This is a genomic window from Labrys sp. (in: a-proteobacteria) (genome assembly GCF_047605565.1).
Taxonomy (GTDB): Bacteria; Pseudomonadota; Alphaproteobacteria; order Rhizobiales; family Labraceae; genus Labrys; species Labrys neptuniae.
This window is the reverse complement of sequence record NZ_JASGFM010000018.1, coordinates 1-115,343: the sequence shown is the minus strand read 5'-3', so window position 1 is coordinate 115,343 and position 115,343 is coordinate 1. Positions and strand designations below refer to the sequence as shown.

Below are 115,343 nucleotides of genomic sequence, written 5' to 3'. Positions count from 1 at the left end.
CTTGAGATGATCGACCATCGCGACCAAGGCCTGAACGGCGACGCGTGCATCGCCTCCGCAAGTGGCGATTGCTTGGTCGGCATCGCGCTGCACTATTTCGGCCTCCTGGGACAGGAAAGGCTCCAGGCCTGCGGGCCGCCCGTTCATGGCTTGCCGGAGAGGCTGAGAGGATTGCCTGCCGCCTCCAGCAGGCTCGCCAGACGGTCGAGTTCGTCGTCGAGCCGGACATTGCGGCGAATGGCCCTGCGCAATGCCGTGACGGCATTGCCATCGGTCCGCTTCAATTCGCGGCTGACGATCCAGTCGATCGACACGCCTTGGGCATCGCCATCCACTCTTTCGTGAAGGTCTTCGTCCTCTAGCCGATCGGATTGGCGTTTCAATTCCTCGATCAGCCGGTCCCGGTTGATCAGCGAGGTCTGGGCTTGCCTGGCATAACGGTAGAGTGCCAGTAGGGCTGCGCCGCCGCTGCCCGCCTTTTCGACCAAACGGGCGATCTCCGCGACTTCCTCCGGCCGGGCGGCCAGCCTATGCGTGCCGTCGAAATAACCGTCGAGCATGTCGATTACCTTCGGTTGAGGGCAGGACCTTATGCCCCGAAGGGGTGCTTGTCCAGTATTTTGTTCTCTTTTTGTTCCTGACGAGGAAGGGCGGAAATCGATGCGGAGAGGGAGCGCCTTGCTCAGGCCTCGAACGAGTCCATTAGAATATAGCTGCCCGGTTGGCGCTGATATGCATCGATCTGCGGAACCAGTCGCTTGAAATGTTCGGTACTGCAATGGGCGTCGAGGGAGGCGCGATCCGGCCATGCCTCGATGAAAACGAAATGCCCAGGGTCTTTCTGGTCGATGAAAAGGTCATAGGCGATGCAATGTTCTTCCTGGCGCGTCTTGGCGACCAGTTCCCTGTAGAGGGGAAGCACGGCATCCACATGTTCGGGCTTTATGAAATCCTGAGCGATGACTTTCAGCATCGGGAACCTAAGGGGCGGCCCTTTGTGCCCGCAGGGCAGGGGACCCTACGCGCTTGCGCTCCTTCGCTCCAGGCGAAGGGCTGGCATATTCAAGATATTCAGGAAAAATGGTCGGAGCGAGAGGATTCGAACCTCCGACCCCTAGTCCCCCAGATTGATTATGGGGCTTTCCGCTTTTGGCACCGTGTTTCCCGATTTGTCAATAAACCCGTGTCACACAATGGTTTTCCGTGTTATCAAAATTCCTGTCGTTATCTGAAGTTTCCAAAATCGGTGACGACATGGTGACGACTTGGGGATTTGACTACCTTGGCCACAGTTTCGAAGACAACCGTTGAGCGCCTCATCGCCGGAGGTGCGCCCGGCCTCATCCGTGACGACAAGCTTCCGGGCTTCCAGGCCCGGCTGAACAAAGACGGCACCGTGTCCTACGCCTTGGAATACCGGGCAGGCCGGGGGAGAGCCTTTCCCGTGCGCCGCGTTGTCATTGGCAAGCACGGTGTTGACGGCATGACCCCTGACAAGGCGCGCCGGGCAGCGGAGGACCTCCGGGGGCAGGTCCGCGACGTTCGCAGCGACATGGAGCGGCGGGACCCCTTGGCGGCCCGGAAAGCCGAGGCCAAGAAATTGGCATTCGAGCGTGAGAGCCCCACCGTGCGGGAGATAGGCGAGCGCTATATTGCGGAAGTCGTGAAGCCGACCAAGAAGGCAGCGACCGCTGCGCTGTATGAGATCTATCTCAACAAGCACATTGCTCCCCGCGATACGGAGGGCAAGCCGACCAAGACCGGCATCGGGCACCTTAAGGCGAAAGACCTGACCAAGGCGGAGGTGGAAAAACTCCATAGACGAATTGGGTCGAAGCAGACCGTCACCGCCAACCGGGTCATTGTGATGTTGTCGGGCGTGCTTAATTGGGCGGCGTCGGTGGGCGCCATCCCGGCCGGGGCAAACCCGGCCCGGGCCATCAAGCGTTTCAGTGAGACCGCGAAAGAGCGGTTCCTCTCTGCCCAGGAGATCGCCCAACTTGGTGACACCCTCCGACTTGCGGAAACGGACGGCCTGCCGTGGGAGCCGGACCCGGACAAGAAGGTCAAGCACGCCCCCAAGGAAAACCGGCGGGTGGTCATCGATCAATTCGCCATCGCTGCCGTTCGCCTCCTCATGTTGACGGGCTGCCGGCTCCGGGAGGTCCTTCACCTCAAGTGGGCTGAGGTCGATTTCGAGCGCGGAATGCTTTTCCTGGCGGACAGCAAGACGGGGAAGAAACCCGTTGTCTTGTCGGCCGCCGCCCTGGAGATCCTCGCCAACGTGCCAAAAATGGGCGTGTACGTCATCGCTTCGACGAGTGCCGGGCAGGAGGACGAGAGGCCCCGCGCTGACCTGCACAAACCTTGGCACAGGATTACCGATCACGCCGGGCTGGAGGGGCTCCGCATCCACGACTTGCGCCATACGTTTGCCGCGACGGGGGCAGGGGGCAGCTTGGGGCTGCCCGTCATCGGCCGGTTGCTTGGTCACCGGAACGTAGAGACCACGCAAAAGTATGCCCACCTTGCGGACAATCCGCTCCGCGTGGCCGCCGACCGGATTGCGGATGAGATCGCCGCGAAGATGAAAGGCCAATCTGCCGAGGTCATCCCTATGCCAACGCGGGGAGCCCGGTGATGGCCGGCAAGTCCGAGAAGCGAGAGCGGACCGATGATATCCAGCCGATGGCCGGAGCTGGCATGTTTGCGCCGGATCCTCCCGGCCTTGGGCGGGGTGCCCCCGCTTCCCTCAAAGCCTTCCTCGCTCGTCTCCAGGCGAGCGGGAGGCTCAAGGGGGAGGCGGAGGTGGGCATGATCTATGAGCGGGTCTGGCGGGCCTACAAGCGGGCAAGTCTCGCGCACCACCGCGCCTCAATCCGGCCTGCCTATCTTGGCGGCAAGCGCGAAAGCCTTCTCAATGGGAAGCCAGTGCCGGGCTATGCCGACTGGAAAGAGAAACTTGAGGCTGCCCGGAAGGCCGTGGCAGAGCTCCAGGCAGTTTCCGGCGCTTGTCGTCTTGCAGACCTCGCCACTTATGCGGCCGATGTGATCGGGCAGGAGGAGGGCGCTGCATCCGTCCTGGACGAAGTGGACCTTCTTGAGCGGACGATGGCGAGCCTTGGGCAGATGGCGGACACGTTGGAGGGGATCGCGCCCGCGTTCGAAACGCGGGGCCGGCCCGCCACTTTTGCACGCCGCCTTGCGGATGCATTGGCGCCAGTCTGGATGGAGGTGACGGGCGAGCGGCCAACCGTCACCAAGACCACAGCGAGCAGCCGAGGCGAGGGGGCTGGAGACTTCGCTGACTTTCTCCGCATTGCGGCGCAAATCACTGCGAGAGGCACGCCAAGCCGCACACTTGTGATGTCGGCTGCCGGCTCCGCCGGAGCGCCAAAAATGACCCGTTCCCGCACGTCCTCAAAAATCGTCATGAAATAACAGGGGCTTACGCTGGAAAAATAAACGCCAAAAAACCGCGTTTAATTTTGCATTATCCGGCGATTTCCTGATGCGCCACGGTCTTTCCATGAAGCTTCGACACGGGGTCGAAGCGAGTGGAGTGCCCCCATGCACGATGACCTCCTCAACACCGGCGCGCTTGCGGCTGAGAAGCACCTCTCGGTCAGCTACCTCAACAAACTCAGGCTCACGGGTGACGGCCCGCCCTTCCTCAAGATCGGGAAGAAGGTGCTTTACCGGCGGAGCGACGTGGAGCGCTGGTTTGCCAGCCGCGTGCGCACCTCGACGTCCGACCAGGGCAAGGGGAGGGCTGCCTGATGCCCTCTATCGCCAAGAAGATCCAAGGCGCCCTCAAGGCCACCGCCTCACCCACCATCGCCGCGCCGGACCTCGCGGAGGCCGGCCGGATTGCTCAATCGCTCTCGAAGGCCTGCGAGAGCCACCGCGCGATCCGCTCTAGGATGGAGGCGTCGGCCGGTTCCCTCTTTCTTCGCCAGCGCGAGGCAGCGAAGGCAGCGGAACAGCAGGCCTGCGCCGATGACGCCCGTTTCGCCAACGAGCACACACGGCGAGCCCGGGCCAAGGCCGAGGCTGACCTCGCGGAGGCAGAGGCAAAGCACCAGGCGCAGGCACCACTGGATCGGGCTGACCATGCCGAGGCCGCCTCGCTCTCTGGCGAGGCCCTCCGTCTTACAGACGCTGCCCGGCAGGCATTGGCCGACGCCGTCGCCCCAGTCCGCGAAGCTCTTGAGGCGGAGCTGACCGCGCTGGCCCAGCGGTACGCCTCCGCGTTTCGCCTCCATCAGACCATGCTTGGCGGCGACGTGCACCCGGGCACGGCGGTGCCGTTGCTCAATGGCTCCAAGCTCTTCATCTCCGACTGCGACCTATTGCCGGAGCACCGGGCGATCATCGGCGCTATCGAGCCCATCTCGCGCATCGTTGATCGTGGCAACCGCGTGGCCGACGAAGCCCGTCAGTCCGCCATGGCCGCCTGTGTCGGCCAGCCCCTCCGGGCTGCCGGCTAACCCGACACCCGCCGTCTCAGTGCCGGCGGGAGCGGCTGCCCTGGCGTCCAACGGGGCAGTCAGCCGCCACCCGAAGCGCTCCCGGGGGAGGCGGCAGGGCGGGGCGGGAAACCGCTCCGCCATTGATCCGATCCAGCAGCAACGCAGCAACAGACGAACCGGAGGGACATTCATGCCCACCATGCCCAGCGCTACCATTCTCACTTTCACGCCGAAGTATCGCCGGCCAGAGAGGACGCCCGTTTCACCGCCGCAGTTTCCCACCGACCCGGCGGAGATCGCGGCAATTCGAAACGGCTCCCGCAAGCACCTCAAGACGCTCCAATTCGAATTCTTCCGCCAACAATGGGCCGCCCTCTTCTATCGCGCGGCGACCCGGTGGGCAGACGATCCGGAGGACGCAATCTCCATGCTGCTCTTGGGTTCGACCCGGCCCGTCAACCTCCTCTCGCTTTGGCGGATGGCGGAAGCGTCAGCGAGCGACCCGGACGAAGAGACCTTCCTCATTGTGCTCCGTGGGATGGTCGCGAGCGGGGAAGTTCTGCGTTTCCAGTCACGCGACGATTGGCGCGATGACATTTACACGCTGCCACGCCGGCCGGTGAACGGCGGTACGCGGCCATCCCGATATCTCGCCCCAGGCGAAGAGCCGCCTGCCCACCTTCGTCCCGCGCCGCCGCCGTATTTCGAGACGGCCGAAGATGAGTGCACAGCCTTTGCGACCGCAGAGCGCCGCCGCATCCGTGAAGCGTTCGAGCGCAGCCAGGAGCCGGCACCCGGAGCCGCATAGCGCGGCCCCGGTCACCCCCGCAATCCCTCGAATAGGAAGCCCCGCCATGGCAACCTCCCAAAAAACGCCGGACGAAATTCTGGAAGCGATCCGCCAGCGCCGGTGGGCCGACAAGCGGCGTGAAGCGTCGGTTGAGCTGCCTGACGGCCATCGGTCGGTGAGGCTTGGCGGGGCCATCCTCGGCTATCGCCGCCATGGCAGTGGGCGGACCTTGCCCAAGGCACCGAAGATCCGGGACACCGGCGAGGGAAAGCCCATTCCGAAGGGGTTGCGCAGGGCGAAGCGTACCCGCTTGCAGCGGCTCCGGGATCTTGATCTTCTTATCGAGCACCTCCAGGGCGAGCCGAGGTGGACAACCGACGATTGGGAGCGCCCCGCTAGGTTCGCCGCCCACCATCTCGACCCGCAGCAAGACGAAGCCTTCTTCGGCTACATCAGCGCCCGGTTTCCGTTGCTGCCCGATGCCATGATCGGGCAGTTGCAGCGCGAAGCCGAGCGGCGGCCGATTTTGTGGAGCGCTGACAGGGCGGCAAAATATCTGGGGGTCACTTATGCCATCCGCACGGAGCTTGGGCTCCGGACGATAGGCGCCATCGGTGTCAACAGGACTGCACGCGCCAAGGCAGCCTATCAGCGTAAGAACGCCGGCCGGTGCACGCGGGCAGCAGCCGAGCGCCGCGCGAAGGGCACGCCGACCCGCGAGGAATGGACGCAAGGCAGCCTTCGTAGCCTCGCGCCGTGGGAATACCTAGGGCGCTCCAAACGCTGGTTTTTCTATCTGAGCTTGCCGCAGCGCGAGAGCGTCATTGCCTACGTTCTCGCCGCTGGTTGGAAGGGCCCGGGCAGCATGAAGCCGGTGGCCAAAGTGATGCAAAAAGAGGCCGCAAAAATTGCAGTGGGCGGGACACTGGGAGCGGAATTTGCACCAAACGTTTCCCCCCAAAATGCACCGGAAAAGCAGCTCCAGAAATTGCATTTTGCACCAAACGTTTCCCCCCCTACCCTTCCGAAGGAAGGGGGTAGCCTTCCCACAAGTGGTGCAAAATCTCTGGCCAGTGCCACGCCTGTTTTTTGCGCCGCAGGATTGGGAGGTGATGGCCAATTGCCTCAAACCTCTTCTGGACCCCCCGGAATAGAAAAAGGGGGTGGCCCGAGGCCGCCCCCTGTCGGTGTTGCTGGTGCCGTTGGCGCGGCCGGTAGCAAGTCCAAAGTCATTGCATCTCGGAATATGCGGCTTTCCCCGGAGGAAGTCACGCCGGTTCCTCTTGCACCGCCGGTGACGTCAGTGGGCGCGCCCGAGGGCGCCCCTGACGCTGTGGTTGCGGATGGGGATGGTGGTGAGGTTGAGGCCTTGCCGGCACCGCTCGATTTCACCGTGACCTTTCAGCACGCCGACACCCTTGGTGATTTCGTCATCGGGCAATGCCACCACGCGGAAACCGCTGCTGGCGACGACCTGGACGATGATGGCGATGACCTCACCATCGCCCGCGCCCCCTGCGACCTCACCGCGTCACCAGCGCCCCAGGGCGCGTCTGGTGACGGCCCGGAGGATGATTGGGACCAAAGAGACCTGTCCGCTTGCCTCGACCGTGACGGCTGTGGCGCGGACCTGGACGTCTCACTTTCCAACTGCGCCGCCCGTATTGGCCTAGACCAGGAGGATAGCACGTTGACGCTCAACGAATTGCACGGAGCCGCCCTCAACCTCCCCCGGCACCAGCGGCACCGGCTCTACCAGCTCCTCGACCTCCCGGCCGCTATGGATGACCTCTCCGCGTTGCTCATCCTGGCGCAGACCACGATGAGCGATGAGCAAGTCGTCACCATCCTGGCCAAGCGTGCCGCCAATCGTGTGGAGGGCCCAGCATGGCCCGCCGCAGCCCGTTGAAGCACTGCCCTTCCGATCCGATCACGACGCCCGTACCCGCTTCCACGCTCATCTTTGCCCGCGCCTTAGCGAGGCAGTTCGCTGCGAAGCTTGATCCGAAAATCCGAGCCGCCGTGCACGCCGATATCGAGGCACACGAGCGTGACCATTCATCCCCTGCGCCGGTGAAATAGTTCGCCGCCAACCGAGGAGCCGACCATGGCTGACCACGACACCCACCGACTTTTTCAAGACGCCGTTGCCCGCTTCAATCGCCTCACGGGCCAGCGAGCAGCTCCGGAGTTTCTCGCTGCCGTGCGGGAGACAGCCGCGCGGGAGGACCTGCCCGCCGGCTACGCGGAAGCTGTCACATGGACCTTCCAGGAGGCGCGCAAGCTTTGGCAGGAACGCATGGAGAGCGGAGCGGCAGCTCCGGACGAAGAGGCAGCCTTCGCCGCCCATGTCGCAAGCCAGTTCGTGAACGGGCGCTTTATTGGCTCCCCGGCTGCCCATACGGATCCGGCTCCGGCAGCGGCCAGCCTTCAACCTCCCGCGCCGGTAGAGACGAAGCCGGCCGCCCCCGCGCGGCCCGGCGCCTCCACGGTCATGTCCTCGGAAGCCGCCAAGGCCCTGGCCGCCATCGGCCGGACAGGCCGTGAGCCCGAGGCTCAGCAGCCTCACCCGACCGAAGCTGAGGCCGGCTGGAGCAACGCTATTGCTGGCATCGCCGCCCGTATGCCCGGCGCCAAGATCCCGGCCGATGGCCACGATGGGAAATCGGCGGACTATTTTCGTTCCAACATGGATGCTGCCCCGGCCGGCAATGTTGAAACGAAAATGCCCCAGCCCACGCCGTCCATGGTCCAGGCGGGATGGGACCGGGCCATCGCATCGGTCTCACCCACCGTCGCCTCCACCGAGCCTACCGCCGAGGGGCAGGCGGGCGGAGAGGGGCAGAAGATAGCCGAGGGGTGGGGCGCTGCCGTGCGTGCGCAGGCGGGCACCGTTGCCGAGGGCTACCACGGTAGCACCCCGAAGCAATAGGCCCGTCCTGGCAAGCGGGAGGGCCCGGGCGGGGCACCCCGAGGGGGTGTTTCACGGTTTCACGGGTCCTTCCGGAGGGGTCCCCCACCCCCAGCGGGACCGTGGCCCGCCGACTTTCCTCATATTTCCGCTGTGAATTATCGCCTTCCTATTCCCACAAGGACCATGTGAAAATGGCATCTACCGTCCCCGAAAACGTTACCGGTAAGGAGCTTGCTGCCCTTCTCGGCATCAGCGCCCGCCGCGTTCGCCAATTGGCCACGGCCGGCGTCATTCCCCACTCCGGCGGAAAGGGATTTCCGCTGGCCGAATGCATCCAGCGATTGCTCGACCATAGCCGGGAAGGTGCCGACACATCGCCCGCCGCCCGTGCGCGGGCGCGGTTCGCTGAGGCCAGAGCCCGCTCCGAAGAACTGCGCGTTGCGATGCAACAGAGGGATCTAGTTCCCGTGGACATGGTCATAGCCTTCATCTCCGGGGTAGGCGGCGACATCGTCCAGGAGCTGAACGGTCTCCCCCGCCGCATCTCCCGGGATCCCGGCGTCATGGCAAAGGCCAAAGTCGAGATCGACGCCGCCCGGAGCCGCATCGTGGAGCGGATCGAAAAGGCGCTCGCCAACGCCCGAAAGGAGTGCGCGTAGCCATGACCAGCAAGTCAAAACCCACCACCGCGCCGGAGTTGCCCAATCCGATGGAGGCGATGTGCCTTTGTGTGATTGAGCCGCTTTTGCTGCTTCCGTTTGAGTTATCCGCCAGCACGGAGGAGCGGCTCCGCATCGCGGAAATTGTAGACGCCAAGGCGGAGGAAATCTGCCTCAGGCTCATGGAGTTGGCCCTCGCCACGCAGGGCGACAGGCCTACCCCCAACGAAGTCAACTGACGGAGAGCACCAAATGACTACGCTTGTTTCAGAGCTCATCGCCCGTCTGCGTGACGGCGTTTCCGGCCCGGCCCGCACGGCCGGGAAGTCGCTCGACACCTTGGCCCAGAAGGGCAACCGGAGGGGAGGTTTCCTGGCTGGGATCAACCGGGGCGCCACGGAGGCGGCCGGATCTCTTGGCCTGCTAGGCGGGGTGGCCGGCGGGGCCCTCCTGGCAAAGAAGGGCTACACCGATGGCGCCGCATTTGACCGGCAGATGACCCGGATCGGGATCACGGCGGAGGCCACAGCCGCACAGGTGGCGGAGGCCCGAAAGCAGATCTTCGCCGTTGCTGATGATGTGGGCACTGGCGTAGGCGGCGTGGTGGAAGGCCTGGACGCCCTCACGGCGGCCGGCCGCAGCATGCCGGACGCCATGTCCTTCCTGCCGGCCGTGGCGCGCACGGCGCACGCCTCCGGCGCTGCCATCTCTGACATGGCGGCCAGCGCGGACGCGCTGGGGACCAACCTCAAGGTCCCGGCAGACCGGATGCAGGAGGCTTTTGATATCCTGGCAGCGGCCGGCAAGGCGGGAAAATTTGAGTTGAAAGACATGGCCAAGGAGCTCCCGGCTCTTGCGGCGGCCGGCAACGCCGTGGGCCTGTCCGGGATCGACGGGATCAGGCGTTTGGCCTCCTATGCTCAGATTGTGCGGAAGCAGACCGGCAGCTCCGGGGAGGCGGCGACGAACCTGTTGAACGTCTTCCAGAAAATGACCAGCCAGGAGACCGTCAACAAGTTCAAGAAGATGGGGATTAAGGATCTCCGGGGGCAGCTCGACAGCGCCCGGAAGTCCGGCAAGGACGTGATGGAGACCTTTTTGGACATCACGGAGAAGGCCACCGGGGGCGATCTCAGTAAGATCCCGTTGCTTTTTAACGACGCCCAAATGCAGGCCGGCATGCGCGCTCTCATCGGCCTGCGTGCAGAGCAGCGGAAGCTTTATAACGACCTTGGAAATGCCGGCGGCACAGTTGCGCGGGACCTGGACCGCGTGAACAAGGATGCACAGGCGGGCCTTGACCGGCTCTCCAATTCCTTCAATCAGAGCATGATCTCCCTCGGCGGGGCCATGGACAAGGCTGGCGTCACCATGGCGCTATCCAGCTTCACCAAGGACCTCAGCAGCTTTGCGGATGAAATCGACCGGATCCGGGACAATATCGAGAAGCTTGGAACGGTCTTCGGTGTGCTCCAGAGCGTCAAGGATAGCTTCCACCGGACGCCGGAGGCGAGGCTGGCCAGCGATGAGAAGGAGCTGGCCGCCGGGTCAGCCACCCTGACTAACGATGAGGCGCAAAGGAAATACAACGCTGCCGATGCCGAGGTTAAGCGTCTGGAGGAGCGTTACCGTGGCGACCCTATGACGGATACGGATGCTCGGATCTATGAGCAGAACAAAGCCAGACGTAGGGAGGCTCAAGCCACCCTCGATAAAGACCAGCAGAATTGGGACAGGGGCCGTGGGCAGGACTTGCGCGACAGCATCGCCAAGACCAAGGATGAGATTTTCAAGGCCGCCAACCCCGACTACCAGGAGGCCCGTCCCGCCGGCAACATGCGCAAGGAGGATTACAGGGGCGTCAACCGGTTCGGCCCGGATCTTCCTCCGCCTGTCCAGCTACCGGCAAGGCCCATGTCTATCACGCCGGCCACGGCCTACCCCTCTGCGGCGCCCAAGGTGGAGGCCTCCGGCGCTGACCAAGCGGCGCAAGCCGTGAAGGGCGTGGGAGATCAGATTACTGCCCTGGACGGGCGCTCCGCCACGGTTACCGTGCGGCCGGAAGGCATGGCGGGAGTGATTTCCGACCTGGATGCCATCATTGCCAAGATCGCCACGATCAACAACAGCACGGTCCGCACGCCCTCCGGCGGCAGCGGCTCCGGAGCCTATTCGGATCGGGGTATTGGCCACTGATGACCCCCGATGAGCCCCCGGCTTGGCGGAAGATCCTCGTATTGAAGGCAAGGATCCGGCGGGCCAACGTGGAGATTGCCGAGGAGCGGGGAAGGCACAAACATGCCGTTGCCCGCCTCTACACTCGAATAGCAAAGGCCGCAGCGGAGCTTGCCACCCTCCAGGGCGATGGCACTCAAGAGGATCCGGCTCCCGCCGGAGCGGATCCCACCGCACCGACCGGCCATTGACCTCTGCGCGGCTGGGCTCCACCCTCCAGGCTCTCGACCTCCTCCCTCGGGTGGCGCCCGCTCCTTGTACCCCGACAATGAAGGCGCCACCCATTTTCTCGCCAGCCCCGCCAGGACGCCCGCAGGGAATGGCGGGCTCCATTGCCCGCCGATCCCCATGGAGCCGATCCTGCAAAGCGAGCGGGCCGGGAAACCGGCATTGGCGCGAGTTGGATGAGCCGGAGCGCGCGAAGCTCCTGGAGGAGAGGGTTGCAGTTGAGGGAAGCGAAAGCGGCCAAAGTTGCGAACTTTGGACCACCTAAAAGTGATTTGAAAATTTACAACCGTCAACTATATCAAGGGCATGGATTTTCATGTGGACAAAGAAAAGGCGGTTGAGGCGCTCGTCTATATCGCGAGGGAATTTCCGCGCGTTGGGCGCTTCCACGCCTCGAAAATCCTGTATTTTGCTGAACGCAAGCATCTTCGCGAGTATGGGCGCCCCATCGTGGGCGACCGGTACATTGCCATGGAAAATGGGCCGGTACCCTCATTTGCTTATGATGTTTTGCGTGGCACCGTGGTTCCAGATGATCGCGAACTTGTAATAGGGGCGCTTCGGCAGAACGACCGTTTTCGGCACCCGGCTTATGAGGCCGAGCGGGAGCCTGATTTGGATGTTTTCAGTGCCACCGATATTGAGTGTCTCAACTGGGCTATTGAACATTGCCGTTTGAAAACCTTTGGCGCGATCTCCGATGAGACCCATACCCACGTGGCATGGGATCGAGCACGTTTGAATGGCCCCATGAGCTTCGATGACTTCATGGACGGCGCGGATCCTGACGTGGTTGAGGATGCCGAGGAGTTCGCGTCCTATGGGGTCTTGTAAGCTCGGTCACGTCTACATCGTCCGAACCATCTTAACCGATCCCCCGAAAGAGAAGTTTGCCGTTTGTGTTGATGCAGAGCACGATTTTTTTGTGTGGATCAATACTAATCCTCGCAGGCATGGAAACGATCAATTCCACTTGCCCGCTGGATGCCATACGCTAGTCCGGCATGATAGCTACCTGGATTTGTCGAAGCTGGTCGTCCACCAGACGTTCGAACTTGAGGAAGCTCAAGAGTTCCCCTCGCTTTCCCAGGAACTGTATCGGCAGATAATTGCCGTAATCGATCTGGGATTGAGGGGCATGTCTCCCCGGCACGCCCGGCTAATAGCGGACAACCTTCGTGGCTTATTGGACTAAGCGACCCGTAACCGTTGCCCGGAAGTTGGGCCTTGCGGATAATCAGGTTGCCCTGCTTTGCGCCGCGCGGGAGACGTCACCAGCCGAACAGATCCGCGTGTTGCGGGAGCGGGCGCCCAAGCGCCCCGCGATGCCAGAGGAGGAAGGCGCCGTGACCCGTCATGAGGCTAAGGAAGCCGTGTCGGCCCTCACGGACCGCTGGAAGATCGGCATGGCCGCCACGGATGAGGATCTCCACCCGCAAGTCAGGGAAGCGCTCTATGAGGCCAGCCCGCTCGCCCGTGTGCTCATAGACTGGTATCGCCTGACCAGGGAGGAGCAAGACGCTGCCCTCCACCTCATCGGAGCCGGGCGCCTGTAGCGCTCCGGCTTGCCGGAGAGCGCCCTCCAGGCTCCGGAGGTGGTTTGGTAGCTCACCGGCCTCCTTGCCGATCCTGGAAAGCGAGACGCCCCCAATGACCAAGCGCCCAAGCCAGCAACGACAGGCTAAATGCTACGCCTCCGCTTCAGAAGCCACGATTGCAGCCTCTATGCCGAATAGCATGGCGTTCCAAAGTTTTTCAGCGTTTCCACGGTCGTAATCGACGCGCAACTTGAATTCTGTTCTATGGCCTTCAACAATCAATCGAGCCTGTGTGACTACTTCCATCGCCAAATCGATCAGATTGAACATGTCATTATATTTAGGAAGGGCGTTCGGATCCTTATCAAACAGCCTGTGTGCCAAGCGTTTTGTCCGAAACTCCCGGATCCTCCCAAGTGCAGCTTCTAGAGGGGCTCCTTGTGTCTGTACGCGGCCAACGGACTTCTGAATAAAATCAATCGCAGTTTCGCAGGCCTGCACATTTGTTGACGCCGTTTGGACGAACGGAGCGGACCATTTGGAAGCTTGTGCTTTGAACTCTGCGCGGACACCGGCGAGGTCCAAGAGGGCGGCGAGAACGGGAATTGAAGCCTTGTCCTGCCCCTTGAGCGGTCTGTCCTTCGTAAAATCAAAGAGGCGCGCTACCGTCAACGCAAGGTCCATTGCGAGGGCATTCATCATCATATTGTAGGCCTCAGCGCCTTGGAAAACGCGGTCTTTCAGAGCTGGCGGCAAAATCCGGTTCGCAGCTTCCATTGTCTCCCGAAGCGCAATCGCTCTTTCGGTTTCAAGGGCCAATATCTCCGTGATTGCCTTGACGCGACGTGTTGCTTCGACGGTATCCATGACGGCCTCAGTTCCGGTGGATGGGAGCACTATCCGCGCGCTCCCGGCGCGCTGCAATCGGGGGAGTGGGGGCCTCCAGGGGTTTCCCCAGCCGGCGGACCGCCCAAATCGTCACCCGTGACGACATGGTGACGACTTGGAGCGCAAACAACAAAGCCACCCGGAGGGGTGGCTTTTGTTTTCTCTGCGATTTCAGAGAGTTGAATGGTCGGAGCGAGAGGATTTGAACCTCCGACCCCTAGTCCCCCAGACTAGTGCGCTAACCGGGCTGCGCTACGCTCCGACGCTCATTGAGCGTGGGCTGAATAGGGTTTTTCGCTCTGATGCGCAAGCCCCGATTTCAGTTTCTCGTCATATGAGAGACATGAAATGCACAGGCCTGGCAGGCGGAAGCGCGCGCACCAGAAATATGAGGAAGAATTTCCCGCTATCTATGAATGCTCCGGCTGCCGCCATAGATTGCGGGAGGGGATCGCCTCTGGCGTGGAACGAACGTTTCCCGCGCTGCGTTTATACCGCGCTGGATTCGATCGAGGAGCGTGTGATGAGACAATGGGTTATTGCCGCTTATGCAGCAGCCATGGGCCTTGCTTCAGCGGGCCTTGCTGCTGCACCTGCTGCCGCCATGCCGTTGACGCCTGCGGCTGGCGCAGAAAATCCCTTGTTGCAAACGGTGGCGGATGGCTGCCCGCGTAACTATTATCGCAGCTATGGACGCTGTGTCCCCAACAGTCGAGGGTATCGGGGGCCGCGTTACGGCGACGCGCCGCGATATTATGTGCGTCCCTATTATGACAGTCCGGGCTACTTCGATGGCCCCGGCTATTACGATGGCCCGCGCTATTGGGCTGCTCCGCGCCGCTGCCCGCCCGGCAGGTATCCGGGTTTGTACGGCCGCTGCGTGTCCGGCTGGTGATCTCGGTTCGACAGGCCATCCGTAAGATCGTCCGCAGATGGACTTCCCCGGCGTGAGAGCACGGGTTTTCCTTGAAGCGGATGTCCCTGGTGGCCCCCAAAAAACCGGCAAGGACAGACCTTGCCGGGTTCGGTGAGACGGTGAAATCTCGTGCCGCCTGCTGGCTCGATGGGGCAGGTGGCTCAATAGGCCGGATGACAGGCGGCGCCACGGGGGCCGAGGCGCGTGCCCGGCGGACAGACGCGACCATAGCCGCTGCGATTAGCCGGGACCGACCCGCGGCGATAGACCGGTGGGCGGCCGTAATTGGGGGCAGGACGATAGGCCGGGGCAGGGCGGATACCGTAATTATTGGGTACGCAGCGACCCCAACGGTTGGGCGCATAGCCACGTCCACAACCATAGGCAACATTCTCGACGAGGCCGCTATCCGCACCGACGGCAGGGTTGGCCGGCATCGCCGAGGCACCGCTCGAGAAACCCGCAAAACCGATCGTGGCCAGGGCGGCCGCGAGAATCAATTTCTTCATCAAATGCTCCTGTCGTTCATTCGCCCGGCGGGCGCGCGAATCTGCGGCTCACCATTGGACCATGGTCGCAAACGTTTCCTTAACGGAAGCTGTACCGCGCAGACCGCTGCCGTTCAGCTTGGGCGGTCGGGTCTCGCCTCGGACATGGCCTGGCCGAACAGGATGATGCAGGGGCCGTCGAGCTGATTGGTGGCAAAAACGCCGGCCATTTCACCGATCGTGGTGTGAAAGCGGCGCTCGCGCACGTGGGTGGCATATTCCACGATGATGGCCGGCGTATCGACGGCCATGCCGGCCTCGAGCAGGCGCGTGGCGACCTCGGCGACGACAAGCTTGCCCATATAGATGGCGGTGGTGGCGGCCGGGTCGGCAAGCGACTTCCAATCGAGATCGTCCGGCAGCTTGCCGTTCTTGGCATGGGCAGTGATGTATTGCAGGCGTCGGGCATGGTCCCGATGGGTGAGGGAGACTTCAAGGCTCGCGGCAGCGCCGGACGCTGCGGTGATGCCAGGAATGACCTCGACGGCGACGCCAGCCGCGCGGCAGGCTGCGATTTCCTCGCCGGCCCGTCCGAATATCAAGGGGTCGCCGCCTTTCAGCCGTACCACGCGCTTGCCGTCCCTGGCCAGGGAGACCATGAGCGCATTGATATCGTCCTGCTTGCAGGACGGGCGATGCCCGCGCTTGCCGGTGATGATGCGCTCAGCCTCGCGGCGAGCGAAATCGAGCACTTCCTGCGAGACCAGGTCGTCGTGCAGGATGACATCCGCCGATTGCAGGGCGCGCACCGCTTTCAAGGTCAGCAGTTCCGGATCTCCAGGGCCTGCTCCCACCAGGGCGACACTGCCCAGTGCCGGATTTCTTTCCTGCTGTTCGATGCCGGCCAATAGGTCGGCGCGTTCGGCTTCGCCTGGCGTGCGGTCGGGATGCCGGAAGGCCGCATTGACGAAACGCTCCCAGATCGTCCTGCGGGCCTGCAGGGAGAGATCCCGCGCCTGCACCAGAGGGCGCCAGTTGCGGGCGGCCTCCGCCCATTTCTGGAAACCCGTTGGCAGCAGCATCTCGATTCGGCTGCGGATTGCCTGGGCGAAGACGGGAACGGCGCCGTCGGTCGAAATGCCCACCACCAGCGGCGAGCGATTGACCACCGCACCGAACTGAAAATCGCAGAAGGCCGGCCGGTCGACGATGTTTACCGGCGTTCCCACCCGGCGCGCGGCGGCGGCAAGGTCGGCGGCCTGCTCGTCGCCCTCGACGTCCGCGACGACGAGGGCGATGCCATCGAGGTCGGCTTCGTGCCAGGAGCGGGCGAGGTGGCGGACACTCGCGTCGTCGCGGGCGCATAACTGCGCCAGGGCATCGTTCGCTTCAGGTGCCGCGATGCGAACTTCGGCGCCGGTTGACGCCAGAAGCTCGGCCTTCCACAAAGCCGCCTGGCTCGCGCCGATGACAAGCACGGGTTTGCCGGTCAGGCGATAGAATACCGGCAATACCGCCAGCGGCGCGATGCGCGCGGGTTGCGAGACAGGGCTACGGCTCATCGATCTACAGGCTCAACGTGCTCAATACAGTCTGGGAGGCGCTGATAACTGCCGGCCTTCGCCTCAGTTCTGCCGCACGTCACACAGCCGTCAAAGGCTAAAGTAAATCGGTCGGGCAGACAATGCGAAGCGAAGCGGAGTTTGAGATCCGGCAGGTTCCTCCTGACCAAAACCGCCGTTCGATCCGGAGAAGTCTCTTTCGGAAAACCCGATTCCTCTCTGTGGCGCTGTCGCCATTGCGACGGAGGTTCGACCTATCCGACATTGTCACGCGGTTGTCATGGCAAGCCCGCATGATGCAACATGCCGTTACGCAAACGTCAGTGAAAAAAGGCGAGGCTCTCGCGAGCCTCGCCTTATTCTAGACCTCGTCCTAACCCATCTTCCTGAGACTTCCTTCACGCATCTTTGTGCTGTTTGAAGTGTCAGGACGGCTGCTCGACAACGGTTTGTTCACCGGCGGCGCCTGCGGGCTTCCTCCCAAGACTTGGACCCTGACTTCCTTCTACTCATCGCTGAGTTCGGATGCCCTGTCGTTGACGGGACGGACGCTAGACGAAGTTTTTTTGCTTGTCACGTCTTTGTGCAGCGATCGGCACAAAATTAATATCTTTGCTTAAAATTTGTGCGCGTCATTTCGCTAGGCTGCGCTGTTCGTGGGCAGGTTGATGAGCAGGCAGGTTGTATCGCACGGGGCATGTCGGGCGCGAAAACCGCCAAATAATGGCGCTTTTGCTGGTCTTACCCTTGTGTTTTTGCGAGGGATCGGGTCAAGCTGGCACGGACTGGCGATCGGAAGCGATTTGCCGGAGAGGCGTGCCGAGGTTTCGATCAGGCGCGCCTTTTTATCCTGAATCGCGATTTCGCCACATGTGTTACCCGGCGCAGCCAAGGTTCGCCGGCAGCTTGGAGAAGGTCTGTCCTATGCGTTTGAGCCGTTATTTCCTGCCTATTCTGCGCGAGACGCCGAAGGAAGCAGAAATTGTTTCCCATCGTCTGATGCTGCGTGCAGGCATGATCCGTCAGGAAGCGGCTGGAATCTACGCATTGCTGCCACTCGGCCTGCGCGTGGTGAACAAGATCAATACGATCATCCGCGAAGAACAGAATCGCGCCGGCGCCATCGAACTGCTGATGCCGACCATCCAATCGGCCGACCTGTGGCGCGAAAGCGGGCGCTATGACGATTACGGCAAGGAGATGCTGCGCATCAAGGACCGCCAGGAGCGGGAGATGCTCTACGGGCCGACCAATGAGGAGATGATCACCGAGATCTTCCGCGCCTATGTACGCAGCTACAAGGATCTGCCGCTCAACCTCTACCATATACAATGGAAATTCCGGGACGAGATCCGTCCCCGCTTCGGCCTGATGCGCGGGCGTGAATTCCTGATGAAGGACGCCTATTCCTTCGACCTCGACCAGGCCGGTGCGCAGCATTCCTACAACAAGATGTTCGTGGCCTATCTGCGCACCTTCGCGCGGCTCGGCCTGACGGCCATCCCCATGGTGGCCGACACCGGCCCGATCGGCGGCAATCTCAGCCATGAGTTCATCATCCTGGCCTCGACCGGGGAGAGCGAAGTGTTCTGCCATCGTGACTATTTGTCGATGGCGCCGCCTTCCGCCGGCACGGATTTCGACGACAAGGCCGGGCTGCAGGCGATCGTCGACCAGTGGACCTCGCTCTATGCGGCAACCGAGGAGAAGCACGACAAGGCTGCCTTCGACGCCCTGCCGGCCGACAAGCAGGTTTCGGCGCGCGGCATCGAGGTCGGGCATATCTTCTATTTCGGCACGAAATATTCGACGCCGATGAAGGCCGTCGTCGCCGGTCCGGACGGCTCCCTCATCCCCGTGCATGGCGGCTCCTACGGCATCGGGCCGACCCGCGTGGCCGGTGCGGCAATCGAGGCGAGCCATGACGAAGCCGGCATCATCTGGCCGGAGGCAATCGCGCCGTTCAAGGTCGGCCTGATCAACCTCAAGCCGGGAGACAGCGCGGTGGATGCAGCCTGCGGCGATCTCTACCTCCAGCTCGGCGCCAAGGGCGTCGATGTGCTGCTCGACGATACCGATGAGAGGCCCGGCGGCAAATTCGCCAAGATGGATCTGATCGGCCTGCCCTGGCAGATCATCGTCGGTCCCAAGAGCCTGGCGGAAGGCAAGGTCGAGGTGAAGAACCGCCGCACAGGCGAACGCCAGTTGCTGACGCCATCGGACGCACTCGTGCTGGTGAGCTGATCCTGTTTTGCCGTGGCCTGCCGGCCGGTATTATCGACGCCGCGAATGCCCAGGGTATTCGCGGCGTTTTTTCTTCTTATCAAGAAATCGACGTATTTACTTGAATTATAAAACTTAATCTCGATGTGTTTGTTGTGGCTGGGGTGGCTTTGCCGTGATTGGAGCGTCAAAAAAGCCGTGGCAAAGCGAGACATCGCTGAATTTTTGCCGTGCAAACGCCGCGATTCTCGCGGAGTAAGGGGCCTCGCGCCCCACCTGGAATGTCATGAACGCGTCTGCTTCAGCCACGACATCGTCGGAACCGACCGGAACGCCGCCCTTCTCCGCCTTCGAGTGGATGGTGGCGCTGCGCTATCTCATGCCGCACCGCAAGGGGGGGGTGGCTTCGCTGATTGCCGTCCTGTCCTTTCTCAGCTTCCTTATCGGCGTCGCTGCCCTCATCATCGTGATGTCGGTGATGAACGGCTTTCGCGTCGAACTGCAGTCCAAGATCCTCGGATTCAACGGCCATATCGTCGTCTCTCCCTATGAGACGCCGTTGACCGACTATGACGCGGTCACCAGTCGCATCGCCAAGGTGCCTGGTGTGACCCTGGCGGTCCCCTTCGTGGAAGGCCAGGTGCTGGTATCGTCGCCCTTCTCGGCGAGCGGCGCCCTGGTGCGCGGCATGAAGCTCGATGATCTCAAGCGCCTGCCCGGCCTTGCCAACAATATCAAGGACGGCACGCTGGACAATTTCGACCAGGGGCAGGGCGTGGTGATCGGTGCCAAACTGGCATCCTCGCTCGGGTTGCAGATCGGCGACGGCATCACTCTGATCTCGCCCAAGGGCGACCAGACCGCCTTTGGCACCACGCCGCGCATGAAGGTCTATCCGGTGGTCGCCACCTTCGAGGTCGGCATGTCCGATATCGACAGCGGCTTCGTGATCATGCCGCTGCAGGAATCGCAGGCTTATTTCAATCGCGACGGCGATACGACGGCGATCGAGGTCTATATCGAGGACCCTGACCACGTGCAGTCGGAGAGCGAGGCGATCAAGACGGCGGCCGGACGTCCCGTCTCGCTGGTCGACTGGCGCCAGCGCAATTCGGCCTTCTTCACGGCGCTCCAGGTCGAGCGCAACGTCATGTTCATGATCCTGCTGATTCTGGTGATCATGGCGGCGCTCGGGGTCGTTTCGAGCATGGTGATGCTGGTGCAGTCCAAGCAGACCGATATCGCCATCATGCGGACCATGGGCGCGACGCGTGGGGCGATGCTACGCATCTTCTTCATCACCGGCATGGCTATCGGTTTGCTCGGTACGATATTCGGCCTGCTGCTGGGGCTGCTGGTGTGCCGCTATATCGAGAACATCCAGGAGTTCATTTCCTGGCTATCCAACACGCAATTGTTCGCGTCCGAGATCTATTTCCTCTCGCGCCTGCCAGCCAAGACCGATCCGACAGAGGTGACCGTGGTGGTCATCACCACCTTGGTCCTGTGCTTCCTGGCCACGCTCTATCCCGCCTGGCGAGCTGCCAAGCTCGACCCGGTGGAAGCGTTGAGAGGAGGCTGAGCCATGAGCATGTCGGGTGAAATTCCGGCCCTCGAACTGCGAGGCGTCGAGCGCAGCTACCAGCAAGGCCCCACGGAACTGCATATTCTGCGGGGCGTCGACCTCGTGGTGATGCCGGGGCAGTCGGTGGCGCTGATCGCGCCCTCCGGGGCAGGCAAGTCGACGCTGCTCCACACGGCCGGCCTGCTCGAGAGACCGGATGGCGGCGACGTGCTGATCTCCGGCTATTCAACCGCCGATCTGAACGATACGGGACGAACCCGCCTGCGCCGCAATTCGATCGGCTTCGTCTATCAGTTCCACCATCTCCAGCCGGAGTTCTCGGCCTTGGAGAATGTGATCCTGCCGCAGATGATCCGCGGCCTCTCGCGCCGAGAGGCGCGCCAGCGGGGCGAGGAGTTGCTGACCTTCCTCGGCCTTGGCCAGCGCTTCGGTCACCGGCCGAACGAATTATCGGGCGGTGAGCAGCAGCGAGTTGCCATCGCCCGTGCCGTCGCCAATGCGCCGCATCTCATCCTGGCCGACGAGCCGACCGGCAATCTGGATCCCGGTACGGCAGACCATGTCTTCGGCACGCTGACGGCGCTGGTACGCGCGTCCGGCCTGGCGGCCCTGATCGCGACCCATAATCTCGATCTGGCGGCGCGCATGGACCGTCGCGTTACCCTGCGCGACGGTCATATCGTCGAACTCGACTGACGATTGTGACAGCGGGAGCCCCGGTGCCACGGCAGCCTCGCGGTATGGTAAACGCTACCGAGGCAAAGCCAGGCGCAGCGCAGGCGTCTCCTTAAGTCTCTGAATAATCATGAGAATGTAGCGTTTCCAGTACTCTGGACGGAGACAGGCTGCGCCATGCGGGCGGAACATAAGAGCGACATAAGATGGCGGTTCGACGACGCCGTGCTTGACTCGGAACAAAACGTGAACAAGATGTCCTTATCGAAGAGAGGAGAACATCATGCTTACGCGTTTCGCCGAAGATTTCGCCGCCATTGCTTCGATGAGCCTGTTCCTGGTCATGCTCGCCATGTGGACGAGCTTCCTGAGCGGTGTTTAAGCCAGATTTGTCCACACTTGTCCACAGGCTCTCAACAAGCAGCGGTGGCGAAGATGTGACGCCGATGTGGCGATCGCCGGCCCGAGTACAAAGTCGGCTTTGGTGTCAGGCCGGATTGCCATACACCAAGGTTAGGGGCAGGCCGCGAGTCGCGCTGCCCGCCAGCGCGGAGCGGAGGTGTCATGGCGGAGGGAAAGGTGAACGGTCCGGGATTCGTGCATTTGAATGTCCGTTCGGCCTATTCCTTGCTCGAGGGGGCGATGAAGGTCCCTAAACTCGCCGATCTCGCCAAGGCCGACGGCATGCCGGCCCTCGCATTGACGGACACCAATAATCTGTTCGGAGCGTTGGAGTTTTCCGAAAAGCTGGCGGGCAGCGGCATCCAACCGATCATGGGCATCTCGCTGGCGATCAATTTTGCCGACCGCGAGGATGCCTCGGACCGGCGTCCTCTGCATCAGCGGCGCTTGCCGCGCATGATCCTGCTGGCCCAGAGCGAAGCGGGCTACGGCCATCTGATGGCACTGTCCTCCCATTGCTACATGGATCCCGCCAGCGGCGAGGAAGCCCATATCTCGATCGGGCGCCTGGCCGAATTCCAGGAAGGCCTGATCGCGCTGACCGGCGGTCCCGCCGGCCCGCTGGACATGGCCCTGCGCGAGGGGCTCGATGATCTCGCGCGAACCCGGCTGCAGCGTCTGCAGGCGATGTTCGCCGATCGGCTCTATGTCGAAGTGCAGCGCCATGACAGCGCGGAGGAGCAGCAGGTCGAGGCACCGCTTCTGGAGCTTGCCTATGCCGCCGAGGTGCCGCTGGTCGCGACGAACGAGGTCTATTTCGCCGCGCGCGCCGACAACGAACCGCATGATGCGTTGCTTGCCATCGCCGAGGGTCGCATCCTCGCAGAGACGGACCGGCGGCGAATGACGCCGAACCATTACTTCAAGAGCCGTTCGGAAATGATATCCTTGTTCAAGGATATCCCAGAGGCAATTGAGAATACAATCGAAATTGCCAAACGTTGTGCCTTTCGCGTACGCACGCGAAAGCCGATCCTGCCGCGCTTTTCCACGGGCCTCGACGAGACGGGGGCCCCTGTCGACGAGGCCGTCGAGCTGCGCCGCCAGGCCGAGGATGGCCTCAGGGCCAGGCTGGCCGCGCATGGTCCGGCTCCTGGCCATACTGAAGAGAGCTATGCCAAGCGGCTTGAGTTCGAGCTTTCGATCATCGAGCGCATGAAGTTTCCCGGCTACTTCCTGATCGTGTCGGACTTCATCAAGCATGCCAAGGCGAAGGGCATCCCAGTCGGTCCGGGGCGCGGATCCGGCGCTGGCTCCCTGGTTGCCTACGCCCTTACCATCACCGATCTCGATCCACTCCGCTTCAGCCTGCTGTTCGAGCGCTTCCTCAATCCCGAACGTATCTCGATGCCGGACTTCGACATCGACTTCTGCCAGGAGCGGCGTGACGAGGTCATCCGCTATGTGCAGGAGAAATACGGGGAGGATCGCGTCGCCCAGATCATCACCTTCGGTTCCCTCCAGGCGCGCGGCGTGCTGCGCGACGTCGGGCGCACGCTGGAGATGGGATATGGCCAGGTCGACAAGCTGTGCAAGCTTGTGCCGCAGAACCCGGCCAATCCGGTCACCTTGGCCAAGGCGATCGAGGACGAGCCGAAACTGCGCGAATCCGCCAAGGACGATCCCACCGTCGAGCGCCTGCTCAGCATCGCCCAGAAGCTCGAAGGGCTCTATCGCCACGCCTCGACCCATGCCGCCGGCGTGGTGATCGGGGATCGTCCGCTGGTGGAGCTGGTGCCGCTCTATCACGATCCCAAGACCTCGATGCCGATGCCGGCCACCCAGTTCAACATGAAATGGGTGGAGCAGGCGGGCCTGGTGAAGTTCGACTTCCTCGGTCTCAAGACGCTCACCGTGCTCGAGCGCGCTTTGATGTTCCTCAAGCAGCGCGGCATCGTTCTCGACCTTGCCGCCCTGCCGCTCGACGACAGGAAGAGCTATGAAATGCTCGGCCGCGGCGAGACGGTGGGCGTGTTCCAGGTGGAAAGTGCGGGCATGCGCAAGGCATTGCTCGACATGAATGCCGACCGTTTCGAGGACATCATCGCGCTGGTGGCGCTCTACCGCCCGGGCCCGATGGCCAATATTCCAGTCTACAATGCCCGAAAGAAGGGGTTGGAAGAGCCGGACTACATGCTCGACCAGCTCAAGCCTGCCCTGGAAGAGACCTATGGCGTCATCATCTACCAGGAACAGGTGATGCAGATCGCGCAGATCCTCTCCGGCTACACGCTGGGCGAGGCCGACATGCTGCGCCGCGCCATGGGCAAGAAGATCAAGGCGGAGATGGACGCCCAGCGTGCGCGCTTCGTCAAGGGCGCGGTCGAAGGGGGCATTCAGAAGGCCAAGGCCGACGAGATCTTCGATTATCTCGCCAAATTCGCCGATTACGGCTTCAACAAGAGCCATGCGGCAGCCTATGCGCTGGTCTCCTACCAGACCGCCTACTTGAAGGCGAATTATCCGGTCGAGTTCATGGCGGCCTCGATGTCGCTGGATATGTCGAACACCGACAAGCTCGCCGAATTCCGTCTGGAGGCGCGTCGGCTGGGCATCAAGGTCGAGGCGCCTTCCATCAACCGTTCGGGACCGGACTTCGAGGTCCATGACGGCGCGATCCGCTATGCGCTCGGCGCGGTCAAGGGCGTCGGCCTCGCGGCGATGGAGCGCCTGGTCGAGATCCGCGGTGACCAGCCCTTCTTCGACCTTGGCGACTTCGCCCGGCGTATCGATCCCAAGGCCATCAACAAGCGCATTCTCGAAAACCTGGCGGCGGCGGGAGCCTTCGACGAATTCGACCGTGACAGGGCTCGCGTCACCGCCTCCATCGATGCCATCATGGCCCAGGCGCAACGCTCCCACGCCGAGAAGAGCGACGGGCAGGCCGATATGTTTGGTTCTGCTTCGACCCCGGAGCCGCTCAAGGGGACGGTCGTAGAACCCTGGGAACCCGCCGACCGTCTGCAGCGCGAGTTCGACGCGATCGGTTTCTTCCTTTCAGGCCATCCGCTCGATGCCTATGCCACGGCCCTGGAGCGCCTGCAGGTGCCGTCCTGGGCGCAGTTCACCCAGAAGGTGAAGCAGGGCGCCACGGCAGGGCGCCTGGCAGCGACCGTGCTGTCGCGCTCCGAGCGCAAGACCCGAACCGGTTCCAAGATGGGCGTGATCATGCTCTCCGATGCCTCGGGCCAGTTCGAGGCGGTGCTCTTCTCCGAAGGCCTGGCGCAATATCGCGACCTGCTCGAGCCGGGCACGGCTGTGCTGGTCGGCGTGCAGGCCGCACATGAAGGCGATGACGTCCGCATCCGCATCGTGACGGCCGAGAGGCTCGACAACGCCACCGCCAAGACCCAGCGCGGCATCAAGGTCTTCCTGCAGGGCGAGCAGGCGCTCGAATCCGTTGCCAAGCGGCTGGGCCAGCGCGGGGAGGGGGAGGTCTTCCTGATTCTCCAGCTCGATGGCGGCATGCGTGAAGTCGAGCTGAAGCTGCCCGGCAAGTTCATGGTGACCCCCCAGGTCGCAGGCGCGATCAAGGCGATACCGGGCGTGGCGACCGTCATGCAGATGTAAGGCTGCATGGCGGTTCGCCGCGCGGTCCGTGCATGGCCATGGTTTCGAAGGGCACAGATCGGCAAAGCACATGGGTGCTAGCCTGTCCGGGACAACCTTCGATGAGAGGCGCGCATTGAACGATATGGGCCAGGTTGTTCGATCTCGACGTCATTTGCTTGGCGTCCTGCTGGTTCTCGGCGTGCTCGCGGCCTCGGTGGTCTATTATTGGTTCAGGCAGCACCAGCATGCCGAACTGCTGCGCCTCAACGGCGAGGCAGCGCAGATGGTGGCGCGAAACCTGGCCTTCGAGGCAGCCGGCGTCGGTGGAGGGAGCCCGAGGTCAGGTGCCGCGGATCCGCCCGGCGAAAGCGAGCCGCGTCTCGTGGTGCAGGCCGGCAATGCCTTTGGCAATGGCTGGACGGCGATGTCGCGCGACGGGCGCCTCCTGCTGACCGCCAATCAATTCGACGATCTCAGACTATGGGATGTTGCTACGGCGACATTGCTGCGCCGATTTCCCGACACAGGCGAACAGAACTACAAGGTCATCAAGGGATTGGACTTCCTCCGCGACGCTGATGCCTTCCTCGTCTGGTACCGAAACAAGGCACGCTCGCAAGACGATCTGACGCTGTTTGATACGCGCGACGGAAAGGTGATCCGGACGTTCGTGCCCTGCGAGGCGTCGCAGATTTCGACAATGGCATTGAGTCGGAATGGACGGCGCGCCGTCATCGCCTGCAGCAAGGGCGGCATCGTCTTGTGGGACGTCCAAACCGGCGCTCTGGTGCGATCCCTTCTTGCTGGCGACCCCGGCCGCGCCGCGCCGGCCGACGTCGTCGCCATCTCTCCGGATGGGCGCGCAATTCTGGCCTCCTGGGAGGATCCCGTGTCGTCGCGGTGGGAAACCGCGTCCTTTGACGCAGAGAGCGGCGGCAAGACCTGCGTCATGCCGGATCAACGCCCTGCGCTTTCCTGCCTCGTCGAGGGCGATCGACGCTATTGCCAGATTCAGGCGGCGCGGCAGGAGGCCGGCAGGGTTTTCTCGCTCGACGGGCGCAGCGTACTGCTCCTGGACGCGGGCAGCGGCGATGCCGTGGCATGGGAGGTCGGGCGCTGCGTTGCGACGGCGCGAAGCGCTCCGCCGGGCCCGGTTGTCGCCGCATCCGCCCGCAATCCACGCGCCTTGTCGCGGATGCCCGATTCCTCGCTGGTCCTTTGGGATGTCGCGACCGGCATCCGCCTTGCCGCGTGGCCCGGGAGCGATTCCACTAACCGGCCGCAGGCTCTCGATTTCTCGGCCGATGGTGGCCTGATTGCCGTCAAGGCCGATGGAGGCGACGTCTATCTTTGGTCCACCATCGACGGAACATCGCGCTTTATCCCTCAAAGCAGCTTCAAGCGGAATTTCCAGTTTGCGCCCGATGGGCAGAGCGTACTGTCCACGGAATTCGACTATCCGGTGTGGCTCTGGCAAGAGGTGGATCAGAAGGCCGGTCAGGAAGCCAAGAACGCCTGGCGGGAGATTTCGCTGGCCGGAAACCCGAGTATCACCCGATTGAGTTTTGGGCCCAACAGCCAGTTCTTGCAAGTTGCCTCAGGCAGCAGCCTGGTCCAGTGGGACCTGGCTACGGGGCAGGGTACGCTCGGTTATGTCGGCTCGTCACCGGCCGATGGCGCGGTCGTCTCGCGGGATGGGCGCTGGAAGGCCATCAAGTCCCGAGATGAAAATGGCGGCGTCGAACTGCGCGACGGCCGTAGCGGAGCATTGCTGGTGACGCTCCATGCCAACCAGTCTCCCACCAGCAGCAGGGCCGAAACACTGGCGTTGGCACCGGACGGCCGCTTCGTCACCAATACGGACCCGCGCAGGGTATTGGCGCTGGTCCGCGGGACGAGCATCCTTCGCCTCGACGATTACATCCGGCAGAATCAGCGCGCCAGCCTGACGGAACTGCTTGGCGAGCAGGCGACTACCGGGCCTTGAGGTCGATGGAAGGCCGCCTCCGCCGATCGAAAGACACAGCGGAGGCATAGCCCGTGGCGGTGGAGCGAGCGCAGGATCGGACTTCATCGTGATGGCGGATGTCTGGGGGCTTGCCTAATCGGCCGCATCCGCTTATAGAGCGCGCCATTCCACACGCGGACGAAGCGGCCCTGCCGCTCCGGTGCCGTGTTTTGTTTCGTCCGCAATGGCGCGGCGAGGCAGGCACGGTAGATGTCCGCGGAGGCCTTATCAAACCGGAGTTACAACTCTATGGCACTGCCAGATTTCTCTATGCGTCAGCTGCTCGAAGCTGGAGCCCATTTCGGCCATCAGTCGCACCGCTGGAACCCCAAGATGGGGCCCTATCTCTTCGGCGTGCGTAACGGCATCCACATCATCGACCTCGCCCAGACGGTTCCCGCGTTCCATCGCGCCCTGCAGGCCGTGTCGGACACGGTCGCCCGTGGCGGTCGCGTGCTGTTCGTCGGCACCAAGCGCCAGGCTCAGGACGCGGTTGCCGATGCGGCCCGCCGTTCGGCCCAGTATTACGTCAATTCGCGTTGGCTCGGCGGCACGCTGACCAATTGGAAGACGATTTCCAACTCGATCCAGCGCCTGCGCAAGCTCGACGAGTTGCTCTCCGGTGGTGCTCAGCAGGGCTACACCAAGAAGGAGCGCCTCGACCTTACCCGCGAGCGCGACAAGCTTGAGCGCGCCCTCGGCGGTATCAAGGACATGGGCGGCACCCCCGACCTGATCTTCATCATCGATACCAACAAGGAAGACATCGCGATCAAGGAAGCCCGCCGCCTCAACATCCCGGTGGCTGCTGTCCTCGATTCGAATTCCGATCCGGATGGCATCACCTTCCCGATTCCGGCCAATGACGACGCCGGCCGCGCTCTGTCGCTCTATTGCGATCTCGTCGCCCGCGCCGCTCTCGACGGCATCTCCCGCGCCCATGGCGACATGGGTCTCGACATCGGCGCCGAAGAAGCTCCGCTGGTCGAGGAACTGCCGGTCGCCGACGAGGCTGCCCCCGCTGGCGAGCTCTTCGAGCTGCTGTCTGCTCCGCGCGGTGCGCCCGACGACCTGACCAAGCTGACCGGCGTCGGCCCGCAGCTCGAGAAGAAGCTCAACGAGGGCGGCATCTGGCACTATTGGCAGGTCGCTGCCATGACCCCGGAAGACGTCGCCAAGGTCGATGCCGAGCTCAAGCTCAACGGCCGTATCGATCGCGACGGCTGGGTGGAACTGGCCCGCAATCTGGTTGCCGGCGCCTGATCTTCCAGGGTCTGTGGTTTTTTGGGCTGCAATCTGATTGCAGCCTTCCTATCTATTCCTGAACACGGCCCGGCTGCTCGCCTTCCAATTGTGATGTTGGAGTGGTAAGCGCCGGGCCGCTTCCCATCACCGGACCTGTTCCGGTTTCCCAAAGAGGTATCCTGCGATGTCGAACATTACCGCCGCCATGGTGAAAGAGCTGCGCGAACAGACCGGCGCGGGCATGATGGATTGCAAGGCAGCGCTCACCGAGACCGCCGGCGATCTGGAAGCCGCCGTTGACTGGTTGCGCAAGAAGGGCCTGTCCAAGGCCGCCAAGAAGGCCGGCCGTGTCGCTGCTGAAGGGCTCGTCGCCGTTCTGGTCGATGGCAATCAGGGCGTTGCCGTAGAGGTCAACTCCGAGACCGACTTCGTTGCCCGCAATCCTGAATTCCAGGACCTGGTTTCGGGCATCGCCGAAGTCGCCCTGAAGACGGGTGAGGATGTCGAGGCCATCAAGGCAGCCGGTTTCCCCGGTGGCGGCAGCGTCGATGAGAAGATCGCCAACACGGTGGCCAAGATCGGCGAGAACATGTCGCTGCGCCGCGCCAAGATCGTCTCGGTCGGCCAGGGCGTGCTGGCGACCTATGTCCACAATCCCGTGGTGGCCAACAAGGGCCGCATCGGCGTGATCGTTGCGCTCGAATCGACCGGCAATGCCGAGAAGCTGGCCGAGCTCGGCCGTCAGATCGCCATGCATGTCGCTTCCTCGAACCCGGTCGCGGTCGATGCCGCCGGCGTCGATGCAGCAACCATCGAGCGCGAGAAGACCATTCTCGCCGACAAGTATCGCGAGCAGGGCAAGCCGGAAGCGGCGATCGCCAAGATCGTCGAAAGCGGCATCAAGACCTATTTCAAGGAAGTGACCTTGCTGGAGCAGGGCTTCATCTTCGATCCCTCCAAGTCGGTCGGCCAGGCCGTCAAGGAGAGCGAAGGGGCTGCCGGCGCGCCGATCAAGGTGGCGGGCTTCGTGCGCTACGCTCTCGGTGACGGCATCGAGAAGCAGGAGAACGATTTCGCCGCTGAGGTCGCCGCCCAGGCCGGCCACGCCGCCTGAGCGTTCTGTTTCAGGAAATGCCGCTGGCCGCATTTCGGCCATGTGGATGACGGAGATCGACAACAGGCGGCCATGGGCCGCCTGTTGTATAAGTGGCCAGCGAATCGGAGAGCAATCATGGCGGTACTTCCCTATAAACGCGTCCTGGTGAAGCTTTCCGGCGAGGCATTGATGGGAGGCGAGGCCTTCGGCATCGACCGGGCCACGGTCCGCCGTATCGCCGAGGATGTGATCGAAGCCGTCAAGCTCGGCGTCGAAGTCGCCGTGGTGGTGGGCGGCGGCAATATCTTCCGCGGCTCGCAGATTGCCGGCATGGGTCTGTCGCGGCCTGCAGCCGACTCGATGGGCATGCTCGCCACCGTGATGAACGTCATCGCGCTCGAAGCCCAACTCGCATCGCTCGGCCAGTCCGCCCGCGCCATGTCCGGCGTCGCCATGCCGTCGGTGGTCGAGACCTATACGCGCCAGCAGGCGATGGAGCATCTGGCCAAGGACCGCGTCGTGCTGCTGGCGGGTGGTACCGGCAATCCCTTCTTCACCACCGATACCGGCGGCGCCCTGCGCGCTGCTGAGCTGGAATGCAATGTCCTGATGAAGGGCACGCAGGTCGACGGCATCTATTCCGCCGATCCCAAGAAGGATCCGGCCGCGACCCGTTATGATCACATCACCCATGACGAGGTCATCCGCAAAGACCTCAAGATCATGGATACGGCAGCGTTTGCGCTTGCCCGCGAGGCGCGCTTGCCGATAATTGTTTTTTCGATTCAACAACCCGGATCCCTGGCAGCCGTGCTGCGCGGGGAGGGGCGTTGCACCCTGGTCACTCCCTGACCGCTTCCGTCAAGAAATTTCGAGGGCAGGAACATGGCTGCATCATTCGATCTCGCCGAAGTCAAGCGTCGCATGGAAGGCGCACTCAATGCGCTGAAACATGAACTGGGCGGCTTGCGCACCGGCCGTGCCTCTTCTTCCCTGCTCGAGCCCGTGCATGTTGAGGCTTATGGCGCCAGTATGTCGCTGTCGCAGGTTGCCACCGTTTCCGTGCCCGAGCCGCGCCTGATCAGCGTGCAGGTCTGGGACCGCGGCATGGTCGGCGCCGTCGAGAAGGCGATCTTGAACTCCAATCTCGGTCTCAATCCGCAGACCGAGGGCCAGGTGATCCGCTTGCGCATTCCCGAGATGACCCAGGATCGCCGCAAGGAGCTGGTCAAGGTGGCCCACAAATACGCCGAGTCCGCGCGTGTGGCTGTCCGCCATGTCCGCCGCGACGGCCTCGACATCCTGAAGAAGACGGAGAAGGACGGTGCCATCGGCGAGGACGAAGAAAAGCGTCTGGCCGATCAGGTGCAGAAGGCGACCGATGCGATGATCGCCGAAATCGACAAGACGCTCGTCTCCAAGGAGAAGGAAATCATGCAGGTGTGACGGAAGAGGGTTGCAGACTATCCGCAAGGACTATTCTACTTCCCCAATTCGACACCAATTATCCACTGTCTATCCGATGATCGTTCGATAGAATTCGTGCCAGCCGGTTCGGCGGAGAAGCTTCGAGGCACCAATGTTTGGCAGGGACGAAATCGACGATACCACCGTGGCGGCCCCGCCGGCTCATGTCGCCATCATCATGGATGGCAATGGCCGTTGGGCCTCCAAGCGCCTGATGCCCCGTTTCGAGGGGCATCGCCGGGGCGTCGAAGCACTCAGGCGGACCGTCCGCGCCGCTGCGGAACTGGGCATTCGCTATCTTACGCTCTACTCCTTCTCATCGGAGAATTGGTCGAGACCTCGAACCGAGGTCGACTATCTCATGGGATTGGTGAAGCGTTTCGTTCGCAACGATCTGGCGGACCTGCATGCCAACAATGTTCGGGTGCGCATCATCGGCGAGCGCGAGGGGCTCGATGCCGAACTTGCCGAACTCCTGGTCGAGGTCGAAAACCTCACCGCTGCCAATACGGGGCTGACCCTGGTGGTGGCGTTCAACTATGGCGCCCGGCAGGAGATCGTCGCTGCCGCACGGCGCCTGGCCCAGCAGGTGGCAGAGGGGACGCTCAATCCGCAGGACATCACGGCCGATGCCCTTGCCGCCAATCTTCATACGCATGATATTCCGGATCCGGATCTGGTCATCCGAACCTCTGGTGAGCAGCGGCTTTCCAATTTCCTGCTTTGGCAGGCGGCCTATGCCGAATTCGTCTTCGTCCCCCTGCTCTGGCCGGATTTCGATCGGCGCGCCCTGGAGGCTGCATTGGCCGAATATCATGCGCGTGATCGTCGTTTCGGGGGGCTCGGCGAGGCCAATCCGCCCCGTCAGGCCAATTCCGGCTAGGGCAATATCGTCGGCGTGCCTGTGGGGGATGATGTGAGAGCAGTTTTGTGTCGGGGGATAGCGGCTGGCCGTCCGCGGGGGACGGTTTCATCCGCCCGTGGTCTCTGACATGGCGGGCGTATCCAAGGCCAACTGGTCCGATCTTTCCATTCGTATCGCCTCGGCCCTGGTCATGGCCGGGCTGGCGCTGGCCACCGCCTGGTGGGGCGGGCCGCTTTTCGCGTTGTTCTGGTTTCTCGCAGCCGCAGCCGTCCTGTGCGAATGGCTGTTCCTGATCGCCGGCGGCCGACGGGATTGGTTGATCGTTGCGCTTGGTGTCGGCTTGCTCGCGGTATCGACCGTGCTCGCCCAGGGCGGGCAGGGAGGCGTAGCCCTGCTGGCGGTCCTGGGAGGCGCGGCGGTGATGGGGGGGCTGGCCTGGGGGAGAGGGGCTATGCAGCCTTTGCTGGTCGCGGCCGCCTTGCCCTATGCGGCCTGCGTGGTCTTGCCGGCTACCCTGCTAAGGTTGGACGAGCCCTATGGTATGCGTGCCATTTTCGTGCTGTTCGCCATTGTCTGGGGTTCGGACGTGCTGGCCTACTTTACCGGCCGCACCTTTGGCGGGCCGAAGCTGTGGCCGAGAGTCAGCCCAAAGAAAACCTGGTCGGGGTTCATCGGTGGCACGCTGTTTGCCGCCTTGGCGGCCGGCCTGGTTGGCGGCTCCCTTGTTCTGGTTCCGATAGGCGCGGTGCTGGCAGCGATCTCCCAGGGCGGCGATCTCCTTGAATCCGCCTTGAAGCGCCGCTTTGATGCCAAGGATGCGAGCCATCTGATCCCCGGCCACGGCGGCGTCATGGACAGGCTCGACGGTTTCCTGGCGGCGGCATTGGCCGCCCTGCTGATCGGACTTGTGCATGCCGGCTTGCACCCGGCCCAGGGCTTCATTGTGTGGTAGTGCCAAAAAAGCAGAGCCGGTCTGGCTTGGTTTGCGGCGCGTGAGAGGAATGGATGATGGGCCTTCTGGATAGTTTCGGTCTCGGTGCTCTCGGCTTCGTGCCGTTCATCGTGATCATTTCCATCCTGATCTTCTTTCACGAGCTTGGGCATTTCCTCGTTGGGCGCTGGTGCGGCGTGAAGGTCGTGACCTTCTCGATCGGCTTCGGACCGGAATTGTTCGGCTATGACGACCGGCACGGTACTCATTGGCGCATCGCGGCAATCCCCCTCGGGGGCTATGTACGCTTCTTTGGCGATGCGAATGCCGCTTCCCTGCCCGATGAAGAGCGCAATCAGCTGATGACGCCGGAGGAGCGGGCGGTCAGCCTGTTCCACAAACCGGTCTGGCAGCGCATCGCCATCGTGGCGGCCGGTCCTTTGGCCAATTTCATCCTGGCCGCCTTCGTCTTCGCGGCGGCATTCTCGATTTATGGTTACCCGAATTCTGACGCCATTATCGGGCCGATCAAGGCCGATGGACCGGCGGCCAAGGCGGGCCTGCGCAAGGGCGACCGGATCGTCGAGGTCAATGGCACCAAGGTCACACTGTTCGACCAGCTTCCGGAACTGATTTCGGCGGAGCCCGGGCGCCCCGTGAAGCTCACCGTCGAACGCGGGGAGGAGAGTTTCGACGTCAGCGTCACGCCGGAAATGCGCACGTTCACCGCGCCGGATGGCAAGACTGTTTCACGGGCGATCATCGGCATCGGTCCCGGCGGCATGTCGCGTCTCGATCCGGCATCGGCGCTGTGGCAGGGTACCAAGGAAACTGTCCAAGGCATTGGTGCGTCAGCGAAATTTATCTACGATCTTTTTGCGGGCCGCGGTGATCCCAAGCAGGTGACCGGCATTGTCGGCATTGCGGTAGCCTCCAAGACGATCACGGAAACCATCGGGCTCGCCGGCTTGATCCTGCTCACGGCGGGGCTGTCTATTTCGGTCGGCTTCATCAATCTGTTGCCGATACCGGTTCTAGATGGCGGTCATCTGGTCTTCTACGCCATCGAAGCGATCCGGGGGCGGCCGGTTGGAGCGCGCGCGCAGGAGTTGTCCTTCGGCATCGGGCTCATGTTGATAATTACAATCACCGTTTTGGTGTTGGGCCATGATCTGTCACAGCAATTATCGGGCGGCTGAGAGGGCGTGGCGGATTCGCAACGGTCTCCCAAAAAAGGACGGATGGCAGCCGGGGGTCGGTTTGCATGCGTCCGGAAACCCTGTAGAAGCATTTCCAATGAGAGCAATGCGGGCTGGCGAGGTTTGGCGTTGAACTCGACTTGGTTTGGTAAAAAGAGTGGGATTTAGACCCGATGGCAACAGCAATGTACAAGTTGAAGCTGGGCGTTGCCCTCGCGGCCGTCGCGGTTCCGTCGTTGTTCGGGGCCTTCGTGGCATCTCCCTTGGTGGGCACGGCTGAAGCCGCTCCGAGGAAGCATGTTGCGTCGCGCTCGGCGCCGATCGTCAACCGCATCGTGTTCGAGAAGAACAAGAAGGTCACCGCGGATCAGCTGTCTTCCATCATGGAGACCAAGCCTGGTAGCCAGGTGAACCAGGCTACCCTCAACGCCGATATCGATCGCATGCGTGAGGCCTATAACCGGACCGGTCGCTCGACGGTGCAGATTACCTACCGCGAAGTCCCGCTGCCGAACAATCGCGTCGACCTCGTCTTCACCGTGGCTGAAGGCTCGAAGATCGGCATCGACTCGATCAACTTCGTCGGCAACAACAATTTCTCCGCCTGGCGCCTGAAGCGCCAGATGGCGACGGTCGAGAGCGGCTATCTCGGCTGGCTGCGCACCACCGACACCTATGATCCCGATCGCCTCGCTGGCGACGAGGAGCGTCTGCGCCAGTTCTATGTGAACCACGGCTATCCCGACTTCCGCGTCGTCTCCATCGTGCCGTCGCTGAACGAGAAGCAGGATGCCTATGTCCTGACCGTTACGGTCGATGAGGGCCAGTACTATAAATTCGGTCCCTCGCAGGTCGAATCCAGCATTTCGGACGTCAACCCGGCCGATCTCCAGGGCGACGTTCAGTCCTGGAACAACTGGACCTACCGTGGCGAGGACGTGGACAAGACCGTCGAGGACATGACGGTCAAGCTGGCTGCTTCCGGCCATCCGTTTGCTCAGGTTCGTCCTCGTGCGGTCCGCGATGCCGGCGGCAACATCATCAGTGTCAACTACGTCGTGGAAGAGGGCGCGAAGGTCTATATCGAGCGCATCAATATCCGCGGCAACACCCGCACGCGTGACTATGTGATCCGTCGCGAGTTCGATATCGGTGAAGGCGACCCCTACAACAAGGCCCTGATCGAGCGGGCCACCCGCCGGCTGCGGAATCTGGGTTACTTCAAGAACATCCGCGTCACCAACGAGCCGGGCTCGGAACCGGACCGCGTGATCGTCAACGTCGAGGTCGAGGACCAGTCCACCGGTGAGTTCTCGCTGGGCGGCGGCTACTCCACCTCGGACGGCTTCCTCGGCGAGGTCTCGCTGACCGAACGCAACTTCCTCGGCCGCGGCCAGTATGTGAAGGCTTCGGTGCAGTATGGCCAGCGCACGCAGGGCTATAGCCTGTCCTTCACCGAGCCCTATTTCCTCGGTCAGCGCATCGCTGCCGGCTTCGACCTGTTCTCGAAGACGACTGATGACAGCGACTATAGCTACTACAAGGACCAGACCACGGGCGGCACCCTGCGCGCTGCCTTCCCGATCACCGAGAACTTCACCGTCGGCGTGAACTACACGATCTATTCGGAGAAGGTGACGATCCCGGATAAACGCTACACTGACAATGATTTCGACAATGGTGAAGCTTCTGTCGCGATCAAGGAACTGGCTAACGAAGGGCGTCGTCTGGTCTCGATGGCCGGCTATACGCTGACCTACAACACGCTCGACGATCTCAAGCAGCCGAGCTCGGGTATGTATGTCCAGTTCAAGCAGGACGTCGCCGGCCTTGGTGGTGATGCCAAGTTCATCAAGCAGTCGATTGACGGCCGCTACTACTATTCGCTGACCGACGACCTTACTTTGATGGTTCGCGGCCAAGGCGGCTATATGCACGGCTTCGGCAAGGACAAGCTGGCGATTGTCGACCAGTACAGCCCCGGACCCGATCTGGTGCGTGGTTTTGCGCCGGGCGGTATAGGCCCACGTGATATCGCAGGCGGCTCGAAGGGCAATGGCCTTGGCGGTACCACCTATTTTGGCGGTACAGTGGAACTACAGTTCCCGATCTTCGGCTTGCCGCGTGAAGTGGGCCTGCGTGGCGCCGTCTTCGCGGATGCGGGAACGGTATTCGGTTATGGCGGCAAGAAGTACGCGAAATACGGCAATCCGGACGATCCTACGCAGGTGACCTTCAATCTTGTCGACGAACACAAGATTCGCTCATCTGTCGGCGCCAGTCTGCTGTGGGCTTCGCCGCTCGGACCGTTGCGCTTCGACTACGCCTACGTCCTGACCAAGGCAAAGCATGACGACACGCAGGCTTTCCGCTTCGGCACGATCGTCAACTATTGATGATCTGACCTGACGTTTTCGCCGGCCGGTCCCTTCGGGGCCGGCCGGTTTTTTGTTCGCAAAGTGCCATCCCCTGGATGTCGCAACGAACGGACATATTCGGTGTTTTGCATCGCGGCCCCTTCATCGTGTATGGGCTGGCGCATGAATGTTCAGGCCGGTAACGCTTTTGCAAAGGGACTGGTCTATTCATGATGGAAAAGATCGCCGGTTTCGAAGCAGCCACTCGAAGCCGGATTTGGAGGGGCTGACCGCAGCGTGGACTTGATGACGGATCCGGTATTCTTTCACGCGCGCAACCGTCTCACCGTTGCCGATATCGTCGAGCTCACCGGCGCTGAACCCGTGGCCGGTCTGTCGCTGGACCTGACGGTGGAACGCGTCGCGCCGCTCGATCAGGCCGGGGAAGGCGATCTGAGCTTCCTCGAAAATCCGCATTACCTGCCGATGCTGGAAACGTCCAAGGCAGCGGTCATCCTGATCTCTCCCAAATTCGTCGATCGCGCCCCGAAGCAGGCCCCCCTGCTGGTGGCGCGCGAGCCCTACCGCGCCTTCGCGCAGATCGGCATGGCCCTGTTCCCGGATGCGGCACGCCCTCAATCCTTCTTCGGGGCCAAGGGGATTTCACCGGGCGCCGTCGTGCATCCCGAAGCGAGGCTCGAGATTGGCGTGACGGTCGACCCTGGTGCCGTGATCGGGCCTCGTGCGGAAATCGGGGCGGGAACCATCGTCGGCGCCAATGCGGTGATCGGCCCGGATGTGCGGATCGGGCGTGACTGCTCGATCAGTCCCAATGTCGTGATCCAGCATTCGCTGATCGGCAATCGCGTCATCATCCACGCCGGGGCATGCCTTGGCCAGGATGGTTTCGGCTTTTCGATGGGGCCGCGCGGCCATCTCAAAGTGCCGCAGGTCGGCCGCGTCGTCGTGCAGGATGATGTCGAGATCGGTGCCTGCACCACCATAGACCGAGGTGCCAATCGGGACACCATCATCGGTGAGGGTACCAAGATCGACAATCAGGTGCAGATCGCCCACAACGTGATGGTCGGCCGGCACTGCGTGCTGGTGTCCAAGGTCGGGATCTCCGGTTCGACCGTTCTGGAAGATTTCGTGGTGATGGGCGGCGCCTCTGCCACGGTCGGCCATATCCGCATCGGCATGGGTGCCCAGATCGCCGGCGCCGCCAATGTCAAGGATGATGTGCCGCCGGGCGCACGCATGGGCGGCACGCCGGCTCAGCCGCTGGGCGATTATGCCCGCGAACTGGCTTTGCTCAAGAAGCTGGTCAAGAATTCGCGGGTTCGGTCGGGGCAGGGAACGGATGAGGGATCCGCTCCCTGAGGGGGCGAAATGGAGTTTGGCTTAAGCGCTCTGGCCGAAGGCCGAGCCGGTTCAGGAAACGAGACCTATATGAGTGAAGCAACCCCTGGAACGCTGGAAACTGCAGATATCGGCAAGCTCCTGACGTTGCTGCCGCATCGCTATCCCTTCCTGCTCGTGGATCGCATTGTCGAAATCGATGGCGACAATTCCGCCGTCGGCATCAAGAACGTCACCTTCAACGAGCCGCATTTCACCGGCCATTTTCCCGAACAGCCGGTGATGCCGGGCGTGCTGGTGATCGAAGCGATGGCCCAGACGGCCGGCGCGATTTGTGTGCTCAGCACGGAAGGCAAGGCCAAGCCGAAGGTCGTCTATTTCATGACCATCGACGAGTGCCGTTTCCGCAAGCCGGTCACGCCGGGCGACCAGATGCGCCTGCACCTGACCAAGCTGAAGAATCGCCGCAATATGTGGTGGTACAAGGGTGAGGCCAAGGTTGACGGCGTCACGGTAGCCGAGGCTGTGGTTTCCGCCATGCTGGTTACCGAATAATGGTCGGGGGGGCTCAACAGACCATTCATCCCACCGCCGTCATCGAGGCGGGAGCGAAGCTCGGCGAGGGCGTCAGTATCGGCCCGTTCTGCGTCGTCGGGCCTGAAGTGACGCTGGCGGACGGTGTCACGTTGCATTCGCATGTCGTGGTCACTGGGCGTACGAGCATCGGTGCGCGTACCAAGGTGTTCCCCTTCGCCTCGCTGGGGCACCAGCCGCAGGATCTCAAATATGCCGGTGAGCCCTCCGATCTCACCATCGGCAGTGATTGCCTGATCCGCGAAGGGGTGACGATGAACCCCGGCACCAGCGGTGGCGGCATGCACACCGTGGTCGGCGACCGCTGCGCCTTTCTTGCCAATTCCCATGTCGGGCACGACTGCAGGCTCGGCAACAACATCATTCTCTCCAATGGCGTCTTGCTGGCTGGCCATGTTTCTGTCGGCGACTACGCCATTCTCGGCGGCGCGGCGGCGGTGATCCAGTTCGCACGGGTCGGCGCTCATGCTTTCGTCGGTGGCCTGTCCGGCGTCGAGAACGATCTGATTCCCTTCGGCATGGCCCTGGGCGATCGCGCCAGCCTGGCTGGCCTCAATATCGTCGGCCTGAAGCGCCGCGGCTTCGGGCGGGAACAGATCCATGCCTTGCGCCACGCCTATCGCATGCTGTTTGCCTCCGCCGGCACCTTGAAGGAGCGGGTCGAGAGCGTTGCCGAGACTTTCGCCGATCAGACGGCGGTCATGGAGATCGTCGATTTTGTGAGAGCCGGGGGCCATCGTGCCCTGGTGACGCCGCGCGATGCGGCGGCGCGCGATCTCGCAGGCAGCGAGGCGTGAGCACACCGCCTGTTGCCGGAGTGGTTTCGGCCTTGCCTGCCTTGGCGGTCATCGCCGGGGCAGGGCGTTTGCCGGCCGAGATCGCGGCAGAGGCTGCAAAACGGGGTGAGACTGTCGCGATCTTGCCTTTGAAGGGCTTCGCCGACGCCGATTTTGCGGGCTACGCCCAATATCCCGTCAGCCTGATCGATCCGAAGGGGGTTCTGCAGGAATTGGCCCGGGCGGGCGCCGGCCGCGTGGTCCTGGCCGGCGCCGTGCATCGGCCGGGGCTTGGCATGGTACGCTCAGGTATCCAGGCTGTCCGGCATCTCGATGAAATCCGCAACGTGCTCGAGGGCGGGGACGACAATCTCCTGCGGGGCGTGATCGTGTTCCTGGAAAAGCACGGCTATGCGGTCGTCGGCGTTCGTGACGTCGCGCCGGCGTTGATGGCGCCCGTGGGGCCGCTTGGCCGCTTGTCGCCGAGTTCAGCCGAACTAGAGGGGATCACCATCGGCCGGCGTGCTCTTGTCGCCATGGGCGCCGATGATATCGGCCAGGGTGTGGTCGTGGCCCAAAAGCGCGTGCTGGCCGTCGAGGCGGCCGAAGGTACCGACAATATGATCCGGAGGGTGGCTCTTTTGCGCCGGCCTGGCTTGCTCGGACGCCTGTTGCGCCATGGCCGACCGCCCGTGGCCGAGCAGGATGGTGGCGTGCTGGTAAAGGCAGCCAAGCCAGAGCAGGATTTCAGGGCCGATCTTCCGGGCATCGGCCCGCGTACCGTGCGTCTCGCCAAGAAAGCCGGTCTCGCCGGTATCGCCATCGAAGCGGGCAATGTGCTCGTGCTGGAGCGTGATGCCACCATCGCGGCGGCCGACGCGGCCAGCCTATTCCTTGTCGGGGTGTGACGATGACCGATCGGCCCTTGAAGATCGCTATCGTCGTGGGCGAACATTCCGGCGACCAGCTCGGTTTCAAGCTGATGCAGGCCCTTCGGGCCCAGGCGGGTATGCCTGTCGTGTTCAAGGGCACTGCCGGTCCCGCCATGACGCGCGAGGGCATGGAGAGCCTGTTTCCTCTCGACGACATTGCGGTGATGGGCTTTGCTGCCGTGATCGGCCGCTTCCCCACGATCTACCGACGGGCCTGGCAGGTGATCGATGCCATCGTTGCCGATCCGCCCGATGGCCTGGTGATCATCGACAGCCCGGATTTCACCCATGCCGTCGCCAAGCGCGTGCGCCGGCGTCTGCCGCATCTGCCGATCATCAACTATGTTTCGCCCAGCGTGTGGGCCTGGCGCCCCGGCCGGGCCGTGTCGATGCGGGCCTATGTCGACCATGTGCTCGCTCTGCTGCCGTTCGAACCCGAAGCCTATCGCCGGTTGAACGGTCCGCCCTGTTCCTATGTCGGCCATCCCCTGATGGAGCGCCTGGGCGAATTGCGGCCCGATGCCGCGGAGGAGGCGATCCGGCAGGGAACGCAACCGGTGGTGCTGGTGCTTCCCGGCAGTCGCTCGAGTGAAGTAGGATTGCTGACCGAGGATTTCGGCAGGACGATCGAGCTCTTGTCGACCAGGATCGGACCTTTCGATGCCGTGCTGCCGACGGTGTCGCGCCATGCCGAACGTTTGCGACAGGCGACCGCCGGCTGGGCTGTGAAGCCGCGCGTCATCACCGACTCCGATGAGAAATACGCGGCCTTCCGCCGGGCGCGGGCAGCGCTGGCGGCATCGGGCACCGTGACGCTCGAACTGGCCCTGGCGCAGGTGCCGATGATCGGCACCTATCGCTTTCCTGCCTGGGAGGCCTTCCTGGCAAGGCGTCTGGTCAAGGGCCGTTTCTTCCTGCTGCCCAATCTGATTCTCGATCGGCGGGCGGTACCCGAACTTTTCCAGGAAGAAGTCGTGCCGGAACACCTGGCCGACCTGATGACTGGATTGCTGGGGGATACGGACGAGCGGCACGCCCAGATGCAAGCGTTCGACGAGATCGATCAGCGCATGCAGGTCGTGGGGGAAACACCCTCGCAACGAGCGGCCCGCATCGTCCTGGAAACCATCGCCGGCAAGACGAAGTGAACGCTTCGAGCATACGAAACAGAGGCTGGAAACCAAAAGGGCGGATCTGAGGATCCGCCCTTTGTTCTTCTAGAGAAAAGGGCGATTTCGCTGAATCGCACTTTTCTCTAACCTTTTGTTTTGACGCGTTTTCTTAATCGAAAAGTCTATCAACTTTTCTGGAAAACGCTCTAGCGGCGCTGGGCTGGTGAAACGTAGTCGCGACGGGCTGCGCCGGTATAGAGCTGGCGCGGGCGGCCGATCTTCTGGGACGGATCCTCGATCATTTCCTTCCACTGGGCGATCCAGCCGACCGTGCGGGCAAGGGCGAACAGCACGGTGAACATCGAGGTCGGGAAGCCCATCGCCTTGAGGGTGATGCCCGAATAGAAGTCGATGTTGGGATAGAGCTTCTTTTCGATGAAGTACTCGTCGTGCAAGGCGATGCGCTCGAGCTCCAGCGCGACCTCGAGCAGCGGGTCATCCTTGTGGCCGAGTTCGTTGAGCACCTCATGGGTGGTGCGCTGCATGATCTTGGCGCGCGGATCGTAGTTCTTGTAGACCCGGTGGCCGAAGCCCATCAGGCGGAACGGATCGTTTTTGTCCTTGGCCTTGGCGATATATTGCGGAATGCGATCGACGGTGCCGATTTCCTGCAGCATCTTGAGCGCGGCTTCGTTGGCGCCGCCATGGGCGGGACCCCACAGGCAGGCGATGCCGGCGGCGATGCAGGCAAAGGGATTGGCGCCCGAGGAGCCGGCGAGGCGCACCGTCGAGGTCGAGGCGTTCTGCTCGTGATCGGCATGCAGGATGAAGATACGATCGAGCGCGCGGGCCAGGATCGGATTGGGCTTGTAGTCCTCGCAGGGGACCGAGAAGCACATGCGCAGGAAGTTGGACGGATAGTCCAGATTGTTCTGCGGATACACGAAAGGCTGGCCGATGGTGTATTTGTAGGCCATCGCAGCCAGGGTCGGCATCTTGGCGATCAGCCGCATCGACGAGATCATGCGCTGATGCGGGTCAGAGATGTCGGTGGAGTCGTGATAGAAGGCCGAGAGGGCACCGACCGAGGCGACCATCACCGCCATCGGATGGGCGTCACGGCGGAAGCCCTGGAAGAAGCGGGCCATCTGCTCATGCACCATGGTGTGGCGCGTGACGCGATAGTCGAAGTCTGCCTTCTGGGCGGCTGTCGGCAGTTCGCCGTAGAGCAGCAGATAACAGGTTTCGAGGAAGTCGCCATGCTCGGCAAGTTGCTCGATCGGGTAGCCGCGATAGAGCAGTACGCCCTCATCGCCATCGATATAGGTGATCTGGGACTCACAGCTCGCCGTCGAGGTGAAGCCCGGATCATAGGTAAACATGCCCGTATGCTTATAAAGGGGCGCAATATCAACAACCGTCGGACCAACGGAGCCGGCCTTGGTTGGCAATTCGATTGCCTTGTCACCAATAGTCAGAGTCGCCGTGTTACCGCTCATGCAATCCTCCTTGTACGGAAATACGCGGTCACGCCTTGGCCAGAAAGGAGCCCCCCGGCTCAAGTAAGGCCTACGTATCGCCGATCCGTCGGTGTTGGGTAGACCATTTGCTGCAATGCCGCAAGAAAGACGAAGAGGTGAACTGTCGGTTCGGCGACAGGCCTGGCAGCAATAGTCCAGGGTGGGGTCGATTGCCCCACTTTGACGCGAAAGCTTTCCAAATCTTTCGCGCCAAAGCTGCGAAAAATACACCTATTGCGTGAAACCCGATGCGCGGGAAACACAATCATGCGGCGCTTGGTCTCAGCCAGCCTGATCCTTCAGCCGGGCCAGGCTTTCTTCGCGACCGAGGACGGCCAGCACGTCGAAGACCGGTGGGGAGGTGGTACGGCCGGTGAGCGCAGCCCGCAGCGGTTGGGCGAGCGAGCCGAGCTTGGCGCCGGTTTCCTCGGCCGCGGCCCGCACCGTGGCCTCGGTCGCACTGGCGCTCCATTCGGTCAAGGCTTCGAAACGCGGCAGCAGCAGGGCGATGGTCGCGCGCGCTTCCTCATTCAGCATGGCCTTGGCCTTGTCGTCCAACGGCAGGGGGCGCGAGACAAACAGGAAATTGGCGCCATCCAGCAGTTCCACCAGGGTCTTGGCGCGTTCCTTCAGGCCCGACATGGCGGCGAGCAATTGGGAGCGCCTGGCACCATTGCCGGCGGCGAGTTGGGCAGCGAGGTCAGGGCCATTGGGAATATGGGGCAGCAACTGGTCGATGGCGGCGAGCAATTCCTCGTCCGTGGAGTTGCGCATATAGATGCCATTGAGGTTTTCGAGCTTCTTGAAATCAAAGCGGGCGGCTGATTTGCCGATGGCACCCGTATCGAAATGCTCGATCATCTCCTTGGTGGTGAACACTTCCTGGTCGCCATGGCTCCAGGACAGGCGCACCAGATAATTGCGCATTGCCGCCGGCAGGTAACCCATGGCGCGATAGGCATCGACGCCGAGTGCGCCATGGCGCTTGGAGAGCTTGGCGCCATCGGGCCCATGGATCAGCGGAATATGCGCCATATGCGGCACCTCCCAACCCATGGCTTCATAGATCTGCTTCTGGCGGGCGGCATTGGTGAGATGATCGTCGCCGCGAATGATGTGGGTGATACCCATGTCGTGGTCGTCGACCACCACGGCCAGCATATAGGTCGGCGTGCCGTCGGAGCGCAGCAGGACGAGATCGTCGAGATCCTTGTTGGCCCAGCGCACGGTGCCCTGGACGTCGTCATGAATGACAGTCTCGCCCTCGGTGGGGGCACGCAGGCGGATCACCGGCTTGACGTCCTTGGGGGCGGTCGCCGGGTCGCGGTCGCGCCAGCGGCCGTCATAGCGCGGCGGCCGTCCTTCCTTGCGGGCGAGCTCGCGCATCTCCTCGAGCTCCTGCTGGGTGGCGTAGCAATAATAGGCCTTGCCCTGAGCGAGCATCGACTCGGCGACCTCGCGATGACGAGCCGCGCGGGAGAACTGGAAAATCGGATCGCCGTCCCAGTCGAGGCCGAGCCAGGCCAGGCCGTCCAGGATGGCGGTGATGGCGGCATCGGTCGAACGTTCACGATCGGTGTCCTCGATGCGCAGCAGCATCTTGCCGCCCTTGGCCCTGGCATAGAGCCAATTGAACAGCGCCGTGCGGCCGCCGCCGATATGGAGGAAGCCCGTGGGGGAGGGAGCAAAGCGGGTGACGACAGGAGTAGACATCGAAGTTGGCAATTCCAAAAAGCAGGGAGAGCGAAGCCACAGCGAAGCAGCATAGAGGCGGAAGTGTGGAGGCCCTTGGCTAACCCGGATCACATCAATAAGCTTGGGGCTTTAGCACAGGGTTTCATCGGGCGGTAGCGGCGGGGGCGCCTTTGCCTGAGAATGATCGGGGCCGCGCGCGAGTTGGTGTCCTTGGCGGAAAGCCGGGACAGCGGGGATTGGCATTGCCTGGTGGCATGCTGTTCGGGCAGGGGCTGCAGCGGCTGCTGGCCTGGGTGGCAGCCGCGCTTGCAGCCGAGATGGCCGCCTTCGAGCTTGCTCTCGTCGTTCCGATCTTTCTGGGTCTGGGCGTCATTGCCTATTTCGCGGCACCGGAAGAGCCCGGTCTTGTCTTTCCGGCATTTCTTACCGTGGGCATGGCCTGCCTTGCCTATGGTTTGCGAGGGCGCTGGGGGTTGCATGTCGGCCTGGTCTGCCTGACGGCGGTGGGAGCGGGCTTTTGCTCGGCCGAGCTGCGTACGATGAGCGTCGCCGCGCCGCAGCTTTCGCGTTCGATGGCGGGAGCCGTCACAGGCCTCGTCCTTTCGGTCGAGCCCCGCCTGGGCAGCAGTGCCCGCATCGTCATCAGACCGGTCTCGGTGGAGAAACTGGAGCCCGCAGCCATGCCGGCCCGCATACGCCTCACGGTCCGCAAGGGCAGCGAAATCCGTGCCGGCGACAGCGTCAGCCTCAAGGCCGTCATGCGACCGCCCCCGCCACCGGCCTTGCCGGGCGGCTATGACTTTGCCCGCGATGCCTTCTTCGACGGCATTGGCGGCGTTGGCTTCGCAGCAGGCAAGATCTCGCCCGCCGCCAGTCCGGTCGAAGCAAGCTGGGCGGAAGCCTTCACTATCTGGATCGATCGGCAGCGCAACGCTCTGACCCGGCGGATCGTCGAGACGATACAGGGGGAGAATGGGGCGATCGCCGCATCGCAGGTTACCGGCAAGCGCGGCCAGATACCCGGCGATGCCAACGATGCGCTGCGCGCTTCCGGCCTCTACCATGTCGTTTCGATTTCCGGCCTGCACATGGCGCTGTTTGCGGGTGGGCTGTTCGGCCTCATCCGCGCCATGCTGGCCTTGTCGCGCCGCATCGTGCTCTACCGGGGCACCAAGGAACTCGCTGCGCTGCTCTCGCTGCTGCCGGCGGCGGCCTATACGCTGTTTTCCGGTGCCGAGGTCGCGACCGTCCGATCCTTCCTGATGACGGCCATCGTGCTGCTGGCCGTAGCTCTGGGACGCAATGCCATCACCCGGCGCAACGTCGCCCTGGCCGCGAGCTTCGTCCTGTTGACGACACCGGAGCAGCTTCTGGGGCCGAGCTTCCAGATGTCCTTTGCGGCAGTGGCGATGCTGGTGATCGCACATGAGCAATGGAGCCGGCGTAAGCGAGAGAAATCTGCGATGGCGTGGGAAAGGGCCATTGGCGGCGCCGTGACCTTGGTCCTTGCCATGATGCTGACGACGATCGTCGCCTCGCTCGCCACGGCGCCGTTCTCGGCCTTTCATTTCCATCGTCTTACCTTGCAGTCGCTGGCCTCCAACCTGGTCGCGACTCCCATCGTTTCCTTCCTGATCATGCCACTCGCCATGCTGGCGCTGGTGGCCGAGCCGTTCGGCTATGGCGCTCCATTCTGGCAGGCGATGGGTTGGGCGGTCGGCCTGTTCATGCAGGTGGCCCGTTCGGTTGCTACCTGGCCCGGTTCCGACCTCGTGATGCCGCAATTTTCGACCGTTGCTCTCGGATTGTTCGCCCTGACGCTGGTTCTGCTGACCATCCTGCGCACGCGCCTGGCTTTGCTGGCCTTGTTGCCCCTTGGCGGGGGTATTGCCCTGGCCGCGACAGCGCCGCTGCCGGCGGCCTTGTTCGGCGCCAACGGCTATGCGGCCCTCGTTCGCAAGGGCGATCAATTGACCGTGCTCGCGCAGCGGTCCGATGCTTTCACCGTTCAGCAATGGCTGCTGGCCATGGGTGATCGGCGCAAGCCGGAGGATCCCACTCTGGCAGCGCAGCGCCTATGCGATAGGGAAGGTTGTTCCGCGCCTATCGAGGAAGGCGGGGTCTTCATGCTCGACAAGACGGCGAATGCGGCGGAGGAGGATTGCGGGCGCGTCAGCGTCCTGGCCGGGCCGGTTTCGATCGGTGCCCGTTGTGCCGCGCTTGGCCTGACACTGGACCGAGAGCTGATCCGTGCGGCGGGTTCGATCGCGCTCTATGCCGGCCCGCGTGGCGGCGACGGCCGCCTCACCTGGCGCATCGTCATGGCGCGTGACCTCGAGGGGGCCCGTCCCTGGGCTCCGGCCAGAACGAAGCCGGTTGCCAGTGCCACGCCGCCCGCTACGCAGGCTCCGCTTGTCGATTCGCCTCGGGGCTCCCCCATCCCCGACGCAGATCTGGGACCTTCGCAGCCGAACGCTGACGACTGACATATGCCCAGGGGGAAGCGCCTGGGTTCTCCGCGCCGCGGATCAGCGCTCGCGCATCGCCTGGGACGACACCTCGACAAGGGGCGAGAAGAGATATTCCAGGACACGCCGGCTGCCGGTCTTGATCTCGACGCTTACCGTCATGCCTGCTCCGAGCGGCACCTTGTTGCCGTCTGCTGCAATGAAGGTGGTCGAAGGAGTGAGCGTGACGGGATAGACGAGTGCCTGAACCCTCGAAGCGCCGGCAAACATATCCTGCTGTCGGATGGCCTGCGTCGGGTCGCCTTCGGCGCGCTGGGCTTCCGGCGCAGGGATGGAGTCGGCGGCGACATGCGTCACGAGGCCGGAGATCGTACCGTAGCGGGTGAACGGGAAGGCCTCCACCTTGACGATGGCCTCCTGGCCCTTATGGACGAAAGCGATGTCCTTGTTCTCCACATAGGCTTCGATTTCGAGCGTGGCATTGGCTGGGACCACCCGCATCAATTCCTGGCCTGTGGTCACGACCTGGCCGATGGTGGTCACGGAGACGGACTGTACAGTGCCGTCAATTGGGCTGGTCAAGGTCTTGTGTTCGAGGCTCGCCTTCGCCTTGATCAGGCGATGGCTGAGGTCATCGGCCTGGCGTTCGGCATTCGCCTTTTTCTGGGAGTTGTCGCTGATGAAGGCATCCCGGATCTTGGTGGCTTCAACCGTGAAGGTGACCATCTCGGCCTTCGCCTGCTCCAGCCAGCCATTGTTGGCGGCGAGGGCGGATTTTTCCGACTGGAGAGCCTGGAGCGCGTCAAACAGGTTCGTGCGCGTGCCGGCATTCTTCTCCATCAGCGTGTTTCTCATGTCGACCCGGCTCTGCAGGGTCTCTATCAGGGTCGCCTGGGAAGTCGTGGTGGCGATCAGCCGATCACGTTCCGCCGTCTTCACCGCCTTCTTGGCAGCCAAGCTGTTCAACTCGGCGCGCAGGCTTGCCAGGTCATCGCGCAGCACCTGTTCCTCGCGTGCACGCACATTGGCGGGAATGGTCTCGGGCCATGGGATGGCGGGGGCTATATCGACGATGTTCTTCTCCGCAGTTTCGATCGCTGCCCGTCGGCGCAAGGCTTCGGCTTGATAGGCGGCCAGGCTTGCCGCGATGTTGCCGACGTCGGCCTCGGTCTCGACGGTGTCGAGTTCAACGAGGATGTCCCCGGCCTTCACATGCGCGCCATTGTCGACCCGGATCGCCCGAATGCGTCCTGTTTCCAGGGGCTCGATGGTCTTGATCTGGCCGATCGGCCGGATCTTGCCGGCAGCGACGGCAAAGATGTCGATCCGGCTGAAGTAGGACCAGGCCAGCGCGCTGGCAAGGAAACCGCAGATCAGCAGCAGCAGCGCCAGCCTTGCCGGAGACGCCGGGGTTTCCAGAATTTCGAGCGCCGCCGGCAGGAACTCCTGATCGGATCGCCGCGGTGTGGGCCGCTTGCGTGCGGTGGAGAGTGAGGCGGTACTCACGATACGTCCTCCCCACTCGCCTGGCTGGTCTGCAGCGCCCACAGATGAGCATAGAGACCACCTTTTCTCGCCACCAATGCGTCATGCGTGCCGATCTCGACAATGCGCCCATCGGCCATGCTGATGATGCGGTTGCAGTTCCTGACGGCGGCAAGCCGGTGGGCGATGATGATGACCGTGCGCCCCTTGACGATCTGTCGCATGTTACGATGGATGACACGCTCGCTCTCATAGTCGAGGGCGCTCGTGGCCTCGTCGAAAATGAGGATCGGCGGATTGGTTGCCAAAGCACGAGCAATGGCGAGGCGCTGTCTTTGCCCACCCGAGAGATTGGCGCCGCGTTCCTCGATGATGGTCTCGTAGCCGCTCGGCAGCTTGCTGATGAATTCGTCGGCGCCGGCAAGGCGTGCGACCTGCACCACTGCGCCGCGTGACATCGTTGGATTGGCCAAGGCGATATTGTCGTGAACCGAACGGTGAAACAGCAGGTTTTCCTGCAGGACCACGCCGATATTGCTGCGCAGCCAAGCCGGGTCGACCTGTGAAATATCGGCTCCGTCGAGAAAGATCTGTCCCTCTACCGGCGTGTAGAGACGCTGGATCAGCTTGGTCAACGTCGATTTGCCCGAACCCGACGGACCGACAATGCCGATCACCTCGCCCGGATTGATCTGCAGGGTGATGGTTTTGAGAACTTCCGGCAAACCGGCTCTGTAGCGGAAGGATACGTTCCGGAAGGCAATCTGTCCGCGCGGCGTCGGCAACGCCAACGGCATCCGGGGTGAATGTTCCGGAACGGTGTTGAGAATGTCTCCCAGTCTTTCGATGGAAACCTGCACCTGCTGGAAATCCTGCCACAACTGCGATAGGCGCAGGATGGGTTGCATCACCTGCCCGGAGATCATGTTGAAAGCAACGAGTTCGCCTACCGTGATCTCGCCGCGGATCACGGCCATGGCGCCGAAAAAGAGCAGGGCGGCCGTCATCAGCTTGCTGACATATTGAATGGCGTTCTGGCCGATGCTCGCCAGGAGCGTTGCATCGAAGGCCGTGCGGACATAGGCGGCGAGCCGCTCCTCCCATTGCGACTGCGTAGCCGGCTCGACGGCCGCGGCTTTGAGCGTCTGGATGCCCACTACGGTCTCGACCAGGAATTGCTGGCTTTCGGCTCCCGTGTTGAACTTCTGCTTGACCTTGTCTCGCAGATGCGGACGCACCAGCAGGGTGATGATCAAATAGAGCGGGATCGCCGCGATGACGATCAGCGTCAGCTTCCAGGAATAGAGGAAGAGAACGGCGATGAAGATGAAGGTGAAGAACAGGTCGATCGCCGAGAACAGGCCCTGGCCTGTCAGAAAGGAGCGTATCGTCTCGAGCTCCCTCACGCGGGCGACGGTCTGGCCTGCCGCCCTGGTCTCGAAATAGCCGAGCGGCAAGCGTAGCAGGTGATGGAAGAGGCGGCGGCCAAGCTCGACATCGATGCGGCTCGTCGTATGCGAAAGGACATAGGTGCGCAGATATTGCAGCGAAACGTCGAAGACACCGATGATCACCAGGCCGAGGACCAGCACGAGGAGCGTCGAATAGCCCTGATGCACCAGGACCTTGTCGACGATCACCTGGAAGAAGAGCGGCGTGATCAGCGCGAAGATCTGCACGAAGATCGATGCGACCAGGACATGGGCCAGTGGCTTGCGGTAGCGCCAGATCGAGGGCAAGAACCAGCGTAGGCTGAAGGCTTTTGGATCGATGCCAGGGCCCTTGAGACGGCGGGCGACCAAGATGACCTCCGGCTCGATCTGATCGAGCAGGTCTTCCACCGACACGCCGCGTGCCACGCGCGTGACAGGATCGACCAACCGATAGTCTCCGGAGGCCATCAAGCCTCCATAGATGGCATGGGCCCCCTCCCGCAGCTTGACGATGGCCGGCACCGGAATGGACTGCAGGCGTTTGGCCTTGGCCGCATTGATGGTGCGAGCCTTGAGACCGACGATGGCTGCGGCTCGAACCAGATCGACATTGGTGCTCTCTCTGTTTCCCAGCGCAAGCTCCCGGCGCATATGCATGGGATCGGCTGCAATTCGGAAATAGTTTGCCACACCGCATAGCGCAGCGAGGCCGGAGTCGAGTTTCTCTGGCTCTCCCGTGCTCTGTGATATTTCGTTCATGAGTGGAAGACCTCGGGCGACCTAGTCGCAAGTGCTCGCAGTGGCAAGGAACGCAAACTAACCGACCATCATCAATTCAACCCGGATTTAATCTTACGACCAACTGACAACGCCGCCGTTGCGACAGTGCGACGATTTTACAGTACATTACAAAGAAAGATCGTTAAAGGACCAAATCATTAATTGGCAGGCAGGTCTGTATAAATGACAAATAAGGGTTTGGGCGTTTTTGCAATGAATTTCAATGTTCTATAATATTTTTATAATAAATTTTAGTTTTAAATATGATTGTGAAAATCTTTTCAAGGAAAAATTTTGATAAATTAGACTAAATATCCAGCGTAAATTTCTATTATAAAAATCGTGTTTTGTTTTTGGGGCGAATATTGCTCTGGCTTGAAAATATTTTCATGGAGATCGAGTAAAGCCATCGCATGGATACCAGACGTCATGTATGCTCGCGATCGTTCTCACTGCCAAGCCGATAAGGTGAAGTGGCTTGGATGTCAGGTATTCCATCGCTAACTGAGCGCAGGCCAGGAATTCTCCATGAGCAACATTGTACTTCCAACCGGTATCACCCATGACAGCGTTTTCGCGACGGGTGCAGCAGGAAGCACCTACAAGGTAAATTTGGATTCCTACATTATTTCCGCCGACAGTCTGGGGCTCCAGCTCGACGGCGGCCCCTGGACTGTAACGATCAATGGCGGGGTTAGCGGCCTGCAAGGAGACGGCCTTGCCGTGAACGCGCCGCCCACGAGCACCCTTGTAACGACAAAGGTCAATGTGGGAACGGAAGGCTCCATCTACGGTTCCCTCTACGGCATCGGGACAAATGCGGCCTTGGATGTCGCGAATTCAGGAATTATCCGAGGGGATGCGGGGGCCATCTATTACGTCGGCGATTCAGGCAGCAATCTCTATTCCAACGCAAAAATCTCCGTAAAGAATCTGGCAGGCGCGACCATTTCTGGTGGCGATTTCGGAATCTATAATAACAGCGCTGCGACATTGACGGTGACGAACGCCGGGACGATCTCTACGGATAGCGGTTATGCCATTCGGTCCGGCGGGCTTGGCAGCATTACCAACAGCAAGCTGATTCAAGGCGACATCGGTCTCTTTGGCGGGGCTCCGCTGAATTCCCTGGGAGTCCCGACCGCCGGCAATACCGTCACCAATACCGGAGAGATCGATGGTTCGATCCTGATCAACGAAGGCAAGAATGTCGTTACGAACTCGGGCATTGTAATCGGCAATGATCAGCTCCTGACTTTCGCAGACGATACTCAGCGGGATGTCCAGGTTTCGATAGGCCTTTGGCAAGGCAACAGTACCATCAAGAACTCAGGAAAGTTGTACGGAACGATACTTGGAAGTTTGGGAGCCGACGTCATAAGCAATACGGGGTTGATCGTCGGCGACACGGCCTATGGCTACGATGCTGGAAGCGAACAGTATTTCCAGGGCGCGTTGGACCTCGGTGCCGGCAATGACAGCCTTACCAACGGCAAGGAGATCGATGGCGCCGTCTGGCTGGGTACGGGAGATGATACGGCGACCAACACCGGCGTGATCTACGGTTTCATCTCGGCTGGCAACGGCAACGACAAGATCACCAATTCGGGCAGCGTCGACGGCATCGATCTGGGCGAGGGGGTCAACACCCTCACCAACAGCAAGACGATCTATAGGGGTGTCTATGGTGGCGATGGCGGTAATACCATCACCAACAGCGGTACCATCTACGGCAATGTCCAGACCGGAGCTGGCAACGACAAGTTCACCGAGTCCGGTGCCGGTCTGGTGACCGGCGACTTCTATTTGGGGGCGGGCAACGATACCTTTGTCGGTGGTGCCAGTGTCGAATATGTCCACGATCAGGCCGGCAACGACATCTATGGCCTCGGTGCGGGCAATGACGTCTATTTTGCCTCGAACGATGGCGGTACCGACAAGGTGGATGGCAGCACCGGGATCGACGTCTTCACTGTCGATCCCGCTACGACCGACCCGCTCAATATCAATCTGGGCATCACGGCGGCTCTCGGCCTGAATGCTCAGACCGCAACCTTCGGCACATCCGGCGGCAGCGAGAATGTGAAAGGCTTCGAGATCGTGTGGGGCACCGCCGGCAACGACACCATCGTCGGCGGAGCGATAGCGGAAACACTGCACGGCAATGACGGCAACGACATCATCGCCGGCGGCGTTGGAGCCGACATCCTTTGGGGGGAGGGCGGCAACGACATCTTCAAACTGCTGGGCGTCAAGGACAGCGGATTGACCCGTGCGGCAACCGACACGATCATGGACTTCACCCAAGGCGAGGACAAAATCGACCTCAGTTTTCAGGAGTTCCACAGCCTGATCGCCAATAGCGATTTCACCGGCTCGTCGGGTGAACTGCGTTATATCTTCCAGGGTGGGCAGACCATGCTGCAGGGCGATATAAATGGTGACAAGAAGGCGGATTTTCAGATCGCGATCCAGGGCACGGTCAATTTGCAAAGCAGCGACATCATCGGCCTCACCTGAGCGTTGGCTGCATCGCGTCTGAGCGAGAAGGTGGCGGCCCCATGGGCCTCCGCCCGCAATTTTCGGGGTAACGATCGCGCGTTTTGAGGCGGTTACCCCGATCGTACCCGCCGTCTGGAAGGGGCCACCGCCACGCTAATTTCACCAGTATTTGCCGGTGGACATTGCTTCAGGAATGATGATGATCGCGTCTTTCGCGTCGCCAAGGGAAGTTTCATGAAAATCAGCGCCCGCAACCAGATCAAGGGCACGATCAAGAGCGTGACGAAGGGGCAGACGACCTCCCACATCCAGCTCGAGGTCAACGGCACCATCATTACTGCGTCGATCACCAATGAGGCCGTCGACGACCTCAATCTCAAGCCCGGCCAGAATGCCTATGCCGTCATCAAGGCCTCAGACGTCATGATTGCTGTCGACTGACCTGTCTTCCCGGTTCATGACGACCTTCGGCGGTGCTCGGGCGAATAGTGGTTCGAGCACTCCTGGTTGCCTGGTGTCGAGCGGATTAGCCTGCGAATTCCGGAGGCTCTCTCAGGCAATCCGCAAGCCCAGTTCGGCCAGCAATTGGCCGGCCTGGCCTTTCGAGATCGTGGCGCCCTTGAAATAACGGGTGTCTGCCAGCTTCAGCCCGCCGAGATCGGCACCGCGCAAGTCGGCACCCTCGAAGCGAGCATCGACAAGATTGGCATCACGCAGACTGCATTCCTCGAAGATCGCCTCGCGAAAATCACATTGGCGCAAATCGGCCTGGGTGAAGTCGAGGCGACGCAGCACGCTCTTCCGGAAGGAAAAGGCCGGCAGCTTGGCCGACATCAGCAGAACTTCCTCGAAAACCAGCCCCAGCCCCGAGGTTTCGGAGAGGTCCGCCCCGGTCAGCTTGCAACCGGTAAAAGCCGTCGAGGCCGCCTTGGCGCGCCGGAAGCTGGTATTGCTGTAATCACCGGTGCGGAACGCCGCTTCCTCCAGGTCCGTGCCACGGAAATCGGCGCCGCTCGCCTTGCAGTTGCGCCAGAGTGTATTGGCAAGCCTGGCGCCGACCAGCTTGGCGTTTCTGAGCCTGCAGCGCTCGAAGGCCCAATGAGAGAGATCGAGACGCGAAAGATCGCATTCCTCCATCTCGCAATCGACGAGGGAATGCGGAAGCTTCGCCGCGAGCAGGTTTTCGACATCGCGGCGCCGCAAGCTGCAGTTCGCGATCGCGCGAAGCGCGTTCATAGCCGGCAAGCCACGATGTCGGCCACGCTCAATAGCGACGGAACAAACCGACCAGCTTGCCCTGGATCTGCACCCGGTCGGGCCCGAAGATACGGGTTTCATAGGCCGGATTGGCGGCCTCCAGTGCGATGGAGGCTCCGCGCTTGCGCAGGCGCTTGAGTGTCGCCTCCTCGTCGTCGATCAGTGCCACGACGATATCGCCGGTATCGGCGTGGTCCTGGCGGCGGATAAGCACGGTGTCATTGTCGAAGATACCGGCTTCGATCATGGAATCGCCGCGCACTTCCAGGGCGAAATGATCGCCGGAGGACAACATTTCCGGCGTGACGCTGATGGTGTGGCTCTTGGACTGGATGGCGGAGACCGGCGTGCCGGCGGCGATACGCCCCATCACCGGGACGAGGACCGGCCGGCCGACCTCGTCGTCAATTTCAGGCCTGACGGGGCGAACCTTGCCGAGATTGCCCTCGATTACATTGGGGCGGAAACCACGCTGGGAAGAGGCGAGCGACAGGCCGCCACCGCTCGGCACTGCCGATTCGGGCAGGCGCACCACTTCCAACGCACGGGCGCGGTTGGGCAGGCGCCGAATGAAGCCACGCTCCTCCAGCGCCATGATCAGGCGGTGAATGCCGGACTTGGACCTGAGGTCCAGTGCTTCCTTCATCTCATCGAAGGAAGGAGGCACACCCTGTTCCTTCAGGCGCTCATGAATGAACCGAAGCAATTCATGTTGTTTCTTGGTCAGCATGGCTATCCCGTCGTGGCGGCCGCGAATCACGGTGAAGATGTAAACAAAACAAGAACAGTGCTACATGTTCCTACTGTGTTCTGCAACAATGAAGTTCAGGTTAAAGACGTGGTCAATAGCCGGCCGCACGGAGATCGATGATCTCGCAGGTCTCACCCGCCTTTGCTTCGGGTGCGAAGGGCGGCCGGATCACCAGGCAGTCGGCATGCTGCATCACGCTGACGAGCGACGAATCCTGCAGTGCCAATGGCTCCACCTTGAGGATGTCTGACGTATCGTCAAGCAGGAAGCGGGCCCGTATATAGTCCTCGCGGACATCGTTGGCCGGCCAGGAGCGGGCAAAGACGGCCTTGCGGCGTGGCGGGCCGGCGTCGGAACGGCCAAGCAACGCGCGCAGCAGCGGCACCAGGAAGAGGACGCCGCAAACCACGGAGGAGACCGGATTGCCCGGCAGTCCGAGGATGTGCATGGCGCCGAGCCGCCCATGCAGCAGCGGCTTGCCTGGCCGCATCGCGATTTTCCAGAAGCCGAGCCGCATGCCTTCGCGGGTCAACGCGGTCTGGATCAGATCGTGATCGCCGACGGAGGCGCCACCGATGGTGACGAGCACATCGGCCTTTTCGGCGCGAGCTCGCTTGATGGCGGCTTCCAGGGCCGGGAAGTCGTCGCTGGCGATGCCGAGGTCGAGCACTTCGCCGCCTTCGGCCTCGACAAGGGCGCGGATGGCGAAATTGTTGGAGGCAACGATCTGGTTTTCGCCGATGGCCTGGCCGGGCAATACCAGTTCGTCGCCGGTGGCGAGGATGGCGACCTTGGGGCGGCGGTGGACCGGCAGACCAGGGTGGTTCATTGCGGCGGCGAGGGCGATATCGCGGGGGCCGATGACGGTTCCAGGCCTCAGGGCCTCACGGCCTTCGGCAAAATCCAGTCCGCGGCCCCGGATATGCTGGCCGGGCTTGGCCGTGGCCTCCAGGATGACGCGATTGCCGTCGCGCCGGGTCTGTTCCTGGATCACCACGGTGTCGGCGCCGTCAGGTACGGGCGCGCCCGTAAAGATGCGCACGGCCTGGTTCTCGCCGACCCGACCGGCATAGCCATGCCCGGCGGCAGACTCGCCGATCAATTCGAGGCTGGCTCCCTGCTTGGCGTCATCCACGCGTACTGCATAGCCGTCCATGGCCGAGGCGTTGAAACCGGGCTGGGTTCTCAGCGCGGTGATGGCGGAAGCAAGCACGCGTCCGCGCGTGGCGTGCAGTGGCACGGTTTCGACAGGAAGCGGGGTGACGCCGGCAACCACCTTGGCCAGCGCGTCCGCGACGGGAAGCAGGCTCATGGATTTTCCTCCGCATGCCAATCGCCGGATTTGCCGCCGGACTTCTCTACGAGCCTGATCGCCTCGATGCGCATGCCCCGGTCGGCGGCTTTGACCATGTCATAGATGGTCAGGCAGGCGACGGAAACAGCGGTCAGCGCTTCCATCTCCACGCCGGTCTGACCCGCGACCTTGGCTGTCGCCCGCACCGTCAGACCGGGCAGAGCGGTGTCGGGCTCGATCTCGACGGCGACCTTGCTGAGGAGCAGCGGGTGGCAGAGCGGAATGAGTTCATGGGTTTTCTTGGCGGCCATGATACCGGCGATGCGGGCCGTGGCGCGAACATCACCTTTCTTGGCATCACCCGACAAGACGAGGTCGAGCGTCTCGCGCTGCATCACCACCCGCCCTTCGGCAATTGCGGTGCGGCTCGTCACGGCCTTTTGCGAAACATCGACCATGTTCGCCTCGCCGGAGGCGTCGAGATGGGTAAGGCTAGGATTCGTATTTTGCCGGCTCATGCCGCCTGGTCCACAGACAGCAGGGCACGCGTGGCGGCGGCGACGTCGGCCTGGCGCATCAGGCTCTCGCCCACCAGGAAGGTGTTCACATCAGCCTTCTGCAGGCGCTGGACGTCGCCGGGTGTGAAGATGCCGCTTTCGCCGACCAGGAGACGATCGCCGGGCACCAGCGGCGCCAGTGTCTCGGTCGTCTCCAGGCGGGTGACAAAGTCGTTGAGATCGCGATTGTTGATGCCGATCATGCCGACATCGAGCGTGAGGGACCGCTCGAGCTCGTCGTGATTGTGGATCTCGCACAGCACGTCGAGGGACCAGTCCTTGGCGGCCGCGATCAGCGCACGGGCTTCGGCGTCGGTGACGCTGGCCATGATCACCAGGATGCAGTCGGCACCCCAGGCTCTTGCTTCCACCACCTGGTAGGGATCGTAGAGGAAGTCCTTGCGCAAGGCGGGCAGCGATACCGCCGCACGTGCCGCGGTGAGGAACTCGGGCCGCCCCTGGAAGGAGGGCTCGTCGGTCAGCACGGAAAGACAGGCTGCTCCGCCGGCTTCATAGGCGCGGGCAAGTGCCGGAGGGTCGAAATCGGCGCGGATCAGGCCCTTGGACGGACTCGCCTTCTTGATCTCGGCAATCAAAGCAGTATTGCCAGCGTCGAGCTTGGCCTGCAGAGCTCTCTGGAAGCCGCGTACGGGACTGGCCCGGTCCGCCAGCTTGATCAGCTCCGGCAGCGGGCATGCCGCCTTCGCTGCCTCGATCTCGCGGCGCTTATAGGCTTCGATCTTCTGGAGAATGGTGGCCATGGCACTCACGCGTTGGAAATTTCAACCAAACGGTTGAGCGTTGCTAGGGCCTTGCCCTTGTCGACGGATTCGCGGGCGAGGGTTACCCCATCCGCCAGGCTCGGCACGCGTCCCGCCACGAGCAGGGCAGCGCCGGCATTCAGGAGGGCGATGTCCCGATAGGGAGTCTTTTCGCCTTCGAGAACGGCCCGCAACGCCAACGCGTTGTGGGCGGCGTCGCCGCCCTTGAGATCCTCGGGTGTCGCAACGCGCAGCCCAACCTCTTCGGGCGTGATGACGCCGTGGCTGATCTCGCCGTTCTCCAGGGAAACGATCTCGGTGGGGCCGGTGGTGGTGATTTCGTCGAGCCCGTCGCTGCCATGCACGGCGATGATGCGCGTCGATCCCAGGGTCTTGAGCACCTCGACCATGGGCTGCAACCATTGGCGGGCATAGACACCGAGCAATTGCCGCTTGACGCCGGCGGGGTTGGACAGGGGGCCGAGCAGGTTGAAGATCGTGCGCGTGCCGAGTTCGACGCGGGTGGGGCCGACATGCTTCATGGCGCCGTGATGGGCTGGCGCGAACATGAAACCGACGCCCGCCAGCGTGATGCAGCGGGCGATACCCTCGGGCTTCAGCTCGATGTTGACGCCGAGCGCAGTCAGCACGTCCGCGGCACCGGATTTGGAGGAGAGGGCGCGATTGCCATGCTTGGCAACCTTCACGCCCGCGCCGGCCACGATCAGGGAAGCGGCCGTCGAGACATTGTAGGAGCCGGAGGCGTCGCCGCCGGTGCCGACGATGTCGACGGCGTCCTCGGGGGCCTCCACCGTCAGCATCTTGGCGCGCATGGCGCTGACGGCGCCGGCCATCTCGTCCGGCGTCTCGCCGCGGACCCTGAGCGCCATCAGGAAGCCACCGATCTGCGAGGGCGTCGCTTGCCCGGAGAGCAGAAGGTCGAAGGCTTCAGCCGCTTCTTCGCGCGTGAGCGAACCGGCGGCAGCCTTGCCGATATAGGGCTTGAAACCGTCCATCACGCATGCTCGCTTTCGTTCCGGTTTTCCTGGGCCCGATGCTTGGCGTTCCATTCCGCCGCCAGCTCCAGGAAGTTCTGGAGGATGCGGTGGCCATGGTCCGACATGATCGACTCCGGATGGAACTGCACGCCATGCAGCGGCGCGCTCTTGTGCTGCAGACCCATGATGACGCCGTCGTCCGTCTCGGCGGTGACTTCCAGATCGGTCGGCAGGCTGTCGCGCTTGACCACGAGCGAGTGATAGCGCGTGCCCATGAACGGGCCGTTCAAACCCCGAAAGACGCCGCGGCCGCGATGATTGATCGAGGAGATCTTGCCATGCATGGGAATGGCGAGGCGCACGATGTCGCCGCCGAAAACCTGGCCGATGGCCTGGTGGCCGAGGCAGACGCCGAAGAGCGGGATCTTGTCCTTGGCCTTCTCGATCAGCTCGCAGCAGATGCCGGCTTCGGTGGGGGTGCAGGGGCCGGGCGAGAGCACGATCGCATCGGGCGCCGCGGCGATCACCTCGTCCGCGCTGACCTTGTCGTTGCGATGAACCGTGACGGTGCAACCCAGCTGGCCGAGATAATGCCAGAGGTTCCAGGTGAAGCTGTCATAATTGTCGATCAGCGTCACGGTCATGGAACGGTCTGTCGTCACGGCTCTAGCCTCCTTTGGAGCCATCACGACTAGGCGTCAGGAGGCAGCGGGTCAAGCGGTTCCCCGGCGCAAGGCGTGTTTTGGCAGAAACACCCCTCGTCTCTAACTCCTTGTTTGGATGCATGTTTGCGATTCGAGGCATTGCGTCGTCCGACAAAGCGCTTCAGCTGTGCGAAACGCTGGGAAGTTAAGGCCGACGCAGGCGCATGCCGTGTTTCTTGCCATAGGCGCAGGCGAACACCTCCAGCAGGATGAAAAGCGCGAGATTGCGGCCTACTACGGGCTCGAAATAGTCCGAGGCCAAGGTCATGCGCGAGGCGATCATCTGCACGGTGTTCCCGAACAGCTCCAGCCTCTCCAGGCCATAGGGCAGGAGCGCGCCCAGACCGGCGAAGACGGCCATGTAGATCAGCGAGGCGAGCGAGGAGATCAGCCAGATACCGAAACCATAGTCGGCATAGGGGGCAGAGCGCTCGCTCTCGAAGAGCCAATGGAAGAAGAAGATGCCATAGGCGGCGCCCAGGGCGGGCAGGGCGATCGCCAGCATCAAGGCGATGGCCTGCAAGCCGCCTGGATAGAGGTAGAGATAGAAGTCGGCGAAGAGCACGACATAGGCGGCCCCGAAGGTCAGCAGGGCTGATCGCCGGGCGCCGGGCCACTTAGCCATGGATGTCGTCCGCCTGCCTTACTGTCCCCGTCCGGGCTGGCCGGCGAAGCGGACGGCTTCTTCGGCAGCGCGGAACAGAGCCTTGGCCTTGTTGACGCATTCGGCATGCTCGCTCGCGGGCACGCTGTCGTAGACGATGCCGGCGCCGGACTGGACATGCATGGTGGCGTCCTTGACCAGGGCCGTGCGCAGCACGATGCAGGTATCCATCTGGCCATCCGCACCGAAATAACCGATGGCGCCGGCATAGAGGCCGCGCTTGTCCCTTTCGAGCTCGTCGATGATCTGCATGGCGCGGACCTTGGGCGCGCCCGAGACGGTACCGGCCGGAAAGCCCGCTGCCAGCGCATCGAGCGCGTCGTGGCCCGGGCCGATGCTGCCCTCGACATTCGAGACGATGTGCATCACATGGCTGTAGCGCTCGATGAAGAAGCGATCGGTTACCGTGACGCTGCCGACGGCCGAGACATGGCCGACATCGTTGCGGCCGAGGTCGAGCAGCATGAGATGTTCGGCCAACTCCTTGGGATCGTTGAGCAGCGATTCGGCCAGCGCATCGTCCTCGGTCTTGGTCTTGCCGCGTGGGCGCGTGCCGGCGATGGGCCGGACCGTCACCTTGCCCTCACGCAGCCGGACCAGAATCTCCGGGCTGGAGCAGACCACCGAAAACCCGTCGAGCTGCAGGTAGACCAGGAAGGGAGCCGGGTTGATGCGGCGCAAGGCCCGATAGAGCGAGAAGGGTGGCAACTGGAACGGCGCGCTGAAGCGCTGAGACAGCACGACCTGGAAGATGTCGCCGGCCTTGATGTACTCCTTGGCGCGGGCCACCATGGCCAGATAGTCGGCGTCGGCGGTGTTGGAAACCTGCTGGGCGTGCAGGGCGTCGAGATCGACGGTCTCGGCAAGCTTGGGTGTCGGGCGGTCCAGGCCGTCGACGATGGTCATCAGCCGCTGTTCGGCGCGCAGATAGGCCTGCTTGGCCGTGACATCGGCTTGTGGGCGCACCGGCGTCACGGCCGTGATGGCGTCGCGCACCGCGTCGAACACCACCATCAGGGTGGGGCGCATCAAGATGGCGTCGGGAACGCCGATGGGATCCGGCTTGGCGGCGGGAAGCTCCTCCACCAGCCGCACCATGTCATAGCCGAGATAGCCGAAAAGGCCGGCCGCCATCGGCGGTGCACCTTCGGGCAGCTCGATCCGGCTTTCCGCGATCAGAGCCCGCAGCGTATCGAACGGATGGCCGTCCAACGTCTCGAAGGCCTGGTCCGGCAAATGGCGGTTGATCGAGGCCTGGCCGTCCTGGCAGCGCCAGATCAGGTCGGGCTCCAGGCCGATCATGGAATAGCGCCCGCGCGTAGCACCGCCTTCCACCGATTCCAGGAGGAAGGCATTGGGCCTGTCGCCCGCCAGCTTCATGAAGGCGGAAACAGGGGTTTCCAGGTCGCCCACCAGCGTCAGCGTCAGGATCTGCGCCTTGCCGGCTGCGTAGGCGGCCGAGAAGGCTTCGAAGGAAGGTTCGAGAAGCATGGTGGCGACTCAGAGGCTGCCGGTGCCGACGACACGGTCGACATTGGTCTGGTTGATGGCCACGCCGAGCTGGTCTTCGACCTTCTTGACATATTCCGTCATCAGGTCCTGGCTGATGCCGGTCGCGAGCTGCTTGGACAGCGCCTCGGTCTGCGGAGCCTTGGCATCGAGCTCGGGGATCACGTTGTCCTCGACATGGAAGATGATTCGATCGGTGCCGTTGGCGGCAAGCGCCGTTCCGAAACCCTTGAGCGGGGTGGCGAACACGGCCGTGACGACCGCCGGGGGCACGGGCTGGCTCTGGCCGTTGCGGGTGAGATCCCAGGCAGGGGTGACCTGCAGGTTCAGGCTCTTGGCGATGTCCTCGAGTGACTTGCCGCCCTGTAACTGGGTCACGAGCTCGTCGGCCTTCTCCTTGAGCTTGGCAACTTTCTGATCCGCGGTCCAGGAAGTGATCACCTCGTTCTTGGCTTCGTCGAGCGTGCGGTCGCGGGCCGGAACTACGCTGTCCAGCGAGAACCACATCAGGCCTTCGTCACGGCCGTCAACGGCTTCGGGATCGGAACCCGGTTCGGCCGTGAAGAGAGCAGGCAGGACCTGGGTGGCGAGCGGGACGGCAACCGGCTTGCCCTCGGCGTCGCGGCCCTGGGCATCGACCGGTGGCAGCGTCACGGCCTTCAGCTTGAGCTTGGCGGCGATATCCTTGAGCGGGGCGCCCCCCATGCGCTCGTCTTCGATGGCGTCGCGCAGATTCTTGGCGGCCTCCGATGCGCGTTGACGTTCCAGTTCGCCGCGCAGGACGATCTTGGCGTCGATGATCTTGGTCACCTTGACGATCACGTTGGCGAGATTGCCCTGCACGGCGTCCGACGTGCCGCCTTCCTTCAGCGCGAAGGCGGCGTCCGCGATCTTCTGGTCGCTGAGCTGGCGCTTGGACACGGTGCCCAGATCGATGTCCTCGGGCTTGAGCTTGCGCTCGGTGACAAGGCCCTCGAAGGTGATCTGGCCGGAAGCGATGCGGGCGGCAGCGGCCTTGGCCTCATCCAGCGAAGGGAAGGCGATCTGTTCGACGGTGCGCTGCTCCAGCGCCGCCGAGCCGGCCTTGTCCTTGTCGACGGCGGCCTGGACATCGGCATCGGTGACGGTGGCCCGGCCGCTCAGCTCGGCCGGCGTCACGAGTATGTAGCTCAGGCTGCGCAGTTCCTTGGTGCGGAAGGCAGCCTTGTTCTCGTCGTAATAGGCCTGCAGCTTGGCGGCGTCGGGCGGAGCAATGTCACCCACGCTGCTCTGCGGCAGTACGAAATAGGACGTATTGCGCTTTTCCTGCTCGTAGCGGGCGGCAGCCTGCAGCAGAGCTTGCGGGACTGGGCCGCCGGCCGTCAGGCCCTGGTCGATCTGGCCGCGGACATAGACCTCGCGTTGACGCGCAAAGAACATCTCCTCGTTCATGCCGTTGTTTTCGAGCATCTGGCGGAAGGCATTGGCGTCGAAGACGGGCGGCTTGCCGGGAACGGAGACCTGGAAGTCGGGATCGTTCATCACGGTCCGAACCATGGCTTGAGGGTCGAGGCCGAGCCCAAGCTTGGCGGCCTGGACGTCCATGGCCTTTTCCGAGATCAAGCCGTTGAGAACCTGCTTGTCGATACCGAAGGTGCGGGCGATGTCGGGGGTGACCGCCTTGCCGGTGGCTCTGGTGATCTGCAAGGTCCGCGAGCGATAGGCTTCGCTATAGGTGTTGGCGGAAATGGCAGATCCGCCAACCGTGGCGACATCGGAATTGCTGCGCCCCTGCAGCCAGCCTTCGACACCCCATAAGGCGAAGCTGCCGCTCAGGAGGAACATGACCCCCGCCGTGATGATCTTGGCGGGTCCCTTGGTCATAACTTCGCGGAATGAGCTCAGCATCGGTGTCTTGGTTCCATCAAGGCAAAGAGATTTTCCAGGTCCGTCTCGGAGAACCCGGGAAACCCCGCATCGTTTCTACGCTGCTTCGGGGCCGCATGAACGCTCCGGTAAGGGCGCGGCGCACGAAAAGCGGCGCATCATAGGGACGAGCACGTGGCGTCGCAATGGCGCGGCCATGGGTTTCTTGCGACACCCACGCCTTGCTCCATGGGAACGAGGTTGCTAAGCACGCCAGATGAAGTCGGCGCATCGAGGGCGGCCCAAGCAGAGTTTCCCGGCGCAGGCCTCGACAGGCGACAGGATTTCCGAGCCCGCCCTGCCGAGCAGTCTCGGCAATCCTGTTTGACAGAAAGAGGATCAGCAAGATGACAGCAAACCGGCCGCGCCCGCTCGTCGCTGGCAATTGGAAGATGAACGGCCTCACCAAGGGGGTCACCGAACTCGATGCCATCGCGACCGGTGTCGCGGCCGGCGAAGCCGGTGCCGCCGAGGTGCTGGTCTGCCCGCCCTTTACGCTGGTGTCCCGCTTTGCGGCGCAGGCAGCAGGGCAGCATATCAAGATCGGGGCGCAGGATTGCCACGCCAAGCCTTCGGGCGCCCATACCGGCGACATCTCCGCCGAGATGCTGAAGGATGCCGGCGCGACCTATGTCATCGTCGGCCATTCCGAGCGTCGCACCGATCACGGTGAGACGGATGCGACGGTCAAGGCCAAGGCCGGGGCGGCTCTGCGCGCCGGCCTGGTTGCCATCGTCTGCATCGGCGAGACCCGTGCGGAACGCGAATCGGGCAAGGCCCTGGATGTGGTGGGCAGCCAGCTTGCAGGCTCCCTGCCGGCGGGTGCCAATGCTGCCAATACCGTGATCGCCTACGAGCCCGTCTGGGCGATCGGCACTGGCCTGACGCCCACGGCGGCTGATGTGAAGCAGGTGCATGATTTCATCCGCGCGCGCCTGGTGGAAGCCCTCGGTGAAGAAGGCAATGGCGTGCGCGTGCTCTATGGCGGCTCGGTCAAGCCCTCCAATGCAGCCGAACTGATGGGCGTCGACAATGTCGATGGCGCGCTGGTGGGCGGTGCCTCGCTCAAGGCCGAGGATTTTCTCGGCATCGCCTCCGCCTATCGTTGACGAACATCCGCATCCGCAAGGCGGAGGGGGAGCGGGATTTGAGCTTCATGCTCGGTCTCGGACACCGCCTTGCGGCTGTCATCGAAACTGAATTGCATGAACAGACCGACATTCGGGCGTTCCAGGATGCCTTTTCCGCTGCCAATCTCAGCGAGCCCGCGGCAGGAAGCCTGAGCCTGATCGCCGAGGATGCCGTCGGTGTCGGTCTCGGATTCCTGCATGCCCTGCCGGGGACTGATGGCATAACCGGCCGGGAGATCGGCTATGTGGCCCTTCTGGCCGTCACCGAGGCGGCCGAGGGCATGGGCGCGGCCAGGCAGTTGCTCGCTGCAGCAGAGGACTGGGCACGGCAACAGGGCTATGCCGCCTTGTCCCTCGACGTCTTTGCCAGCAATCATCGCGGCCGGCTTTTCTATGAAAAGAACGGTTTTGCCACCGAAGCCTTGAGGCTGGTCAAGAAACTGTAGGCCTCAGCGGGCAGGGGCTTTCTTTACCCGCGTCACCAGCTGGGTCGGGTTGATGAAGCGAAGGGCGATGACCAGCCAGACCAGCGTGCTCAGCATGTAGATGACGGCCATGGCATCCACGGATTGCGGCGCCCTGACCCCGGACGCCGTCACGGCGGCATAGAGCGAGACGACCAGCGTCTGGCTGTCGGAGCCGGCGATCAGGAAGGTCAGCTCGAACATCGCGATGGTGCGCACCAGTACCAGGAGCAGGGCCGCGAGCGCTCCCGGCAGCAGCAGCGGGATCAGCACATGCCGGAACACCGAGCCGGTGCGGGCGCCGAAGACCCGCGCTGCCGCTTCCAGGCGCGGATCGATCTGCTCGACAAAGGGAATCATCACCAGGATGACGAAGGGCAGGGCAGGCACGAGGTTGGCGATGATCACGCCGGCCAGGGTACTGCCGAGCCCTGCCTTGTAGAGAACCGTCGTCAGCGGAATGCCATAGGTGACGGGCGGCACCAGCAAGGGCAACAGGAACAGCAAGGTCACCAGTTTCTTGCCGGGAAAATCGCGTCGCGCCAGGGCATAGGCGGCGGGAATGCCGATCACGGCGGATAGCAGCACCACGCCGAAGACGACTTGAAAGGTGACGAGGAGCACGCCGCCAAGCTGGAATTCCTCCCAGGCCGAATCATACCAGCGCGCGGTCCAGCCCTGCGGCAGCCAGGTGCCCAGCCAGCGCGTCGAGAAGGAACTGACGATCACCGCCGCGATCACGGCAAGAAGATTGATCACGAAGAAGATGGTCAGCGCCCATACGGCCGTGGACCACAGGCGTTCGGAAAGCGGGCGGGAAATTCGATGGACCATGACCCTGTCTCCTAGCCTTTGCCGCCGTCGGCGGGCCCGCGATAGGCCAGGGAGCGAAGGCCGAGCACGATGGCGATGACGACCAGCAGGATCGCACCCATGATCATGGCGATCGCCGAGGCCATCGAATAGTCGTAGAGCTCGGTGGCGGCCTGATAGGCCGGAATGGTGATGACCCGGGTCGGCCCTGCCGGGGCACCGAGCATCACGGCCGAGGGATAGACCGAGAAGGCCTGCACGAAGCTCAGGCAGAAGGTCACGGCGAGGCCTGGCAGCAACAGCGGCAGGAAGATATGGCGAAAGCGCGCGGCCGGCCTGGCGCCCAGCGTTGCCGCCGCATTCTCCAGGGCCGGGTCGATGCCGGTGACATAGGAGAGCGTCAGCAGGAAGGTGAACGGAAAGCCGGTGATCACCAGCGACAGGAACACGCCCCAGTAATTGTGAACCAGCTTGACCGGGCCAATACCCACCAGGATGAGGGCCCGGTTGAACCAGCCCTGCGGCCCGAGATAGTTGAGCAGCCCCTCGGCCACCAGCACCGTGCCGAGTGTGATCGGCAGCACCAGGATGGTGGTGAGCAGGCGCTGATTGTCGAGCAGGCGGACCCGGAAGGCCACCGGTATGGCGGCAAGCAGGTTGAACAGAGTGGCCGGTACCGCGATCCACAGGGTAGTGGCGATGGTACCGTAGAGCGCGGGATCGCTGAAGAAGGTAATGTAATTGCCGAAGGTCGAGCCATCCTTGGGCTGGAACGACAGCCACAGCCCATAGAAGAAGGGATAGATGAACAGGGCCAGCAGGAACAGCACGGCCGGCAGGGCGAGCAGCGTCACGCCGTCGATGCCGCGTGCGGCGAGGCGTGCCTTCAGGTTGGGGGCAGGCAGGGCGCTCATCGCGCCGCCTCGTTGAAGACCAGCACGCGTGATGGATCGGCCTTCAGATGAACCTGCTCGCCCGGCCGCATGCGCTGACGCGCCCTGAAGAAGAGCTCGTTTCCGGCCGGTCCCCTGGCCGCCCCGAAGAAGGCGTGGCCACGATATTCGCAGATCTCCACCAGGGCGGGGATCCCCTGTTCGCCGGCAATCAGATCGTCCGGGCGAATGGCCGCGACCGCGCTCGGTCCGGCCAGCTCTTCGCGGGCGACACCCTCGATCCGCTCGCCGACGATCTCCAGCGTCACCTCGTCAGGGGAGGACGAGACGATCGAACCCGGCAGGCGGTTGCGGAACCCCATGAACTCCGCGACATCCAGCGTCGCCGGTCGTTGGTAGAGATCCTCCGGCGTGCCGATCTGGCGGATCTCGCCGTCGCGCAGCACGATGATGCGGTCGGCCAGCGAAAGCGCCTCGTCCTGGTCGTGGGTGACATAGAGGGTGATCGAACCGAGGCCGGCATGGATGCGGCGGATTTCCTGGCGCATTTCAAGCCGGAGCTTGGCGTCGAGATTGGAAAGCGGCTCGTCCATCAGCACGAGGGGCGGTTCGACCGCAATGGCGCGGGCGATGGCAACGCGCTGCTGCTGCCCGCCCGACAACTGGCCTGGCAGCTTGGTGGCCTGGTCGGTGAGCCTGACCGTTGCCAGCGCCTCGCCGATGCGCGCCGAGGCCGGCCCGCGCGGCACGCCGCGCATGCGCAGGCCGAAGCCGACATTCTCCCTGACGCTCATATGCGGAAACAAAGCGTAGTTCTGGAACACCATGCCGAAGCCGCGATCTTCCGGACCGAGCGTATCGATGCGCCTGTCGTCGAGCCAGATCGAGCCGCGCGTGGTCGGGAGCAGGCCGGCGATGCAGTTGAGCGCGGTCGACTTGCCGCAGCCCGAAGGGCCGAGCAGGGCGATGAATTCGCCGCGTTGAACCGTAAAGGACAGGTCCTTCAAGGCGTTCATGGCGCCGAAGTCACGCCCGACCTTGTCGAGTTTCAAATGGCTGAAATTGCTCAGGGCTGACATCGAACCTGCCGCTGTACCGAGTGGGGTGAAAGCGGGGAGGCCAGGCCAGGTCCTCGATGAGGATCGTAGACCTTCCCCGCAAAGAGCGAAGCCGAGTCCTTCTCGGCTCGAATCTCACTTGGTCCGGATTTCACTTGGTTTTGGCAGCACCGATCTGCTTGTCCCACATGTTGAACGCCACCACCATCTTGGCGGGATCCAGCGGGAGTTCGGTGGGAATATCGGTAATCAGCTTTTCATATTCCGGCCTGCCGAACTCGGCGATGGCAGCCTGGCTCTCCTCGGGTGCCATGGACAGCGTGACGTTCTTCACGGCCGGCCCCGGATAGAAATAGCCCTCGTCATAGGTGTAGGCCTGCTGCTCCGGCTTCAGCATGAAACTGATGAGGTCGAGCAGCACTGCAACCTTTTCCGGAGCGAGGCCCGTGGGAATGCAGGCATAATGTGCATCGGTGACCCAGTGGAAGCCCTTCAGGGTCGAGATCGCGGCACTCTTGGGCACCACGCCGAGCACACGCGGATTGATGTCCCAACCGGTGGTAGACACCGTCATGTCGCGTGAGCCCTCGCCGAACTCCTTCATGGTCGCGCCCGTGCCGGTGGGATAATATTCGATGGCCTCCCCCAATTCCTTCAGATAGGCCCAGGTCTTCTCCCAGCCATTGACGGGATCCTTCGGATCCTTGTCGCCGAGGATGTAAGGCAGGCCCATCAGGAAGGTGCGCCCCGGCCCGGAATTGGCGGGGCGGGCATAGATGAAGCGGTTCGGGTTGACCTTGGCATAGGCCAGCAATTCCTCCGCCGTGTTCGGCGGCTGCGAGACGCGCTCGGGTGCATATTCGAGCAGCGGGCCGGATGGATAGTAGGAGACCACGACGCCGGCCCCGTTGGCCAGCCCCTGCATGCGGGCGGCCGGGGCGAGCAGGACGTCATCGAGCTTGGGCAGCGCCGAAGCGAGATCCGGCAGGAGCGGCACCCAGATCTTCTGGTCAAGGCCGGCGGACAGCGCGTCCGTGCCGGTGAGGACGAGATCGATGTCGACCCGGCCGGCATCCTGCTGGGCCTTGAGCTTGCCAGGAAGATCCGGTGCCGGAGCCTTGGTGAAGCTGATCTTCGACACCAGTTCCGGCTTGGCCTTGGCGTAGTTCTGGATGGCCTTCTGGGTGAGGGCGAGATTGCCGGCGACATCGACAACGTTGAGCGTGACGGGCGATTTCGGCAGGGCCGGGGTTTCCGCCTTGGCGCCGGCAATGCCGAGGGCCGCAAAGCCGATACCGGCGCCGAGTGCCTGGCGGCGGGTTATCCGAGCAGTCATGACATCCTCCCATTCTTGATTTTCAGCGGCGGGTCGTGCCGCCAGTGGCGTTCCTCGTGTGTGTCGTCGTGCCGTCTTCCGCGGCATCCATCAGGAAATAGGTTTCGACATTGGCGATATGGGCCTGCATGGCCTGGCGCGCGCCGGGACCATCACCCGCGGTGATGGCGTCGCGAATGGCCTGGTGATCGGCCATGTTGGTCCGCAGCTTGGTGGAGTTCTTGGTCAATTCGCCCAGCCGGTCGAAAATGCGCCCGCGCATGTCGCCCCACAGGAGTTCCATCGTCCGGGTGAGAACCGGATTGCCCGTGGCTTCGGCAATGCCCAGATGGAAGGCGCGATCGGCTTCGAAAGAGTCTTCGCCCTTCAGGGATTCCTGCCGGTACCAGGCTAGGGCCTGGTCGAGACGCTCGATATCCGCCGGCCTGGCCATCTCGGCGGCGGTGGCTGCAATCTCGCCCTCGATGATACGGCGCGCCGCGAGCAGATCGAAGGCGCTTGGGCCGGCATCGCCGAGTTCGCCGGCGCGCGGCGACCCGTCGGAGACATAGCTGCCCGTACCCGTCTTCACCTCGACGAAGCCGGAAATCTCCAGCGCGATCATCGCTTCGCGCACCACGGGCCGGCTGACACCCAGCTTGCGGGCGAGGTCCCGCTCGGCAGGAAGGCGCGTGCCCGGCGGCAATTCGCCCGAGCGGATGAGCCCGACGACCTGCTCGGCAACCTGTTGAAACAGTCTCTGCGACGCCACGGCCTGAAACGGCATGGTCTTGCCTCGCCGGTCATTCTGTTCGCTTCGAACCTATCACCGGCAGCTCAACATTCAAGTGGCTAGGTGGCCTGACCACATGGCCCAAAGACAGGCATCCATGTTCCGTGACAGGAAGCCCTACGCTGCCAGGCTCGACACGGGATCGATGCCGAGCTGTCGCCTGAGCTCGATCCAGCCTCTGGGCGTGACCTGCACCGCCCGCGATTCCCTGCTGCGGCGCAGCCATCCCAGCTTGCACATCGTGCTCAGCAGATGGACGCCGAGGGGGCCGGCAAGGTGATGGCTGCGCTCGGTCCAATCGAGACATTGGCGCGCGAGTCCCCGTGCGGTGGGTTTCAGCGTTGCGACATCGAGGCCGATCGAACCGAACCAGGCGTTGCCGCTGGCCGTGATGCGAAACTGCTTGTCGGCGGCCGGAACGAGATAGCCGTGCTCGACCAGGCCCTGGGTTACTGCCACACCAACCTGTCCTGCCAGATGATCGTAGCAACACCGGCAATGCCGCAATTCGCGCGCTTTGCCACTCATCGCCTTGCGGCGGATTGGCTGCTCCGGTCCGAGCACGGAAAGGTGTTCCAGTGCCTCGGCGACGTCGCCACCCGCCAGACGATAATAGCGATGGCGCCCTTCCGTCTCGACGGCGAGGAGGCCACCGGCAAGCAGCTTGGCCAGATGGGAACTCGCCGTCTGCGGCGCGATGCGGGCGGCATAGGCCAGTTCGCCAGCCGGCAGGGCACGGCCATCGAGCAGGGCGGTCAGCATCAGCGCACGGGCGGGATCGGCGATCAGCGAGGCGGTGGCGGCAAAATCGGGGATCTCAGGCATGGCGTCCTCATTCTGGAGTGACTATGCACCAATCCGATATGGCATGCTTCGATACCGGCCGAAGCATTCGATGCAAACATGGCGGTAAGAAGGGCCTCCAGCCTATGGAGATTGCCCGGCATGGAATGCATGCACGCGTCGAACCCATCGCACTTGCGCCTGCGCCATCGGAACCTGGCTCTGGTGACATTGTGCTTGGCCGTGCTGATTGCCCAGGTGGATACGGCTGTCGTGAACCTTGCAGTCCGCCGGATCGGGCAAGCCTTTTCATCCGGACTCGACGCGCTGCAATGGGTCGTGGACGGCTATAATCTGGTTTATGCGGTCATGCTGCTGACGGGTGGTTTGCTGGCCGATCTCAAGGGGCGCCGCCTGATCTTCATGGCCGGTGCCGCAATTTTCACCGCAGCATCGCTTCTATGCGCTTTCTCCCCCACGATCGGCGTGCTGATTGCGGCGCGGGCGACAGCCGGCCTCGGGGCGGCGCTGCTGATGCCGTCGTCATTGGCGATCCTGCGCGTCATGTGGCCCGATCAGGCCGAGCGGGGACGGGCCTTGGGGATCTGGGCAGCCTGCAACGGTGTCGCGATGGCGATCGGCCCGACCCTTGGCGGCGCCCTGCTGCATGCCTTCGGCTGGCCAAGCATCTTCCTTGTCGTCGTGCCGATCGGCCTGGCCGCCCTGGTCCTTGCCGCCCTGGTCATCCCTGAATCAGCTGATCCGCAGGAGCGGCATTTCGACGGGGGTGCACAGGCTTTCGGTGCGGCGGCCCTCGGCGGTTTTGCCTTCGCTGCCATCGCAATGCGCGAGACGCCACCAGTCGCCCTGATAGCCGCCTTTCTCGCCATGGTTTCCCTGTTTTCTTTTATAACAATCGAGCGAAGACATGGCCATAGGGCGATGGTTCCACTTGATATTTTCGAAAACACAATCTTTCGTGGTACCGTTACGGCAACTGCCGGCATGACCTTCGGCATGTATGGCACCCTCTTCCTGCTGCCGCTGTTCTGGCAAGAAGCTGGACGGCTCAGCCCGGCGATGGCGGGCCTTGCTTTGATGCCGATGGCCGCGGTGTTCGTCCTGGTTTCGCCCTTCTCCGGCTTTCTGGGCCGAAGGATCGGTATGCGCATGATGACCGGCGGCGGAGTGGCCATCATCGGTTGCGGCCTGTTGTCGATCGCGGCAGGCGCCCATCATGTCTCGATCCTGCCGGCCGAAATTGGTCTGGCCTTCACCGGCCTCGGCATGGGGATGGCGACCGGGCCCCTGATGGGGGAGGCGGTGGGCGCGGTCGCATCGGCGCGGGCCGGCACGGCTTCGGCGATCATCAACGTGGCGCGCATGGTGGGGGCGACGGTCGGCGTTGCCGTCCTCGGCTCGCTCTATGCCGTTCTCGGCGGTGGGGCGGCCGGATTGGCCGGCGCCATGACCATGGGCGGGCTGGTGCAGATTTTCGCCGCTGCGTCGGCTTGGCGAGCGGCTGCCTTGCGTAAACCCGCCGGCCGACGGGCATAACCTAGGCCTGCGGCTCCGACCTGGTGGGGCGGGTGGCGTCGATGCTGCTGCGCGAGCGGGCCATGAGGTCGCGCAGCCAGCGATGGGCCGGAGCGTGATGCGACCGCTCATGCCACAATTGATAGAAGGTCATCGCCGGAAAGCGGATCGGTGAGTTGCGGATCGCCAGGGGAAGGAATGCCGAGAAATAACGCGCGAAATGGCGGCTCGTCGTGAAGATGAGATCGGATTCAAGCAGCAGATAAGGTGCCATGCCGAAATAGGACAGGGCCACGGTTCGCTCGCGAACGAGGCGCAGGCGACTCAGATGAGTTTCGACCAGACCGCGATGGGCGACCGAATAGGACACCGGCACGATATGGGCCGCGGCAAGATAGTCGGCCTGGGTGATCGGGCCATGGGCCAGCCGGTGCTGGGCGCCCATGACGCAGACGACCTCGTCCTCGAGCAGGACGGATCGGCGCAGATAGTTCGGCGGTGACGGCCAGTTGCCGATCACCGTGTCGATCTCTCCCTTGGCCAGGGCGCTCTCGAAGTCGAAATCGGGGCCCAGCGCCCGGATGACGAGCCGCACATTCGGCGCCTCGCGCCGGGCGGCTGCGATGACATCCCCCAGAAAGATGGGAGCGAGGTAATCGGGGGATGCAATGGTAAAGCTGTGATTGCTCGCCGATATGTCGAAAGGCGCGGTATCCTCCGCAAGGGCTTCGGCGTCCATCAGCAGCGCCTGGATACGGGGCAGGATCGTCAGGGCACGGTCGGTCGGCACCATTCCGCCGCGTCCGCGCATGAGCAATTGGTCGCCGAAATGCTCGCGCAGCCGGCCCAGGACGAGGCTGACCGCGGGTTGCGACATCTCCAGGCGCACGGCGGTACGCGATACACTGCGTTCGCTCATCAGGATGCAGAAGACGCGAAGCAGGCTGAGATCAACCAACGCATCTTTTTTCATTCATCGTTCGCCGTTCAGGGTTGGCATCCCGGGTTCGCCTCGTCGATGTCGGCCTACTATTATTCGATTTTTCTAATATTGATCATTCATCTCATCAAATTGACCTAATATCTGTCAAGGCGCATGCTTTTTCTCATGGGAATTCGGAAATCCCGCCAAAGAACAACGATAAATCCCGTGGAGCGGCGCCTTGATCGATCTGATGAGCCTGAATGCGGCGAGCCGCGAGGCGTTCACCACCCGGCTGGGACCGGTTTTCGAGAATTCCCGCTGGGTGGCTGAAGCCGTGTGGTCGCGCAGGCCGTTCGACACCATCGAGAACCTGCATGCTGCGATGATGGCGGTTGTGCTCGGCCAGGACGAGGCCAGCATCGCAGCCTTCCTCAACGCGCATCCCGATCTCGCCGGTCGCGAGGCCAAGCAGGGCACGATGACGGCGGAATCGGTGGAGGAGCAGGGAACGGCAGGGCTCGACCGGCTCAGTGCTTCGGAAGTCACCGAGATGGACGAGTTGAATCGCAAATATCGCGCTCGCCATGGCTTCCCGTTCATCGTCTGCGTGCGGCACTACACCAAAGTCGGGATTTTTGCCGAGTTCCGCCATCGCATCGCGCGCCGCAGCGACGACGAGCGGCGCGAGGCGCTGCGGCAGATCGGCTTCATCAGCCGCTATCGGCTGGATGCCTTGTTCCATCGCGAAGCCATGCAGGCCGTAGCGCCCGCCGCCTGACGACGAAAGGTGCCGTCCTTGGACGGGCCCGACGGGCGTGCTGCTGCCGGCTTCGAGGTGGTGCGTTGAATATCGGTGGCGGCGGATCGAAGATCGCCGTCGCAAAGCCGGTCAATCAATAAGATATCTGGGAGAAAACCATGACCGCGAATGCGATGATCGAGCCGGGAGGCGCGATCACGGAAGCTACCTCTCCGCAGGTGGAGGCGCTCTACAAGAAGGTGATCTGGCGCCTGCTTCCCTTCCTGATGTTCCTGTGGGTGCTGGCGTGGATCGACCGCGTCAATGTCGGCTTTGCCAAGCTGACCATGCTCCAGGACCTGCAGTTCAGCGAGACGGTCTATGGCCTCGGCGCTGGTGTGTTCTTCCTCGGCTATTTCTTCTTCGAAGTGCCGAGCAACATGCTGCTCGAGCGGATCGGCGCCAAGCGGACGCTGGCTCGCATCACCATCGGCTGGGGCATCATCTGCGTCTTGATGATGTTCGTCACCAAGCCCTGGCAGTTCTATAGCCTGCGCTTCCTGCTCGGCGTGTTCGAGGCCGGCTTCTACCCCGGCGTCATCCTCTATCTCACTTATTGGTTCCCGTCGCTGCGCCGCGCCAAGGTCTTCGGCTTGTTCATGTCGGCCTCCGCCCTGGCCGGTGTCCTGGGCGGTCCGGTGGCTGGCACCATCATGACCCAGCTCGGCGGCGTGAACGGCTGGGCAGGCTGGCAGTGGGTGTTCCTGCTGGAAGGCATTCCGTCCATCCTGGCCGGCTTGGCGACCCTCTATTATCTGACCGACAAGCCCGAGCATGCCCATTGGCTGAGCGCCGACGAGCGCCAGCTGCTGATCGGCGATCTCGAGCGTGACCGCCAGACGCTCGGTCATCGCGAGCACGGCGTATTGCAGTCGCTGAAGAACCCGATCGTGTGGAAGTTCATTGCCATCTTCTTCTGCATCATCATGGCCAATTCCGCGCTGACCTTCTTCGGCCCCACCATCGTGCGGGAAGTCGGCTTTACAAATCCGGCCACGGTGGGCTGGATCATGGCGGCGATCTATGCCTGCGGCGCCGCCGGCATGATCTCCAACGGCATCCATTCCGACCGTGCCAATGAAGTGCGCTACCATTGCGGCCTGGCGGCTCTGGCCGGCGCGATCGGGCTCACCGTCCTCGGCTTCGTGGTGCCCGGCAGCGCGCCGATCGCCTTGCTGGCCCTGGGGTTGGCCGTGGTCGGCACCATGTCGGCGATCCCGGTGTTCTGGCAGATGCCCAACCACTTCCTGGCTGGTTCGGCTGCTGCCGTCGGTATCGCCCTGATCAATTCGGTGGCCAATCTCGCCGGCTTCGGCGCTCCCTATCTGATGGGCTATCTCAAGGATGCCGGTGCCATATCGAACGGCCTGTGGATCGTCGCAGTGGTCGAGGCGGCCACCTTCCTGCTGATCGTGAAATTCGTTGCGCCCTTCGAACGGCGCTCGAAACCGGCCTGAGTCCTCCCAGAGCCGGAAACTCGTGAAGGGCGGCCCGGCGAGCCGCCCTTTTTTCTTGGCTGTTTGCCGGATGCCTCAGGTGCCTATGCCGACCTTCACTTACGCTTGGCTTGCGGTCTCACGGCAAGGAGTTCGACCTTCGCCGCGCCGCTCTTGAACTTTCGCGCGGCGCCCTCGCAGACACCGGGTCCATAAGTCTGCGGGGTCGAGGAGAACTGCTCGTTGCCCGTGACATTGGCGAGCGGGCGGTTGCGCAGGGCAACCATCGCCCGCTCGAACTTGGCCCTTTTGTCAGGCTGAATCTGAAATTGAGCGGGACAATCCCGAACGATCCGAAAGGAGAAGGCAGCAGCGCCGATTTCCTCGCAACTGAAGCCTCCGAAGCACTCCATCGCTCGCGCCTGCGCAAGCGGGAACAGCAAGAGACAAAGTGCGGCGGTGGTCGCGACGACAGAGTTCTTCATGGCACCACCCTTGCGCCGGCATCGCGACTTACCGGAAATGCTTCGACAGTTTCAGCGCCTGGCCCTGATAGTTGGAGTTGAGGCCGGCACCGTAGAGGATCTGCGGGCGCTCGAGCATGCGCTCATAGATCAGGCGCCCGACGATCTGGCCGTCCTCGACGATGAAGGGGACTTCACGCGAGCGCACTTCGAGCACGGCCCGGGCCGCTTCCATGCCATCGGGCGAATAACCGAAGCCGGGGTCGAAGAAGCCGGCGTAATGCACCCGGAACTCACCCACCAGCGGGTCGAACGGCACCATTTCGGCGGCGAATTCGGGCGGCACATGCACGGCTTCCTTGGAGGCCAGGATGTAGAACTCATCCGGGTCCAGGATCATGTCGTTCTTGCCGCGATGCGGGATCGGCTCCCAGAAATCGAGAAGATCGCAGGCCGCACGCTTGTCGACATCGATCACGGCGGTATGGCGCTTGGCGCGATAGCCGATGATGCCGTCGCCGAAGCCGGTGAGGTCGACGGAGACGGCGACGCCGCCGGCAATGTCCGGATCGGGCGAGGAGACCAGGCCCATGCGGCGCTGCAATTCGCGCAAGGCGGCATCGTCGATGCGGGCTTCGCCGCGGCGGAAACGGATCTGGCTGAGGCGCGATCCCGTCCTGACCAGCACCGGGAAGGTGCGGGGGCCGATCTCGGCATAGAGCGGGCCGTCATAACCGGCCTCGACCTGGTCGAAGGCGCGGGCATGGTCGGTGATCACGCGGGTGAAGACATCGAGGCGGCCGGTCGAGCTCTTGGGATTGGTGGAGGCGAGAACGCCATCCGGCATCTTCAGGCTTTCGAGCAACGGCACGATGTAGACGCAGCCCGTCTCCAGCACGGCGCCCTTGGTCAGGTCGATCTCGTGCAAAGCGAGGTCGGCGATGCGCTCGGCGACCGTGTTGCGCGGGCCGGGCAGGAAACTTGCCCGCATGCGATAAGCCTTGGCGCCCAGGCGCAGGTCGAGGCTGGCCGGCTGGATCTGGTCCGTGGCCAAGGGCTGCTCGATGCGGACGGCGCCCGCCTCGACCAGGCCGGCAATCGCCTGTGAGGGCAGGATGCCATGGCTATGCAGAAGGCCTGGGGAGTGCAGGAGGTTCGAGGACGGCATGGCTCTCGCTTTTTGCTGCCAGTTTTGGCGTATCTTGGTCTTGCTAGACGAAACCATGCATTGACGCCATCGGGGAGTAGGGCTACTCAACAGTCTTCGTCGTGGTGGATTTGGGCCGGCCGGCTTGCAGCCACGTAAAACAACTCGCTAAAGGGCCGTGGGAAAGAGCGCTGGCGCTCGACTTGCGGCTGTTCAGGATTGCCGCAGATGACCAAACCGTTGACTTCAGCACCTTCCACCCGGGAATTGCAGCCGGCCACCCGGCTCGTGCATGCCGGCACGCTGCGCTCGCAATATGCCGAGACCTCGGAGGCGTTGTTCCTCACCCAGGGATTCGTCTACGAAAGCGCCGAGCAGGCGGAGGCCCGTTTCAAGGGCGAGGATGCCGGCTTCATCTATAGCCGCTTCTCCAATCCCACCGTGGCGATGTTCGAGCAGCGCATGGCGGAACTGGAGGGAGCCGAAGCTGCCCGCGCCACCGCCTCCGGCATGGCGGCCGTCACCGCGACCCTGATCGGCCAGCTCAAGGCCGGCGACCATGTCGTCGCCGCCAAGGCCCTGTTCGGCTCCTGCCGCTATGTCATCGAGGAATTGTTGCCGCGCTTCGGCGTGACTTCGACTCTGGTCGATGGCACCGAGCTGGCCCAGTGGCAGGCGGCGGTTCGGCCGGAAACCAAGGTGTTCTTCCTGGAAAGCCCGACCAATCCGACACTCGAGATCCTCGACATCGAGGCCATCGCCAAGATCGCCAAGAGCGCCGGTGCCACGCTGGTGGTGGACAATGTGTTCGCCACGCCGCTGCTGCAGAGCCCGCTCAAGCTCGGCGCCGATTGCGTGGTCTATTCGGCCACCAAGCACATCGACGGGCAGGGCCGCTGTCTGGCTGGCGTGATCCTGGCGTCGGAAAAGTTCATCAACGACCACATCCATACCTATCTGCGCCAGACCGGCCCCTCGATCTCTCCCTTCAATGCCTGGGTGATGCTCAAGGGCCTGGAGACGCTGGAACTGCGGGTCGAGCGCCAGATCGCCAATGCGGTCAAGGTTGCCGATGCCCTCGCTGGCCACGCGGCCGTCGAGCGCGTGATCTATCCCTTCCGCGACGACCATCCGCAGGCCGAACTGGCGCGCCGCCAGATGAAGGCCGGCGGCACGCTGGTGACCTTCGAGGTGAAGGGCGGCAAGGCGGCGGCGTTCAAGGTCGCCAATGCCTTGAAGATCACCCGCATTTCCAACAATCTCGGCGACACCAAAAGCCTGATCACCCATCCCTCGACCACCACCCATCAGCGCTTCGAGGAAGATGCGCGCCTGGGCATGGGCATCCGCCAGGGCATGCTGCGTTTCTCCGCCGGCATCGAGAGCGCCGACGACCTGATCGCCGACTTTGCGCAGGCCCTCGACAAGGCCCTGTAATCGGGGGGCTTTAGACCAGCCTGGAAGTACCGTATCTCCCGGAGGAGCCGGGGCTGGTCTTGAAGACCAGCCCACAAATGGGCTTTGGCGCGATCATCCCGAAGCGTTATCATGCCTGTGCCAAAACCGGCATGCATGCGGGCAGAGCGATGGGGATCTTCGCGACGCTGAAGGCCATGGTCGAGCGGGACGGGCGCGCCGTGCTCGTCACCATCATGGACGTGCGCGGGTCAAGCCCACGCGAAGCAGGCACGCGTATGGCCGTGCGGGCAGACGGCGCCTTTTCCGGCACGATCGGCGGTGGCACGCTGGAATGGCAGGTGCTCGCCGAAGCGCAGGCGCTGCTTTCGGCTCGGGAGGGACGCCGCATGCGCTCCCTGGACAAGGCCCTGGGACCGGACCTCGGCCAATGCTGCGGCGGCCGGGTCAGCCTGATGCTGGAGCGTCTGGAGCGGGACGATCTCGCCTGGCTGAACGAGCTTGCGACGCCGGCGGGCGGAACCTCCATCAGCATCGGCATGCCGCATGAGCGAGGCGGCTTCATCCGTCGCCGGGCCAGCGATGCCGAGGCACAGGGGCTACCCGCCGAAACGGCCAGCCGCTTCCTGCCGGACGGGCGCCTGCTCGAAAGGCTGGATCCCACAAATCCGTCTGTCTATCTGTTCGGCGCCGGTCATGTCGGCCGGGCTCTGATCCTGGCGCTGGCGCCTCTGCCGATCGACGTGGTCTGGTGCGATGCCCGGCCCGACGCCTTCCCGAGCCATGTGCCGCAGCATGTCGTGCTCCGCCGAGATGCCGAGCCCGAGCGTATCCTGGTCGGTGCGCCTGACCATGCGCGTATCGTGGTGATGACGCATAGCCACGCGCTCGATCTTGCCATCGTTTCGTCGGCTCTGGCGGCGGATCGCTTCGCCTATGTCGGCGTGATCGGCTCACAGACCAAGCGGGCTCGCTTCGTCTCGCAATTGCGGCAGGCGGGCCTGGCGGAACGGCTGATCGAAGGCATGATCTGCCCGCTCGGAATACCCGGCATCGAAGGCAAGGAGCCGGCGGTGATAGCGGCTTCCGTCGTGGCCCAGATCTTGCAATTACCCCGTCAGGCCGGCAGCCGGATGTCGGTCCTGAAAGGCCATCGGCGTCTCGGCTAGTCCCGGTACGCCGCTGAGTTGGGGAAAAGCTACGTTACCATGCCTGAACTCTTCGCATCTGCCTTATTTGCGCCTATGAATTGGGCACGTCCATGAATGTGGCAGCAATGGCAGACGCTCACACGCCCCTGATCGAAGCGAGGGGTATCGTCAAGATCTTCGGCGCGCTGAGAGCGAATGACGGCATCGATCTGAAGATCATGCCGCATGAGATCCATGCTTTGCTGGGCGAGAACGGCGCCGGCAAGTCGACCTTCGTCAAGATTCTCTATGGCCTGCTCCAGCCCAACGAGGGGCAGCTCTTCTGGCAGGGACAGCCGATCCAGTTGCCGCGCCCGGCGGCGGCTCGCGCCGTGGGCATCGGCATGGTGTTTCAGCATTTCTCGCTGTTCGACAATCTCAGCGTCGCCGAGAATGTTGCCCTGGCCCAGCCCCCGGGCACGAAATTGCGGGATGTCGAGGAAGGCATCGCGGCGGTATCGGCGGCCTATGGCCTGCCGCTCGAACCGCGCCGGCCGGTGCATACGCTTTCGGTGGGGGAGCGGCAGCGCATCGAGATCGTGCGCTGCCTGATGCAGAACCCCAAGCTGCTCATTCTCGACGAGCCGACCTCGGTGCTGACGCCGCAGGAGGCCGACCAGCTCTTTCTCACCCTCGAACGCATCACCGGCGAGGGGAGGGCGGTGCTCTACATTTCCCACCGGCTGGAGGAGGTGAAGCGCCTGTGCCAGACGGCGACCGTGCTGCGCCATGGCAAATTGGTGGCGACCTGCGACCCGCGCAGGGAAACCGCCGCCAGCCTGGCACGCATGATGGTGGGCGCCGACGTCGCCATGGTCGAGCATGGCCGCCTGGCCAACCGCAACGGCCCCGTGCGCCTGGCGCTGAAGGGGCTGAATCTTCAGGCCGAGGACCTGCATGGCACGACGCTGAAGGAGATTACGCTAAATGCCCGGGGCGGCGAGATTCTCGCCATTGCCGGTGTGGCAGGCAATGGCCAGAGCGAACTCTTCGCGGCCATCTCCGGCGAGAGGACGGTGGCCCCCGAGGCGGTGGCTGTCGACGGCAAGCCCGTCGGTGCGCTCGGCGTCACCGAGCGCCGGCGCTTGCGCGCCGCCTTCGTGCCGGAAGAACGGCTCGGCCATGCGGCGGCGCCGCGCATGACCCTCTCCCAGAATGCGCTGCTGACCGGCCATGCCGCCAGTGGGCTGGTGTCTTACGGCATGGTCGACATGCGCAAGGCCTCGGCCGAGGCAACCAGGATCTCCGGCACGTTCGACGTGCGCAAGGGCAAGCCCGACCCCGAGGCCGGCTCGCTCTCCGGCGGCAATCTGCAGAAATTCGTGGTCGGCCGCGAGATGCTGCGCGAACCCGGCGTGCTGGTGGTGAACCAGCCGACCTGGGGCGTGGATGCCGGTGCGGCCGCGTTGATCCGACAGGCCCTGATCGATCTGTCGCGGCGCGGTGCGGCGGTGGTGGTGATCAGCCAGGACCTCGACGAGATCTTCGAGGTGGCCGATCATATCGCGGTGATCCATCACGGCCGGCTGTCCGCACCGGAGCCCGTATCGGCCATGAGTCTGGAGAGGATCGGGTTGCTGATGGGGGGCGCCGATCATGCGGATTGAACTCGAAAAGCGGGCCGAGCGCTCCATAAGCATGGCCTTGGTCTCGCCTCTCATTGCCATCCTGCTCACGGTGGTTTCGGCGGCCATCATCTTCGCGCTCTATGGCAAGGCACCCGGCGAGGCGCTCTATGTCTATTTCATCAAGCCGCTGACCGGCCTGCGCACCGCTCAGGAACTGGTGGTGCGCGCGACGCCCCTGGTGATGATCGCCGTCGGCCTGTCGCTCTGCTACATCTCCAACAACTGGAACATCGGCGCCGAAGGCCAGTACATTATTGGCGCCACGGTGGGCGGCGGCATCGCCCTGCTGTTCCAGGGCCAGACGCCCTTCTATGCGGTGCCGCTCATCCTCGTCGGCGGCATCGCCGGTGGTGCGCTGTGGGCCCTGATCCCGGCGGTGCTGAAGACGCGCTTCAACACCAACGAGATCCTGACCAGCCTGATGCTGGTCTATATCGCCGACAAGATCCTCGATTATTGCGTGCGCGGCCCCTGGCGCGACCCCGCTGGCCTGAACTTCCCGCTCACGGCCAATTTCGACAATACGCTGCCGGCGCTGTTCCGGCGCAGCCCGATCCATCTCGATTCCATCTTCGCGCTGGTGGTGGTGGCGGCTGCCGCCGTGCTGTTGTGGCGCGGCCTCAAAGGCTTCGAGATCCGCCTGCTCGGCCAGGCGCCGCGCGCCGCCCTGTTCGCCGGCTTCTCGCCCAAGCGCATGACTTTGTTCGTCTTTGCGGTGTCGGGCGGCCTTGCCGGCCTTGCCGGCATCAGCGTGGCTGATGGGACGATGGGCCTCCTGCAGCTTCCCTTCGCCAGCGGCTACGGCTTTAGCGCCATCATCGTCGCCTTTCTTGGCCGGCTTAATCCGGTGGGCATCCTGTTGTCAGGCCTGTTGCTGGCACTGTCCTATCTCGGCGGCGAGGCGGCCCAGATCGCACTCAAGGTGCCGATCGGCATCACCAGCGTGATCCAGGGCCTGCTGCTGTTCTACGTGCTCGCCTGCGACACGCTCATCCTCTACCGCATCCGTTTCGTGCGCGGCGCAGTCAAGGTAGCCTGATGAATCTCACCGAAGCGATCATCCTCACCATCATCACCTCCTCGACCCCGTTCGTGCTGGCCGGCATCGGCGAACTGGTGGTGGAGCGTTCCGGGGTGCTCAATCTCGGCGTCGAGGGCATGATGATCATGGGCACGGTCTCGGGCTTTGCCATTGCCTACATGACCGGCAGCGCCCCGCTCGGCTTTCTTGCGGCTATCATCGCCGGCATGGTCTTTGCGGCGCTCTTCGCCTTCATGACCCTGGGACTCGCCGCCAACCAGGTCGCCTCGGGCCTCGCTTTGACCATTCTCGGCCTGGGCCTCTCCGATCTCCTCGGTACCGGCTTCGTCGGGCTCAACCGCGCCAAGATCCCCTCGCTCGACATACCCGGCCTGAGCGACATCCCGGTGATCGGGCCTGTCGTGTTCGGCCAGGACGCCCTGGTCTACCTGTCGATCGCGCTGGTCGCCGCCGTCTGGTGGTTCCTCTATCGCAGCCGCGGCGGCCTGATCCTGCGGGCCGTCGGCGAGAACCACGTCTCGGCCCATGCGCTGGGCTATCCTGTCCGGCTCATCCGGTTCGGGGCCGTGCTGTTCGGCGGGGCCTGTGCCGGCCTGGGCGGCGCCTATCTCTCTTTGGCCGACACGCCTTTCTGGGGGACGGGCATGACGGCCGGCCGCGGCTGGATCGCCCTGGCGCTGGTGGTGTTCGCGTCCTGGCGCCCCTGGCGGCTGCTCCTGGGTGCCTATTTCTTCGGGGCGATCTGGATCGGCAATCTGCACATGCAGGCGCTGGGCGGCTCGCTGCCGCACTGGCTGGTCTGGCCGCCGCAATTCTGGACGGGCTTGCCCTATCTTGCGACGGTGATCGTGCTGGTGATGATCTCGGCCGGCAAGGGGCGTCGCGGCGTGGCGCCGGGTTCGCTGGGCACCGCTTTCGTGCCCGATCGCTGATTTCCACTTCCGCCGGGCATGGGCCATGGCCCGGCGTTTCGATCCGTATGGCCCGCCATGAGGGGAAACTCGATGAAAAAAACGATATTGGCAGCCCTGGCCGTTTGCGGCCTCATGGCCGGTGCCGGGGCGACCTCGGCCAGTGCCGAGGAGAAGCTCAAGGTGGGCTTCATCTATGTCGGCCCAGTTGGCGATTTCGGCTGGTCCTACCAGCACGATGTCGGGCGCAAGGCGCTGGTGAAGGCCCTCGGCGACAAGGTCGAGACCACCTATGTCGAGAGCGTCCAGGAAGGGCCGGATGCCCAGCGCGCCATCGAGAACCTCGCCGACTCTGGCCACAAGCTGATCTTCACCACCTCTTTCGGCTATATGGACCCCACCATCAAGGCCGCCAAGAACTTTCCGGACGTAAAGTTCGAGCATGCCACCGGCTTCAAGCGGGCCGAGAATGTCTCGACCTATGCCGGGCGCTTCTATGAAGGGCGTTATGTCGAGGGCGTGATCGCCGGCAAAATGTCCAAGAGCGGCATCGTCGGCTATGTCGCGCCGTTTCCGATTCCCGAAGTGATCTCGGGTATCAATTCCTTCATGCGCGGCGCCCAGTCCGTGCGTCCGGACATGAAGATCAAGATCGTCTGGACCTCGAGCTGGTATGATCCCGGCAAGGAAGCGGATGCTTCCAAGGCATTGATCGCGCAGGGCGCCGACATCCTGGCGACCCATACCGACAGTCCCGCCGCCACTCAGGCCGCGGCCGAGAAGGGCATCAATTCCTTCGGCCAGGACTCGGACATGATCGCCTTCGGCCCGAAGACCCAGCTCACCGCCATCATCAATCACTGGGACGACTATTACATCGAGCGCACCAAGGCGGTGCTGGACGGGACCTGGAAGTCGGAAGACACCTGGGAAGGCCTCGACAAGGGCATGGTCAAGATGGCGCCCTACACCAATATGCCCGACGATGTGAAGAAGCTCGCAGAAGAAACCGAAGCTGGGCTCAAATCCGGCAAGATCCATCCCTTTACTTGCCCGGTGGTGAACCAGCAGGGCGAGACGGTGGAATGCAAGGGGGGCGACAAGCTCGATGCCTCGCAGATCCTCGGCATGAACTGGTACGTCAAGGGCATCGACGACAAGTTCCCGAACTGATTGGCCATTGCGTGCGCAGGCATCGACGCTTGCGCGCGCATTGATCCATGACCTGTCGGGTCCCCGCGCCCAAAAAAGGGAACCCGGAGCGCAATGCGGTTCACTCAAGCGTCTTCGAGGCGGTTCACTCAAGCGTCTTCGAGTTTGCATGATCTTTGTCATTGCCGGGCTTGACCCGGCAGCCCAGCTTCCCGGCCGGTTGTCGGGGCGGCTTCTGGATAGCCGGGGCGAGCCTGGCTATGAAAAATCTGAGCGGTTCCTGCATCGGCGAACCGCAGTGGGACCCGAGCGGCTTTTTCTGTTAGTCACAAGCTGACCTATCGGAATGCCCTGCTGACGAGGCCGACCCATCCCATGCCGTTTGACCGTGCCAGGCTCGATGCCATCCCCTATCTCCTGAACCTCCGGCAGACAGGGGAGCAGATGCGATGATCGAACGGGCGATGGCGTTGGGCCGCGAGGCCGAAGGCATGATCCGTACCCTGGCGATGATCAGTGCCGAGGATGGGCGCCTGACGCGTCTCTACCTCACTCCCGAGCACCGCCAGGCGGCGGACCTCGTGGCTCGCTGGATGACGGAAACGGGACTGGAGGTCAGCGAGGATGCGCTCGGCACGGTTCGGGGCCGGCTGGCGCCGTCATCGGGAACGCGCAATGCCGTGCAGCGGCTGCTGATCGGCTCGCATATCGACACGGTGATCGATGCCGGCGCCTATGATGGTACATTCGGCGTCATCGCCGGTATCCTGGCAACCCGCGAGATTATCCGCAAGCATGGCGCCATGCCCTTCGGTATCGACGTCCTCGCCTTCGGCGACGAGGAGGGCTCTCGTTTCGTGACGACGTTGCTCGGCTCCGAAGCCGTGGCAGGCCACTTCGATCCGGCGGTCCTGCAGATCGAATCCAGCGATGGCATCAAGCTGGCAGATGCCCTGCGGCTCTATGGCAAGGATCCGGACGCCATTCCCTCCGCCGCCTATGAGCCCGGCGAGGCGGCGGCCTATGTCGAGGTTCATATCGAGCAGGGCCCGGTGTTGGAGGAGGCCGGCGAGGGGCTCGGTGTCGTGACGGCAATCGCCAGCCAGATACGCTATTCGGTGACGGTCGTGGGCGAAGCCGGCCATGCCGGTACGGTCCCCATGGCGCTGAGGCAGGACGCTTTCTCGGCTTGCGCCGAAATGGCGCTTGCGCTCGAACGCCTTGCCAGAAGCCATGCCGATGATTTCATGGTTGGCACCATCGGCAAGCTGAGCCTGTCGCCCGGCGCTTCCAACGTCATTCCGTCCCGTATCGTGTTTACGGTCGATCTGCGCTCTCAGAGTGATGCCAGGCGTATGGAAGCGATGAGCGCCTTGCGCGCGGAGTTTCTCGCCATCGCCGAGCGACGCGGCGTTTCGACCTGGATCGAGCAGACCTATGAGGCCAAGGCGGAGCCCTGCGATCCCGCGCTTCAGGCCGGATTTGCGGCAGCGATCGCTGCCCAGGGCGGCAAGGCAATTCATTTGCCGTCGGGAGCCGGGCATGACGCCCAGTCGCTGGCCGCCCTCTGTCCGATCGGCATGCTGTTCGTACGCTGCCGCGGCGGCATCAGCCACAATCCTGCAGAATTCACCTCCATTCGCGACATGGGACTGGCCGTGATGGCCCTGATCCATTTTATCGAGAAGTTCGACCCCCTGCAGGAGTCGGCGAAGAATTGAGGGGTACTGCCGGGTCATATGAAAAGGCCAAAATGCCCTTTCAAAATTAGAGATTCGGCTTTCTTTGCCTTACATCGGCTATATATGCCGGTCTCATGCCCGAATAGAATGATGCCATCTTTCCGAAGCTCGACGATATGGGCGAGAAGGGCGGAAGGGTTGTGGACATGGATCGGCCGGCTTTTGGTAAGGCCTGCAATCATCGTCCAGCCACTCTCTGTTTTGCCGTTTCGATGGTGTAGAAGCACAGCCCTGGGAGAGGACTTTGCAGGACAATTCAAGCAGCGCGGCAGCAGGGGCCGCCCCATCGACGTCGCAGACGGGCCTGGCCCTGCTCATGCTCACATGTTCGATGGTTTCGGTGCAGCTCGGCGCAGCCCTGGCTCACCCTACCATGGCCGAATATGGCCCCTTCGCCACCACCTGGGGCCGGCTGGCCTGGGCCGCGATCATCCTGGGCGTCATCGTTCGCCCCGACATCCGCCGCTATCATCGGCGCGAAATTCTGATCGCCCTGGCGCTGGGAGCAACCATCGCCATGATGACGCTCTTTTTCTTCGTGGCGATCACCCGCGTGCCGCTGGGGCTGGTGGTTGCCATCGAGTTCCTGGGGCCGCTGGGTGTCGCGGCTCTCGGCTTTGCCCGCAGCTGGCGCCTGATCTGGCTGGTGCTGGCCTTTGCCGGCGTGCTCCTGCTGGTGCGAAACCAGGCTGGCTGGAGCGTCGATATGCTCGGTTTCCTGTTCGCGATTGCAGCGGGAACCGGCTGGGCTGCCTACATCCTTCTCAGCAAGCGCATCGGCAAGGTCTTCAAGGGGCTGGAGGGGCTGGCGATCTCCTTCGCGGCGGCTGCGTTGATATCGACGCCTTTCGGCCTGTACGAAACCGGCTTCGCGCTTCCCGGCGGCCTGGCGGTGCAGACGATAGGCCTGGCCGTGCTGACGCCGCTCTTGCCCTATGCTCTCGAAATGATGGCGCTGCGGCGCCTGTCCTCGGCCACCTTCGGCATCTTGATGAGCGCGGAGCCCGGCATCGGCGCACTGGCCGGCTATCTCGTCCTCAATGAACCGCTCAGCCTGCAGCAGGTCGGCGGTATCGCGCTGGTGATGATCGCCAGTGCCGGCGCCGTCATCAGCGCGCGGGAATAGGGGCCGGCAATTGCAGGCCGGCGAAGCGCGCGAGGAAGGCGCGCAGTCGCTCGTTGGGCTGTTCGCCGAACACCAGCGCGGGCGGTGCATCGATCATGATCTTGCCCTGGTCTGTAAACACAACGCGGTCGGCCACTTCACGCGCGAAGGCCATTTCATGGGTCACCAGGATCATGGTGCGGCCCTCAGCCGCCAACTCGCGCACGACGCCGAGGACTTCGCCGACGAGCTCGGGATCGAGGGCGGAGGTGATCTCGTCGAGCAGCAGCACCTTGGGTTCCATCGCTACCGCCCGGGCAATGCCGACGCGCTGCTGCTGGCCGCCCGATAGCTGTCCCGGCATCGCATCGATCTTCGCCGACAGGCCGACGCGGGCCAGCCATCTCTCGGCAATGCTCCGGGCTTCGGCCTTGCTCTTGCCGCGCGACTTGATCAGGCCCAGCATGATGTTCTGGGCCGCCGTCAGATGCGGAAACAGGTTAAACTGCTGGAAAACCATGGCGGCGTCGACGCGAATATGGGCGAGTTCGCGTTCGGTGCGCCGCCGGCGCTTGCCGTTCGCCTCGCTGAAGCCGACCTCGACCCCGTCGATGCGGACGGAACCCCCGTCATATTCCTCCAGGAAGTTGATGCAGCGCAGCAGGGTGGTCTTGCCGCTGCCGGACGGGCCGATAATGGCAATGACCTGGCCCTTCTCGACCGACAGGTCGACGCCTTTCAGGACCTGCAGGGCTCCGAAGGACTTGGTGAGATTGGCAATCTCGATCACCGGCTGGGGGGCGGCGTTGGACATGGCGGTTCTTCCGATCAGACGAAGCGCTTTTCGAGCCGGCGGCTCAGGGCGGAGAGCGGGAAGTTGATGGCGAAATACATCAAGGCGCCGAGCACATAGAGGGGCAGGGCGACATGTGTGCGGCCGATCACCTGCTGAAGCGAGAGCAGGAGGTCGACGATGCCGAGCAGGGACACGAGCGAGGACCCCTTCACCGTATCGACCACGCTGTTGATGAAGGGCGGCAGGAAGCGCCTGACGGCTTGGGGCGCAAGGACATAGACGAAGCGATCGAAAAGACCGAGCCCGATCGACTGGGCGGCCTCGGTCTGCCCCTTCGGAATGGCCTGGAAGGCGCCGCGCGTGATCTCGACGATCTGGGCCGATTTGAAGGCGGTGAGGGCCACGATCGCGGCCAGCAGGCTGGGCAGATTGATGCGCAGCGCCGGCAGGCCGTAATAGATGAAATAGAGCAGGACCAGGATCGGCACGCCGCGGACGAAATCGGCATAGAGCCGGATCGGCAGCCGTGCCCAGGCGGGCCCGAAGACCAGCGCACAGCCGAGCGGGATGCCGATCAGCAGTGAAATCACGACCACGGCCATGGAGACGAAGAGTGTGGTCCACAGGCCGCCGAGCAGGAAGGGAAGCGTTTCGAAGATCATGGACATGGCGTCACCGGCTGATGGCATAGCGCCGCTCGGCCAGCCTCAGCAGCAGCAGGATGGCGTAGCTGGTCACCAGATAGATCGGCGTTGCGAGCAGATAGACTTCGACGGTGCGGAAGGTCTGCGTCTCGATCCAGCGCATGCCGTAGGCGAGCTCGGGCACGGCGATGGCGGAAGCGATCGAGGTGTCCTTGAACAGCGAGACATAGGTGTTCGACAGCGAAGGCAGGGCGATGCGCAGCGCCGTCGGCAGGCGAATATGCCAGAGCACGCCGAAGGGCGTCAGGCCGATACTCTTGCCCGCCTCGATCAACCCTTTCGGTACGGCTTCCAGGCCTGCCCGTAGCACCTCGACGAGATAGGCACCCGAATAGACGGCGAGCGTGGCGACGAAGGAAGTCGTCGCCCCATATTGCAGGTCGATGGCGCTGGGAATGCCGTAAAACACCAGATAGACCAGCAGCAGCAGCGGCACGTTGCGGACGAATTCGACATAGCCCCGGATCAGGGGACGGGCCCAGCGCGGCCCGTCGATCTGGACCAGAGCGAGCAGCAGCCCGATCAGCATGCCGATCGCGATGGTCGCGGCCGCGAGCTCGACGCTCAGCAGCAGCCCTTCGAAGAGCTTGGCCGAATAGCGCCAGACGATGGCGAAGTTGAAATGATAGTTCATCATGCCGGAGATCCAGCCATCGTGCGCGACCGAGCCCTGGCATCGCCGGCAGGACCTGCACCAAGGTGCACCGGCGATGCTGTCGAGGATTTGCGGGGCGAGCCGGAGCCTAGAAGGTCGGCAGGCCGGGTTTGCGGGCCGGCGGCGTCAGGCCGAAATAGTCTCGCAGCGCCGCATCATAGATCTCGTTCTGGTGGCCATGGATCGCCACGCCGAAGGTCGTGTTGACGAAATGCAGCCAGTCCGGATCGCCCTGGCGCACCGCGGCGCCATACAGCATGGCGTTCCAGGATTTGCCGGCGTCGAAATATTTGTCGGGATGGCGCTTGGCGAGCCACCAGACATTGGAAAGATCGACGGCGGCGGCGTCCACGCGCTTGGAGTCCAGGGCGAGCACCACGTTGGGCTGGCTGTCGAGCTGCATCACCGTCGCTTCGGGCAGCACCTTCTTGACCGTCTCCTCGGCGTCGACGTTCTGCAGGATGGAAATGCGCGCGGAGGATCCGGCCTTGAGGAGGTCGTCGAAGGTCTTCTTGTCGCTGTCGGGCCGCGTCAGCAAGGCGACGCCTTCGACATAATAGGGGCGCGAATAGGCGACGAGCTGGGCCCGGGCGGGCGAAATCGTCATGAACTGGATGACGACGTCGACCTTGCCGGTGTTGATGTTGGGAACGCGCTGGGCCGCGTCCTGCCGCACGAACTCGATCTTGCTGGCGTCGTCGAACAGGCCCTTGGCGAGGATCTTCGCCATGGCGATGTCCATGCCGGTGAGCTCGCCCTTCTCGTCTTCGAAATGCCAGGGGGCATTGGTCGAGCCGGTGCCGACGATCAGGTGGCCGCGATCGAGTATGGTGCGGAGCAGGCTGTCGGACGAGGCCTGCGCTGCTGCCTGCCGGGCGGAGCCTACGACGCTTGCCAGGGCCAGGCCGCCGAGCAGGCCGCCCTTGACCAGATTCCGTCTGGTTTCGGCGAAGTCTTCCATAGTGCTGTACTCCCCGTTGTCTGGATGTGGTATTTCATTATTATGTTATATTAGGCATAGTTATGGTATTAACGGTATCCGGGGGTGTCAAGATGGATGTCGGCCCGCGGCGGACGGCGCCCCGGTTTCGGCAGGGGCAAACGGCATGAAAAAAGCCCTGCACCGTGGAGGTGCAGGGCGCTGTCGAGTTGTCGCAGGAATGACGGATACGTCTCAGGGCTGGGGCGCCGGCTTTTTCTGGCCGTCGAGCGCGCTGAAGATCTGCCAGGCTGCCTTGATCCGATCCGGGATAGGATAGTTCTTGTTGGCCAGGATCGCGATGCCTATGCCCCTGGCCGGCACATAGGCGACATAGCCGCCGAAACCGTTGGTGGAACCGGTCTTGTTGAACAGCATGTCGCGCCGAGGCGGTTGCGGTGGCACGAGCTTGTGTGCCTCATGCGGTTCGAAGGCCATCTTGGCCGAGTTTCCGGCGAGCAGGCGCTCCAGCGTGGTTGGATAGCTGTACATTTCCCATCCCAGGCCCTGCTGCATGACGCCTACCTTGTAGTAGCCGGCATGGGTGGCGGCGATGGCGCGCTGGAGCGTTTCATCGAGCCGGGATCCGTTGATATTGGCCTCGACGAAGCGGATGAGATCGGTCGCCGTCGTCTTGATGCCATAGGCCTCCGAATCCATGGGGCCTGGCGACACCCGGATAGGCCTGCCGTCCTTGGCAATGCCCCAGGCATAGTCGGCCATCCGCTCCTGCGGTACCCGGACATAGGTGTTGGAGAGGCCAAACGAGGGCAGCAAATCCGTCTGCATGAGATCGTCGAAGGGCTTGCCCATGGCCTGGGCGGCGATATAGCCGAACAGGCCGATGCTCGGATTGGAATAGAGCCTGTGAGAGCCGGGCGGGAAGGTCGGACGCCATGCCTTGTAATAACCGATCATCTCGGCATCGTCGGTGATCTGGTCCGGAAACTGCAGGGGCAGACCGCCGGCCGTGTAGGTGGCAAGGTCGAGCAGGCTGACATTTTCGAGGCTGCTGCCGGCAAGAGCCGGCAATCTCTGTCCCGCCTTGTCGGAGAGCGAAAAGGCGCCGCGAGCCACTCCATAGGCCGCGAGGGTGGCGGTGAAGGTCTTGCTGATCGAGCCCATCTCGAAGAGCGTTGAATCCGTGACCTTCTGTCCGCTTTCCTTCGAGGCAAGCCCATAATTGAAGACGAATTGCTTGCCATCGGCGATGATGGCGACGGCCATGCCGGGAATGGCATTGCCTTCCATCAGAGGCTTGATCGTGCCATCGACGACATGCTGGAGGCGTTCCTGCTCGGAGGATGTCTGAGCCCATGCCGACGCAGCGACGAGCATGGACGTCGCAAATATGGACGCGGCGACAAACCGCCTGTGCGACAACGACGAATTCATTCCCAACTCCATTTTCGGATTGTTGTCCCGGAAGAGGCCCGGATCGTCGGCGCTTGCCTGCGCCGTCGATCATCTGCCCGCTTGCCTCCGGATAGGAGCAAATCCGGTCGGTGCCAAACGATGAATAGTTGGATTTGGTATGAGCAAATCTTGGCCTTGGGACGGCGTTACGCGTCATCGCGGCCAGATTGAGCGTTGGATATAAGTTTCCCTCTTGGGATTGCGACTAAAACCCAGGCGTCCCATGCCGCAGAAAAACGCCGGGATGAGACCGATCCGGCCGATGCAAGAGAGCGCGACTTCAGCTGTCGCGGATCGACCCAGGGGCATGCAGGGCCCCCGGCGAGCAGCGTCGCCAAATCCGTGGCGTCCGGTCGGTTGGGGCGCGGCGTGCGGACCGTCAGTTCTCAGACCGCGATGCCGTGCAGGTCGTAGGCGTCCGAGCGCTCGATCTTCACGGTGACGATGTCGCCCACGCGCAACGGACGGCGGCTGGCGACATACACAGCGCCGTCGATCTCGGGCGCATCGGCCATGGAGCGGCCCTTGGCGACGGTCGGTCCTGTCTCGTCGATGATGACGGACAGACGCTTGCCCACCTTGTTCTTCAGCTTGCGGATCGAGATCTGCTGCTGGGTTTCCATGAAGCGGCGATGGCGCTGCTTCTTCACCTCGTCCGGTACCGGCATCAGGCCGAGGTCATTGGCGGTGGCGCCGGCCACGGGCTCATATTCGAAGCAGCCGACGCGATCGAGCTGGGCTTCACGCAGCCAGTCGAGCAGCAGCTCGAAATCCTCGTCGGTCTCGCCCGGGAAGCCGACGATGAAGGTCGAGCGCAGGGTGATGTCGGGGCAGATCTCGCGCCATTTATGGATGCGTTCCAGCACCTTCTCCTGGTTGCCGGGACGGCGCATCGCCTTCAGCACCGTCGGGGAGGCATGCTGGAAAGGGATGTCGAGGTAAGGCAGGATCTTGCGTTCCGCCATCAGCGGGATGACGTCGTCGACATGCGGGTAGGGGTAGACATAGTGCATGCGCACCCAGACCCCGAGCTCACCGAGAGCCTTGGAGAGATCGTAGAATTTCGCCTTCAGGGGCTCGCCCTGCCAAGGGCTCTCGGCATAGCGGATATCGACGCCATAGGCGGAGGTATCCTGGCTGATCACCAGCAATTCCTTGACGCCCGCCTTCACCAGCTTCTCAGCTTCGCGCATCACGTCGCCCGCCGGGCGCGAGACGAGGTCGCCGCGCAGCTTGGGGATGATGCAGAAGCTGCAGCGATTGTTGCAACCTTCTGAAATCTTTAAGTAAGCATAGTGGCGCGGCGTGAGCTTGAGACCCTGCGGCGGCACTAGGTCGGTGAAAGGGTCATGGGCCGGCGGTGCAGCCTTGTGCACCGCTTCGACCACCGTCTCATATTGCTGCGGGCCGGTGACGGCGAAGACGTTCGGGAACTTTTCCAGAATCGGATCGGGTTCGGCCCCCATGCAGCCGGTGACGATCACTTTGCCATTCTCGGCCATGGCATCGCCGATGGCGCCGAGGGACTCCGCCTTGGCTGAATCGAGGAAGCCGCAGGTATTGACGATGACGAGATCGGCGCCCTTGTGGTTGCGGGTGATGCCATAGCCCTCGGCCCGGAGCTGGGTGAGGATGCGCTCGGAATCGACCAGGGCCTTGGGGCAACCCAGCGAGACATAGGAGACCGTCGGGGCCGTCTTGCCCTCCGCCGTCTCTTGGGCTGCTTCGATCACCGCCATGTCCGCTTTCTTTCCGTCTGTCTCATGAAACGCGTGTCTTTGCGCCAAGATGGGCCGGAATGCAATTGCGGAGTGCGTTTTGGAGGGTCGATCTTCGGATCGGCCATCTTCGAGGCGCAGTGCCAACCAGTTGGTCGATCCCGCTCCATCACTCGACGGAGCTGAGGAGATCGACCCTCCAAAATTGGTCTGACTTCTTTCTTGACAGCGAGCCGTGTTTCGAAAAATAGTCAGATGTCAGACCAATTTTAATTCATCATCCGGAAACCATCGTTGGGCACGCCGTCGCTCCAGGGACTTGCTCCGTTGCCATCCGCCGACCGGGCGGATGACGTGATGCGTGCGATCGGTACCTTCATCGCCACCTCCGGCATCAAGCCGGGCGAACGCCTGCCGACCGAGCGGCAGCTGATGCAGACCCTCGCGGTCGGCCGTTCCACGGTGCGGGAGGTCATCCGCAAGCTGCAGGCCCTGGGCGTGGTGGAATCCCGCAAGGGCAGCGGCACCTATCTCAAGCGGGCATTCTCGGCCGACGCCATCCACATGCCGCTGGTGATCGATGCCGCCTTGCTGCGTGACCGCCTACTGCAGACACTGGAGGTGCGGCGCGGGCTCGAAACCGAGGTGAGCGCGCTCGCGGCCCTCCGGGCGACGCCCGAGGATATCGCCGTCATCGAGGCCAAGCTCGACATCATGGAGGCGGTGCATCTGGAAAAGGGGACCTCCGGCCCTGAGGACCTCGCCTTCCATCTCGCCATCTATGACGCCAGCCACAATCCGCTGTTCGGCCAACTTCTGGAGAGGATGCGGGAGGCTTTCGAAAGCTTCTTCGATGAGCCTTTCGACCGCCCGGATTTCGCCCGCCGTTCCTTCCGTTTCCACCGCGAGCTCTTCGACGCCATCGTCCGGCGCGATCCGCAGACGGCGCGGGAAAAGACACTCGCCATTCTCGAAATTGTCGAAGAAGACATCAAGGACATGTCCAAATGACCGACCACCGGATGACGCAGGCATCGGATGATCTCGACTATGCCAGCCTCGTCGTCGCCCATGACGATGCCCACGCCTTCGAGGCCGTGGTGCCGCCGATCGTGCAGACGTCGCTGTTCACCTTCTCGAGCTTCGAGGATATGGCTGCGACCTATCGCGGCGAACAGGTCCGCCCGGTCTATTCGCGCGTCGGCAATCCGACCACGCGCCTGTTCGAAGAGAAGATCGCCGAACTCGAACGCACCGAGGATGCCATCGGCTTTGCCAGCGGAATGGGCGCGATCTCCTCCAGCGTGCTGGCTTTCGTCGAGCCCGGCGATCGCATCGTCTGCGTACGCCATGTCTATCCCGACGCCTATCGCCTGTTCGAGACGCTGCTGAAACGCTGGAAGGTCGAGACCGTCTACGTCGATGGCCGTGACGCCGACGCGGTGGCAGCGGCACTGCCGGGCGCCAAGCTCTTCTACATGGAGAGCCCGAACAGCTGGATGATGGAAACGCAGGACATTCCCGCGCTCACGGCCTTGGCGCGCCGGCATGGCGTCATCACCATCCTCGACAACAGCTGGGCCTCACCGGTGTTCCAGCAACCGGTGCGCCTCGGCGTCGACCTCGTGGTGCATTCGGCTTCCAAATATATCGGCGGCCATTCGGACGTGGTTGCCGGCGTGGTCGCGGGACGCAAGGAACTCGTCGACGTCATCCGCCGCACCATCACGCCCTATCTCGGTGCGAAACTGGCGCCGTTCGAAGCCTGGCTGCTGCTCAGGGGGCTGCGCACTTTGCCGACGCGCATGAAGGCGCATGAGGCGGCGGGGCTTGCCGTGGCGCGCAAGCTCGGCGAACGACCCGAAGTGGTCGCCGTGTACCACCCAGGTCTCGGCAATAGCCTGCCGCCCGGGCTCAGCGGCACTTCCGGCCTGTTCTCTTTCGAATTCGATGGCAGCATCGACATTCCCGCCTTCTGCAACGCCCTCAAGCTGTTCAAGATCGGGGTGAGCTGGGGCGGCCACGAGAGTCTGGTGGTGCCGGCTCTGGTCACGCGCGGACAGAATGCCGGCCCCAATTCGGCGCTGGATTTCGGGGTTTCGGAGCGCATCGTGCGCCTCCATGTCGGCCTGGAAGGCGTGGACGCGCTATGGGCCGATATCACGCAGGCGCTGGCCGCTGCCAAGAGATAGCCGGCGTGCGGACGCCGTCCACCGGACGAGCGTTCGGGCGCTGGTTGGGACGTAGGGTGCAAATAACAAGAGAGGGGAATCACAATGTTCAAGAAACTGCTGCTGGCCGCGACGGCCTCGTTGGCGCTGGCCTTGCCGGCTTTAGCCGACACCACGCTCAAGCTGACGGAAGTCATCACCAGTCCTGAGCGCACCCAGACGCTCAAGGAGATCGTCAAGAAGTTCGAGGACGCCAATCCGGGCGTCAAGGTGGAGATCACCTCGCTGCCCTGGGGCCAGGCCTTCGAGAAGTTCGCCACCATGGTCTCGGCCGGCGATACGCCTGATGTGGTCGAGATGCCCGATCGCTGGCAGTCGCTCTATGCCAACAACGGCATGCTCGAAAATCTCGAGCCCTATCTCGCCAAGTGGGAGCACACCCAGGAGCTGAACGACCGCGCGCTCGAGATGGGGCGCTATGTCAACAACACCGCCTATGCGCTGCCCTATGGCTTCTATCTGCGGGCGATGTTCTACAACAAGAAGCTGTTCAAGGAAGCAGGCGTCGACGGTCCGCCCAAGACGATGGACGAGTTCGTCGAGGCGGCCAAGAAGGTTTCCGCCCTTCCCGGCAAGTTCGGTTATTGCCTGCGTGGCGGGCCCGGCGGCCTCAATGGCTGGATGATGATGGGCGCCAACATGGCCGGAGACGGCACCTTCTTCAAGCCTGACGGCACCTCGACCATGGCCGATCCCGGCTGGATCAAGGGCGTCACCGTGTTGGTCGATCTCTACAAGAATGGCTATGCGCCCAAGGACAGCGTGAACTGGGGCTTCAACGAGATCGTCACCGGCTTCTATTCCGGCACCTGCGCCATGCTCGACCAGGATCCCGATGCCCTGATCGCCGTGGCCGACAAGATGAACAAGGACGATTACGACGTCGCCCCCATGCCGAAGGGGCCGGCTGGCAAGACCTTCCCGACCATCGGCTATGCCTCCTGGTCGATGTTCGCCAATTCCGAGAACAAAGAACTGGCCTGGAAGCTGATCGCTGCCCTCGACGGTCCGGAAGGCAATATCGCCTGGAACAAGAAGACGGGCGCACTGCCGATTTACAAATCCGCCGCGAACGATCCCTTCTATGCCGACCCCAAGTTCAAGGGCTGGTTCGCCGAACTCGGCGACTCCAATGTCTCGCCGCTGGTGATGCCGACCTATCTGGAGGAGTTTGCGTTCTTCGCCGACTCCATCGCGGTGAAGACGACGCAGCAGGCCCTGCTGGGCCAGCTCACCCCCGAACAGCTCGCCGGGCAATGGGCCGACTATCTGACCAAGGCCCAGCAGAAATTCTTGGCGAAGAAGAAGTAACCGTTCCCCAGGCTCCGCTCGCGTCCGCCTTCTCTTCTTGTGTGGGAGAAGGCGGCACGAAATGCCGGATGAGGGGAGACACGCGACCTCTTCAGGGGCGCCGCCACCCCTCATCCGCCTGCCGGCACCTTCTTCCGAAAAGGGAGAAGAGATGATCCGGCACGCCCGGCTACCTCTCCGTCCCCAGCCTGTTCTCGATCGGATAACGAATGGCTTTGGCAGAACTTTCCATCCCGACCAGGCGGCGCGGCCGAAGCGCCTGGCTGGCGTTCGAACCCTGGCTCTATGCCGCGCCTTCGGTCATCCTGATCGTGGCGATCATGCTGGTACCCCTGGCCATCGGCATGTCCTACGCCTTTCGCGATATCCAGCTCCTGAAGCCCTTCGGCGGCGGCTATGTCGGGCTCGAGCATTTCAGCACCATGTGGGGCGATGCCAATTTCTGGAATGCACTTTCCAATACCGTGCTGTGGACGGTGGTCTCGGTCGCCCTGCAGTTCATTCTCGGCCTGATCCTAGCCCTCCTGCTCAACCGGCCCTTCCCGGGACGCGGCGTGGTGCAGGCGCTGGTGTTCCTGCCCTGGGCCGTACCGAGCTTTCTCTCCGGCCTCAACTGGGCCTGGATGTTCAATCCCATCGTCGGTCCGGTGCCGCACTGGCTCTCCGGCCTCGGCCTGATGGCGGCGCCCGACAACATTCTCTCCAGCCCGACCCATGCCATCTGGGGGCCGATCGTCGCCAATGTCTGGTGGGGCTTTCCGTTCTTCGCCATCACGCTGCTCGCTGCCCTGCAATCGATCCCGCAGGACATCTATGAGGCGGCCGAGATCGACGGTGCCGGGGCGCTCAAGCGCTTTACCTCGATCACGGTGCCGTTCCTGGCGCCGACGATCGCCATCACCGTGCTGCTGCGCGCGGTCTGGATCGCCAATTCCGCCGACCTCATCGTAGTGATGACTCGCGGAGGCCCGGCCGACTCGACCCAGATCATCGCCAGCTACATCTATACGCAGGCCTATATGCGCCTCGATTTCGGCTATGCCTCGGCGATCTCGATGGTGCTGCTGGTGCTGCTGCTCGCCTATGCCGCCACGCTGATCGCGTTGCGGCAGATGCTGATCCGGAGGGCCTGACCATGCGCCGTTCCACCCGTCGTTCGGCCTATTGGGTCATGCACTACGCCCTGATCGCCCTGTTCCTGGCATTTGCCCTGTTCCCGCTCTACTGGGTGTTCAAGGTCTCGGTCACGCCCAATGATCTGCTCTATAGCGAAGGCGTGAAGTTGTGGCCGTCGCGCTTCGGCTTCGATCACTATGTCTCGGTGATCAGCCATACCGATTTCCCGCTGTTCTTCCGCAACAGCGTGATCATCTCGGGTTTTACCGCGCTGTTCACCACGCTGCTGGCGGCCGGCGCCGGCTACAGCTTCTCGCGCTTCGTCTATCGCGGCAAATTCTGGCTGGTCGGGTTGATGCTGATCACCCAGATGTTCCCGCTGGTGATGATCATCGCGCCGATCTTCAAGCTGTTCCAGCCGCTCGGGCTCAACAACAGCCTGACCGGCCTGATCATCATCTATACCGCCTATAACGTGCCGTTCGCCGCCTTCCTGATGCAGTCCTTCTTCGACGGCATTCCGAAGGACCTGGAGGAGGCGGCGATGATCGACGGCGCCACACGCTTCGGGGCGCTGCGCCAGATCATCCTGCCGCTGACCATGCCGGGCATCGCCGCCACCCTCGGTTTCGTCTTCACCGCAGCCTGGAGCGAGCTGCTCTTCGCGCTGATGCTCAACACCAAGGACAGCGTCATCACCTTTCCGGTGGGGCTGCTCAACTTCGTTTCGAAGTTCGCGGTGGATTTCGGGCAGATGATGGCGGCCGGCGTGCTCGCGCTCATCCCCGTCTGCATCTTCTTCTTCCTGATCCAGCGTTACCTGGTCCAGGGCCTCACGGCCGGCGCCGTGAAGGGCTGAAAGGATTATTCCGATGGCCAATATCGAAGTGAAAGCCGTCCGCAAAAATTACGGCGCGCTGCCCATCCTCAAGGGTATCGACCTCTCCATCGCGTCGGGCGAGTTCGTGGTGCTGGTCGGCCCCTCCGGCTGCGGCAAGTCGACTTTGCTGCGCCTCATAGCCGGGCTGGAGGACGCCAGCCAGGGGCAGATCCTGATCGACGGCGCCACGGTGAACGACCTGCCGCCTAGGGATCGCGACATCGCCATGGTGTTCCAGTCCTACGCGCTCTATCCGCATATGAGCGTGCGGGACAATATGAGCTATGCGCTCAAGCTGCGGAAGAAAGCCGCCGATTTCATCTCGAGCGCGGTAACCAAGGCCGGTGCCAAGCTCGGCCTGGAGGCCCTGCAGGACCGCAAGCCACGGCAATTGTCGGGCGGGCAACGCCAGCGCGTCGCCATGGGCCGCGCCATCGTGCGCAATCCCAAGGCCTTCCTGTTCGACGAGCCCCTGTCCAATCTCGATGCCCGCCTGCGCGAGCAGATGCGGTTCGAGATCCGCAAGCTGCACCGGGATCTCGGGGCGACCTCGGTCTATGTCACCCACGATCAGATCGAGGCGATGACCATGGCCGATCGCATCGTCGCCATGAACGGGGGCGTGATCCAGCAGGTCGGCGCGCCGCTCGAACTCTATGACGATCCTGCCAATATGTTCGTGGCCGGCTTCATCGGCTCGCCCGCAATGAACTTTCTCGATGCTCAGGCACAGCTGGGCGAGGGCGGTACGACACTGCGAGTCGGCGATACGGTGCTTGCCGTCCTGGCGGGCCAGCGCCTGCCCGAGAAGGTCGTGGTCGGCATTCGTCCGGAGCGCGCGACACTCTCCTCGGAAGGCAATGTGCCGGCCCGCGTCGATCTGGTCGAGCCGACGGGGTTGGGCACCGTGGCCCATCTGGAAATCGGCGGACAGGGGCTGAAGCTGTTCACCACCGAGCGTCCTGCCTTGAAGGCAGGCGAGGTCGTGAAGCTGGCGATCGCTCCCGGCGATCTGCGCCTGTTCGATCCGGCAAGCGGGGAGCGCATCAGATTGGCCTGATGCGCGGGGGGGGGCGTCGGACAAGGGCTGGCCAAGGCGGCATCACCCATGACAAAAGAGGAGCTGAATTCCTTTCAGCTCCGCATGACGCCTTCCCCCGCCGGGGTAGCTGCATGCCCTTTCTTTTGTGAGATTGGATGTCCCGCATTGCAACGACGGGCGAGGCCACGCATGAGCCCGTGGCCTCCGGCTGGATTACCCTGCTGATCGCAGCGGCCTGTGGTCTCATCGCCGCGAATATCTATTATGCTCAGCCGCTGGTCGGCCTGATCAGCGCTGAACTCGGCATGACGCCCGGCGCGGCCGGGCTGATCGTGACGATGACCCAGATCGGCTACGGCGCTGGCCTGCTGTTCCTGGTGCCGCTCGGCGATCTCATCGAAAATCGCAAGCTCATCCTCTGGGTGATGGGACTGGCCGTCATCGCTCTGGCGGGGGCCATGCTGGCCCGCAGCAGCCTGCAGTTCCTGGTCTCGGCCTTGCTGATCGGGCTCGGTTCCGTGGCCGTGCAGATTCTCGTGCCCTTTGCCGCGCATCTGGCACCGGAAGCGCGGCGGGGCAGGGTGGTCGGCAATGTGATGAGCGGGCTGATGGTCGGCATCATGCTGGCCCGCCCGGTATCGAGCCTGATCACCTATTTCAGCTCCTGGCACATGGTGTTCCTCGTCTCCATCCTTGCCATGCTGGCGTTGGGCGTGGTGCTGGCCCGCGTTCTGCCCAAGCGCCAGCCGCCGCCGGGCCCGACCTATGGCCGGCTGCTGCTCTCGATGGCGACCATGATGCGCACCATGCCGATCCTGCGCCGGCGGGCCCTCTATCAGGCCTGCATGTTCGGTGCCTTCAGCGTGTTCTGGACCTGTACCCCGTTGCTGCTGGCAAGCCCAGCCTTCGGCATGACGCAATCGGGCATTGCGCTGTTCGCCCTGGCCGGGGCGGCAGGCGCGGTGGCAGCCCCGATCGCCGGGCGTGTCGCCGACCGCGGCTGGGTCCGTCCGGCCTCGGCCTTCGCCATGACGCTCGGCGCCATCAGCTTCCTGCTCACCCATCTCGCCGAGCCGGGATCCGGCCTGTCGCTCGGCCTTTTGGTGTTCGCCGCGATTGCGCTCGATTTCGGCGTCTCGGCCAATGTCGTGCTCGGCCAGCGTCTGCTCTACAATCTCGGGGCGGAATATCGCAGTCGCCTCAATGGTGTCTATATGGCGACCTTCTTCGCAGGCGGCGCCCTCGGCTCGGCCCTGGGCGGCTGGGTCTATGCCCATGGCGGCTGGACGGCGACGTCCTGGCTCGGTTTTGCCCTGCCGGTGCTTGCCCTGCTCTATTTCTCGACGGAAAAGAGGGCTTCAGTTAGCCCGGGAATCAGGACCTGACATGAGTGTGACGATCTACGGCATCAAGACCTGCGATACCATGAAGAAGGCGCGTACCTGGCTCGAGACCCATGGCAAGGCCTATGCCTTCCACGATTATCGGGCCGAGGGCATCGATCGCGCGCATCTCGATGCCTGGGCGGACAAGGTCGGCTGGGAAGTCCTGCTGAACAAGACCAGCACGACCTTCCGTGCCTTGCCCGAGGGCGACAAGCAGGGCATCGACCGGGCCAAGGCGATCGACCTCATGCTGGCCGAGCCGACTATGATCAAGCGGCCCGTCCTCGATCTCGGCAACGGCAAGCTGCTCGTCGGCTTCAAGCCCGACAACTACGCCGCAGCCCTGGCCTGAGTGCCAATGCAGTTGGCCTAGAGCATCGCGCCGAAAAGTGGACGCCGGTTTTCGGCAAAAACGATGCTGAAGGCGCTTTCGAATTTGCACGAGCTTTGTCGTTGCCGGGCTTGACCCGGCAATCCAGTCCCTTTGGCCGGCTCCCGGATAGTCGGGTCATCAGCGCGATTTCGGCGCCCTACATCTCGATCAGGCTGGTGAAACCGCCAAAGATCATGCGTTTGCCGTCGAAGGGCGCGTTCGCCATGCTGCCCTCCAGCCGGGGATCGGCCATCACCTTGGCCATGACGGCGTCACGGTCCTCGCGCGAGCGATAGGTCACCCAGGAGAAGATGACGATCTCGTCCTCCTTTGCCTGGACTGCGCGCGGAAAGGACGTCACCTCGCCATAAGGCACATCGTCGGCGACGCATTCGACATAGCTGAGTGCGCCATGTTCCATCCAGACCTGGCCGCCGAGACGGGCCATTTCCTCATAGGCCTCGAGGTTTTGCTTGGGCACGGCGACAACGAAACCGTCGACATAGGTCATTTCAGCTTCCTCCTGCTTCGATCTCCCAAGGACGTTCGACATCCTGCCGAGCCGACAGCCCTGGCGAGATTTTGTTGTCGGCAGGGAGGGCCGGCGTCAGGATCGCTTTTGAAAACGCTTGATGACCCGCTCGCGTTTCAGACGCGACAGACGCTGAATCCAGAAGATGCCGTCGAGTTGGTCGATTTCGTGTTGCAGGCAGACGGCGAGCAGGCCATCGGCTTCTTCCGTTTCCTCCACCCCTTCGAGGGTCTGGAAGACGACGCGTACCCGGGCGGGGCGTTCGACCGTTTCGGTCACACCGGGCATGGAGACGCTGCCTTCGACATGCTCCCGCTCGTCCTGCGATGACCAAACGAGGCGCGGATTGACATAGACCCGTACCCTGTTCTCGCCGGGCAATTCGAGCACCACAAGGCGCTTGGCGATGCCCAGATGCGGGGCGGTGATGCCGATGCCAGGCGCGGCTCGCATGGTGTCGAGCAGATCCTGGGCAAGAACTGCCAGATCGGCGTCGAAAGCGGTGACCGGGGCTGCGGGAAGGCGCAAGCGCGGATCGGGAAAGCGTAGAATCGGTTGGGCAGGCATCGTGGGAGGCTAGCTTATCTCGCCAGCATATCACGCTTGGCGACGTTTCGGCTTGGGCTTGGGGGGCGCGGCTTCCTCGCCATGGGAGAGATCCTCCAGGATCGGACAGTTGGGCCTGTTGTCGCCGTGGCAATTGTTGACGAGGTGACGCAAGGTCTTAGCCATCCCCTCGATCTCGCGCGCCTTGCGTTCGAGTTCGGTGATATGGGCCGCAGCGATGCTCTTGACGTCGGCACTCGCCCGGCTGCGATCGCTCCACAAGGCGAGCAGGGTTTCCATCTGCTCGACGGAAAAGCCGAGATCGCGACTGCGCCGGATGAAGCGCAGCGTGTGGATGTCGCTGTCGGCATAGACGCGATAACCCGCTTCGGTGCGGGCCGCGCTCGGCATCAGTCCGATGGATTCGTAGTAGCGGATCATCTTGGCCGAAACGCCGGAGGCGGCGGATGCTTCACCGATATTCATGACGGCTCTTCCTGTTCGTCTTCACTGCGAAGAGCTCATCACAATTCTCGAATCGTGATGAGATTTCTTCGATATTACCTTGAATCAATTAGACGAATTCAAGACCTGCATGCCCATCGTCGGCATGGTTGAAGCCGTGGGCTGGTAGCCCTTGAGCCTGAGGGCGTTGGTCACCACGAAGACACTGGAGAGCGCCATGGCGCCGGCGGCCAGCATCGGCGAGAGCAAGGTGCCGTTGACGGCATAGAGGGCGCCGGCGGCAATGGGGATCAGCGCAATGTTGTAGGCGAAGGCCCAGAACAGGTTCTGGCCGATATTGCGCATGGTTGCCCGCGACAGGCCGATGGCCCGGACGACGCCGTTGGGATCGCCCGCCATCAGCACCACGGCCGCGCTCTCTATGGCGACGTCCGTACCCGTGCCGATGGCGATACCGACATCGGCAGTGGCGAGGGCGGGCGCATCGTTGATGCCGTCGCCGACAAAGGCGATCTTGCCAACTCTTGCCGCAAGCCGCTGCACGATCTGGGCCTTGCCGTCGGGCAGAACCTCGGCCTCGACGGTCTCGATCCCGAGCCTTGCCGCAATCGCCTGCGCCGTCCGGCGGGTATCACCCGTCACCATGGCGACCTCGAGGCCGAGCGCCTTGAGGGCCGCGACGGCGGCCTTGGCCGTGGGCTTGATCGGATCGGCGACAGCGATGACGGCGGCGATCCTGCCGTCGACGGCAGCGAAAAGCGGCGTCTTGGCCTGTTCGCCGAGGACCTCCGCGCGGGCGGCGAGCGCTCCGGCATCGATGCCCTGCTCCACCATCCAGCGGGCCGAGCCGATCGCGACCTTCCGGCCATCGACGACGGCAGAAGCGCCGCGCCCCGGGATCGCCTCGAAAGCGGCGGCCGGGGGGATGTCGAGGCTGCGCTCGCGGGCGGCCTTGACGATGGCGGTAGCCAGCGGATGCTCCGAACGCGCCTCCACCGAGGCCAGCAAAGCGAGAACCTCATTTTCCGAAAAGCCGGGGGCGGTCTCGATGTCGGTGACCGCTGGCTCACCCCGGGTGAGGGTGCCTGTCTTGTCGAAGGCGACGATCTCGACGTCGCGCAGGCTCTGCAGGGCATCGCCACGCCGGAACAGCACGCCGAGTTCGGCCGCGCGGCCCGTCGCCACCATGATCGAGGTGGGGGTAGCCAGGCCCATGGCACAGGGGCAGGCGATGATCAGCACGGCAACCGCATTAACGAGAGCGAAGGTAAGGGCGGGGCTCGGGCCGAACAGCAGCCAGGCGATGAAGGTCAACGTCGCGATGGCGATGACGGCGGGCACGAACCAGGCCGTGACCTTGTCGACCAGCGCCTGAATCGGCAGCTTGGCGCCTTGGGCTGCCTCGACCATGCGGATGATCTGGGCGAGGAGGGTCTGCGAGCCCACCTTGGTCGCCCGAAAAGAGAAGCTGCCTGTTTTGTTGATGGTTCCGCCGATGACCTCGGCACCGACACCCTTGGTAACCGGTATCGCCTCGCCGGAGATCATCGACTCGTCCACGAAGGAGGAGCCTTCGACGATCTCACCGTCGACGGCGATCTTTTCGCCGGGGCGAACCCGGATGATGTCCCCCGGCCGGAGCTCGGCGATCGGTACTTCGGTCTCCGAGCCATCGCGCAGCCGTAGGGCCGTCTTGGCCTGCAGGCCAGCCAGTTTGCGGATCGCTTCGCTGGTCTCTCCCTTGGCGCGTGCCTCGAGATAGCGGCCGAGCAGGATCAGCGTGACGATCACGCCGGCGGCCTCAAAATAGACATAGGCCGTTCCCTCCGGCAGGGCCGCGGGCAGGAAGGTCGCAACCACCGAGAACAGCCAGGCGGCGCCGGCGCCGAGGGAGACCAGCGCGTTCATGTCCGGAGCCCCGCGCAGCAGGGCGGGAATGCCCTTGACGAAGAAGCGCAGTCCCGGGCCGAACAGGACGAGGCTGATCAGCACGAATTGGGCATACCAGTTCCAGCGGCCCAGATTCATCTGAACGGCATGGTGGAGAGCGGGTATCAAATGTCCGCCCATCTCGACCAGAAAGACCGGTATGGTCAGCAGGGCGGCAAGCGCGAGATCCCGGCGGAGCGTGGCGATCTCGGCCTTGCGGGCCGTGCGCTCGGGATCTTCCGCATGGTCTTCCTCGATGACATGGGCGCCATAACCCGCCTTGGCGATGGCGGCCAGCACGGGCGGCAAATTGACCGGCCCTTCGAAGGCGACCTGGGCCCGCTCGGTGGCGAGATTGACGGCGGCCTGCACGACGCCGGGCGTCGCGGCGATGGCCTTCTCCACGCGGCGAACGCAGGACGCGCAGGTCATGCCCTCGATGGCGATGTCGAAAGTTGCGGGGCTCAAAGTTGGAGAACTCAAAGTTGGAGACATGGGGCAATCCCTTTCCAGGTCATTGCCTAGATAGGTAAACCTTCCAGTCATTGGAAGGTCAAGGGGGCTTTGGAGCGCGGACTTCCAGTCCGCTCTTCTCTTTCTGTCAGCGTGATATTTCAAAGAGCGGACTGGAAGTCCGCGCTCCCAGCCTCCTCACACCGCCGCCGCAACATCTTCCGTATTGTTCGCCGGGCTGTTCACGCGCGAGGAAATCGGCCAGATCTCCATCAGCTCCGGCGGAAAGGGCACCATCAGGTCGAAGGGATCGGGCTCGATATTGTCGAGCCAGCGCCGATGGTTCTCCGGGGCCAGGATCACCGGCATGCGGTCATGGATCGTCGCGATCAGCGCATTGGCCTGGCAGGTGACGACGGCGAAGCTGCGCGTGATCTCGCCAGACGCCTTGTCGATCCAGCTTTCCCAGACGCCGGCGACGGCGAAGGGACGGCGATCCTTCATGGCGATGGCGTAAGGCTGCTTGGCTCCCTTTACCGGCTTGCCGTCCGGCTCGAGGATCTTCATCCATTCGAAGAAGAGGTCGATCGGGACGAGACAGCGCCGTGCTCTATAGGAATCGCGGAAGGAAGGCTTGGTCTGGATGCCCTCGCAACGGGCATTGATCGGCTTTGGCCAGTCGCTGGGGTCCTTTACCCAGTTGGGTATGAGGCCCCATTGCAGGAGATCGTGGACATAGGCGGCAGACCGGGGCTTGCGCCGGATCACCCAGAAATATTGCGCTGGTGCGCCATTGAAATGGGATTCCCAGGCACGAGCGACCTCTTCCGGCGTAGCCCCTGGTTCCGTCTGAAGGCCCGGCAGGTCCGGGCTGCGCTGCATGATCCGTCCACACATGAGCGGACCATGGCACGCCCATGCTCCGGTCTCAACGCCACATGCCACGCATGCGATCACGCAGGTCGATCGAGCTGTGGATGCTGCTCTGTTGCCGGGCGCCGGAGGCTGCCACCCTCGGCCACATCACCTGCTGGAAACGATCGAGGATCGAGGACGGGATGAAGCGGGTGCGGTTGGCATAGACGTGCCGGTCGCCCTGGGAATGCTGGCCATGGGTGAAGAATCGCTGCGGCATCACGAGATGCAGGCTGTCGCGTGCCCGTGTCATCGCGACATAGAGCAGTCGGCGCTCTTCCTCCAGATCGTTCTTGGTGCCGGCGGCAAGATCCGCCGGCAGGCAACCGTCGACCGTGTTGAGCACGAAGACGGCCTTCCATTCCTGTCCCTTGGCGGAATGGATGGTCGAGAGGATGAGGTAGTCCTCGTCCCGCAGGGGCGCGCCGGCTTCGTCGCTGGTGGCGTTCGGCGGGTCGAGCGTCAGCTCGGTGAGGAAACGCTCGCGGGATTCGTAGCCCGCCGCAATCTGCTCGAGTTGAAGCAGATCGGCGCGGCGCGTCACCGCATCCTCATGCATGCGCTCGAGATGGGGCTCGTACCAGCGGCGAACGCGTTCGATCTCCCCGGGCCAGTCACCAGGTCCCTTGTGCAGGCTGGCGGCGAGGTCGACGAAATCCGGCCAGTCTGCACCGGCGCGAGGCGGTGCCGGCAGGGTGGCAATATCATCGACGCCGACGGCATCGAGGACATTGGCGGCGGAGGTGGGGCCGACGCCCGGCAGCAGTTGCAGAACACGGAAACCGGCAACGCGATCGCGCGGGTTCTGCGCCCAGCGCAACAGGGCCAGCATGTCCTTGACGTGGGAGGCATCGAGGAATTTCAGCCCGCCGAACTTCACGAAGGGAATGTTGCGGCGGGTAAGTTCGACCTCGAGCGGGCCGGAGTGGTGCGAGGCGCGAAACAGCACGGCCTGCTGCTTGAGCGTCATGCCGCTTTCGCGGTTTTCCAGGATCTGGCCGGCCACGAAATCGGCCTGTCCGGCCTCGTCCCTGACGGTGACGAGTTGGGGGCGTTCGCTCGATTGCCGCTCCGTCCATAAATTCTTGGTGAAACGCTCGCTGGCAAGGGCGATCACGGCATTGGCGGCGGCGAGGATCGGCTGGGTCGAGCGAAAGTTGCGATCGAGCGTGATGATCTCGGCCGCCGGCGAGAACTGGGCCGGAAAGTCGAGGATGTTGCGCACGGTGGCGGCGCGGAAGGAATAGATCGACTGGGCGTCGTCGCCGACCACCGTTACGCCCTGGCCGCCCGGCTTGAGCGCCTTGAGGATCGAGGATTGCAGGCGATTGGTGTCCTGGTATTCATCGACCAGGACATGGTCGAAACGCACCGAAATGTCGGCGGCGATCATCGGCTCGGCCACCATATGCGACCACCACAGCAGCAGGTCGTCATAGTCGAGCACATTGTTGGCGAGCTTGGCCTCGACATAGCCGGCGAAGAGGTTGCGGAGTTCCGCTGCCCAGGCCAGGCACCAGGGAAAGGCTTCCTTCAGCACGTTTTCGAGTTCGTCCTGCGCGTTGACCACCCGGGAATAGATGGCCAGGCACGTGCCCTTGTTCGGGAAGCGGTTCTCCGTCTTGGAGAAGCCGAGTTCGTGGCGCACCAGATTGATCAGGTCGGCCGAATCCTCCCGGTCGTGAATGGTGAAGGAGGGATCGAGGCCGATCTGGTGGGCGTATTCACGCAGGAGGCGGGCGCCGACAGCGTGGAACGTGCCGGCCCAAGTCAGCCCTTCGCTCAGTGTCGCCCCTTTCGCTCCCATGACCTTGGCAGCGATCCGCTCGACCCGCCTTATCATCTCGGAGGAGGCCCGACGCGAGAAGGTCAGGAGGAGAATGCGCCTGGGATCGGCGCCTTCGGCAATGAGATGGGCAACCCGGTGGGCCAGCGTGTTGGTCTTGCCCGATCCGGCGCCGGCAATGATCAGCAGGGGGCCGGCCGGCTGGCCCGAACCATGAACGACCGCGCGGCGCTGGTTCTCATTCAGCCCGGCCAGAAGATCGGCGGGCGATTGAGCTGACTCCTCGGGGACAAGAAGGGCTGCCTGCGCATTCATGCCTTGCTCTCGCGTGGTGAGAAACGAATCCGCCTACCGATTCGGCGGATGCGCTTTGTAAAAGGGTAGAAGGCACATATGAACAAAAATGGAACGGATTCGCGAATGATCCGTTCACCGGCAACGGCCTACCGCCGCGCTCCCGTTGGTGGATGAATTCGACGGGGGCGACGTGAATGTGTTCCCTGGGCGCTTGCTCCGGATCGGCCGTCACGCCATGTTCGCGGATATGAAGCAGGGCTGATTGGCGGTTTGGTGCGGGAACGGGGTCGAAAAAATCCGACGGGAAGGAACATGCCGGCTGTTGCCGGCCTGACGGTTCTCCTCGCATTGGCACCGGCAATGCCGGTATTCGCTGCTTCCGATCCCCAGGCGGTGGCCCAGGACATCGCGCGCGATCTTGGCCTCCAGCCCGATCTGCCCGGCAACAAGGGCGAGGTGGTGACACCCAAGACCGAGCCAAAGCAGGACGAGCGGGCGCCGCGTGTCTGGAATCCTTCATTGGGGACCTTGCTGAGCATCCTGCTCTATGCCGCCATCGCCGCCGGTGTCATTTTCGCGATCTGGACGATGCGGGATCGCTTGCCGATGCTCGGCCGGCGCAAGCTGGTTGCCAGGGACGAGACCGAGGTCTCCGCCCAGGCCGCCTCGGTCGAACGTATGGTGGTGGCCCAGATCGAGGCCGACGACCTGGCGCGCCAGGGCCGCCTTGCCGAGGCGATGCATGCCTTGCTGCTGCGCAGCCTGATCGAGGTACGAAAAAGGCTCAATGTCAGCTTCGCGGATTCGCTGACCAGCCGCGAAATTCTGCGAGCCTTGTCGCTGCCCGATCGTGGCAAGCAGGCGCTGGCCGACATCATTGGTCGGGTCGAGCCCGTTTATTTCGGCGAAACCCCCGCCGAGGAGCGGGACTACACCGCTTGCCGGCAGAGCTACGAGGTCCTGACCGAAGCGATGCAGGCGAGGGCGGCATGAGCGAAAAAGCCACCTTCTCCGGCCCCGTCCTTGCCGTGCTGATCGCGGGGGCCACGGCCGTCTTCGCCCTGTCCATGTTGTTGATGCTGAACGGTCCATCCGAGGAACAGGGTTTCAGCACCACCACCAGGTCGGTCTCGGCGATCGGACATGCCGGGCTCTACGAACTGGCGCAACGCTTCGAGATCCCGGTCGCGCGCAGCCGCATCAACGGTACCGTCGCGCCCGGCGAAGGCGGCTTGCTGGTGATGGCCGAGCCGACGTCGAGCCTGTCGAAGGACGACATCATTCGCCTGGGACGCGAAAGCAACGTCCTGCTTGTGCTGCCCAAGCGCTGGGCGCTGGCCGACCGAAGCAAACCCGCCTGGATCCGGTCCGCCACCCCGATGGACATTCCCTGGGTCACCAGCATTGCGCGGCTGGTCGAGCCCAAGCTCGAGGTCACCAGGGGAGATCCGCCCAAGAGCTGGGACCGCAACGATCTCAATGTGAACCCATCGTTCGACGACGGTGCCCAACTCATCAAGAGCGAGGAACTGACCCCGATCATCGGCAACCGCCAGGGCATGCTCATCGGCGAGAAACTCGACGGCGAGCGCCGCGTCTGGGTGCTCGCCGATCCCGATCTCGTCGAGAACCACGGCTTGATCAAGGGCAAGAACGCCGAGTTCGCCCTTGCGCTTCTGAACGCCATGCGGGATGCCGAACTCGGGGACGGCAAGGTGGTGTTCGACGAAACCATCCACGGCATGGTCAACAATGTCGACAGCCCCTTCAAGAAGCTGTTCCAGTTCCCCTATGTCATCGTACTCCTGCTCGTGCTCGCCGCGACGGCACTGCTGGCCTGGGCCACCACGAGCCGTTTCGGCAAGCCGCGCCTGGCGCCGCCAGCCTTCGATCTCGGCAAGGAGCGCCTGATCACCAACACGGCCACCTTGCTCGATCGGGCTGGTCACCAGGCCTTCGTCATGCGCCGCTATGTGCGCGCGACCTTGCGCGACGTCGGCCGGCTTTTTCACGCACCCCGCCAGCTCGATGACGAGAAACTGGCGGAGTGGCTCGACAAAATCGGCGAGTCGCGGGGGCTTGAGACCAGAGCTTCCGTCGTTCTCGCCCGCGCGGAGGAGGGGCAGGGCACGTCCCTGACCGGCCTGTTCCAGGCCACGCGCGATATTCATGATTGGAAGGAAGAGATCTCCGATGGAACTGCAGCGCGTCGCCCATATCGCTGACGGCATCCGCAAGGAAGTCGGCAAGGCCATCGTCGGCCAGGACGAGGTCATCGAGCTGATGCTCACCGGCCTGCTTTGCGGCGGACATATCCTGCTCGAAGGCGTGCCCGGCACCGGCAAGACTCTGCTGGCCCAGGCCTTCGCCTCGACCCTTTCGCTCAAATTCGGCCGCGTGCAGTTCACCCCTGACATGATGCCGGGTGACGTGATCGGCACCAACCTCTTCAATTTCCAGACCAACGCCTTCGTTCTGACCGAGGGGCCGATCTTCACCGACCTCCTGCTGGCGGACGAAATCAACCGCACCCCGCCCAAGACGCAGGCGGCCTTGCTGCAGGCGATGAACGAAAGGGCGGTCACCATCGACGGCAAGACTTATGCCCTCGGTGCCGATTTCATGGTGGTGGCGACCCAGAACCCGATCGAGCAGCAGGGGACCTATCCCTTGCCCGAGGCCCAGCTCGACCGTTTCCTCTTCAAGATCGATGTCACCTATCCCAGCCGTGACGAGGAGAGGGCCATCGTCACCCAGCACGGGCACCGCTCGGCCATGCCCAAGCTCTCCGATTTCGGCATCCAGACCCAGGCCGATCCGGCTGTCCTCGCCGATCTCAGAGCCACCAGCGAACAGATCGTGCTGACGCCGCAGATCATCGACTATGTCGTCGACGTCGTGCGCGCCACCCGCCAGCATCCGGCGATCGAGACGGGCGGATCGACCCGCGCCGCCAATGCGCTCGCGGCCTCCGTGCGGGCCCTGGCCGCGCTGAACGGGCGCGATTTCGTCATTCCGGACGATGTGAAGCGGCTGGCGCGGCCGATCCTGCGCCACCGCATCGTGCTCGCGCCCAATGCCGAGATCGATGGCCTCACCCCCGACCGTATCGTCAACGAAATCCTGGACCAGACGGCTGCACCCCGATGATCCGGCCGACCCCGCGTGCCGTCCTGCTGTTCAGCCTCGGCATTCCCGTCGCCTTGTTGATGGTGGTGTGGAACCCGGCCCTGTGGCCGTTTTCCTTCGACCTCAGCCTGCTGGCCCTGGTGGTGATCGCCGTCGACGCGCTGCTGATCCCGCCGCGCCATAGCCTGGTGGTCGACCTCACAGCCCCGAAGCGGCTGCCGGTCGGCAATGAGGGGACGATCGAGGTGACCCTGAGCAGCACCAGGTCGGCACGCCCGGTGAGGATCGAGGCGGTGGTCGATCTCGACGGCCCGCTGGAGACGCCGCCGATGGTCGTAGGCCATTTCGGCGGTGCGCCGGAGAGACTCGGCATTCCGTTCACCGCCTTGCGGCGCGGGGTGGTGACGCTCGAGGCCCTGTGGCTGCGCTGGCGAGGGCCGCTGGGGCTGGTGGAATGGCGCCTCAGGGAGGGGCTGGATCGCAGGATCGAGATCCTGCCTGCCGCCCGCATGTCCTTCGGTCCGGCCATCCAGGCGCTGAGCAAGAGCGCCATCTACGGCACCAAGACCCAGAACCAGAAGGGGGAGGGCACCGAATTCGACACGCTGCGCGAACATGTGCCCGGCCTCGATTCCCGCATGATCGACTGGAAGCAGTCGGCCCGCCATCGCAAGCTCCTGTCGAAGGAGTTCCGCATCGAGCGCAACCACCAGATCGTGCTGGCCTACGACACCGGTCATCTCATGCTCGAGCCGATCGACGGCCTGGCGCGGCTCGACCACGCCATCGAGGCGGGGCTGATGCTGGGCTGGACCGGATTGAGGGCCGGCGACCTCGTCGGCAGTTTCGGCTTCGACGCCACCATCCGCCATTATCTCGAACCGGGCCGGGGCAGCACCTATTATGCCCGGCTGCAGCGTTCCGCCGCCCAGCTTGCCTATCACACCGAGGAGACTAACTTCACCCTCGGCCTGGCCGAACTGAATGCGCGGCTCAAGCGCCGCGCGCTGGTGGTGCTGTTCACCGAGTTCGTCGATAGCGTGATGGCGGAACTGTTGATCGAGAGCCTGAAGCGCATGGCCAACCGCCATGCCGTCATCTTCGTCACGTTGCAGGATCCGCTGACCACGCGGCTGGTCAATGCCGAGCCGCAGGATTTCACCATCGTGGCCGAGGCCGTGGTGGCCCATGATTTCGCACGCGAACGGGCGATCGTGATGGAGCGCATCGCCCGCCTCGGCGTGCATTGCGTCGACGTTCCGGTCGGCGGGCTCAGTGTCGCCCTGCTCAACCGCTATCTCCAAATCAAGCAGGAGGGCCTGCTATGACGACCGTGGATATGGGCGTGCCTGTGGCCGGTCCTGCCGGACCAGCGCCGACGATCATCGGCGTGCCCAGCGAGCCTCGGGCTCACGTCGTGCTGCGCTCGGCCGAGTTTCGGCGGGGGCGCGAGGAAAGCTGGCGGGAACTCGAAGACCTGGTCACGCGCGTCGAAAAGCGCGGCATCAACGGAGTCTCCGCTGACGAACTGCAGAAGATGCCGCTTCTCTATCGCTCGGCGCTGTCTTCGCTGTCGGTCGCCCGCAGCATCGCGCTCGACCGTAATCTGCTGCGCTATCTCGAAGCCCTGACGCTGCGGGCCTATCTGGTCGTCTACGGGCCGCGCACCAGCCTGCTGGCGGGGCTGGGCCATTTCTTCCGCTACGGCTTCCCCGACGCCGTGCGCAGGGCAGGCTGGCATATATTGATCGCTTTCGCGGCGATGGCGCTCGGCATCGCCGCCGGGTTCGTGCTGGTGAACAGCGAGGCCGAATGGTTCAATGCCATCGTTCCAGACGGCCTGGCGGGAGGGCGGGGGCCGAGCGCCAGCGCCGAATATCTGCGCAGCGTCCTGTTCGCGCCCTGGGACGGCTTCAAGGAAGGCTTCATCGTCTTCGCCAATTACCTGTTTCAGAACAACAGCATGGTCGCCATCCTCTCCTTCGGGGTCGGTTTCATGGCGGGCGTGCCGACACTGCTGCTGCTGGTCTATAACGGGCTGATCGTCGGCGCCTTCCTGGCCATCCACTATCAGCGCGGCCTTCTGATCGATTGCATCGGCTGGCTCTCCATTCACGGCGTGACGGAACTCGGTGCCTTCATCCTGTGCGGTGCCGCAGGCCTCGTCGTGGCCGAGAAGATCATTTTCCCTGGCCGCTATTCGCGCCTCGAAGCGCTTTCCATTCATGGCAAGCAGGCCGCCATCCTCGCCTGTGGTGCGGTTGCAATGCTGTTCATCGCGGGCTTCATCGAGGGAGGCCTGCGCCAGCTCATCAACGTCACCTCCTGGCGTTTTGCCTTCGCCGCGGTCACCGCGGTGCTGTGGGGCGTCTATTTCCTCTATTGCGGCAAAGCGTCTTTCGATTTGACGGGCTCACCAAGAATCGCAAAGGCGCGTCGACAAAAACCGTTCGAGCAAGGAGGCGTTCAGCCATGAACGCGTTTTGCTTCAAGGGGGCACAGCATGGCCTCGCCGCGTGACCGTGTTTCCCAACTGCTGGAGGGGCGGCAGCGCCGCACCCGCGAGATCGTCACGCCGGAAGGCGTCGCCATCCATGTCGAGGTCGCCGACCGTGGCGAAAGGCTGGGCGCCTTCCTGATCGACCTGGTCATCTGGTTCGGCGCCACCATCCTGATCTGGATCGCCCTGGCGACGACCTTCCTGCGCGGCGGCAGCGATGTCGCGGTGACGGTGATCTCCTTCCTCTCCTTCCTGCTGCGCAACCTCTATTTCATCCATTTCGAGTTGGCCTGGCAGGGCTCGACGCCGGGCAAGCGCGCCACGGGACTGAAGGTGATCGATCGCCGGGGGGGCGTCCTGACCCCGACGGCCGTCGTTGCCCGCAACCTGACCCGAGAAGTCGAGTTCTTCCTGCCGCTGCAGCTCTTCTTCATGTGGATCGGCGCCTCCAACAGCGGAGAATCCTGGCAGGCGCTCTCGATGCTGGCGTGGGTGGTGCTGCTCGCCGCCTTGCCCTTCTTCAACCGGGATCATCTGCGGGCGGGCGACCTGATCGGCGGCACGCTGGTGATCGCCTTGCCGAAGCGCGCCCTTGCCCTCGACCTCACGCAGGGAGCGGCCAAGGTTGCGGCCCGCTACAGCTTCACCTCGGCGCAGCTGCAGGCTTATGGCGCCTATGAGTTGCAGGTGCTGGAGGAGATTCTGCGCCGGCCCGGCGGAACCGAGACCTGGCGCATCCATCGCGAGATCGCCGAGAAGATCATTCGGCGCATTGGCTGGCAGGGCACTTTCGAGCCCAATGCGGCGACGGACTTCCTGCAGGCCTTCTACGCGGCGGAGAGGGCGGAACTCGAGCGCGGCCAGCTTTTCGGCCGCTATCGCGACGACAAGAACTCGGGCACCCGCAAGGCCGGCGAGCCGGCCAGGTGAGGGCCGGCTCGCCTTGCGAGCGAAGGGCTCAATCGAAGACGTCGGCGAGCCTGTCGATGTCGATGCCTTCCTTGATCGAGCGCAGGCGGTAATAGACCA

Annotated in this window: 100 protein-coding genes, 1 tRNA gene, 1 pseudogene and 1 riboswitch (1 of these 103 running past the window's edge); of the genes and pseudogenes, 60 read left to right on the top strand and 42 right to left on the bottom strand. The window is 63.2% G+C overall.

The window, feature by feature from the left end:
• The 3 genes from QM672_RS17425 to QM672_RS17415 all read right to left on the bottom strand — a co-directional run.
• Nucleotides 1-147 carry the 5' portion of a hypothetical protein gene (locus tag QM672_RS17425; protein ID WP_415084063.1) on the bottom strand. It extends 132 nt beyond the left edge of the window, so 147 of the gene's 279 nt are visible here — the first part of the coding sequence; its start codon is at nucleotides 145-147; the stop codon falls past the left edge of the window.
• Nucleotides 144-560 carry a hypothetical protein gene (locus QM672_RS17420; protein ID WP_415084061.1) on the bottom strand — a complete coding sequence of 139 codons (417 nt, stop codon included), beginning with the start codon at nucleotides 558-560 and terminating at the stop codon, nucleotides 144-146. The genes QM672_RS17425 and QM672_RS17420 overlap by 4 nt, the downstream gene beginning before the upstream one ends.
• Before the next feature lie 122 nt (nucleotides 561-682).
• On the bottom strand, nucleotides 683-973 hold the full coding sequence (locus tag QM672_RS17415; protein WP_415084059.1) for a putative quinol monooxygenase: 291 nt from the start codon (nucleotides 971-973) through the stop codon (nucleotides 683-685).
• A gap of 309 nt (nucleotides 974-1,282) precedes the next feature.
• Here QM672_RS17415 and QM672_RS17410 point away from each other — a divergent pair, with 309 nt between their 5' ends.
• The 12 genes from QM672_RS17410 to QM672_RS17355 all read left to right on the top strand — a co-directional run bounded on the left by QM672_RS17410 (nucleotide 1,283) and on the right by QM672_RS17355 (nucleotide 12,854).
• Nucleotides 1,283-2,641, top strand: a complete 1,359-nt coding sequence (locus QM672_RS17410) for a tyrosine-type recombinase/integrase (protein ID WP_415084057.1) — start codon at nucleotides 1,283-1,285, stop codon at nucleotides 2,639-2,641.
• Entirely contained in the window at nucleotides 2,641-3,441 is an 801-nt protein-coding gene (locus QM672_RS17405) for a hypothetical protein (protein WP_415084055.1), read from the top strand. The genes QM672_RS17410 and QM672_RS17405 overlap by 1 nt, the downstream gene beginning before the upstream one ends.
• A gap of 129 nt (nucleotides 3,442-3,570) precedes the next feature.
• Entirely contained in the window at nucleotides 3,571-3,780 is a 210-nt protein-coding gene (locus tag QM672_RS17400; RefSeq protein ID WP_415084053.1) for a helix-turn-helix transcriptional regulator, read from the top strand.
• Complete coding sequence (locus QM672_RS17395) at nucleotides 3,780-4,490, top strand: hypothetical protein (RefSeq protein ID WP_415084051.1); 711 nt, start codon at nucleotides 3,780-3,782, stop codon at nucleotides 4,488-4,490. The genes QM672_RS17400 and QM672_RS17395 overlap by 1 nt, the downstream gene beginning before the upstream one ends.
• Nucleotides 4,491-4,662: 172 nt before the next feature.
• Nucleotides 4,663-5,280: a hypothetical protein gene (locus tag QM672_RS17390; protein ID WP_415084049.1), complete on the top strand. Its 618-nt coding sequence runs from the start codon at nucleotides 4,663-4,665 to the stop codon at nucleotides 5,278-5,280.
• A 46-nt stretch (nucleotides 5,281-5,326) separates the two neighbouring features.
• Entirely contained in the window at nucleotides 5,327-7,171 is a 1,845-nt protein-coding gene (locus tag QM672_RS17385; RefSeq protein WP_415084047.1) for a hypothetical protein, read from the top strand.
• Between the two features lie 198 nt (nucleotides 7,172-7,369).
• Entirely contained in the window at nucleotides 7,370-8,194 is an 825-nt protein-coding gene (locus QM672_RS17380) for a hypothetical protein (protein WP_415084045.1), read from the top strand.
• Between the two features lie 173 nt (nucleotides 8,195-8,367).
• Nucleotides 8,368-8,835, top strand: coding sequence for a hypothetical protein (locus QM672_RS17375; protein WP_415084043.1), 468 nt, complete (start codon nucleotides 8,368-8,370; stop codon nucleotides 8,833-8,835).
• 2 nt (nucleotides 8,836-8,837) lie between these two features.
• The gene (locus tag QM672_RS17370; protein ID WP_415084041.1) at nucleotides 8,838-9,074 is read left to right on the top strand and encodes a hypothetical protein; all 237 of its coding nucleotides are present in this window, start codon (nucleotides 8,838-8,840) and stop codon (nucleotides 9,072-9,074) included.
• Between the two features lie 13 nt (nucleotides 9,075-9,087).
• Entirely contained in the window at nucleotides 9,088-11,031 is a 1,944-nt protein-coding gene (locus tag QM672_RS17365) for a phage tail tape measure protein (protein WP_415084039.1), read from the top strand.
• Between the two features lie 585 nt (nucleotides 11,032-11,616).
• Nucleotides 11,617-12,132 carry a Panacea domain-containing protein gene (locus QM672_RS17360; RefSeq protein ID WP_415084037.1) on the top strand — a complete coding sequence of 172 codons (516 nt, stop codon included), beginning with the start codon at nucleotides 11,617-11,619 and terminating at the stop codon, nucleotides 12,130-12,132.
• A 512-nt stretch (nucleotides 12,133-12,644) separates the two neighbouring features.
• Nucleotides 12,645-12,854, top strand: a complete 210-nt coding sequence (locus QM672_RS17355) for a hypothetical protein (protein ID WP_415084035.1) — start codon at nucleotides 12,645-12,647, stop codon at nucleotides 12,852-12,854.
• Nucleotides 12,855-12,986: 132 nt separating this feature from the next.
• Here the strand turns inward: QM672_RS17355 and QM672_RS17350 are convergent, their stop codons facing one another.
• The 4 genes from QM672_RS17350 to cysG all read right to left on the bottom strand — a co-directional run bounded on the left by QM672_RS17350 (nucleotide 12,987) and on the right by cysG (nucleotide 16,690).
• Nucleotides 12,987-13,703 (bottom strand): hypothetical protein, encoded by a 717-nt coding sequence (locus QM672_RS17350; RefSeq protein WP_415084033.1) that lies wholly within the window; start codon nucleotides 13,701-13,703, stop codon nucleotides 12,987-12,989.
• Between the two features lie 205 nt (nucleotides 13,704-13,908).
• Nucleotides 13,909-13,986, bottom strand: a tRNA-Pro gene (locus tag QM672_RS17345).
• An 815-nt stretch (nucleotides 13,987-14,801) separates the two neighbouring features.
• Nucleotides 14,802-15,149, bottom strand: coding sequence for a GCG_CRPN prefix-to-repeats domain-containing protein (locus tag QM672_RS17340; protein ID WP_415084031.1), 348 nt, complete (start codon nucleotides 15,147-15,149; stop codon nucleotides 14,802-14,804).
• 113 nt (nucleotides 15,150-15,262) lie between these two features.
• Nucleotides 15,263-16,690 (bottom strand): siroheme synthase CysG, encoded by a 1,428-nt coding sequence (gene cysG / locus QM672_RS17335; protein ID WP_415084029.1) that lies wholly within the window; start codon nucleotides 16,688-16,690, stop codon nucleotides 15,263-15,265.
• Nucleotides 16,691-17,614: 924 nt separating this feature from the next.
• Between cysG and proS the strand changes: the two genes are divergently transcribed.
• The 18 genes from proS to lpxB all read left to right on the top strand — a co-directional run bounded on the left by proS (nucleotide 17,615) and on the right by lpxB (nucleotide 41,167).
• Entirely contained in the window at nucleotides 17,615-18,934 is a 1,320-nt protein-coding gene (proS, locus tag QM672_RS17330) for a proline--tRNA ligase (protein ID WP_311935053.1), read from the top strand.
• Nucleotides 18,935-19,199: 265 nt separating this feature from the next.
• The gene (locus QM672_RS17325) at nucleotides 19,200-20,495 is read left to right on the top strand and encodes a lipoprotein-releasing ABC transporter permease subunit (RefSeq protein WP_311935051.1); all 1,296 of its coding nucleotides are present in this window, start codon (nucleotides 19,200-19,202) and stop codon (nucleotides 20,493-20,495) included.
• A gap of 3 nt (nucleotides 20,496-20,498) precedes the next feature.
• A complete protein-coding gene (locus tag QM672_RS17320; protein ID WP_311935049.1) occupies nucleotides 20,499-21,194 on the top strand; it encodes an ABC transporter ATP-binding protein in 696 nt (231 codons plus the stop codon).
• 543 nt (nucleotides 21,195-21,737) lie between these two features.
• Complete coding sequence (gene dnaE, locus QM672_RS17315) at nucleotides 21,738-25,205, top strand: DNA polymerase III subunit alpha (RefSeq protein WP_415084026.1); 3,468 nt, start codon at nucleotides 21,738-21,740, stop codon at nucleotides 25,203-25,205.
• A 115-nt stretch (nucleotides 25,206-25,320) separates the two neighbouring features.
• Nucleotides 25,321-27,174: a WD40 repeat domain-containing protein gene (locus tag QM672_RS17310; RefSeq protein ID WP_415084024.1), complete on the top strand. Its 1,854-nt coding sequence runs from the start codon at nucleotides 25,321-25,323 to the stop codon at nucleotides 27,172-27,174.
• A gap of 270 nt (nucleotides 27,175-27,444) precedes the next feature.
• Nucleotides 27,445-28,458 (top strand): 30S ribosomal protein S2, encoded by a 1,014-nt coding sequence (locus QM672_RS17305; RefSeq protein WP_068296046.1) that lies wholly within the window; start codon nucleotides 27,445-27,447, stop codon nucleotides 28,456-28,458.
• Between the two features lie 166 nt (nucleotides 28,459-28,624).
• Nucleotides 28,625-29,554, top strand: coding sequence for a translation elongation factor Ts (gene tsf, locus QM672_RS17300; protein WP_311935043.1), 930 nt, complete (start codon nucleotides 28,625-28,627; stop codon nucleotides 29,552-29,554).
• A 117-nt stretch (nucleotides 29,555-29,671) separates the two neighbouring features.
• The gene (gene pyrH / locus QM672_RS17295) at nucleotides 29,672-30,388 is read left to right on the top strand and encodes a UMP kinase (RefSeq protein ID WP_068296050.1); all 717 of its coding nucleotides are present in this window, start codon (nucleotides 29,672-29,674) and stop codon (nucleotides 30,386-30,388) included.
• Between the two features lie 33 nt (nucleotides 30,389-30,421).
• Nucleotides 30,422-30,982, top strand: a complete 561-nt coding sequence (frr, locus tag QM672_RS17290) for a ribosome recycling factor (protein WP_367623001.1) — start codon at nucleotides 30,422-30,424, stop codon at nucleotides 30,980-30,982.
• A gap of 133 nt (nucleotides 30,983-31,115) precedes the next feature.
• Complete coding sequence (locus QM672_RS17285) at nucleotides 31,116-31,886, top strand: isoprenyl transferase (RefSeq protein ID WP_367623000.1); 771 nt, start codon at nucleotides 31,116-31,118, stop codon at nucleotides 31,884-31,886.
• 109 nt (nucleotides 31,887-31,995) lie between these two features.
• The gene (locus tag QM672_RS17280) at nucleotides 31,996-32,820 is read left to right on the top strand and encodes a phosphatidate cytidylyltransferase (RefSeq protein WP_415084020.1); all 825 of its coding nucleotides are present in this window, start codon (nucleotides 31,996-31,998) and stop codon (nucleotides 32,818-32,820) included.
• A gap of 53 nt (nucleotides 32,821-32,873) precedes the next feature.
• Nucleotides 32,874-33,998 carry a M50 family metallopeptidase gene (locus QM672_RS17275; protein WP_311935035.1) on the top strand — a complete coding sequence of 375 codons (1,125 nt, stop codon included), beginning with the start codon at nucleotides 32,874-32,876 and terminating at the stop codon, nucleotides 33,996-33,998.
• A gap of 173 nt (nucleotides 33,999-34,171) precedes the next feature.
• Nucleotides 34,172-36,394 (top strand): outer membrane protein assembly factor BamA, encoded by a 2,223-nt coding sequence (gene bamA, locus QM672_RS17270; protein WP_415084017.1) that lies wholly within the window; start codon nucleotides 34,172-34,174, stop codon nucleotides 36,392-36,394.
• Between the two features lie 267 nt (nucleotides 36,395-36,661).
• Nucleotides 36,662-37,738: a UDP-3-O-(3-hydroxymyristoyl)glucosamine N-acyltransferase gene (lpxD, locus tag QM672_RS17265; protein ID WP_311935033.1), complete on the top strand. Its 1,077-nt coding sequence runs from the start codon at nucleotides 36,662-36,664 to the stop codon at nucleotides 37,736-37,738.
• Nucleotides 37,739-37,807: 69 nt separating this feature from the next.
• Nucleotides 37,808-38,272 (top strand): 3-hydroxyacyl-ACP dehydratase FabZ, encoded by a 465-nt coding sequence (gene fabZ / locus QM672_RS17260; RefSeq protein ID WP_068296063.1) that lies wholly within the window; start codon nucleotides 37,808-37,810, stop codon nucleotides 38,270-38,272.
• On the top strand, nucleotides 38,272-39,108 hold the full coding sequence (gene lpxA / locus QM672_RS17255) for an acyl-ACP--UDP-N-acetylglucosamine O-acyltransferase (protein ID WP_367622996.1): 837 nt from the start codon (nucleotides 38,272-38,274) through the stop codon (nucleotides 39,106-39,108). The genes fabZ and lpxA overlap by 1 nt, the downstream gene beginning before the upstream one ends.
• Entirely contained in the window at nucleotides 39,105-39,995 is an 891-nt protein-coding gene (locus tag QM672_RS17250) for an LpxI family protein (protein ID WP_367622995.1), read from the top strand. Before lpxA ends, QM672_RS17250 begins: the two co-directional genes overlap by 4 nt.
• 2 nt (nucleotides 39,996-39,997) lie before the next feature.
• Entirely contained in the window at nucleotides 39,998-41,167 is a 1,170-nt protein-coding gene (lpxB, locus tag QM672_RS17245; RefSeq protein ID WP_415084014.1) for a lipid-A-disaccharide synthase, read from the top strand.
• A gap of 170 nt (nucleotides 41,168-41,337) precedes the next feature.
• Here lpxB and gltA read toward each other — a convergent pair whose 3' ends face one another.
• Complete coding sequence (gene gltA / locus QM672_RS17240) at nucleotides 41,338-42,630, bottom strand: citrate synthase (protein ID WP_311935025.1); 1,293 nt, start codon at nucleotides 42,628-42,630, stop codon at nucleotides 41,338-41,340.
• 303 nt (nucleotides 42,631-42,933) lie between these two features.
• On the bottom strand, nucleotides 42,934-44,364 hold the full coding sequence (gltX, locus tag QM672_RS17235; protein ID WP_311935023.1) for a glutamate--tRNA ligase: 1,431 nt from the start codon (nucleotides 44,362-44,364) through the stop codon (nucleotides 42,934-42,936).
• 218 nt (nucleotides 44,365-44,582) lie between these two features.
• Here gltX and QM672_RS17230 point away from each other — a divergent pair, with 218 nt between their 5' ends.
• Nucleotides 44,583-46,832, top strand: coding sequence for a ComEC/Rec2 family competence protein (locus QM672_RS17230; RefSeq protein ID WP_415084011.1), 2,250 nt, complete (start codon nucleotides 44,583-44,585; stop codon nucleotides 46,830-46,832).
• A 42-nt stretch (nucleotides 46,833-46,874) separates the two neighbouring features.
• On the opposite strand, the gene QM672_RS17225 is transcribed toward QM672_RS17230, so the two are convergent.
• Nucleotides 46,875-48,320, bottom strand: a complete 1,446-nt coding sequence (locus QM672_RS17225; RefSeq protein WP_367622992.1) for an HlyD family type I secretion periplasmic adaptor subunit — start codon at nucleotides 48,318-48,320, stop codon at nucleotides 46,875-46,877.
• Nucleotides 48,317-50,491 (bottom strand): type I secretion system permease/ATPase, encoded by a 2,175-nt coding sequence (locus QM672_RS17220; protein WP_415084009.1) that lies wholly within the window; start codon nucleotides 50,489-50,491, stop codon nucleotides 48,317-48,319. The genes QM672_RS17225 and QM672_RS17220 overlap by 4 nt, the downstream gene beginning before the upstream one ends.
• A 549-nt stretch (nucleotides 50,492-51,040) precedes the next feature.
• On the opposite strand from QM672_RS17220, the gene QM672_RS17215 reads away from it, so the two are divergent.
• Nucleotides 51,041-53,032, top strand: coding sequence for a hypothetical protein (locus tag QM672_RS17215; RefSeq protein ID WP_367622990.1), 1,992 nt, complete (start codon nucleotides 51,041-51,043; stop codon nucleotides 53,030-53,032).
• A gap of 216 nt (nucleotides 53,033-53,248) precedes the next feature.
• On the top strand, nucleotides 53,249-53,455 hold the full coding sequence (locus QM672_RS17210) for a molybdopterin-binding protein (RefSeq protein WP_311935020.1): 207 nt from the start codon (nucleotides 53,249-53,251) through the stop codon (nucleotides 53,453-53,455).
• A gap of 111 nt (nucleotides 53,456-53,566) precedes the next feature.
• Here QM672_RS17210 and QM672_RS17205 read toward each other — a convergent pair whose 3' ends face one another.
• The 10 genes from QM672_RS17205 to QM672_RS17160 all read right to left on the bottom strand — a co-directional run bounded on the left by QM672_RS17205 (nucleotide 53,567) and on the right by QM672_RS17160 (nucleotide 63,396).
• Nucleotides 53,567-54,250 carry a pentapeptide repeat-containing protein gene (locus QM672_RS17205; RefSeq protein WP_311935018.1) on the bottom strand — a complete coding sequence of 228 codons (684 nt, stop codon included), beginning with the start codon at nucleotides 54,248-54,250 and terminating at the stop codon, nucleotides 53,567-53,569.
• A 28-nt stretch (nucleotides 54,251-54,278) separates the two neighbouring features.
• Complete coding sequence (gene lexA, locus QM672_RS17200) at nucleotides 54,279-55,001, bottom strand: transcriptional repressor LexA (protein ID WP_068296091.1); 723 nt, start codon at nucleotides 54,999-55,001, stop codon at nucleotides 54,279-54,281.
• 112 nt (nucleotides 55,002-55,113) lie between these two features.
• On the bottom strand, nucleotides 55,114-56,334 hold the full coding sequence (gene glp / locus QM672_RS17195) for a gephyrin-like molybdotransferase Glp (RefSeq protein WP_311935013.1): 1,221 nt from the start codon (nucleotides 56,332-56,334) through the stop codon (nucleotides 55,114-55,116).
• Complete coding sequence (gene moaC / locus QM672_RS17190) at nucleotides 56,331-56,834, bottom strand: cyclic pyranopterin monophosphate synthase MoaC (RefSeq protein ID WP_311935011.1); 504 nt, start codon at nucleotides 56,832-56,834, stop codon at nucleotides 56,331-56,333. Before moaC ends, glp begins: the two co-directional genes overlap by 4 nt.
• Complete coding sequence (gene trpC, locus QM672_RS17185; protein WP_394308490.1) at nucleotides 56,831-57,634, bottom strand: indole-3-glycerol phosphate synthase TrpC; 804 nt, start codon at nucleotides 57,632-57,634, stop codon at nucleotides 56,831-56,833. The genes moaC and trpC overlap by 4 nt, the downstream gene beginning before the upstream one ends.
• Before the next feature lie 5 nt (nucleotides 57,635-57,639).
• A complete protein-coding gene (gene trpD, locus QM672_RS17180) occupies nucleotides 57,640-58,650 on the bottom strand; it encodes an anthranilate phosphoribosyltransferase (RefSeq protein WP_311935008.1) in 1,011 nt (336 codons plus the stop codon).
• Nucleotides 58,650-59,276 (bottom strand): anthranilate synthase component II, encoded by a 627-nt coding sequence (locus QM672_RS17175; RefSeq protein ID WP_415084077.1) that lies wholly within the window; start codon nucleotides 59,274-59,276, stop codon nucleotides 58,650-58,652. Before QM672_RS17175 ends, trpD begins: the two co-directional genes overlap by 1 nt.
• 205 nt (nucleotides 59,277-59,481) lie before the next feature.
• The gene (locus QM672_RS17170) at nucleotides 59,482-59,961 is read right to left on the bottom strand and encodes a hypothetical protein (protein ID WP_367622989.1); all 480 of its coding nucleotides are present in this window, start codon (nucleotides 59,959-59,961) and stop codon (nucleotides 59,482-59,484) included.
• 18 nt (nucleotides 59,962-59,979) lie between these two features.
• Nucleotides 59,980-61,491: an anthranilate synthase component I gene (trpE, locus tag QM672_RS17165; RefSeq protein ID WP_415084004.1), complete on the bottom strand. Its 1,512-nt coding sequence runs from the start codon at nucleotides 61,489-61,491 to the stop codon at nucleotides 59,980-59,982.
• A 9-nt stretch (nucleotides 61,492-61,500) separates the two neighbouring features.
• Entirely contained in the window at nucleotides 61,501-63,396 is a 1,896-nt protein-coding gene (locus tag QM672_RS17160) for a peptidylprolyl isomerase (RefSeq protein WP_311934997.1), read from the bottom strand.
• Nucleotides 63,397-63,761: 365 nt separating this feature from the next.
• On the opposite strand from QM672_RS17160, the gene tpiA reads away from it, so the two are divergent.
• A complete protein-coding gene (tpiA, locus tag QM672_RS17155; protein WP_311934995.1) occupies nucleotides 63,762-64,523 on the top strand; it encodes a triose-phosphate isomerase in 762 nt (253 codons plus the stop codon).
• Between the two features lie 47 nt (nucleotides 64,524-64,570).
• Entirely contained in the window at nucleotides 64,571-64,990 is a 420-nt protein-coding gene (locus tag QM672_RS17150) for a GNAT family N-acetyltransferase (RefSeq protein ID WP_415084001.1), read from the top strand.
• Nucleotides 64,991-64,993: 3 nt separating this feature from the next.
• On the opposite strand, the gene QM672_RS17145 is transcribed toward QM672_RS17150, so the two are convergent.
• The 6 genes from QM672_RS17145 to QM672_RS17120 all read right to left on the bottom strand — a co-directional run bounded on the left by QM672_RS17145 (nucleotide 64,994) and on the right by QM672_RS17120 (nucleotide 70,705).
• Complete coding sequence (locus tag QM672_RS17145; protein WP_415083999.1) at nucleotides 64,994-65,842, bottom strand: ABC transporter permease; 849 nt, start codon at nucleotides 65,840-65,842, stop codon at nucleotides 64,994-64,996.
• Nucleotides 65,843-65,853: 11 nt separating this feature from the next.
• The gene (locus QM672_RS17140) at nucleotides 65,854-66,735 is read right to left on the bottom strand and encodes an ABC transporter permease (RefSeq protein WP_415083997.1); all 882 of its coding nucleotides are present in this window, start codon (nucleotides 66,733-66,735) and stop codon (nucleotides 65,854-65,856) included.
• On the bottom strand, nucleotides 66,732-67,793 hold the full coding sequence (locus QM672_RS17135; protein ID WP_415083995.1) for an ABC transporter ATP-binding protein: 1,062 nt from the start codon (nucleotides 67,791-67,793) through the stop codon (nucleotides 66,732-66,734). Before QM672_RS17135 ends, QM672_RS17140 begins: the two co-directional genes overlap by 4 nt.
• A gap of 130 nt (nucleotides 67,794-67,923) precedes the next feature.
• Entirely contained in the window at nucleotides 67,924-69,108 is a 1,185-nt protein-coding gene (locus QM672_RS17130) for an extracellular solute-binding protein (protein WP_311934986.1), read from the bottom strand.
• A 22-nt stretch (nucleotides 69,109-69,130) separates the two neighbouring features.
• Entirely contained in the window at nucleotides 69,131-69,874 is a 744-nt protein-coding gene (locus QM672_RS17125; RefSeq protein WP_415083992.1) for a FadR/GntR family transcriptional regulator, read from the bottom strand.
• 123 nt (nucleotides 69,875-69,997) lie between these two features.
• Entirely contained in the window at nucleotides 69,998-70,705 is a 708-nt protein-coding gene (locus QM672_RS17120; RefSeq protein WP_415083990.1) for an ArsR/SmtB family transcription factor, read from the bottom strand.
• Between the two features lie 78 nt (nucleotides 70,706-70,783).
• Here QM672_RS17120 and QM672_RS17115 point away from each other — a divergent pair, with 78 nt between their 5' ends.
• Nucleotides 70,784-72,220: an MFS transporter gene (locus QM672_RS17115; protein ID WP_415083988.1), complete on the top strand. Its 1,437-nt coding sequence runs from the start codon at nucleotides 70,784-70,786 to the stop codon at nucleotides 72,218-72,220.
• A 1-nt stretch (nucleotide 72,221) separates the two neighbouring features.
• Here the strand turns inward: QM672_RS17115 and QM672_RS17110 are convergent, their stop codons facing one another.
• Nucleotides 72,222-73,172 (bottom strand): LysR family transcriptional regulator, encoded by a 951-nt coding sequence (locus tag QM672_RS17110; protein WP_311934978.1) that lies wholly within the window; start codon nucleotides 73,170-73,172, stop codon nucleotides 72,222-72,224.
• A gap of 190 nt (nucleotides 73,173-73,362) precedes the next feature.
• On the opposite strand from QM672_RS17110, the gene uraD reads away from it, so the two are divergent.
• Nucleotides 73,363-73,902, top strand: coding sequence for a 2-oxo-4-hydroxy-4-carboxy-5-ureidoimidazoline decarboxylase (gene uraD, locus QM672_RS17105; RefSeq protein WP_311934976.1), 540 nt, complete (start codon nucleotides 73,363-73,365; stop codon nucleotides 73,900-73,902).
• Nucleotides 73,903-74,042: 140 nt separating this feature from the next.
• A complete protein-coding gene (locus QM672_RS17100; protein WP_415083985.1) occupies nucleotides 74,043-75,380 on the top strand; it encodes an MFS transporter in 1,338 nt (445 codons plus the stop codon).
• 95 nt (nucleotides 75,381-75,475) lie between these two features.
• On the opposite strand, the gene QM672_RS17095 is transcribed toward QM672_RS17100, so the two are convergent.
• Both QM672_RS17095 and QM672_RS17090 read right to left on the bottom strand, forming a co-directional pair.
• The gene (locus tag QM672_RS17095; protein WP_311934972.1) at nucleotides 75,476-75,844 is read right to left on the bottom strand and encodes a hypothetical protein; all 369 of its coding nucleotides are present in this window, start codon (nucleotides 75,842-75,844) and stop codon (nucleotides 75,476-75,478) included.
• A 28-nt stretch (nucleotides 75,845-75,872) separates the two neighbouring features.
• Nucleotides 75,873-76,991 (bottom strand): 2'-deoxycytidine 5'-triphosphate deaminase, encoded by a 1,119-nt coding sequence (locus QM672_RS17090; RefSeq protein WP_415083983.1) that lies wholly within the window; start codon nucleotides 76,989-76,991, stop codon nucleotides 75,873-75,875.
• A gap of 91 nt (nucleotides 76,992-77,082) precedes the next feature.
• Nucleotides 77,083-77,162, top strand: a riboswitch (SAM riboswitch).
• A gap of 36 nt (nucleotides 77,163-77,198) precedes the next feature.
• On the opposite strand from QM672_RS17090, the gene QM672_RS17085 reads away from it, so the two are divergent.
• The 8 genes from QM672_RS17085 to QM672_RS17050 all read left to right on the top strand — a co-directional run bounded on the left by QM672_RS17085 (nucleotide 77,199) and on the right by QM672_RS17050 (nucleotide 87,177).
• Complete coding sequence (locus QM672_RS17085; RefSeq protein ID WP_311934968.1) at nucleotides 77,199-78,407, top strand: O-succinylhomoserine sulfhydrylase; 1,209 nt, start codon at nucleotides 77,199-77,201, stop codon at nucleotides 78,405-78,407.
• Nucleotides 78,408-78,556: 149 nt separating this feature from the next.
• Nucleotides 78,557-79,555, top strand: coding sequence for a xanthine dehydrogenase accessory protein XdhC (gene xdhC / locus QM672_RS17080; protein WP_415083980.1), 999 nt, complete (start codon nucleotides 78,557-78,559; stop codon nucleotides 79,553-79,555).
• 107 nt (nucleotides 79,556-79,662) lie between these two features.
• Nucleotides 79,663-81,183: an ABC transporter ATP-binding protein gene (locus QM672_RS17075; RefSeq protein WP_415083978.1), complete on the top strand. Its 1,521-nt coding sequence runs from the start codon at nucleotides 79,663-79,665 to the stop codon at nucleotides 81,181-81,183.
• The gene (locus QM672_RS17070) at nucleotides 81,173-82,243 is read left to right on the top strand and encodes an ABC transporter permease (protein WP_311934962.1); all 1,071 of its coding nucleotides are present in this window, start codon (nucleotides 81,173-81,175) and stop codon (nucleotides 82,241-82,243) included. Before QM672_RS17075 ends, QM672_RS17070 begins: the two co-directional genes overlap by 11 nt.
• On the top strand, nucleotides 82,243-83,178 hold the full coding sequence (locus QM672_RS17065; RefSeq protein WP_394308515.1) for an ABC transporter permease: 936 nt from the start codon (nucleotides 82,243-82,245) through the stop codon (nucleotides 83,176-83,178). Before QM672_RS17070 ends, QM672_RS17065 begins: the two co-directional genes overlap by 1 nt.
• Nucleotides 83,179-83,250: 72 nt before the next feature.
• On the top strand, nucleotides 83,251-84,330 hold the full coding sequence (locus tag QM672_RS17060; protein WP_311934958.1) for a BMP family ABC transporter substrate-binding protein: 1,080 nt from the start codon (nucleotides 83,251-83,253) through the stop codon (nucleotides 84,328-84,330).
• Between the two features lie 428 nt (nucleotides 84,331-84,758).
• A complete protein-coding gene (locus tag QM672_RS17055) occupies nucleotides 84,759-86,030 on the top strand; it encodes an allantoate amidohydrolase (protein ID WP_311934952.1) in 1,272 nt (423 codons plus the stop codon).
• A 265-nt stretch (nucleotides 86,031-86,295) separates the two neighbouring features.
• Nucleotides 86,296-87,177: an EamA family transporter gene (locus tag QM672_RS17050; protein ID WP_311934950.1), complete on the top strand. Its 882-nt coding sequence runs from the start codon at nucleotides 86,296-86,298 to the stop codon at nucleotides 87,175-87,177.
• On the opposite strand, the gene QM672_RS17045 is transcribed toward QM672_RS17050, so the two are convergent.
• The 6 genes from QM672_RS17045 to rimO all read right to left on the bottom strand — a co-directional run bounded on the left by QM672_RS17045 (nucleotide 87,161) and on the right by rimO (nucleotide 93,445).
• Nucleotides 87,161-87,970: an amino acid ABC transporter ATP-binding protein gene (locus QM672_RS17045; protein ID WP_311934948.1), complete on the bottom strand. Its 810-nt coding sequence runs from the start codon at nucleotides 87,968-87,970 to the stop codon at nucleotides 87,161-87,163. The two genes, QM672_RS17050 and QM672_RS17045, sit on opposite strands and share 17 nt — an antisense overlap.
• 14 nt (nucleotides 87,971-87,984) lie before the next feature.
• The gene (locus QM672_RS17040; RefSeq protein WP_311934946.1) at nucleotides 87,985-88,620 is read right to left on the bottom strand and encodes an amino acid ABC transporter permease; all 636 of its coding nucleotides are present in this window, start codon (nucleotides 88,618-88,620) and stop codon (nucleotides 87,985-87,987) included.
• Nucleotides 88,621-88,624: 4 nt separating this feature from the next.
• Nucleotides 88,625-89,293, bottom strand: coding sequence for an amino acid ABC transporter permease (locus QM672_RS17035; RefSeq protein WP_311934945.1), 669 nt, complete (start codon nucleotides 89,291-89,293; stop codon nucleotides 88,625-88,627).
• Nucleotides 89,294-89,399: 106 nt separating this feature from the next.
• Nucleotides 89,400-90,272 carry a transporter substrate-binding domain-containing protein gene (locus QM672_RS17030; protein WP_068296187.1) on the bottom strand — a complete coding sequence of 291 codons (873 nt, stop codon included), beginning with the start codon at nucleotides 90,270-90,272 and terminating at the stop codon, nucleotides 89,400-89,402.
• Nucleotides 90,273-90,485: 213 nt separating this feature from the next.
• Nucleotides 90,486-91,628: a class C beta-lactamase gene (ampC, locus tag QM672_RS17025; protein WP_367622972.1), complete on the bottom strand. Its 1,143-nt coding sequence runs from the start codon at nucleotides 91,626-91,628 to the stop codon at nucleotides 90,486-90,488.
• A 464-nt stretch (nucleotides 91,629-92,092) separates the two neighbouring features.
• A complete protein-coding gene (gene rimO, locus QM672_RS17020) occupies nucleotides 92,093-93,445 on the bottom strand; it encodes a 30S ribosomal protein S12 methylthiotransferase RimO (RefSeq protein WP_367622971.1) in 1,353 nt (450 codons plus the stop codon).
• A 336-nt stretch (nucleotides 93,446-93,781) separates the two neighbouring features.
• Between rimO and QM672_RS17015 the strand changes: the two genes are divergently transcribed.
• The 8 genes from QM672_RS17015 (at nucleotide 93,782) to QM672_RS16980 (ending at nucleotide 101,741) form a co-directional block, all read left to right on the top strand.
• Nucleotides 93,782-94,435, top strand: a complete 654-nt coding sequence (locus tag QM672_RS17015; RefSeq protein WP_311934938.1) for a FadR/GntR family transcriptional regulator — start codon at nucleotides 93,782-93,784, stop codon at nucleotides 94,433-94,435.
• A gap of 11 nt (nucleotides 94,436-94,446) precedes the next feature.
• Nucleotides 94,447-95,616: a PLP-dependent transferase gene (locus QM672_RS17010; protein WP_311935528.1), complete on the top strand. Its 1,170-nt coding sequence runs from the start codon at nucleotides 94,447-94,449 to the stop codon at nucleotides 95,614-95,616.
• A gap of 84 nt (nucleotides 95,617-95,700) precedes the next feature.
• On the top strand, nucleotides 95,701-96,966 hold the full coding sequence (locus QM672_RS17005; RefSeq protein ID WP_415083972.1) for an ABC transporter substrate-binding protein: 1,266 nt from the start codon (nucleotides 95,701-95,703) through the stop codon (nucleotides 96,964-96,966).
• 209 nt (nucleotides 96,967-97,175) lie between these two features.
• Nucleotides 97,176-98,099, top strand: coding sequence for a carbohydrate ABC transporter permease (locus QM672_RS17000; RefSeq protein ID WP_311934936.1), 924 nt, complete (start codon nucleotides 97,176-97,178; stop codon nucleotides 98,097-98,099).
• Nucleotides 98,100-98,101: 2 nt separating this feature from the next.
• Complete coding sequence (locus tag QM672_RS16995) at nucleotides 98,102-98,941, top strand: carbohydrate ABC transporter permease (RefSeq protein WP_311934934.1); 840 nt, start codon at nucleotides 98,102-98,104, stop codon at nucleotides 98,939-98,941.
• Between the two features lie 13 nt (nucleotides 98,942-98,954).
• Nucleotides 98,955-100,022, top strand: coding sequence for an ABC transporter ATP-binding protein (locus QM672_RS16990; protein ID WP_415083969.1), 1,068 nt, complete (start codon nucleotides 98,955-98,957; stop codon nucleotides 100,020-100,022).
• Between the two features lie 137 nt (nucleotides 100,023-100,159).
• Entirely contained in the window at nucleotides 100,160-101,389 is a 1,230-nt protein-coding gene (locus tag QM672_RS16985; protein WP_415083967.1) for an MFS transporter, read from the top strand.
• A 1-nt stretch (nucleotide 101,390) separates the two neighbouring features.
• Complete coding sequence (locus QM672_RS16980; RefSeq protein WP_311934928.1) at nucleotides 101,391-101,741, top strand: ArsC family reductase; 351 nt, start codon at nucleotides 101,391-101,393, stop codon at nucleotides 101,739-101,741.
• 178 nt (nucleotides 101,742-101,919) lie between these two features.
• Here the strand turns inward: QM672_RS16980 and QM672_RS16975 are convergent, their stop codons facing one another.
• The 6 genes and pseudogenes from QM672_RS16975 to QM672_RS16950 form a co-directional block, all read right to left on the bottom strand.
• Nucleotides 101,920-102,273, bottom strand: a complete 354-nt coding sequence (locus QM672_RS16975; RefSeq protein WP_311934926.1) for a DUF1428 domain-containing protein — start codon at nucleotides 102,271-102,273, stop codon at nucleotides 101,920-101,922.
• 96 nt (nucleotides 102,274-102,369) lie between these two features.
• Entirely contained in the window at nucleotides 102,370-102,861 is a 492-nt protein-coding gene (locus tag QM672_RS16970; RefSeq protein ID WP_311934924.1) for a peptide deformylase, read from the bottom strand.
• A gap of 30 nt (nucleotides 102,862-102,891) precedes the next feature.
• Nucleotides 102,892-103,326, bottom strand: a complete 435-nt coding sequence (gene cueR, locus QM672_RS16965) for a Cu(I)-responsive transcriptional regulator (protein ID WP_311934922.1) — start codon at nucleotides 103,324-103,326, stop codon at nucleotides 102,892-102,894.
• Between the two features lie 84 nt (nucleotides 103,327-103,410).
• Nucleotides 103,411-105,684: pseudogene (locus QM672_RS16960) on the bottom strand (heavy metal translocating P-type ATPase); the annotation flags it as partial.
• A 201-nt stretch (nucleotides 105,685-105,885) separates the two neighbouring features.
• Nucleotides 105,886-106,584, bottom strand: a complete 699-nt coding sequence (locus QM672_RS16955; RefSeq protein WP_415083964.1) for an SOS response-associated peptidase — start codon at nucleotides 106,582-106,584, stop codon at nucleotides 105,886-105,888.
• Nucleotides 106,585-106,615: 31 nt separating this feature from the next.
• Nucleotides 106,616-108,703, bottom strand: coding sequence for an ATP-dependent helicase (locus QM672_RS16950; protein ID WP_415083962.1), 2,088 nt, complete (start codon nucleotides 108,701-108,703; stop codon nucleotides 106,616-106,618).
• Nucleotides 108,704-108,997: 294 nt separating this feature from the next.
• Here QM672_RS16950 and QM672_RS16945 point away from each other — a divergent pair, with 294 nt between their 5' ends.
• From QM672_RS16945 to QM672_RS16920, 6 genes are read left to right on the top strand one after another with little or no spacing between them, the layout of a single operon-like run.
• Nucleotides 108,998-109,678: a hypothetical protein gene (locus QM672_RS16945; protein ID WP_415083960.1), complete on the top strand. Its 681-nt coding sequence runs from the start codon at nucleotides 108,998-109,000 to the stop codon at nucleotides 109,676-109,678.
• Entirely contained in the window at nucleotides 109,675-110,910 is a 1,236-nt protein-coding gene (locus QM672_RS16940; RefSeq protein ID WP_415083958.1) for a DUF4350 domain-containing protein, read from the top strand. Before QM672_RS16945 ends, QM672_RS16940 begins: the two co-directional genes overlap by 4 nt.
• Nucleotides 110,879-111,835 (top strand): AAA family ATPase, encoded by a 957-nt coding sequence (locus QM672_RS16935; RefSeq protein ID WP_311934914.1) that lies wholly within the window; start codon nucleotides 110,879-110,881, stop codon nucleotides 111,833-111,835. Before QM672_RS16940 ends, QM672_RS16935 begins: the two co-directional genes overlap by 32 nt.
• Nucleotides 111,832-113,142, top strand: coding sequence for a DUF58 domain-containing protein (locus QM672_RS16930; protein WP_415083955.1), 1,311 nt, complete (start codon nucleotides 111,832-111,834; stop codon nucleotides 113,140-113,142). The genes QM672_RS16935 and QM672_RS16930 overlap by 4 nt, the downstream gene beginning before the upstream one ends.
• A complete protein-coding gene (locus tag QM672_RS16925) occupies nucleotides 113,139-114,290 on the top strand; it encodes a stage II sporulation protein M (protein WP_415083953.1) in 1,152 nt (383 codons plus the stop codon). The genes QM672_RS16930 and QM672_RS16925 overlap by 4 nt, the downstream gene beginning before the upstream one ends.
• 27 nt (nucleotides 114,291-114,317) lie before the next feature.
• Entirely contained in the window at nucleotides 114,318-115,244 is a 927-nt protein-coding gene (locus tag QM672_RS16920; RefSeq protein WP_367622960.1) for an RDD family protein, read from the top strand.
• Nucleotides 115,245-115,343: the final 99 nt, after the last annotated feature.

Bases quoted from the DNA above. Each gene is read 5' to 3' on its own strand.
- QM672_RS16980 (WP_311934928.1), top strand. From the start codon at position 101,391: ATGAGTGTGACGATCTACGGCATCAAGACCTGCGATACCATGAAGAAG.
- QM672_RS17275 (WP_311935035.1), top strand. From the start codon at position 32,874: ATGATGGGCCTTCTGGATAGTTTCGGTCTCGGTGCTCTCGGCTTCGTG.
- QM672_RS17065 (WP_394308515.1), top strand. From the start codon at position 82,243: ATGAATCTCACCGAAGCGATCATCCTCACCATCATCACCTCCTCGACC.
- QM672_RS17030 (WP_068296187.1), bottom strand. From the start codon at position 90,272: ATGGAAGACTTCGCCGAAACCAGACGGAATCTGGTCAAGGGCGGCCTG.
- trpC (WP_394308490.1), bottom strand. From the start codon at position 57,634: ATGGCCACCATTCTCCAGAAGATCGAAGCCTATAAGCGCCGCGAGATC.
- QM672_RS17415 (WP_415084059.1), bottom strand. From the start codon at position 973: ATGCTGAAAGTCATCGCTCAGGATTTCATAAAGCCCGAACATGTGGAT.
- QM672_RS17035 (WP_311934945.1), bottom strand. From the start codon at position 89,293: ATGATGAACTATCATTTCAACTTCGCCATCGTCTGGCGCTATTCGGCC.
- QM672_RS17350 (WP_415084033.1), bottom strand. From the start codon at position 13,703: ATGGATACCGTCGAAGCAACACGTCGCGTCAAGGCAATCACGGAGATA.
- proS (WP_311935053.1), top strand. From the start codon at position 17,615: ATGCGTTTGAGCCGTTATTTCCTGCCTATTCTGCGCGAGACGCCGAAG.
- bamA (WP_415084017.1), top strand. From the start codon at position 34,172: ATGGCAACAGCAATGTACAAGTTGAAGCTGGGCGTTGCCCTCGCGGCC.
- QM672_RS17110 (WP_311934978.1), bottom strand. From the start codon at position 73,172: ATGAAAAAAGATGCGTTGGTTGATCTCAGCCTGCTTCGCGTCTTCTGC.
- QM672_RS17055 (WP_311934952.1), top strand. From the start codon at position 84,759: ATGATCGAACGGGCGATGGCGTTGGGCCGCGAGGCCGAAGGCATGATC.
- QM672_RS17390 (WP_415084049.1), top strand. From the start codon at position 4,663: ATGCCCACCATGCCCAGCGCTACCATTCTCACTTTCACGCCGAAGTAT.
- QM672_RS17090 (WP_415083983.1), bottom strand. From the start codon at position 76,991: ATGCCGTCCTCGAACCTCCTGCACTCCCCAGGCCTTCTGCATAGCCAT.
- QM672_RS16995 (WP_311934934.1), top strand. From the start codon at position 98,102: ATGCGCCGTTCCACCCGTCGTTCGGCCTATTGGGTCATGCACTACGCC.
- frr (WP_367623001.1), top strand. From the start codon at position 30,422: ATGGCTGCATCATTCGATCTCGCCGAAGTCAAGCGTCGCATGGAAGGC.
- QM672_RS17005 (WP_415083972.1), top strand. From the start codon at position 95,701: ATGTTCAAGAAACTGCTGCTGGCCGCGACGGCCTCGTTGGCGCTGGCC.
- QM672_RS17085 (WP_311934968.1), top strand. From the start codon at position 77,199: ATGACCAAACCGTTGACTTCAGCACCTTCCACCCGGGAATTGCAGCCG.
- QM672_RS17285 (WP_367623000.1), top strand. From the start codon at position 31,116: ATGTTTGGCAGGGACGAAATCGACGATACCACCGTGGCGGCCCCGCCG.
- xdhC (WP_415083980.1), top strand. From the start codon at position 78,557: ATGGGGATCTTCGCGACGCTGAAGGCCATGGTCGAGCGGGACGGGCGC.
- QM672_RS16970 (WP_311934924.1), bottom strand. From the start codon at position 102,861: ATGCCTGCCCAACCGATTCTACGCTTTCCCGATCCGCGCTTGCGCCTT.
- gltA (WP_311935025.1), bottom strand. From the start codon at position 42,630: ATGAGCGGTAACACGGCGACTCTGACTATTGGTGACAAGGCAATCGAA.
- lpxD (WP_311935033.1), top strand. From the start codon at position 36,662: ATGACGGATCCGGTATTCTTTCACGCGCGCAACCGTCTCACCGTTGCC.
- QM672_RS17170 (WP_367622989.1), bottom strand. From the start codon at position 59,961: ATGGCTAAGTGGCCCGGCGCCCGGCGATCAGCCCTGCTGACCTTCGGG.
- QM672_RS16935 (WP_311934914.1), top strand. From the start codon at position 110,879: ATGGAACTGCAGCGCGTCGCCCATATCGCTGACGGCATCCGCAAGGAA.
- QM672_RS16950 (WP_415083962.1), bottom strand. From the start codon at position 108,703: ATGAATGCGCAGGCAGCCCTTCTTGTCCCCGAGGAGTCAGCTCAATCG.
- QM672_RS17205 (WP_311935018.1), bottom strand. From the start codon at position 54,250: ATGAACGCGCTTCGCGCGATCGCGAACTGCAGCTTGCGGCGCCGCGAT.
- lpxA (WP_367622996.1), top strand. From the start codon at position 38,272: ATGGTCGGGGGGGCTCAACAGACCATTCATCCCACCGCCGTCATCGAG.
- QM672_RS17135 (WP_415083995.1), bottom strand. From the start codon at position 67,793: ATGTCAGCCCTGAGCAATTTCAGCCATTTGAAACTCGACAAGGTCGGG.
- QM672_RS17000 (WP_311934936.1), top strand. From the start codon at position 97,176: ATGGCTTTGGCAGAACTTTCCATCCCGACCAGGCGGCGCGGCCGAAGC.
- QM672_RS17120 (WP_415083990.1), bottom strand. From the start codon at position 70,705: ATGCCTGAGATCCCCGATTTTGCCGCCACCGCCTCGCTGATCGCCGAT.
- lpxB (WP_415084014.1), top strand. From the start codon at position 39,998: ATGACCGATCGGCCCTTGAAGATCGCTATCGTCGTGGGCGAACATTCC.
- QM672_RS16955 (WP_415083964.1), bottom strand. From the start codon at position 106,584: ATGTGTGGACGGATCATGCAGCGCAGCCCGGACCTGCCGGGCCTTCAG.
- QM672_RS16940 (WP_415083958.1), top strand. From the start codon at position 109,675: ATGAGCGAAAAAGCCACCTTCTCCGGCCCCGTCCTTGCCGTGCTGATC.
- QM672_RS17420 (WP_415084061.1), bottom strand. From the start codon at position 560: ATGCTCGACGGTTATTTCGACGGCACGCATAGGCTGGCCGCCCGGCCG.
- rimO (WP_367622971.1), bottom strand. From the start codon at position 93,445: ATGGCGGTGATCGAAGCAGCCCAAGAGACGGCGGAGGGCAAGACGGCC.
- tpiA (WP_311934995.1), top strand. From the start codon at position 63,762: ATGACAGCAAACCGGCCGCGCCCGCTCGTCGCTGGCAATTGGAAGATG.
- gltX (WP_311935023.1), bottom strand. From the start codon at position 44,364: ATGTCTACTCCTGTCGTCACCCGCTTTGCTCCCTCCCCCACGGGCTTC.
- QM672_RS17100 (WP_415083985.1), top strand. From the start codon at position 74,043: ATGACCGCGAATGCGATGATCGAGCCGGGAGGCGCGATCACGGAAGCT.
- QM672_RS17365 (WP_415084039.1), top strand. From the start codon at position 9,088: ATGACTACGCTTGTTTCAGAGCTCATCGCCCGTCTGCGTGACGGCGTT.
- ampC (WP_367622972.1), bottom strand. From the start codon at position 91,628: ATGCTCGTCGCTGCGTCGGCATGGGCTCAGACATCCTCCGAGCAGGAA.
- QM672_RS17375 (WP_415084043.1), top strand. From the start codon at position 8,368: ATGGCATCTACCGTCCCCGAAAACGTTACCGGTAAGGAGCTTGCTGCC.
- QM672_RS17070 (WP_311934962.1), top strand. From the start codon at position 81,173: ATGCGGATTGAACTCGAAAAGCGGGCCGAGCGCTCCATAAGCATGGCC.
- QM672_RS17060 (WP_311934958.1), top strand. From the start codon at position 83,251: ATGAAAAAAACGATATTGGCAGCCCTGGCCGTTTGCGGCCTCATGGCC.
- QM672_RS17130 (WP_311934986.1), bottom strand. From the start codon at position 69,108: ATGACTGCTCGGATAACCCGCCGCCAGGCACTCGGCGCCGGTATCGGC.
- pyrH (WP_068296050.1), top strand. From the start codon at position 29,672: ATGGCGGTACTTCCCTATAAACGCGTCCTGGTGAAGCTTTCCGGCGAG.
- QM672_RS17140 (WP_415083997.1), bottom strand. From the start codon at position 66,735: ATGAGCGCCCTGCCTGCCCCCAACCTGAAGGCACGCCTCGCCGCACGC.
- cueR (WP_311934922.1), bottom strand. From the start codon at position 103,326: ATGAATATCGGTGAAGCATCCGCCGCCTCCGGCGTTTCGGCCAAGATG.
- QM672_RS17175 (WP_415084077.1), bottom strand. From the start codon at position 59,276: ATGACCGTGACGCTGATCGACAATTATGACAGCTTCACCTGGAACCTC.
- QM672_RS17045 (WP_311934948.1), bottom strand. From the start codon at position 87,970: ATGTCCAACGCCGCCCCCCAGCCGGTGATCGAGATTGCCAATCTCACC.
- QM672_RS17340 (WP_415084031.1), bottom strand. From the start codon at position 15,149: ATGAAGAAATTGATTCTCGCGGCCGCCCTGGCCACGATCGGTTTTGCG.
- QM672_RS16990 (WP_415083969.1), top strand. From the start codon at position 98,955: ATGGCCAATATCGAAGTGAAAGCCGTCCGCAAAAATTACGGCGCGCTG.
- QM672_RS16985 (WP_415083967.1), top strand. From the start codon at position 100,160: ATGTCCCGCATTGCAACGACGGGCGAGGCCACGCATGAGCCCGTGGCC.
- QM672_RS16920 (WP_367622960.1), top strand. From the start codon at position 114,318: ATGGCCTCGCCGCGTGACCGTGTTTCCCAACTGCTGGAGGGGCGGCAG.
- QM672_RS17380 (WP_415084045.1), top strand. From the start codon at position 7,370: ATGGCTGACCACGACACCCACCGACTTTTTCAAGACGCCGTTGCCCGC.
- QM672_RS17125 (WP_415083992.1), bottom strand. From the start codon at position 69,874: ATGCCGTTTCAGGCCGTGGCGTCGCAGAGACTGTTTCAACAGGTTGCC.
- QM672_RS17215 (WP_367622990.1), top strand. From the start codon at position 51,041: ATGAGCAACATTGTACTTCCAACCGGTATCACCCATGACAGCGTTTTC.
- QM672_RS17015 (WP_311934938.1), top strand. From the start codon at position 93,782: ATGCGTGCGATCGGTACCTTCATCGCCACCTCCGGCATCAAGCCGGGC.
- QM672_RS17385 (WP_415084047.1), top strand. From the start codon at position 5,327: ATGGCAACCTCCCAAAAAACGCCGGACGAAATTCTGGAAGCGATCCGC.
- QM672_RS17325 (WP_311935051.1), top strand. From the start codon at position 19,200: ATGAACGCGTCTGCTTCAGCCACGACATCGTCGGAACCGACCGGAACG.
- QM672_RS17075 (WP_415083978.1), top strand. From the start codon at position 79,663: ATGGCAGACGCTCACACGCCCCTGATCGAAGCGAGGGGTATCGTCAAG.
- moaC (WP_311935011.1), bottom strand. From the start codon at position 56,834: ATGAGCCGGCAAAATACGAATCCTAGCCTTACCCATCTCGACGCCTCC.
- trpD (WP_311935008.1), bottom strand. From the start codon at position 58,650: ATGGACGGTTTCAAGCCCTATATCGGCAAGGCTGCCGCCGGTTCGCTC.
- fabZ (WP_068296063.1), top strand. From the start codon at position 37,808: ATGAGTGAAGCAACCCCTGGAACGCTGGAAACTGCAGATATCGGCAAG.
- QM672_RS17210 (WP_311935020.1), top strand. From the start codon at position 53,249: ATGAAAATCAGCGCCCGCAACCAGATCAAGGGCACGATCAAGAGCGTG.
- QM672_RS17150 (WP_415084001.1), top strand. From the start codon at position 64,571: ATGCTCGGTCTCGGACACCGCCTTGCGGCTGTCATCGAAACTGAATTG.
- QM672_RS17320 (WP_311935049.1), top strand. From the start codon at position 20,499: ATGAGCATGTCGGGTGAAATTCCGGCCCTCGAACTGCGAGGCGTCGAG.
- QM672_RS17115 (WP_415083988.1), top strand. From the start codon at position 70,784: ATGGCGGTAAGAAGGGCCTCCAGCCTATGGAGATTGCCCGGCATGGAA.
- QM672_RS17160 (WP_311934997.1), bottom strand. From the start codon at position 63,396: ATGCTGAGCTCATTCCGCGAAGTTATGACCAAGGGACCCGCCAAGATC.
- QM672_RS17305 (WP_068296046.1), top strand. From the start codon at position 27,445: ATGGCACTGCCAGATTTCTCTATGCGTCAGCTGCTCGAAGCTGGAGCC.
- QM672_RS17400 (WP_415084053.1), top strand. From the start codon at position 3,571: ATGCACGATGACCTCCTCAACACCGGCGCGCTTGCGGCTGAGAAGCAC.
- QM672_RS17280 (WP_415084020.1), top strand. From the start codon at position 31,996: ATGGCGGGCGTATCCAAGGCCAACTGGTCCGATCTTTCCATTCGTATC.
- QM672_RS17040 (WP_311934946.1), bottom strand. From the start codon at position 88,620: ATGTCCATGATCTTCGAAACGCTTCCCTTCCTGCTCGGCGGCCTGTGG.
- QM672_RS16945 (WP_415083960.1), top strand. From the start codon at position 108,998: ATGCCGGCTGTTGCCGGCCTGACGGTTCTCCTCGCATTGGCACCGGCA.
- dnaE (WP_415084026.1), top strand. From the start codon at position 21,738: ATGGCGGAGGGAAAGGTGAACGGTCCGGGATTCGTGCATTTGAATGTC.
- trpE (WP_415084004.1), bottom strand. From the start codon at position 61,491: ATGCTTCTCGAACCTTCCTTCGAAGCCTTCTCGGCCGCCTACGCAGCC.
- QM672_RS17370 (WP_415084041.1), top strand. From the start codon at position 8,838: ATGACCAGCAAGTCAAAACCCACCACCGCGCCGGAGTTGCCCAATCCG.
- lexA (WP_068296091.1), bottom strand. From the start codon at position 55,001: ATGCTGACCAAGAAACAACATGAATTGCTTCGGTTCATTCATGAGCGC.
- QM672_RS17010 (WP_311935528.1), top strand. From the start codon at position 94,447: ATGACGCAGGCATCGGATGATCTCGACTATGCCAGCCTCGTCGTCGCC.
- QM672_RS16930 (WP_415083955.1), top strand. From the start codon at position 111,832: ATGATCCGGCCGACCCCGCGTGCCGTCCTGCTGTTCAGCCTCGGCATT.
- QM672_RS16925 (WP_415083953.1), top strand. From the start codon at position 113,139: ATGACGACCGTGGATATGGGCGTGCCTGTGGCCGGTCCTGCCGGACCA.
- tsf (WP_311935043.1), top strand. From the start codon at position 28,625: ATGTCGAACATTACCGCCGCCATGGTGAAAGAGCTGCGCGAACAGACC.
- QM672_RS17095 (WP_311934972.1), bottom strand. From the start codon at position 75,844: ATGAAGAACTCTGTCGTCGCGACCACCGCCGCACTTTGTCTCTTGCTG.
- glp (WP_311935013.1), bottom strand. From the start codon at position 56,334: ATGAGCCTGCTTCCCGTCGCGGACGCGCTGGCCAAGGTGGTTGCCGGC.
- QM672_RS16975 (WP_311934926.1), bottom strand. From the start codon at position 102,273: ATGACCTATGTCGACGGTTTCGTTGTCGCCGTGCCCAAGCAAAACCTC.
- QM672_RS17220 (WP_415084009.1), bottom strand. From the start codon at position 50,491: ATGAACGAAATATCACAGAGCACGGGAGAGCCAGAGAAACTCGACTCC.
- QM672_RS17395 (WP_415084051.1), top strand. From the start codon at position 3,780: ATGCCCTCTATCGCCAAGAAGATCCAAGGCGCCCTCAAGGCCACCGCC.
- QM672_RS17145 (WP_415083999.1), bottom strand. From the start codon at position 65,842: ATGGTCCATCGAATTTCCCGCCCGCTTTCCGAACGCCTGTGGTCCACG.
- cysG (WP_415084029.1), bottom strand. From the start codon at position 16,690: ATGAGCCGTAGCCCTGTCTCGCAACCCGCGCGCATCGCGCCGCTGGCG.
- QM672_RS17405 (WP_415084055.1), top strand. From the start codon at position 2,641: ATGGCCGGCAAGTCCGAGAAGCGAGAGCGGACCGATGATATCCAGCCG.